This window comes from Bacillus sp. A1 (assembly GCF_042296235.1).
Classification (GTDB): Bacteria; Bacillota; Bacilli; order Bacillales; family Bacillaceae; genus Bacillus; species Bacillus velezensis.
Genome location: NZ_CP141181.1, coordinates 2,776,603 through 2,891,945, shown reverse-complemented (window position 1 = coordinate 2,891,945; position 115,343 = coordinate 2,776,603). Strand labels below are relative to the sequence as shown.

The following is a 115,343-nucleotide window of genomic DNA, read 5'->3' as shown; positions in this document are numbered from 1 at the left end:
AAAATAACTGTTTCAAGTACAATAGAATTATTCAATAAATTAGGTAAATTGGATAGACTATCTTTACAACAGGGGCAGTCCTTAGAAGAATATGAACGTATTAATCAAAATAATAGTGACATAGCAATCGAAATGCCTGCTGGGCATGGGAAAACTCTTGTTGGAGGTCTAATTGGTGAATTCAATAGAATTTCAAAACAGAGGAGAGTTGTTTATTGTTGTGCTACAAGGCAATTAGCAACGCAAACAAGTCGCCTTTTGGAAAGTTATGGAATAAAATCGGTTGTTTTGACTGGAAAAAAAAGAGACTTTTCTGAGAGGGAAATTAGAGAATATAGAAGAGCTGCCGCAATAGCAGTTACTACCTACAGTCATATATTTAACACTAATCCAGAATTCTCCGATGCAGAGTTAATTATTTTTGATGATGCTCATGCAACTGAGTATGCAATTAATGACTTTTGGACATTAGAAATAAATAAGTTTAATGATAACCAAGAATCCATATTTAATTCTTTTTATTCAATTCTTAAAGAAATTATACCGAAACAAGTTCAAGATAAAATTGACTTTGGTACATATGATCCCATGTATGATGGGGTTGATATCATACCGCAGCCTCTGTGGATAGACAGAGCAGATGAAATTAGAAGTTTTCTTGATAATGCGACAAAAGATACTTCGTTATATTTTAGTTGGTCAAAGTTGCGTAATATCTTAAGCGGATGTCAAATTTACATTACTCATAATAAGATGTCTATTAAGCCAATAATTCCTCCAAATAAATTGCACTTACCATTTATGCAGGCTAATGAAAGGATATACATGTCTGCAACTTTAGGTCCGGTTGGGGAACTAGAAAGAATTTTTGGTATAAAAAATATAGAACGGATTTCAAAATTTTCAAAAGGAGCAAATAAGGTATCGGGACGAAGATTAATTCTGTTTCCAGAAGATCATTTTGAAAAAGAAAAGATATTAGAAGTAATTACAGAAACAATAAAATTGCAACCTCGTACTCTAATGCTTTTCCCTAGTAATGATTTAATCAAGTCATTTAAAGAATATCTTGAGAAAAAATTGCCTGAATATAAAATTTACTTAAGTGAGGATATTGAGGATTCTTTAGAAAGTTTTAAACACAATAATAAAGCTATACTGTTATTAGCAGGAAGATATGAAGGGATAGACCTTAAAGATTCAGAATGCAGACTCCAGATATTTTTTGATTTGCCAACTGCTGTAGGAGTTTCAGAGCAATTTTTGCAAACGCGATTAAGAGCATCCGAAATTTTAAAGAATAGATTAGCTACTCGACTAATTCAGGGATTAGGAAGATGTACTAGAGGAACCAAAGACTATGCTGCGGTTTTATTTATAGGGAAACGTGTTGGAGAATATATTTATAAAAATGATTTTCGAGAATTATTACCATCTGAAATAGCTGCTGAAATTGAATTTGGGTTTGATCAAATAGACACTATAAAAGATATGGATAGTTGGAAAGAGTCTCTAGAAATATTTTTCGAACAGGAAAAAGAATGGGAAGAGGTTGAAAACTATATTAAACAAAATACCGATTCTAAACAAAAAGCTTTTGAAAGGCTAACTATTGACGGATCAATTGAAAAATGTGCATTACATGAAGTTGATTTTCAATATAATCTGATAGAAGGGGACTATGAGCAATCACGCAAAGAAATAAATGAACTAATGAAACTATTGGGTAGAAAACCTTTACTTAAAGGATATAGAGCTTGGTGGAACTATAACATTGCTTGTGTTTCTAAGCAACAAGGTGATATCGAAACAACAAAAGAATTTCTCACTAAAGCTATAAGTGCATCAACTAATAAGTTGTGGCTAGATAAAAAAATTTTAGACCTTAATTTACCTGAACATGAAGACTTTGACGAAGTTATTGAGGAGCAAATTCAAAACATAATGTCTAACCTTTTAAAATATGGAGATCGCGATCAAAAATTTGAAAAAGACTGGAACAGTGTAATTAATGGATTAAAAGCCAAAGACGCAAAACTGTTTGAGCCAGCATTAAAAAAAATTGGAACTTTTTTAGGGATGAAAAAATCAACTAGGCCTGAAGGAAAAGGTACTCCTGATTCAGTTTGGGAGTTTTTAGACCAGTGGGTAGTTTTTGAAGCTAAAACGAATATAAAAGATGAAACAAAGGAAATACCACTGGACGATATAAGACAAGCTGGTTTTCATAAAAGTTGGTTACTTGAAAATGAAAATTGTAAACCTACTGATAAGATAACTGTTTGTATTATATGTGAGAAAAACTTTATAGAAGAATATGCGAAACATGCAGCTAAAAATATATATTTAGTAGCCCCCTTAGATTTATTATCTAAGGTACAGATTTTTGGCGATATTTTAAGGACAACTATACAAAAAATTATTTATTCGACAGAAGATGATGCAAGAAAGTATTTATTGCGTGAAATCATTTCAAAAAAACTAATCATAAATGACTTTATTAGCTGGCTAAAATCAAATGAGTTAAATAATCTTATAAGGTAACCTGTTCTGCCGGCAAACTGAGGACATCCAACTTACACTAAATAAACATGTTTTAAGTTTGTTGTCCATTTTTATTAGATTGGGAAATGTTAATTAAGTTTAGAGCATTCAAGTACGGACTGAATGATAAGAAGGAGAAGGAAATTTTCAAAAGAGGGCAGCAACTGTGCATCATTAAATTGTATAAATAGTGGGAAGTTGATTTTTTGAACCAATTAATATGAAACGCACCCTAGATTGACTAAGAAGAACAAGTACCAGATTATTTACTGCCTATGGTGACCGATATTCCTCACAGTAGACTCAGCATCAAACCGGATAGTTGGAGAGCTAAAGAGAAGAGTTTTTAAAAGGGATACAAAAAGCATTAAATCTGCTTTCTTAGAAGAGAAGTAGGTTATCCTCGAGCTTTATATGCGGAATCAACGATATTTGTATAATTATGGGACATATGCGGGTTAAGCCCTAGGTGTGTAATTCATTTAAGGTACATAGTTAGGAAACAGAGTAAATTGGGACGCATCACCGGACTGCACAGTATATAAAGGACGGTAAATTCAGATAAAATACTATATTGTGTATAATGGAGGAAAAAGAGGGATCAGAGTGAACGATATCATTAACGAAAGTAAAGATATACTAGAAAAAGCATTAAAGCACATAGAAGATTACTTGCAAATCAAGAATGATATTCTAGATAATGACTTTGTGCAACTACTTGGTGATTCATCAAAAGTAATTGGGCATGATCTTGAAATAAAGCTTTGATGTTGTCAGCGCCTTTGCCCGAAAAATCGCTGTCACCCAGGTCTGCCATGCCTTGGAACGCATTTTTCAGGCTTGTCATTTGGCTGTGCAATTCTTGTATTCGTTTGCGCATTGTTTGGCGGCAAAAAGCAGGGTGGTTGCTTCAAAGGTTTTCATGATCATATCCTTTCGTGATTAAATGTTATTCGAAATTTTACCACGATGAAACCTAGAGTAAATATATAACAAATCGTCCGAACACAAAATGGTTCTTTTGGGTTGGTTCATTTTTACTATTAGACTTCGATTTGAACTTTTAAAAATAGGTTTAATTTGGAAGACGAACCGATTAATTGGTGTATAGAGGATTTATAAAAAGCGCAGATACTCTGCGCTTTTTTATTTAAGTATTTTCCGAATCATTCGCAGCCCGTTTTTGGAAGAAGGATAACGGAAAGCGAAGTCGAAGCGGTTCGTTTGTTTGACGACGCTTTTTTTGTGCGTAAACGTGTTAAAGCTGTCAAATCCGTGATAGCTGCCGATGCCGCTTTCCCCGACGCCGCCGAATGGCAAATACGGTGTCGCAACATGCATTAACGTATCATTGACACAGCCGCCGCCAAACGACAGATTCTCTAAAACAGTTCGCTCGATTCCTTTGTTTGTTGTGAAGAGATACAGGGCGAGCGGCTTTGGGCGCGATTGGACTTTCTCAATGACTTCCCCGATATCACGGTATGTAAAGAGCGGAAGAATTGGCCCGAAAATCTCCTCCTGCATCACTGGAGAGTCATCCTTCACTTGATCTAGAATGGTCGGCGCAATTTTATGATGAGCGGGATCAGATTGTCCGCCTGTGAGCGGGATGCCATCATGCAGAAAGCTGAGCAGCCGCTGATAGTGGCGTTCACTGACGATTTTGCCGTACTGCGGATTTTGTTCAGGCTGAGGGCCGTAAAATTCGCTGATCGAACGCTTCATTTCTTCTGTGAGCTTCGTTTTGATATCTTGGTGGACAAATAAATAATCCGGTGCGATGCAGGTTTGCCCTGCATTTGTAAATTTCCCGAAGACGATGCGTTTGGCGGCAAGCTGTATATCAGCATCCTTATGGACAATGCAGGGACTTTTGCCGCCGAGCTCCAAGGTAACGGGAATTAATTGTTTGGCGGCGGCCTCCATGACGATTTTTCCCACGGCAACGCTTCCGGTGAAGAAAATATAGTCAAAGGGCTGCTGTAATAACACAGTGCTGACGTCGGGTCCGCCCTCCGCCATAGCGACATAGTCACTCGGAAAAACGCTGCTGATGAGTTTGGAAAGAACAGCGGAAACCGCCGGCGTATATTCTGACGGTTTAAGAACGACTGTGTTTCCGGCCGCAATGGCTCCAATCAAGGGTGAAAGCGCCAGCTGCAAGGGATAGTTCCAAGGCGCAATCACCAAAACGGTTCCATACGGCTCAGGGATGATGATGCTCTTGGAGCCTAGGTGAGTCAGAGGCGTTTTGGCTCGTTTCGGTTTGATCCATTTCCCAAGCCGCTTCATCACAAAACTGATTTCCTCCAGTACAATTCCGATTTCTGTTGTGTACGACTCCTGTTCGGATTTGTGGAGATCCTGATAGAGAGCGGCTGTTATATCGGCTTCTTGTGTTTTGATGGCTTGTTTCAGCTTTTGCAGCATGTTCAGTCTCGATTCTAGCTGTCTCGTATGCCCCGCCGCAAAATAGGCTTTGTGCTTGCTGACGATAGAGGGGATGCTGTTCATTTCGTCTCTCCTTTTTGTAAGGTATGGTGATTTATTATGTGGAAAATTTCTTCTGCTTGTCAAATGGGGGTTTCTAATGTACATGTAGCTGAAAAGCCAGTAGGCACATAAAAAAAGCCCCGGACAGGGGCTTTTTTTAATAAAGAGAGGGAGCATCTGTCCATTATTCTGACAGCCCAAAAGAAAAACCCCGGAAACATTGTCATTACAACATGTCCGGGGTTTAATCCAATGCTCTTTAAAGAGCGTTTTACTTAACGGGAGTAGAACTCAACGATAAGCGCTTCGTTAATTTCCGGAGCAAGCTCAGAGCGCTCTGGAAGACGAGTGAATGTACCTTCAAGCTTTTCAGCGTCGAAAGTAAGGTACTCAGGAACGAAGTTGTTTACTTCTACAGATTCTTTGATGATAGAAAGGTTTCTTGATTTTTCGCGAACACCGATTGTTTGACCAGGTTTTACTTGGTAAGACGGAATGTCAACGCGGCTTCCGTCAACAAGGATGTGACCGTGGTTAACTAATTGGCGTGCTTGACGGCGAGTGCGCGCAAGACCGAGCTTGTACACAACGTTATCAAGACGTGCATCTAAAAGAATCATGAAGTTTTCGCCGTGTTTACCAGTCATTTTTGCAGCTTTGTCAAACAATGTGCGGAATTGACGTTCGTTTACACCGTACATGTGACGAAGTTTTTGCTTTTCTTGCAATTGCAAACCGTATTCTGATAGTTTTTTACGCTGTCCCGGACCGTGGGGACCTGGTGCGTAAGGGCGTTTTTCTAATTCTTTACCTGTACCGCTAAGAGAGATTCCTAAACGGCGAGACAGTTTCCAAGATGGACCTGTATAGCGAGCCATAATGTGACTCCTCCTTTGGTTTTATTTTGTGGAAAATAAAAACCGTCTGTTCGATCCGACCGTGCACATTTTGTTTTCATGTATCCTCGCTCCAGCAGCAGAGAGTTACACGATACACCTTACAGCTAAGGAACAAAATGCAAACACAGAAGCTGAACAAAAAGGCTGCAATATTTCACACAAAGAACATTATATGATTTTTCCCCGCCGCCGTCAACCATTTCTCCATGAAGAGTGCCGGTTTATGATATAATGTACAAAAATGAGTAGTACATGTTTAGGTGATAAAAATGAAAAAACAAACAATTGATGAAGTGACGGCCTTTCATCAGAAAATGCTTTCTTTTTTCTTAACGAAATCTGAATCCGTCTCATTATCCGACTCGCTGTTATGGCTGGCCTCAGCTCTAGAATCCTGCTTTACATCTCTTTCATTGACCCTTTCACCGGCAGAATCAACACGTTTCACCATAAAAACAGAAGATGAACCGCATTATGCTCCGCTGAAAGAGAGCGACGGCCGTTTTATGATCAGGAATCAGACGTCCGGCAGATCCTTTTATCTGTGCTCGGAAGGCGGGCTGCCGATCCCGGAATCATTGCCTGAGATCGTTACTCAGTTTATTAATCAATCTGTGAGACAAAGCGGGCTGTTTGACAAAACGAAGCATCAGCGGAAAATTCACAGAATGACAGAAATGTTCCATTCGCTTTTGGACCAAAATGAGGTTTTGGAAAAACTGCAGGCAAGTTTGAGTACGGCTTTCCGGTCTTTCCGTTTTTCACTGTTTATCACGCAGGATCAGGATACGGACAGACAGCTTCCCGCAAAAGAATTACATATGGAAGGAAAAGATGCCGATCCGTCTGCCCTGAAGGTTTATTTATCGGGGAGACTGCTCAGAAAAGGCAGGTCATCTGCTTATCTGCCGATCAAAGGCCAGCAGGGGACTTACGGGGTTCTGAAGACGGAGGGGCTGCAGGATGCCGTTCTTTCGTGCAGTACTCTCAGTGAAATGCTGCTGCTTGCGGGCGCAGCGGGAAAAGCATTTGAAAATGCGCAGCTCTATGAGCAATCGAAAAAAAGCATTGCGAATCTGGAGCTCATTAATGAAACATCGCGCCAGCTGAATCAGCGCCTCAGACTCACTGATACGATGAGGGAGCTCGCCGCCATTATGACCCAATCGTTTCATGCGGAAGAAGTGGCTTTTTTTCATATTGATCATTTTGAGACGCAAAATCTGCTTCCGGGACATACCGCTTTTTTTAAGACAGAACGTGCGAACCCTTATATCAGCATTGTGAAAGAAAAGCTGTTCGAGGGAGAAAAGGGCGTGTTTATCGGCAGCGGAAAGACTGTATTCGGCGAAAACGGCTACGGCTCGCTGATGGCGGTGCCGATGATCGAAAATGACACCGTCTTCGGGTTCGCGATTTTATTGAAAAAGGATTTGTATGCTTTTACGTTTGAAATGTATAAGCTTTTTCAAGCGCTCATTCACCATGCGACATTGGCGGTCACGAACTCCATGCTGCGCGACAGGCTTGAGCATCTTGTTCAGACAGACCAGCTGACGGAGCTGTATTCAAGAACCTATTTGGATGAGAAAATTCAATACAGCATGAAAATTCATAAACGGGGTGTATTCATCCTCGTTGATATCGATAATTTCAAAAATATTAATGATACATACGGTCATCAAACGGGAGATTCGATCCTGATTCAGGTGGCCTCCGTTATGAAGAACCATATTCGTGAGCATGATGTCGCTGCAAGGTGGGGGGGCGAGGAGCTGGCTGTCTATCTGCCGAATATCAACGTGTCATCCGGAGAACGCATCGCTAAAAGGCTGGTTCGCGCCATCCGGGAAAACACCGAGCCGCGCGTGACGATTTCCTGCGGCGTTTCCTGCTGGTCAAAGTCCGGCCCGATGCCGTTGAAATTGCTCGTTCAGCAAGCGGATGAGGCGCTTTATATCGCCAAACGGAACGGCAAAAACCGGCTGATCATCCATCAAAACAGCACGACGACATAAAAAAGGAGCCGGCCTGCCGGCCGGGCTCCTTTTTTTATCCTAATCGTTTTTCAAGCGTTTCAACGAACTTTGCTAAATAGGTTTCGTCCGTTTCATCAAAACGGTTTTTCACGGGGCTGTCAATGTCCAGCACACCGATCACTTCACCGTTTACGCGGATCGGGAGAACGATTTCTGACTGGGAAGCCGCGTCACAGGCGATGTGTCCCGGGAACGCATTCACATCGGCAATCCGCTGCACGTCGCCATTAGAGTAGGCAGTGCCGCATACGCCTCTGCCGAACGGAATGCGCACACAGGCAGGAAGTCCTTGAAACGGTCCGAGCACGAGCTCGCCCTCTTTAGCGAAGTAAAACCCCGCCCAGTTGACTTCATGTAATGAATGGTATAAAAGCGCTGACGCATTCGCGTAATTTGCGATCGCATCCGTTTCATCTTCTGTCATGGCTTCGAGCTGTTTAAGCAGAAGCTGATAACTTTTTTCTTTATCTCCGGATTGTTTTTCGACATGAAACATGGAAAACCCTCACTTTTTCTATAATATCAAACAAAGTTCCGGCCGTTCTGCCGGCATTTGTCGAGAAGTTCTTACAGGAACGGCGCCTTTCTGCTTGAATTGTTACACATAAAGGGGTGAGCCGTATGAAAGTAAGCACCAAAGACAAAATTATTAACGCCGCTGTCCAGCTGTTTAACCAAAAAGGTTATTCCGGCACGTCCGTCCGTGAAATCGCAAAGTCAGCTGATGTAAATGTTGCGCACATCTCCTACTATTTTAAAGGGAAAGGCGGATTAATGGAACATTTAGTTTCCGAGTTTTACGAAGGCTATACTGAAGCGCTGGAAAAAGCCGCCGTCAGTATGAACGGTGAAGACGCGCAGGAACGCATCCTGCGGGTGATTTTCGATATTTTATCCTATCAGCACGATAACCGTCAATTAACGCGGTTTGTATATCGGGAAGTAACGATTGATTCCGTGCTTATCAGGGAAATTATGTCTACTTACTTAATGAAAGAAAAATATATTTTCCAGCTGGTGATTGAAGAAGGGCAGTCACGCCACAGACGGCTGACGCTGCCCGTGCCGCATTTTATTCTGCAATTGAAATCCCTCTTGATGATGCCGTATCTTCAGCCTCAATACATTACCGAGGTGCTCTATATGCAGCCTCATGAACCGTACTTTTATAAAAGGTATTTTGAAGAGGTGAAGATCTGGATCGAAAGCGTGTTCCGACGGCCTGATGCGGCGCTTATGAAGTAATGATGCTTTTGTACGTTTCATAGGAACTGCCGACATCTTCCGCTTGATGGGCGTCCGACCCGAATATGAGCGGGATTTTTTTTTGCTTCGCCGTCTCAGCCATCCAATCCTCCATGTATACTTCCCCGGCAAACTTCTTTCTGAGCCCGGATGTATTCACATCCAGCTCCATTCCGTGTTCTTTCACGGCGTCAAGACAGCGGGCCGCAAGCTCTCTTATTTGAGGTGACATGCTGTAAGGGAAAAGGCGCGCGAATTTTTTGACGAGCGTGATATGGCCGACCCGTTTTGGCTTAAAGGGGCCGAGCGGTGTTACAATGGAAGAATACACAGTTTCATAGTATTGTTCATATACGGCTTCAACGCTTCCGAAGTGCGCGGCGAGCTGCTGAAAGGCGTGCTCGTCAAAATCGAGGCAGATATAAGACGGACCGGTCTTCAAAAAATGAACGGATAAAATGCCGTCATCCAGTGAGGGGCCGTACGTGTTCAGAAACGCCGCGGTTTCCTCTTCATACCCTGTGATAAAATCGGTTTCTAGCCCAGTCAGAATGCTGATTTGTCCATCGTATTCCTTTTTCAGCTGTGACAGCCGCTCCAAATAAACCTCCATCTGTCTGAGATCCATCGCGCTGTCCTGAAGCGGTACGGGATCTTGAAATGACGGAGGAAGGGGGGCGTGCTCTGTAAATGTGATCGAGTCAAAGCCTCTTTCCAGGGCCTTTTCGACATATTGTTTCAGCGCATCCTTCGAGCCGTGAGGGCAAAAAGGCGTGTGGATATGAGCGTCTCGTTTTTCCATTTGTGTCACTCCATTAAAAAATTGCAGAATCCTGCCGAAATTATGCAAAAAGTTTTTGATTTCTGGTCAAAAAATGTTGGTTACATGGTATCATAATAACAATGAAAACGACAGATTTTCTCAATACATATATTGAAATCTTTCTGAATACATAAAACACCCTGACAGATTAAGAGAACAACAAGGGGGCTCATTATGGAGTTAGTCATCGGATTATTGGTTATACTGCTCGCGCTCTTTGCGGCGGGCTACTTTTTCAGAAAAAAAATTTATACGGAAATTGACCGGCTGGAGTCATGGAAGATTGAAATTTTAAACCGTTCGATAGTGGAAGAAATGTCCAAGATCAAACATCTGAAAATGACCGGAGAGACGGAAGAGTTCTTTGAAAGATGGCGCGAGGAGTGGGATGAAATTGTCACAGCCCATCTGCCGAAAGTAGAAGAGCTCCTTTATGATGCCGAAGAGAACGCCGACAAATACCGGTTTAAAAAAGCGAATCAGGTGCTTGTCCACATCGACGACCTCCTCACTGCAGCTGAATCAAATATAGAAGGCATACTGCGTGAGATCAGCGACCTTGTGACGAGCGAGGAAAAAAGCCGCGGAGAGATTGAACAGGTGCGTGAGCGGTATTCAAAAGCGCGAAAAAACCTTCTGGCGTACAGCCATCTCTACGGAGAGCTTTATAACAGCCTGGAGACGGATCTCGACGAAATCTGGAGCGGCATAAAAGAGTTCGAAGAAGAGACGGAAAGCGGCAATTACATCAAAGCGAGAAAAGTGCTGCTTGAACAGGACCGCAGACTGGATCAGCTTCAGACATACATAGATGACGTTCCGAAACTGCTTGCGGACTGTAAACAGACCGTGCCGAACCAAATTGCCAAGCTGAAAGACGGCTACCGGGAAATGACGGAAAAAGGCTACAAATTGGAGCATATTCAAATCGAAAAAGAGCTGGATACACTCACAAATCAATTGAAACGGGCCGAAAACGCGCTTTTGGAAGAATTGGATGTTGACGAAGCGTCCGCCATTCTTCAGCTGATTGATGAAACCATTCAATCGATGTATGACCAGCTGGAAGGCGAAGTGGAAGCCGGACAGTCCGTATTAAGCAAAATGCCTGAGCTGATCATCGCGTATGAAAAGCTTGAGGAAGAAAAAGACCGCACAAAAACCGAAACGGAGCTCGTCAAGGAAAGCTATCAGCTGACGGCGGGAGAAATCGGCAGACAGCATGCCTTCGAAAAACAGCTGGAAACGATCGGCCGGCTCCTTGAGCAGGCGAGAGAAAAGCTTGATGGTGAGCATGTCGCTTACTCTCTATTGATTGAAGAAGTCGAGGCCATCGAAAAGCAGATGGAAGAGGCTCAGAAAGAACATGCCGAATACCGTGAAAATCTGCAGGCGCTCAGAAAAGAAGAACTGCAGGCGCGGGAAACGCTGATGCATCTTCGGAAAACTATTTCTGACACGGCACGAATGCTGCAAAAAAGCAACGTGCCGGGAATTCCTGAACAAGTCAAGGACAAGCTCGAGACGGCAAATCATCATATAGAAGAAACCGTCAGCCAATTGGAAGAGCTGCCGCTGAACATGGAGGAAGCCGCCAAACATCTGACCGAAGCCGAAAAGGTGGTTGAGGAAGTCAGCGAAGAGGCGGAAGATCTTGTGATTCAGGTGAAGCTGATTGAGCGGATCATCCAGTACGGCAACCGCTTCCGAAGCCAGAATCATATTTTATCCGAACAGCTGAAAGAAGCGGAACGGCTGTTTTACGCTTACAGCTATAATGAAGCTTATGAGATGGCGGCAGATGCTGTTGAAAAAGCAGCTCCCGGCGCCGTGAAAAAAATTAAAGCTGATCAATCTGCTTCATAGACGCACAAGCAAAAACTGCACCCTGATGGAAATCAGAGGTGCAGTTTTTTAGTTTCTCACGGAATATAAAAAGCGCCTGCGGCTGATATACAAGCCGCAAGCGCTGAATGTTACGATTTTGCTTTATTTAATTCGATGGGCGGGCTGGTAAAAAACGTGATAATGCAGCCGATGATCGCTCCGGCAATGCCCGGAAGCACCCAGCCGATTCCCATGCTGTAAAGCGGAAGATTTGCGTTTAAGAATGAATCTAATGATCCGAGCGGAATGCCGGCTGCCTTCAAGCCGTCCAGGATACTGAACAGCCCCGTTCCGATCAGGCAGGCGATATAGACTTCCCGTCTTTCCTTAAAGATTTTATCAATAAAGGAAAGGACGATAATGACAATCGCCAGCGGGTAAATGGCTGATAAAATAGGAACTGAAAATGCAATAATCTCAGCAAGTCCGAAATTTGAAATCGCCAGACTGAACAGCGTGACAATCGTAACCACCATTTTGTATGATAAAGCGGGAATCAATTTTGAAAAATATTCGCCGCAAGATGTGACAAGCCCGATGCTTGTCGTTAAACACGCAACGGTGATGGCAGAGCCGAGAACGATGTTTCCCAGTGAACCGAACAGGTAATCTGATGAAGCTGATAAAATCTTTGCGCCTTCGCCGATCGGCCCTACAGCGTCCGTGCTTGTCGCTCCCAAATAGGCCAAAGATAAATAAATGAATGTCAAACCTGCCGCTGCAATCAGACCCGCTTTAATACAAGCGGCGGCGAGCGCTTTACGCTGGGTGACGCCCCTGCTTTTAACAGCGTTGACGACAACGACGCCGAAGACGATTGAGGCGAGCGCGTCCATTGTTTTATAGCCTTCCAAAAATCCTTTGAACACCGGCGTTCCGGAATATGCCTGATGTACGGCGCCCAGCCCGCCCATCGGAGTGACAATGGCTTTTACGACGATGATTAAAATAATACCGAATTTAATAGGAGTCAAAATCTTTCCGACTCTGTCAACGATTTTGGAAGGATTAAGAGCTAAATAATACGTAATAGAAAAAAAGATCAACGTGAAAACAAATAAAGATAATCTTTCCGGAATGCCGCTTAAAAACGGAACTGCACCGATTTCATATGAAACGGTTCCGGTTCTCGGAATCGCGAAAAGCGGCCCGATTGATAAATAAAGAACAACGGTGAAAATAGTCCCGAATACCGGATGAGCTTTATCGGCAAGCCCTTTCGCGTCTTTGCCCGTTAATGCGATGGCGATAATACCCAAAAGCGGCAGACCTACGCCGGTCAGTAAGAAACCGCCCATCGCTTTCCAGACATTATGCCCCGCCGCTTGCCCGAGCTCCGGCGGATATATCATATTTCCTGCCCCGAAAAAAAGTGCGAAAAGCATGAAACCGATAATAACGGTATCTTTGACAGGTAGTGAGTGTTTCATAAAAATCCTCCTAAATACTATGTTGAAATATTCTGTCAATTAATTGTCAGATAATATAACAAAACGAACATTACTTATTATATGGCAATGTACAGAGAAGTCAATACTCGATTTATTGCGAATTTATATTTACTTTTGTTATGGTAGCATAAATATCATACGATGTACCGTTTTCATTAAAGGAGTAAAAAAAATGATATATTTAGACAACAGCTCAACGACCGAGCCGTATGAAGAGGTATTGGATGTGTACAAACAGACGAGCAGCCGGTATTTCGGCAATCCTTCGTCTCTGCACCAGTTAGGAACTGAGACGGAACAGCTCCTTGAAGCGGCCGCTCAGCAAATAAAAAAAACCTTGCGTTTAAAAAATTATGATATTGTATTTACATCAGGCGCGACTGAAGCGAATAACGCTGCGTTAAAGGGAGCAGCCTGGGCAAACATGAGTAAAGGAAGACATATCATTGCTTCGGCGATTGAGCATCCTTCTGTGACGGAGACGCTTGATCAGCTGACAGAGCTGTTCGGCTTTGAAGTCACATATCTTCCGGCCGATCAAAACGGCTTCGTTTCTTTGAAAGACGTCAAATCGGCTATCAGGCCGGATACAATAATCGTCAGCGTCATGCATGTCAATAACGAAGTCGGCTCCATTCAGCCCGTAAAGGAAATCGGCGGGTTTTTGAAGCAGCACCGGAATATTCTGTTTCATGTTGATCATGTGCAGGGCATTCATAAAGTTCCTCTGTCTATAGAAGAAGCGGGCATTGACCTTTGCACCGTTTCAGGGCATAAGTTTCACGGCCTAAAAGGGACCGGAGCGCTTATCGTCAAAAAAGGAACGCGGCTCATTCCGCTTATAACGGGCGGCTCGCAGCAAAAAGGCGTCCGCGCCGGAACGGAACACACGGCAGGCGCCGTTTCCCTTGCGAAAGCGATCAATCTTTCCGCGCGTGACATGAACGAGCGGCTTTCTTCCGTGGAGGCTGCCAAGAATGCGCTCATGGAAAGGCTGAGCGGGACGGACGGGGTCGTCATCAACACCCCCGCCGAAAACAGCGCGCCGCATATCATTAATTTTTCCGTTCCGGGCGTGAAGGCGGAAGTGCTGCTGCATATGCTTGAGGAAAAAGGAATATATGTCTCCACAACCGCGGCATGTTCGGCAAGAGAGCACAAACCGAGCCGTGTTCTTCTGCAAATGAATAAAGGCGAACAGATTGCATCAAGCAGCATAAGAGTCAGCCTGAACTTCAGCCATACGGCTGACATCACGGAGCCGTTTATGGCCGCGCTGGTGCCGGCTGTTCAAAAACTAAAAAAAATGATGAGGTAGCATATGAATTACGATCATATTTTAATCCGTTTTGGTGAAATATCCACAAAAGGAAAAAACAGACGCAGTTTTATTGAAAGATTAAAACAGAATATCCGCCTGGTATTAAAGGATTATAAAAAAGTAAAATACTTTTCAAACCGGGACCGGATGTCAATTACACTTAATGGAGAAAACCCGGAGGAAATTTGTTCCTTATTAAAGAATATATTCGGCATTCAAAGCTTTAGTCTCGCAATTAAATGCGAGAGCAAGCTGGAAGACATTAAAAAAACGGCTTTAGCCGCGATAGAAGGCGAATATAAACCGGGGAATACGTTTAAGGTCGAGACGAAACGGGCTTACAAACAGTTTGAATTAGATACGAATGCGATGAACGCTGAAATCGGCGGCCATATTTTGAAAAACACGGATGGATTAACCGTCGATGTGAAACATCCCGATATTCCGCTTCGGATTGAAATCAGGGAGGAAGCGACATTCCTGACCATTCGTAACGAAAAAGGCGCCGGAGGCCTTCCTGTCGGTTCCGCGGGTAAAGCGATGCTGATGCTTTCCGGCGGTTTTGACAGTCCGGTCGCCGGTTTTTACGCGATGAAACGGGGATTATCAGTTGAAGCCGTACATTTCTTCAGTCCGCCGTATACGAGTGAACGGGCAAAGCAGAAAGTCATGGATCTCGCGGGATGCCTCGCGAAGTTCGGCGGCAGTATGACGCTTCATATCGTGCCGTTTACAAAGACGCAGGAACTCATCCAAAAACAAATCCCGGAGAACTATACGATGACGGCGACACGGCGTCTTATGCTGCAAATCGCGGACAGAATCAGAGAAGAACGGAAAGCGCTCGCGATCATTACGGGAGAAAGCCTCGGGCAGGTAGCGAGCCAGACGCTTGAAAGCATGTATGCGATCAATGCCGTGACGGCAACGCCGATTTTACGCCCTTTAATCGGAATGGACAAAACAGAAATCATCGAAAAATCAAAAGAAATCGGCACTTATGAAACGAGCATTCAGCCGTTTGAGGACTGCTGCACCATCTTTACGCCGCCAAGTCCGAAAACACGCCCGAAAAAAGAAAAAATCGAGCACTTCGAAAGCTTCGTTGATTTTGAACCGCTGATTGCTGAGGCCGCTGCCGGCATCGAAACCATCACTGTTTACTCAGAGCAGGAAGCTCACGATAAGTTTGCCGGCCTGTTTTAAAACTGTATACAATTACCAAAGTTTTATTGAATGAAGACATGTGTTTTATCACATTCTATACTCACAAGGAGGTGATACACATGTCACAACAATCAAACAGCGGAAACAGCAACCAGCTTTTAGTGCCAGGCGCTGCTCAAGCTATCGACCAAATGAAGTATGAAATCGCTTCTGAATTCGGTGTAAACCTTGGACCGGAAACAACTTCTCGCGCCAACGGTTCTGTCGGTGGAGAAATCACAAAACGTCTTGTCTCTTTTGCTCAGCAAAGCATGGGCGGAAGCAGCCAGCAGCAGTTTTAATCACAACTTCACATAATGGCTAAGAGAGCGGGGAATTCCCCGCTCTTTTTTCATGAGTATAGATAGAAGGCGGGAAGCAATTTATGCATATTTTTATTGTAATGGCCTATGTTTATGTATAATGGGGAAAGAAAGTGAGGAGTTGTTCGTGTTAAAACGAGAAGATTTAATCGCCCCAAAGAACTATAACCTTGTAAATGAAATCGAAAAGTTCAGCCGTTCCAAAGAGAAGAACGCGCTTATTTGGGAAGATCAAACAGGCGGCAAGAAAGTCTGGACGTATGAAAAATTGATGGAAGAAACGAATAAAATCGGAGCCCGCCTGAAAGGTCTCGGATTTGAAAAAGGCGATAAGCTGATTGTCATGGTTCCGAGAGTGCTTGAAGCGTATGCCGTTTATTTAGCGATCTTAAAAGCGGGGATGGTCGTCATTCCTTGCTCGGAAATGCTGCGCGCCAAAGACCTTGAATACCGGATCAAACACGCCGAAGTGAAAGGCGCTATCGTTTATCCTTCATTTATAAACGCGTTTGACGAGGTGAATACCGGGCAGCTGGTGACATTGTCAATCGGTGAAAATGATGCCGGCTGGAAAAACCTCCTAACGATTGAAGCGGACGGAGACAGTTTTCAAACAGCTGATACAACAAGAGAAGATATGGCGTTTTTGTCCTATACTTCAGGCACGACCGGCCAGCCTAAAGGCGTTGTACATACACACGGCTGGGCCTTTGCCCATTTAAAAACATCAGCCGGTGCATGGCTGGATATTTCTGAAGACGATACAGTGTGGGCCACCGCGGCGCCCGGCTGGCAGAAATGGGTGTGGAGCCCGCTGCTCGCAATTCTGGGAAGCGGCGCGACAGGAGTCATTTATCACGGCAGATTCAACGCCAAGACGTATTTAGAGCTGCTGGAGCGCCATCAAGTAAATGTCTTCTGCTGTACCCCGACGGAATACCGCCTGATGGCAAAAGTGGAGGAGTTGGACAAATATGATCTTTCTGCCCTTCACAGCGCAGTTTCTGCTGGTGAGCCATTAAACCGGGAAGTCATTGACGTATTCCGGAAGCATTTCGGCATTAAAGTGAGAGACGGATACGGCCAAACGGAGAGCACCCTGTTAGTCGGCGTCCTGAAGGACATGGATATTAAGCCGGGAAGCATGGGCAAACCGACCCCTGGAAATCAAGTGGAGATTATAAACGATAAAGGCGAAATATGCGAAACTGGCGAAACGGGCGATATCGCCGTGCATTTGAGCACACCGGCCTTATTCAAGGAATATTATAAAGATCCCGAAAGAACGAAAAAGCAGATTCGCGGAGATTACTTTCTTACAGGAGACCGCGCGAAAAAAGACGAGGACGGCTACTTTTGGTTTGAAAGCCGCAATGATGACATCATCGTCAGCTCCGGATATACAATCGGGCCTTTTGAAGTAGAGGATGCGCTCGTGAAGCATCCGGAAGTGAAAGAATGTGCCGTCGTGGCGAGCCCGGATGAAATCAGAGGTTCAATCGTAAAAGCTTATGTCGTTTTACAAGACGATGAAAAGCGCAGTGACGAACTTGTCAAAGAACTGCAAAACCACGTAAAAACGATTACGGCGCCTTACAAATATCCGAGAGAAATTGAGTTTGTCGAAAGCCTGCCGAAAACGGCGTCCGCAAAAATCAGACGTGTGGAGCTGAGACAGCGTGAAGAACGGCTGAAGGCTGATAAAAAAGCATAATACAGGATAAAGGGTGAGCGGGGATGAAAGCGATTTGGCACGGCGGCACCATCTATACAATGCTGGACAAGAATCATGTCACTGAAGCTGTTTATACCGAAGAAGGTGTCGTCAGGCAGACGGGCAGCTTCCGGGAGCTCCAAGGAACATACGGTTCGCCTGATACGGAGGAAATCGATTTATATGGGGCTGTCATGTTCCCGGGTTTTACGGACAGTCATATGCATTTAATCGGACACGGGGAAAAACAGCTTCGCCTCGATTTGTCGCAGCTGACGTCAAAAGAAGCGATACTGCGGGCTGCAAAAGAAGCAGAGCGTGAATTGGAAGATGGCGAATGGCTGATCGGCGAAGGCTGGGATGAAAATCTGTTTGAACGGCCGGTTTACGTCACGAAGCATGACCTTGACCCGCTCTTTCCCGACCGCCCCGTCCTGCTGAAGCGGGTATGCCGTCACGCCGCGGCGGTTAATTCGGCCGCATTGCGCGCGGCGGGAATTACAAACGAAACACCTGATCCAAACGGCGGGATTATCGTCCGGGACGGAACCGGTCCGACAGGCCTTCTGCTTGATAAAGCCCAAGAGCTTGTGACACAGGCCCTGCCGCCCGTCTCACTTCACTATGTCAAACGCGCGCTTCAAACGGCGATTACGGACTGCTGGTCAAAAGGCCTGACCGGCGGGCATTCAGAAGATCTGGCATACTACGGAGACGCGTCCATTCCCGTTGCCGCGTACGAGTCGTTAACCGGCAGCGGCCTTTATCCTTTTCGCGCCCATCTGCTCGTACATCACGAAGCCGTCGACAGCTGGAGCGCTCTGGATAAATCGATCGGACCTTATCTGGAATACGGAGCGATGAAAATTTTTGCTGACGGCGCGCTCGGCGGCAGAACCGCTCTATTGAAAAAGCCTTATCACGATGATCCGTCAGTCTCCGGCGTTCAGGTGCATGATGACGAAACCCTTGCCGCTCTTGTTTATAAAGCGAGAGAGAAAGGGATGGAGATTGCCGTGCACGCGATTGGCGACCTTGCATTTGAAAAGGTGCTGGATGTTATCGAAAGATACCCGGCAAAGCCCGGACAGCTAGACAGGCTCATTCATGCGCAAGTATTAGATGACGGATTGATTGAAAGAGCCGCCCGGCTGCCGATCGGACTTGATCTTCAGCCGCATTTTGTGGCCAGTGATTTTCCGTGGGTGATTGACCGGCTCGGAGAAGAGCGGATGAAAACGGCTTTCGCCTGGAAAACACTGCTGTCAAAAGGGCTGCTGTGCGCCGGAGGTTCAGATGCCCCGATTGAGCCGGCCGATCCGCTTCTGGGCATTCAATCGGCTGTGCTCCGTACAAGCAAGCAGCACCCGGAAGGTCCGGCCTATTATGAAAAAGAGTGCCTGACCGTGTACGAAGCCATTCAGCTTTACACGGAGGGAAGCGCGGCCATCATCCATAAAGAACATAGCCGCGGACGGATCGCCCCCGGCTATGATGCCGACTTTACCGTACTCAGCGGTGATCCGTTCATGACGGACCCGAAAAAGCTTCATGAATTGGAAGCGGTCAAAACCGTCGTCGGCGGCCGTATCGTATATGAAAAAGAGGACAGGCGCTGATGCCCGTCCTCTTTTTTTATGATAAAAATGATCGTTTTACTTTTTCCCAGAAAGAGTTGTCTTTCAGTTTCACCGTTTTGATTTTTTTATCGGATAGTCTAATCTCAACCTTTTTGACATTCCGCGTGCTGAGCGCTTCATTATCAAGCCCGATAATCGGATGCTCATTGCCGTCTTGCACCACCTGCAGTGTCAGCTTCCGGTCTGAGCTTAAAATAAACGGAGATCCGAGTGTACGGTATGTGTTGTTGTTCAACGACGCCAGTTCGGATACCTGCATGCAGGAAATCAAAGGATCAACAACGGCGCCTGAAACAGATTTATTGTAGGCGGTGCTGCCCGTCGGGGTGGAAATGATCATCCCGTCTCCTCTGAACGTCTCAAAATGAAGATCATCAATTAACACATCCATCACAAACGTTTTAATAATGCTTGAACGGATGGAAACCTCGTTTAAACAGTGAAAATGATTGCTGCCGTCCACCGTTACGTGAATGAGCGGGTATTTTCTGACCTCAAGCTGTTCCGCGGTCATGCTGGCCGCCATTTTTTCAGGCTCATCGCTGTGAAAATCACAGTACAAATGGGCTTTCCCTTTTTTAGCGATGCCGACATACAGACAGTCATCACGGAATCCGGTTTTTCTGACGGCTTGCAGAAATGAGCCGTCGCTGCCGATGCTGGCAATAATTCCGGCATCCTCCGGTTGAGCCGCAACTGTAAAACCGTGCGATTCAGCAAGCTGCTTCAAAGAGCTGACTTGTTCTTTTGTTTCGTTGTTTTGTTTGTGAAAAAAATAAACATTGCGGCGAAGATCGGTCATATCCCCATTCCCCTTTGCTGTCATATTTACGTTTTTCTCCCAGCAGGTATTGTGTTAAAATACCTGTGGCAATAGTGTAACATGTTTCCTGTTTATCCGTTAAGGGAAAGCGCTTCATGAAAAAAATGAATCTTTTTTTACGGGGGAACGTACGAATATTGACAGAAAAGGAGGAGAACAAATGAATGCAAAAAGATGGATTGCGCTCGTCATCGCGCTCGGCATTTTCGGCGTATCAGTCATTGCAAGTGTGACCGTCGGGGTGCTGAAGAATATCGGAGATACAGGGTCTGACTTTGCATCACTGACAGATGACACAGAGGAAGTGACGCTGGATAAGGGCAGCCCCGGCAGTAAAATCGCCGTGCTTGAAGTGGACGGCACGATTGAGGATAACGGCGGGTCCGCTGGCCTGCTCAGCTCAGGCGGGTATGATCACAGATCATTTTTAAAACAGGTTGAGCGTGCGAAAGAAGACAAAAGCGTCAAAGGAATTGTGCTGAAAATCAATTCCCCTGGCGGAGGCGTGTACGAAAGCGCGGAAATACATAAAAAACTGGAAGAACTAAAGAAAGAAACGAAGAAACCGATTTATGTATCCATGGGCTCCATGGCGGCATCGGGAGGCTACTATATTTCAACGGCCGCCGATAAAATCTATGCTTCACCGGAAACGCTCACGGGTTCACTGGGCGTCATCATGGAAAGTGTCAATTATTCCAAGCTCGCCGATGAACTCGGCATCAAGTTTGAAACCATTAAAAGCGGCGCGCATAAAGACATCATGTCCCCGACCCGCGACATGACGAAGGAAGAAAGAAAGATCATGCAGACAATGGTAAACGATTCTTATGAAGGATTTGTCAATGTCATTTCAAAAGGCCGGCACATGTCAAAAGCGGATGTGAAAAAAATTGCCGACGGCCGTGTTTACGACGGCAGACAAGCGAAAAAAATCGGCCTCGTTGATGAGCTCGGTTTTTACGATGATACGATCAGCGCGATGAAAAAGGATCATAAAAATATGAAAAACGCTTCAGTCATCACATACGAGGAAGGATTCGGATTAGGCTCGCTCTTTTCCATGAGCGCAGCGAAAATGTTTAAAAGCGAAATTGATTTTCTGAATATGAAAGAACTCATTTCGCAATCCGGTTCGCCGCGGATGATGTATCTCTATGCAAAGTAGGGGGGAAGAAAGAATGGACGCGACTTACGAAGGCTTTCACGGCAAAGAAGGGGAAGCTGAACAACAGAGGGCGCCCGAGCAGGCATATGCGGGCTTTTGGATCAGGTTTTGGGCGTTTCTTCTCGATTGGCTGGTGGTCTGGGGACTAAACCATCTCATCGTTTCACCGATTTTCACGCTGATGAAGCTCCCGGCAACAAGCGGAATGTTTACAATCTCAGCTTATTCCGTCACAACCCTGATCGTCTACCTCGCCTATTTTGTGTTCATGACGAAATGGTTTCATCAGACACTCGGCAAGATGGTCTTCGGGTTAAAGGTCACTTCTTTGACGCCCGGAAAGCCGCTGACTTGGAGCACCGTCATTTTCAGAGAAGCGGTGGGGCGTTATATCGATAAAATCTGGATTCTCTATATCGTCATTGCGTTTACGCCCAAAAAGCAGGGCATTCATGATCTGATCGCCGACACAACGGTGATTCACGAAGCGCTGTACCGCAAATAAAAGCAGTAAACCCGGAATAAACGTCCGGGTTTATTTTTTTTGGTTTTGGCGATAATGCTGCTAAGGAAGTGAAGCTTATGGGATATGCCGCAGCAGCTGTTATTCTCATTCTCATTTTGGCCTGGCTGCTCATGAGGATGAAAATCCATCTGACTTTCGAATATCTTCATGATAAAGATAACGACAAACTGACGTTTAAACTCTCGGCCTTATACGGGCTGGTCCGTTTTAAAAAAACGCTGCCCGTCATTAAAGTAAACAGCGAAGACGCGTCAATTGATGTCAAACAGGACACGAAATCAGAAATGAAAGGTCAGAAAAAAGAGAAGAAAAAAATCACATATGAAGATGTCAAACAGAGCATTCACAGAATAGAAATGATTCTGCACCAAGTCTTTCAGATGCGCCAAATCGGCGCCTCATTTCTTGCGGGAGTCCGTGTTACGAAGTTCGAATGGGTGACGGTTATCGGAATAAAGGACGCCGCCGTTACGGGAATCGCCGCCGGCGGATTGTGGGCCGTAAAGGGAGGCCTTACGGCGATGCTGTATGATCATCTGCGTTTCATACATAAACCGGTGTGCGAAGTCATTCCGTCTTTTCAAGTGCCTGCATCCAAGACGCATTTGCAGTGTATATTCTTTTTTCGTTTTGGACATCTTATAGGTGCAGCTTTCAAATTGCTCAAATACGGGCGGAACGGACTTTCTATCATACGAAAGAAACAGCCGGTTCCGGTTGCTTCAAAGAATGATTCATCAGTTTAAGGAGGAGCGCATATGGCAGACCATCCCATTCAAGGTTTAATGAAAACCGCTATGGAAAATTTAAAAGAAATGATTGACGTGAATACAATCATCGGCGATCCTGTTGAAACGCCTGACGGCAGCGTAATCTTAACGGTTTCAAAGGTCGGATTCGGATTTGCGGCGGGCGGAAGCGAGTTTGGAGGAAAGCCGGCTGAAAAAAGAACCGATGATGATGAAAGAAAAGAGCAGAAGCTCCCGTTCGGCGGCGGAAGCGGCGGCGGAGTATCCATTACGCCGATTGCGTTTCTGATTGTCGGAACAAACGGCGTGCGTATGCTTCATTTGGACGAAAACACCCATCTGATTGATAAACTGTTAGACTCCGCGCCTCAAACGATTGAACGCATCCAGCATATGTTTAAAAAGAATGAAAAAGGCCGGAACCAAAAAAGAACGGATATCGATTTATAACAGAAAAGTTAACTGCCGCCCGCAGTTAGCTTTTTTTACGATGCGGCATAACCTTTGCAGTTTGCATAAAACTCGACTATGATAGAGCTATACATAGATAAAGGGAGGAATCAGAATGGCTGAAATTACATTTAAAGGCGGAGCCGTGACGCTGATCGGACAAGAAGTGAAACCGGGTGACCAAGCTCCTGACTTCACGGTTTTGACAAACGGATTAGAAGAGAAGACATTAGCAGATATGAAAGGGAAAGTAACGATCATATCCGTTATCCCTTCCATCGACACAGGCGTATGTGACGCGCAGACACGCCGCTTCAACGAAGAAGCCGCAAAACTCGGTGATGTGAACGTTTATACAATCAGCGCCGACCTTCCGTTTGCACAAGCGCGCTGGTGCGGAGCGAACGGAATTGATAAAGTTGAAACGTTATCGGATCATAAAGAGATGTCATTTGGTGAAGCATTCGGTGTTCACATCAAAGAACTTCGTCTTTTGGCGCGTTCCGTATTCGTCCTTGATCAGGACGGAAAAGTCGTTTACGCGGAATACGTAAGCGAAGCGACAAACCACCCGAATTATGAAAAGCCTATCGAAGCTGCAAAAGCGTTAATCAAGTAAAGAGAGAAAAAGAGCTCCGGGTGCTGCCGCGGAGCTCTTTTCATGGCAAGGAGGAAACAGCATGCAACACGACCATGTCGGTCAGATTTATGAACTTTTAGATGAAGCTGCCCAAGTGATAGCAGAAGGCCTTCAGATTTCTTATATTGAGGGGCTTGCGGAAGCGGGAGAAATGTATTTTCTTGAAAAGGCCGACCAGCTTCCGCTTCAGGAAAAGCAAACCGGCGAGCTTAACAGCCTGCTCGCGAAAGCAGACTTCAGAAAATGGGAGCATGAATGGATCCGCAAGGCGTTCCAGCTCGCCATTTTAAAAGGGCTCAAAGATAAGTCCCATCCGAACAGACAGATGACGCCTGATACGATCGGCCTTTTCATCAGTTACCTCGTGAATAAATTTACGGGCGGCCGAAAAGGCCTGACATTGCTGGACCCCGCCTGCGGCACCGGAAATCTTCTGCTGACCGCGGCAAACCAGCTTTCTGACAAAGCGGGAAAAAGCTTCGGCATTGAAATCGACGATGTCCTTCTGAAGATCGCATATGCGCAGGCGAATCTGCAGGAAAAAGAAATGGAGCTGTTCTGCCAGGACAGTCTTCAGCCGTTATTTATCGAACCGGCCGATGCGGTCATCTGCGATTTGCCGGTCGGCTACTATCCGAATGACGAAGGCGCTGAAGCGTATGAGCTGAAAGCGGATGAAGGCCACTCATTTGCCCACCACTTATTTATTGAGCAGAGCGTCAAACATACAAAACCGGGCGGATACTTATTTTTTATGATTCCGAACCATCTGTTTGACAGCGCGCAAAGCGATAAACTGAAGCGGTTTTTTGCGGAAAAAGTGTATATCAACGCCCTTCTTCAGCTGCCGGCTACTATGTTTAAAGACGAAGCGCAGGCAAAGAGCATTTTAATCTTGCAGAAAAAAGGCGAAGATGCAAAGCCGCCGAAACAAGCGCTTTTGGCGAATCTTCCTTCCTTTGCGAACCAGCAGGCGATGCGGGAGATGATGGCAAAATTGGATCAATGGATTCAAAAAGAAAAATAATGGCGAAAAAGCAGTGTGAGATGCAAAATCCCGCGCTGCTTTTGCTTTTTAAAATGAATGGAAATCAGGACGATAACACAAATTAAGGAAAGAAAATAACATTCCGTAAGGCGGTACCGTCCATTTGGCACAAATGAAATTTATCAGAAAATATCGACTTCATATTGTAAGCGGTGCCAATGTGGATGTTGACTTGAAATGCTGAGTTGACAATGTTTAAATGGAAAAGTCAGATATTTTTTGGACTGCAATTATGGTCTGGGAAAAAAGAACGAACAAACGAAGAAGAATTTTGATAGGAGCGTCATTTATGTCTAAAATTATTGCAATTAACGCAGGAAGCTCATCTTTAAAATTTCAGTTATTCGAAATGCCTTCAGAAAAGGTGCTAACAAAAGGTTTAGTAGAACGGATCGGTATCGCCGACAGCGTTTTCACAATCTCTGTTAACGGCGAAAAAAATACAGAAGTGACAGATATTCCGGATCATGCGGTTGCGGTGAAGATGCTGCTTCACAAGCTGACTGAATTCGGTATTATAAAGGATTTAAATGAAATTGACGGAATCGGCCACCGTGTGGTTCACGGCGGAGAAAAATTCAGCGATTCTGTTTTGCTTACGGATGAAACAATCCGTGAGATTGAAGAGATTTCAGAACTTGCGCCGCTTCACAACCCGGCTAACATCGTCGGCATTAAAGCCTTTAAAGAAGTGCTTCCGAATGTGCCTGCGGTTGCAGTGTTTGATACGGCGTTCCACCAAACGATGCCTGAACAATCTTACCTGTACAGCCTACCGTACGAATACTACGAGAAATACGGCATTCGCAAATACGGTTTCCACGGCACTTCTCATAAATACGTGACACAGCGCGCAGCTGAGCTTCTCGGCCGCCCGCTTGAAGATTTGCGTCTGATTTCCTGCCACCTCGGTAACGGCGCAAGTATCGCGGCCGTAGAAGGCGGAAAATCCATTGATACGTCAATGGGCTTCACACCGCTTGCGGGTGTCGCGATGGGAACACGTTCAGGAAACATCGACCCTGCATTGATTCCGTACATTATGGAAAAAACGGATCAGACGGCAGATGAAGTATTAAATACGTTAAATAAAAAGAGCGGACTGCTTGGCGTATCCGGTTTCTCCAGCGACCTCCGCGATATCGTGGAAGCTTCAAAAGAAGGAAACGAAAGAGCGGAAACGGCTCTTGAAGTGTTCGCGAGCAGAATCCATAAATACATCGGTTCTTATGCTGCGAGAATGAGCGGCGTTGACGCGATTATTTTCACTGCGGGTATCGGTGAAAACAGCGTTGAAGTCAGAGAACGCGTGCTTCGCGGCTTAGAATTCATGGGTGTATATTGGGATCCTGCGCTGAACAACGTGCGCGGCGAGGAAGCGTTTATCAGCTACCCTCACTCTCCTGTCAAAGTCATGATCATTCCGACTGACGAAGAGGTCATGATCGCACGCGACGTTGTCCGCCTTGCACAGTAATGATCGAAAAAAGCACATCCTTTAGGGTGTGCTTTTTTATTGAATGCCCCAGAATCAAACGTTACGATATGTTTATTACATAAACGATGAGGTGAAGCAATGAGTGTGCATGAACATAAACAAGAAGCCCCGTCAGCGGTGCGCTGCAAGGTGATTACAGTCAGCGACACGAGAACGAAAGAAACCGACAAAAGCGGGCGCGTCATGATGGACTTCCTCAGGGAAGCGGGATTTGAAACGGTCGCTTATGACATTGTTAAAGATGAAAAAGATGAATTGCAGAAAGCCGTTTTATCCGGCTGTATGGATGAATATACAGATGCGGTGCTGTTAAACGGAGGGACGGGCATTGCCGAAAGGGATGTCACAATTGAAGCGGTCACGCCGCTGTTTTCAAAAGAACTCCCGGGATTCGGCGAGCTGTTCCGCATGCTGAGCTATACGGAGGACATCGGTTCCGCCGCCATTTTGTCCAGAGCGGCAGCGGGTGTGATCCAAAATACCGCAGTCTTCTGCACGCCCGGCTCCTCAGGCGCCGTAAAGCTTGCGATGAGTAAACTGATTATTCCTGAACTGCCCCATGTGCTCCGGGAAATCCGAAAAGATTTATAAATGTATAAAAAGGCTCTGCTCCGCTCGAAAAATTGGGTGGGGTTTTTTTTATAAAAGGCTTGAAAAAACAGAATTTACTTGTTACAGTGTATACATACAAAATGCATTTTTATTAATTAAAACTAATTTTTATACAAAGGGAGCTTTTAACATGGCAGAACAAAAAAAGGTTGTATTGGCATACTCAGGAGGTCTTGATACTTCTGTAGCGATAAAATGGCTGCAAGAACAGGGATACGATGTTGTTGCCTGCTGCTTAGATGTAGGGGAAGGAAAGGATTTGGCATTCGTTCAGCAAAAAGCGCTGGAAGTAGGCGCCGTAAATTCCTATGTGATTGATGCGAAAGAAGAATTCGCCCGGGAGTACGCGCTTATTTCTATGCAGGCCCATACAATGTATGAAGGCAAGTATCCGCTCGTATCTGCATTATCCCGTCCGTTAATCGCGAAAAAACTCGTTGAAGTCGCGGAAAAGGAAAACGCGGTGGCCGTAGCGCACGGCTGCACGGGAAAAGGCAACGATCAGGTTCGTTTCGAAGTATCCATTAAATCATTAAATCCTGATCTGGAGGTCATTGCTCCGGTCCGTGAGTGGCAATGGTCGCGTGAAGAAGAAATTGAATATGCCGCAAGCCGGGGCATTCCGATTCCGATCAATCTTGACAGCCCTTATTCCATTGATCAGAACCTATGGGGACGCGCCAATGAATGCGGTATATTAGAAGACCCGTGGGCGGCGCCGCCTGAAGGGGCATATGACCTGACAGCATCTCTTGAAAACACGCCGGACGTTCCGGAAATCATCGAAATCGCATTTGAAGCCGGTGTTCCGGTTTCAATCGACGGCGTAACCTACCCGCTCGCTGATTTAATTCTCAAGCTGAACGAGACTGCCGGAAAACACGGCATCGGCCGGATTGACCATGTGGAAAACCGCCTGGTCGGCATTAAGTCCCGTGAGGTTTATGAGTGCCCGGGCGCGATGACTTTGATTACGGCTCACAAAGAGCTTGAGGACCTGACTTTAGTGAAAGAAGTGGCCCATTTCAAACCGGCAATTGAACAAAAACTGTCTGAAATCATCTATAACGGTTTATGGTTCTCGCCGTTAAAAGACGCGCTGCTTGCATTCTTGAAAGAAACTCAAAAACACGTCACCGGCGTCGTGCGCGTCAAGCTGTTTAAAGGCCATGCCATTGTAGAAGGGCGTAAGTCGGAATATTCACTCTACGATGAAAAACTTGCGACATATACAAAAGACGATGCTTTTGACCATCACGCGGCAATCGGTTTCATTGAGCTTTGGGGGCTGCCGACAAAAGTAAACAGCATTGTGAAAAAGAAGGAGCAGATTGAAGCATGAAGAAGCTTTGGGGAGGCCGTTTTCAAAAAACACCGGAAAAGTGGGTCGATGAGTTCGGCGCATCCATCACATTCGACCAAAACTTAGTCAAAGAGGATATTACAGGGTCTCTCGCTCATGCGGCAATGCTGAAAAAATGCGGCATTCTGACGGAAGAAGAAGAAGGCGCCATCCGACAGGGGCTGCAGACCCTCCTGCAAAAAGCAGAGGAAGGGACGCTTGAATTCTCTGTTGATTATGAAGATATCCATTTGAATATTGAAAAAATGCTGATCGAAGAAATCGGACCGCTAGGCGGCAAGCTGCATACCGGCAGAAGCCGGAATGACCAGGTGGCGACCGACATGCATTTGTATTTGAAAGATCATGTCTCACATATCATCGTGCTGATTGAACAGTTCCAAAAAGCGCTGATCGAAAAAGCGGAGGCCAATGTCGAGACCATTCTGCCGGGGTACACCCATTTACAGCGGGCTCAGCCGATTTCTTTCGCCCACCATCTGCTTGCTTATTTTTGGATGCTTGAACGGGATAAAGAGCGTTTTCGCGATGCTATGAAGCGGATTAACATATCGCCGCTCGGATGCGGGGCGCTTGCCGGAACTACGTTTCCGATAGACCGTAACTATTCGGCGGAGCTGCTCGGTTTTGACTCCATTTATGAGAACAGTCTTGACGGAGTCAGTGACAGAGATTTTATTCTCGAGTTTTTAAGCGGCAGCAGCATGCTGATGATGCACCTTTCGCGTTTATCAGAAGAAATCATTCTATGGTGCTCGCAGGAATTCAGATTCATTGAACTGGATGATACGTATGCGACGGGAAGCAGCATGATGCCGCAGAAGAAAAACCCCGACATGGCGGAGCTGATCCGCGGTAAAACCGGACGCGTATACGGTGATATGATGGGGCTTTTCACGATTATGAAAGGGCTCCCGCTCGCTTACAACAAAGACCTGCAGGAAGATAAAGAAGGCATGTTTGACACGGTGAAAACCGTTGAAGGAAGCCTTCAGATTTTCACGGGCATGATTGAAACGATGAAAGTAAACAAAGACATCATGAAACAAGCGACAAAACAAGATTTTTCAAACGCGACGGAACTTGCCGATTATTTAGCTAAAAAAGGCATGCCGTTCAGAGAAGCGCATGAAGTGGTCGGCAAGCTTGTGTACAGCTGCATTGAAAAAGGAATCTATTTAAGTGATATGGCATTTGAAGAATTCCTTCAAGCCAGCAGTCTCTTTGAAGAAGATATCTATACCGTGCTCGATCCGCATCATGCGGTTGAAAAAAGAATGAGCGCCGGCGGAACGGGTTTTCAGCAGGTAGAACAGGCGCTCGTAAAAGCAAAAGCCTGCGCCGGCATTTAATTTGCTGAAATTTCCTTCATATTTTCCCGTTATATCAGACACCCTACATCTATAAAGATGGGAGGTAGAAGGAATGCGCAAAGAACAAGACCGTTACATCTACGATGAAAAAGAAAGTGAAGAAACGGCCAGACTCATCTCAGAGGCATACGAAAGCGGTTATGTCGGCATGGAGGAAGCCTCTGCTCCTTCAGAAAATTAAGCTGTCTGTAAAGACGGCTTTTTTTTCGTGCGGACGAAGTGCAAAAAAGTGATATTGCCGTTTGTTTATAGTAAAGTAGAGGGAGAAACGTCTTGATTCTATTGAAGCGGCAACGTTGCCTGGGGAGGGTATTCAATGTGCGACATGCTCTAATCACTGCCGGTACAAAGGGATTGGGCCGAAAAGTGACTGAAATGCTTCTGGAAAAAGGCTTTTCTGTCACAGTGAATTACAGACAAGACGAAGAAGCGGTCGCCTGTCTGAAGGCGGATTATCCCGGGTGCCATGACAGATTGCAATTCGTTAAGGGCGATGTAACCCGGAAAGAAGATCTCATTCGGATCGCCGATGCAGCCCTTCAGCGGTTTGGAAGGATTGACATACTGATTAACAATGCCGGGCCGTACATATTTGAGCGCAAAAAGCTAGCCGATTACTCCGATGACGAATGGTATGACATGCTTGAAGGGAATTTAAGCGCCGTTTTCCATCTATTTAAAGCGGTTATCCCGGTCATGAGACAGCAGCGGTTCGGCCGGATTATTACATACGGTTTTCAAGGAGCGGACCATGCCCCCGGCTGGCTTCACCGTTCCGCTTTCGGAGCGGCTAAAGTCGGATTGGCTTCGTTAACGAAAACCATTGCGATTGAAGAAGCCGAATCAGGCATTACGGCCAATATGGTCTGCCCGGGTGATATTGTAGGAGATATGAAAGAAGCGTCTATAGAGGAAGCAAGACGGAAAATCGGCAAAGAAAAGACGCCGATCGGCAGGTCCGGAACCGGAGAGGATATTGCGAGAATCATCGCCTTTTTATGTGAGGAAGATTCCGATCTTGTAACCGGAACGGTCATTGAAGCAACAGGCGGGCTGAATGTGATTAACAGGCATCAATCCCTGTAAGTTTTTTCGTTTGTCAAAAAGGGAACTTGATAAATATTAATTTTTTATGAGGTGAAAACGATGAAAGTGACTTATCACGGACATTCTGTCATTCAAGTGGAAACGAAAACCCATAACATTATTTTTGATCCGTTTCTGACCGGAAACAGTCTGACAAATTTGAAACCGGAAGAAGTGAAAGCGGATGTCATCCTGCTTACTCACGGACACAATGACCATGTCGGAGATACAGAGCAGATCGCTAAACAAAACGATGCGCTCGTCATTGCGCCGAACGAGCTTGCCGTTTATCTCGGCTTTAAAGGTTTAAAGGTCCACCCGATGCATATCGGCGGGGCGCGCCAATTTGATTTCGGCAAAGTGAAACTGACACAGGCATTCCACGGATCGGCGGTCACTGATGAAGAAAACAAAACCATTACGTACACGGGGATGCCGGCCGGGATTTTATTGACGATTGACGGCAAAACGATTTTCCACGCCGGAGACACGGCGCTGTTCTCAGATATGAAACTGATCGGGGAACTGAATCACATTGACCTGGCGTTTCTGCCGATCGGTGATAACTTCACCATGGGCCCTGAAGACGCGAAACTCGCGGCTGAGTGGCTGAGAGCGAAACAGGTCGTTCCCGTTCATTACAATACATTTCCTGTCATTGAACAGGACCCTGACGCTTTCGCCGAAAGTCTGCCCGGAGGCGTCGGCAAAGTCATGGCGGCCGGCGAGACCATTGAGCTTGCCTGACATATGTGTCAAAGACCTTCTGAATCAAGCATTCAGAAGGTCTTTTTGTGATGCCGCCTTTTTTCGGGCGTCTCATTGCGAATGAATCCCCCGTACCCTTATAATAAAAGCAGAAGACTGTCCTTAGAGGTGAAACGCTTGGCAACAAAGCATGAACAAATCCTATCATACATAGATTCGCTTCCTGTCGGTGAAAAAATTTCGGTCAGAAGAATTGCGAAAGAAATGAAAGTCAGTGAAGGAACGGCTTACAGAGCCATTAAGGAAGCCGAAAACAAAGGATTCGTTTCCACTATTGAACGTGTGGGGACCATCCGGATTGAACAGAAGAAAAAAGAAAATATTGAAAAGCTGACATACGCCGAGGTCGTCAATGTGATAGACGGCCAGGTGCTCGGCGGAAAAGCCGGTCTGCATAAAACGTTGAATAAGTTTGTGATCGGCGCGATGGAGCTTGACGCGATGATGCGTTATACGGCGGCGGGGAACCTGTTAATCGTCGGGAACCGAATCAACGCCCACCGCCAGGCGCTTGAGGCGGGCGCAGCTGTTTTGGTAACGGGAGGGTTTAATACCGACGACAGCATTATCGAGCTGGCCGATATGCTTGAGCTTCCGATTCTCTCTACGAGCTACGATACCTTTACGGTAGCCGCGATGATCAACCGGGCGATCTATGATCAGCTCATAAAAAAAGAGATTGTGCTCGTGGAAGACATTTTGACGCCCGCAGATCGGACAGTGACGCTGTCCCCTAAGGATAAGCTGGAGAAATGGTACGAAAAGAACTATGAAACCGGACACGGCCGCTTCCCGGTTATCGATCAGCAGATGAAAATCCACGGAATCCTCACATCGAAAGATATCGCGGGGCATGACCGGTCAGTTCCGATTGAAAAAGTAATGACTAAAAACCCTGTCACGGTGATCGGGAAAACATCTGTCGCCTCAGCGGCTCAAATGATGGTTTGGGAAGGAATTGAAGTGCTTCCGGTGACAGACGGGCATCACAAACTGATCGGAATGATCAGCCGCCAGGATGTCTTAAAAGCGCTTCAAATGGTTCAAAAGCAGCCTCAGGTCGGTGAAAAGCTGGATGATATTGTTTCAAGAGGATTTAAAGAAGAGGAAGATGACAAAACGCCGGCCGTTTATCAATATGAAGTCACGCCGCAAATGACCAATCAGCTCGGCACGATTTCTTACGGGGTGTTTACGACGATTTTAACCCAGGCCGCCAGCCGATTTTTACGCTCCCGCAAACGCGGCGAGCTGGTCATTGAAAGCATTACGATTTTCTTCTTGAAGCCCGTACAGATGGAGTCGGTCATTGAAGTGAAACCGCGCATTTTAGAGGCGGGCCGGAAATTCGGGAAAATGGAAGTGGAAGTGTCAAGCCAAAGCGGCATCGTTTCAAAAGCGATGCTCATGGTGCAGCTGATGGAGAGAAGTTAAGGGACGCACCCGGGTCCCTTTGCATTCATTATGCGTGGTCCCTCTCCGCTTCCTTTGCATGGATGGGCTCATAATGCTTATAGGCTCTATACCCGGCCCATGCGCTGCCTGCTCCGATTAAAATGAAGACGCCGCCGATGACCAGGGTCAGGACGGAGTGAAACAGAATCATTTGGTTTACTCCGTACAAAAGCACCAGCGCACCTAATGCCATACTTGATTTAGCCGAAAAACATTCCTTCTCCAGCGCCCGTTTCGTCTGGATTCCTTTTACTTTGTAATACACGTAAAAGCAGGCAGAAAGCCCGATGAGAAAAACAAAAACCAGCATAAATGAAATCCTCCATTATATGAGTTTGCAAAACCGTTTATACCGTTACTGAAAGATTTTCCTTTTCCATGGATAAAGAGTATGATTAAATGAATAAAAACGAAAAGGAGAAAACGATGATATCCGAACTGATCAGAACCATATCATTATATGACACCATTATCTTACATAGACATGTGAGGCCTGACCCGGACGCCTACGGTTCACAGTGCGGCCTTACGGAAATCCTGCGGGAAACGTATCCCGAAAAAAATATTTTTGCCGTCGGACAGCCTGAGCCGTCCTTGTCTTTTTTATATTCCCTCGATGAGGTGGATGACGAAACCTATAAAGATGCTCTTGTCATCGTGTGCGACACCGCAAACCAAGGCAGGGTCGACGATCAGCGCTACCATTCCGGCGCAAAGCTCATGAAAATAGACCACCATCCAAATGAAGATCCGTATGGCGATCTGTTATGGGTCGATACGAATGCAAGCTCCGTAAGCGAAATGATCTATGAGCTGTACCTGGAAGGAAAGCAGCACGGCTGGAAACTGAATACGAAAGCAGCTGAGCTGATCTACGCGGGTATCGTCGGTGATACGGGGCGCTTCTTATTCCCGAACACCACAAAAAAGACATTAAAATACGCGGGAGAGCTCATTGAGTTCCCATTTTCATCGTCAGAGCTGTTCAATCAATTGTATGAAACAAAATTAAATGTGGTGAAGCTTAACGGCTTTATTTATCAAAATGTGTCACTGTCTGAAAACGGCGTCGCTTCCGTTTTCATTAAAAAAGACATTTTGGAGACATATGGAACCACCGCTTCTGAAGCGTCGCAGCTTGTCGGAACACTCGGAAATATTTCGGGTATCCGCGCTTGGGTGTTTTTCGTAGAAGAAGACGATCAAATCAGAGTCCGGTTCCGTTCAAAAGGTCCGGTCATCAACGGAATTGCCCGGAAATACAATGGCGGCGGACATCCGCTTGCGGCCGGCGCATCCATCTTCAGCTGGGATGAAACCGATCAGATTCTTGCTGATCTGGAAGAGATATGTAACGAACACAAGTAGAGGGGAGACCCTCTTTCTTAGTGTTCATCTGTCACGGGGATGAACCAGCAGCCGAATTCAGTCAGGTCTTCGTAGACGCGGAGATTACAGATTTGGAGTTCTTTTTTTATGAGGGAAGCGAGTGTGTTTGTTTCTGCATATGCGGAATAGCCTTGTCTGATTCGGGCTGCATGATCTTTTGCCAAGCGTCGTTCACTAAAAACCTCCATTTTCCCTTCCTCCCTTCAGAATCATTGAAAATGTCTCATCTACAGTTTATAAAAAAGCGGAGAAAAAAGCGACAGATCTATGGAAAATTTTTAAAAATGACATAATTACGTCGCAAAAGAAATATGAATTTCGACAGACAATCTCGTATAAATCGTCAGTTCCTTTACTTCAGCTTTAAATTCCTTCTCATTTATGGTGTATATTTTGTTTTCGATCGTCCGTTTTAAAAGCTCCTTTGTTTTATACACGCTTTCAATATCCTTTGTGATGACTTCAGAAATATTATCTTTCACTTGTTCCTCAAATTTCATCTTGTCAGGCTGGGCGATTCTGTATTTTTCCCCATTGATCAGCTTCACATCAACACTTTGGATGAGCAGCCTTTGCTTATTATCCTCATTTAATTTATGAAGATCTTTCTGATAGATGGAGATTTGGTTTTTTAAATCCCGCGCGTGCTCCCGCTGCTTTTCAATTAACGTCACCTGTTCTTCCTGAAACGTTCCGTATGTAAACAGAAAGAACAGCCAGCTGACGATGGCTCCGCACATCATTCCCGCAAAAAAACGCTGCCATCCCGGTTTTTTATAATACTCGGGAATTCTCATGATGACATATTCTCCTGGGTCAGCCATGAAATAATCAGCCAGCCGGTCTGCGCGCCGCCCATTGCTGAAATAATTAAAAGAAGCTGTTTGAAGATGTCGCGCGTGTTACCTTCCCACAGCCCCCGCTCGAAACTGTATACCGCGTCAAATGTTCCCCCGATGGCCGCGACAAGCGCCCAGATCTTCAGCCTGTTCGCCAATTTTGTGATCGCCGTCAGCGGAGGCTCGCCTGATAAATAAGCTCCGAGTCCGCCGATCAGCGCGCCGCCGAGCAACACACCGAGGGCGATAAAATAACTGCTGATGAAATTCGCCATAAATCCGGCTTCCTGATCCATATATACACCACCTCACTTTTCTATCATATTGAGCGAAACGGACAAGTATGATGATGAGTCAAAAAAGAACATTTGTTTCTTAAGAAAACCCGTCTTATAATGTAGAAAGGCAAAATGAACGTATGGGAAAGGAGTGGCGGCATTGTCTTTTGTTCACCTGCAAGTACATAGCGGCTACAGCCTGTTAAACAGCGCCGCTTCTGTAAAAGAGCTTGTTGCACAAGCGAAGGAACTCGGATATTCATCATTGGCGCTGACGGACGAAAATGTGATGTACGGCGCCATTGAGTTTTATAAAGCATGCAAATCAAACGGAATTAAGCCGATTATCGGTCTGACGGCTTCTATATACACGGACGATACGGAGCTTGAAGCACACCCGCTCATTCTTTTAGCGGAGACAAACACCGGTTATCAGAACCTGGTGAAAATCTCAAGTGCGCTGCAATCCATGGCAAAGGGCGGCATGAAGCGAAAATGGATGAAGAGCTATCATGAGGGGCTGATCGCCATTACGCCCGGTGAAAACGGGTACATTGAAAGCCTGCTTCAAGCCGGGAAGTTTGAAGAAGCGGTCCGGGCTGCCGAAGGATTCCGGGAGCTGTTCGGAGACGGCCGTTTTTATTTAGGGTACCAGCCGTTTAAAGGACATGAGACGTTATCAGAAGAGATTCTCCGCCTGTCAGCCGAGACGGAAATCGCTGTCTGCGCTGCGGGAGATGTCCGCTATATCAAGAAAGAAGATCAAGATGCGTACCGCTGTCTGTGCGCTATTAAAGCCGGAGAGAAATGGGAGGATCAGAGCGGGAATCTGCCGGACTTATACTTGAGGACGCCTGAAGAAATGGCAGAGCTTTACACGCGGCATCCGGAAGCGATTGAAGCAGCCGCCCGTATCGCCCGGCAATGCCGGGTCGATGTAAGCCTCGGACAGACACAGCTTCCGTCTTTTCCGGCGCCGGACGGCAAATCAGCCGATGACTATTTGGCGGAGATCTGTCATGAGGGGCTGCGTCTCCGTTTCAGCACTCCTGATGAGCGGGCTGTCCGCCGGCTTGAATATGAGCTGGACGTCATCAGGCGCATGAAATTCAGTGATTATTTTCTCATCGTATGGGACTTTATGAAGTACGCGCATGAAAAGGGCATTGTGACAGGCCCGGGAAGGGGGTCCGCGGCAGGCTCGCTTGTCGCTTACTCGCTTTTCATTACCGACGTGGATCCGCTTAAACATTCTCTGCTGTTTGAGAGATTTCTTAATCCCGAGCGGATCAGCATGCCGGATATTGATATCGATTTCCCTGATACGAGAAGGGATGAGGTCATTCAGTATGTGCAAAATAAGTACGGGGCCATGCACGTCGCCCAGATTATCACCTTCGGGACATTGGCCGCAAAGGCGGCGTTAAGGGATACCGGGAGAGTGTTCGGAATCAGCCCGAAAGAAGCCGACCAGCTTGCCCGCCTGATCCCGTCGAAACCGGGAATGACGCTTGAGGAGGCGAGGCGGCTGTCCGCTCAGCTGAACAGGCGGCTGTCCGAATCCGCCGTTCTTCATAAAGTGTTTCAGATCGCAAGGAAAATCGAAGGTCTTCCGAGACACACGTCAACACACGCGGCCGGGGTCGTTCTCAGTAAAGAGCCGCTTTCGGAAGTTGTCCCTCTTCAAGAAGGGCATGACGGCGTGTATTTAACGCAGTATGCGATGGATCACCTGGAGGATCTCGGTCTTTTGAAAATGGACTTTTTAGGTTTGCGCAACCTGACGCTTATTGAATCCATTAAAACGATGATTGAAAAAGAGACGAATACGAAAATTGATTTTTCCGAGATTTCTTATCAGGATGAAAAAACGTTCTCGCTATTGTCAAACGGTGATACGACGGGTATTTTCCAGCTGGAATCATCAGGAATGAGAAACGTGCTGAAACGCCTGAAGCCGTCAAGACTGGAAGACATTGTCGCGGTTAACGCGCTTTACAGGCCGGGACCGATGGAAAATATTCCGTTATTTATCGACCGGAAGCACGGGCGGGCGCGTGTGGAAGTGCCGCACGAGGACGTAAGAAATATTCTCAGTGACACTTACGGCGTCATCGTCTATCAAGAACAGATAATGATGATCGCCTCGCGCATGGCAGGGTTTTCATTAGGTGAAGCGGATCTGCTCAGACGGGCTGTCAGCAAAAAGCAAAAGGACATTCTGGACAGAGAGCGAAGCCATTTTGTTGAAGGGTGCTTAAAAAAGGAGTATTCTGTAGTCACTGCAAACGAGGTCTACGATCTGATTGTAAAATTCGCTAACTACGGATTCAACAGAAGCCATGCTGTCGCATACAGCATGATCGGCTATCAGCTCGCCTATTTAAAAGCCCATTATCCGTTATATTTTATGTGCGGGCTGTTGACGAGCGTCATCGGCAATGAGGACAAAATATCGCAATATCTGCATGAAGCGAAGGGGAGCGGGATTCAAGTCCTTCCGCCGTCAATAAACAAAAGCGGTTTTCCGTTTGCGCCGGAAAACGGAGCCGTCAGATACAGTTTGCGGGCCGTTAAAAACGTAGGCGTCTCGGCAGTGAAAGATATTTATAAAGCAAGAACACATAAACCGTTCGAGGATCTTTTCGATTTCTGCTTTCGCGTACCTGCAAAAAGCGTGAATCGGAAAACCATCGAAGCCCTTATATTTTCTGGCGCCATGGACGAATTCAATCAAAATCGCGCAGCCTTGCTGGCCTCCGTTGATGTGGCTTTAGAGCACGCTGAACTTTTTCGTGCAGGTGATGACCAAATGGGATTGTTTTTGGAAGAATCGTTCTCCATTAAGCCAAAATATGTAGAGGCTGAGGAATTTCCGCTCGTGGACAAGCTTCGGTTCGAAAAAGAAGCTCTCGGTGTTTATTTCTCAAGCCATCCTTTGTCTGCTTTCAGGGATCTCCTGAAAAAACGGGGGGCCCAAGCGATCACAGCAGCGCGGCAGATGCCGAAGGGGCAGCTGTCAATCGGCGCTTTGCTCGCGGGCATCAAAACGATTCGGACAAAGACAGGTCAGCATATGGCGTTTCTCACATTAAGCGATGAAACGGGAGAAATGGAAGCCGTCGTGTTTCCTGACCAATATAGAAGGCTGTCTCCGCTGTTAGAAGAAGGCGCGCTTTTATTCGCCGCCGGGAAAATGGAAGAGCGTCAGGAGAAGACACAATTCATCATGTCATCCGCCTCTCTTCTTGAGCAGACGGAGGCAGACAGAGCGCCGTCTGTTTACATCAAAATCGAAGGCAGCCGGCACAATCAGGAGTTTTTGGAAAAGATGAAGCGTATTTTACTGGAGCATAAAGGGGAAACCGGCGTTTATCTTTATTATGAAAAAGACAAGCAGACGATCAGGCTGCCGGATACTTTTCATATTCAGGCGGACCATCAGGCGTTATACCGTTTAAAAGAGCTGCTGGGCCGCGAAAACGTCGTGTTAAAATAGTGGTAACAATAATCGTTTTGTTATACAATTGAAACAATTGTGCTATCTTATTTAAAGATTCTGAAATTTTTCATCTCCAGCGATTGTACCAGTCTATGCGGCAGAATATGTAACAAAGTACTTAAAAGGAGTGTTTAGAATGTCATTAAGAGAAGAAGCGTTACATTTACACAAAGTAAATCAAGGAAAGCTGGAATCAAAAGCAAAGGTAGAAGTCAGAAACGCGGACGACTTAAGCCTTGCCTACTCTCCCGGAGTAGCTGAGCCTTGTAAAGAGATTTATGACGATAAAAATAAAGTATATGATTATACAATGAAGGGGAACATGGTAGCAGTCGTAACAGACGGATCAGCCGTTCTCGGTCTCGGTAATATCGGGCCTGAAGCTTCACTTCCGGTCATGGAAGGGAAAGCGGTGCTGTTCAAAAGTTTCGCGGGCGTGGATGCATTCCCGATCGCGCTTGACACAAACGATGTGGACAAAATCGTTGACACTGTGAAGCTGCTTGCACCGACATTCGGCGGTGTCAACCTTGAAGATATTGCGGCGCCGAACTGCTTCATTATCGAAGAGCGCCTGAAAAAAGAAACAAACATTCCGGTTTTCCACGATGATCAGCACGGCACTGCCATCGTAACCGTTGCCGGACTTGTAAACGCGCTGAAATTATCAGGAAAATCCATGTCATCCATTAAAGTTGTGGCAAACGGAGCGGGAGCCGCAGGCATCGCGATCATCAAGCTTCTTTACCATTTCGGCGTACGCGACATCGTAATGTGCGACTCTAAAGGGGCGATTTACGAAGGGCGTCCGGCCGGCATGAACGCAGTGAAAAACGAAGTGGCGAAGTTTACAAACCAAGACCGCAACGACGGTTCGCTGCAGGATGTCATTAAAGATGCAGACGTCTTTATCGGCGTATCAGTCGAAGGCGCGCTGACGAAAGAAATGGTGGAAAGCATGGCGAAAGATCCGATTATCTTCGCAATGGCCAACCCGAATCCGGAAATCATGCCTGAAGACGCGCGCGCAGCCGGCGCAAGCGTAATCGGAACAGGCCGTTCTGATTTCCCGAACCAGGTCAACAACGTTCTGGCATTCCCTGGAATTTTCCGCGGGGCGCTTGACGTTCGCGCGACTCACATCAACGAAGAAATGAAAATTGCTGCGGTTGAAGCGATTGCTTCCCTCGTTTCAGAGGAAGAATTAAGCGCTGATTATGTCATCCCGGCTCCATTTGACAAACGTGTGGCTCCTGCCGTTGCGAAAGCTGTTGCGAAAGCAGCGATGGAAACGGGCGTCGCCAGAATTACGGTCGATCCTGAGGAAGTGGCTGAAAAAACAAGACAGCTCACAGTCATCGGCGAATAATAACACAAAAATGAAATGGCAGCGCGTTGGAAAAAAACAACGCGCTGCTGTTCAATATACGGACTGCTGGCATTTTTTTAAGGGCAGGTCTTAAAAAAATTTCAGCAGAATCCTTATTTCTTTTGAAAACGCTGACAGATAAGGCTGAACAACGCTTTTCACGGTATGAAATCCGTCCGTTTCCGTCTGTTTTGCAGCAAAAAATGTCGAATGGAGGATGACACCGTTTGACAAAAAAAGTACAATAGTTTCGGTAAAGTTATTATTAAGTCTATCTAATCGGAAGACATGCAGTGAAGAGAACCCTTCACAAAAGGGAGGTAATCATTTGTTAAAGGATATATTCACAAAAAAGAAAAAATATGCTTCCGTGCCGTCTGAGCAGGCAAAACATGATGTTCCGGAAGGCATTATGACAAAGTGCCCCAAATGTAAAAAAATCATGCTCACAAAAGAGTTAGATAAAAACCTGCGCGTCTGCATGAACTGCGGGCACCATTTCCCGATGAATGCAAAGCAGCGCATTGAAAGCCTCCTGGATGAAGATTCATTCGAAGAATTCAACCAGGGAATGATATCTGAAAACCCGCTCGGTTTCCCGGGATACTTAGAAAAAATCGAAAAAGACCGTGAGAAAACATCGCTGAATGAAGCGGTGGTTACCGGAAAAGGAACCATCGGCGGATTCCCGGCCGTGATCGCGATCATGGATTCAACATTCCGAATGGGCAGCATGGGTTCGGTTGTCGGCGAAAAAATCACGCTTGCAATTGAAAAAGCAAAAGAGGAAAAAGTCCCGTTTATCATCTTTACCGCTTCCGGCGGCGCACGTATGCAGGAGGGGGTCTTAAGCCTTATGCAAATGGCCAAGACAAGCTCTGCATTAAAACTGTTCAGTGAGGAGCAGGGACTGATTATTTCTGTCATGACCCATCCGACGACAGGCGGCGTATCGGCCAGTTTCGCGTCTCTCGGTGATTATAATTTCGCTGAACCGGGCGCCTTGATCGGATTTGCCGGAAGACGTATTATTGAACAGACGATCGGGGAAAAACTGCCGGAAGATTTCCAGACGGCGGAATTTTTATTAAAGCACGGCCAGCTTGATGCGGTGATTCACCGAAACGACATGAAAGACAAACTCGCATTTCTGCTGGACATGCACCAAACAGGAGGTGAGCATGAGTGGCTGCAAGATTAGAATTTGAAAAACCAGTGATTGAACTGCAGACGAAAATCGCCGAACTGAAAAAATTCACCCAAGATTCGGAGATGGATTTAAGCGCTGAAATCGCAAGGCTTGAAGACCGGCTCAGCAAGCTCCAGGATGAGATTTATAAAAACCTGAAGCCGTGGGACAGAGTGCAGATCGCACGCCTTCCCGACCGGCCGACGACGCTTGATTACATTCAATACCTGTTTACCGACTTTTTTGAGTGCCACGGAGACAGAACATACGGAGATGATGCTGCGATTGTTGGCGGAGTCGCCAAATATCACGGCATGCCGGTCACCGTCATCGGACATCAGCGCGGAAAAGACACGAAAGAAAACCTCGTCCGCAATTTCGGAATGCCTCACCCTGAGGGCTACCGCAAAGCGCTTCGTCTCATGAAGCAGGCGGATAAGTTCAACCGCCCGATTATCTGCTTCATCGACACGAAGGGAGCGTACCCGGGTAAAGCGGCGGAGGAACGGGGACAAAGTGAAGCCATCGCCAAGAACCTGTTCGAGATGGCCGGCCTGACAGTGCCTGTCGTTTGTATCGTCATCGGGGAAGGCGGCAGCGGAGGCGCGCTGGCATTAGGTGTGGGCAACCGCATGCTGATGCTTGAGAACTCGACGTATTCCGTTATTTCTCCTGAAGGAGCCGCGTCCATTTTGTGGAAAGACTCCAGCCTTGCGAAAAAAGCGGCCGAAACCATGAAGATTACTGCGCCCGATTTATTAGAATTAGGAATTATTGATGATATGATTAAAGAAGTGAAGGGCGGAGCTCACCATGATATCAAGCAGCAGGCGGGCTACATTGACGGTATTCTTAAAGAAACGTTAAAATCTCTTCTTCAAATGAACGCCGAAGAATTGATCTCACAGCGCTATGAAAAATATAAAGCAATCGGGAAAGTTTCGGTTGAAGATCAATATATCGGGGTAAACTGAATAGACGTGAAGCCTATGGCTCACGTTTATTTTTTGTGATTTTTGTGATATTCCTTAAATTTTATTTAAAAACAATTTATTTAATTGTATAATAGGTAAGGTTTCATGGGAGCTCAGGCGTCCCTTTTCATTGTTTTAGGGCAATGATCATGATATGTTTAACATATATATGTTGCTGAGGTGAATAGGAAATGAAGCGTATAGGAGTTTTAACGAGCGGCGGGGATTCCCCGGGTATGAACGCTGCGGTGCGCGCGGTTGTGCGGAAAGCTATCTACCACGACGTCGAAGTGTACGGAATTTATAACGGTTATTCAGGATTAATCAGCGGAAAAATAGAGAAACTGGAGCTGGGTTCGGTCGGTGACATCATCCACCGCGGCGGAACAAAGCTGTACACGGCCAGATGTCCTGAATTCAAAACAGTTGAAGGCCGTGAAAAAGGAATCGAAAATTTAAAGAAACTCGGCATTGAAGGTCTTGTCGTCATCGGCGGAGACGGTTCATACATGGGTGCGAAAAAATTAACGGAACACGGGTTTCCGTGTGTAGGTGTACCGGGTACGATAGATAATGACATCCCGGGAACTGATTTTACGATCGGATTTGATACGGCGCTAAATACCGTAATTGATGCGATTGATAAAATCCGTGACACCGCTACGTCTCATGAGCGTACATACGTTATTGAAGTGATGGGGCGCCATGCGGGCGACATTGCTTTATGGGCAGGTCTTGCAGGCGGAGCGGAATCAATTTTAATTCCTGAAGCGGACTACGATATGCAGGAAATTATCGGCCGTTTGAAGAGAGGGCACGACCGCGGCAAAAAACACAGTATCATCATCGTTGCAGAAGGGGTAGGCAGCGGGGTTGAATTCGGAAAACGCATCGAAGAAGAAACGAACCTTGAAACACGGGTATCCGTTTTAGGGCACATCCAGCGCGGCGGATCTCCAAGCGCTTCTGACCGGGTTCTTGCAAGCCGCCTCGGCGCTTACGCGGTTGAGCTTCTGCTTAAAGGAAAAGGCGGACGCTGCGTAGGTATACAAAACAACAAGCTTGTAGACCATGATATTATAGAAATTTTAGAATCAAAACATACTGTTGAACCAAACATGTATCAGCTTTCAAAAGAACTGTCTATTTAAGGCGGAAGAAGCTGAAGATTTCAGAAGGAAGTGAACGAGTTGAAAAAAACAAAAATCGTTTGTACAATCGGTCCGGCCAGTGAAAGTGTAGAAATGCTGACAAAATTGATGGAAGCGGGTATGAACGTTGCTCGTCTGAATTTTTCACACGGTGATTTCGAAGAGCACGGCGCAAGAATCAAAAACATCAGAGAAGCAAGCAAAAAGCTCGGCAAAAACGTGGGGATTCTCCTCGATACGAAAGGTCCGGAAATCCGCACGCACGATATGGAAAACGGCGCGCTTGAGCTTCAGGCGGGAAATGAAATTATCGTTTCTACGAAACAGGTGCTGGGAACGCTTGAAAAATTCTCAGTTTCTTATGAAGGCCTGGCAGACGACGTGTCAGCAGGGTCTATCATCCTGTTGGATGACGGTTTAATCGGATTGGAAGTGCTAGAATCAAATCCGGAAAAACACGAAATCAAAACAAAAATCTTAAACAGCGGCACGCTGAAAAATAAAAAAGGCGTAAACGTTCCCGGCGTCAGCGTCAACCTTCCCGGAATTACTGAAAAAGACGCCAAAGACATCGTATTCGGTATCGAGCAAGGCGTTGATTTCATCGCTGCGTCATTTGTACGCCGTTCTACGGATGTCCTAGAAATCCGCGAACTGCTTGAAGAGCATAACGCGTCTGACATTCAAATCATTCCTAAGATCGAGAACCAGGAAGGCGTGGACAACCTGGATGCGATCCTGGAAGTATCTGACGGCTTAATGGTAGCGCGCGGAGACCTCGGCGTAGAGATTCCGGCCGAAGAAGTGCCGCTCGTGCAAAAAGAAATGATCAAAAAATGCAACGCGCTCGGCAAACCGGTTATTACTGCGACACAAATGCTTGACAGCATGCAGCGCAACCCTCGTCCGACACGCGCTGAAGCAAGTGACGTTGCCAACGCCATTTTCGACGGCACAGACGCTATCATGCTTTCCGGTGAGACGGCTGCGGGACAATATCCTGTCGAGGCGGTTCAAACAATGTTTAACATCGCCACACGCACGGAAGAATCTCTGAACTACAAAGAAATTCTGTCTAAACGCAGAGATCAGGTCGGCATGACGATTACCGATGCGATCGGCCAATCAGTTGCTCACACGGCGATCAATCTGAGTGCGGCAGCTATCGTTACCCCTACAGAAAGCGGCCATACGGCGCGTATGATCGCGAAATACCGTCCGCAGGCTCCGATTGTAGCCGTTACGGTTAATGAGTCTGTATCACGCAAACTCGGCCTTGTATTCGGTGTATTCCCGGCAAGCGGCCAAAACGCGAATTCAACCGATGAAATGCTTGAAGACGCGGTTCAAAAATCACTTGACAGCGGCATCGTGAAACGCGGTGATCTGATTGTCATTACAGCAGGTTCTGTCGGTGAATCAGGCACGACGAATCTGATGAAAGTCCACACTGTCGGCAGCGTTATCGCGAAAGGGCAAGGCATCGGACGCAAATCTGCATTCGGTCCGGTCGTTGTTGCAAAAAATGCGAAAGAAGCTGAACAAAAAATGACAGACGGCGCAGTATTGGTTGCTTCAAGCACTGACCGCGACATGATCGCTTCACTTGAAAAAGCATCAGCGCTCATCACTGAGGAAGGCGGTCTGACAAGCCATGCAGCTGTTGTCGGTTTAAGCTTGGGCATTCCGGTTATCGTCGGTCTGGAGAACGCAACTTCAGTTTTAACAGAAGGACAGGTTATCACAGTTGACGCTGCCCGCGGCGCTGTGTATGAAGGCCGCGCAAGCGTTCTTTAAACAGCTTTAAAAAAGAGAGGGGGGTTCTCCCTTCTCTTTTGTCTTTAGGCTGATTTTTCTATTCCCATGCGGGCGGTGACACGCTTTTAGAAGGGCGGGAGGGCAGAAAAATGAGAGTGTTATTCTTACTGTTTATCGTGTGTCCGGCAATTGAAATCGGCTTGTTTATGCTGACGGGAAAATGGCTCGGTATTTTTCCGACCTTCCTTCTCATCATTTTGACAGGCGTGTTAGGCGCCTTGGTGGCAAAAAGACAGGGAACCGGTGTGTATCATCGGGTGATGCGCGACCTGCAGCACGGCAAAATGCCGGGGGAAGCGCTTCTTGACGGAATATGCGTCTTTTTCGGAGGCCTGCTTTTGATGCTTCCGGGTTTTCTGTCCGATATTGCAGGGGCCTGTCTTCTGATTCCGTTCACTCGGAACCGCATGAAGCCGCTTTTGTTCAAATGGCTGAGAGGAATGTCAAAAAATAAGCGGATCATTATCAAATAAAAACGGCAGCCTTCTTACAGGGCTGCTGTTTTTATTTGGACTGAACAGTAATATAGGCCCATATTTCTTTTAAAGCGCCCGTTGTGATAAAGGCCTGAATGAAAACGAGCAGGGCGGGCCCCGCAGCCAGTCCTAAAATTCCGAACAGTTTAAAGCCGGCAAACAGGGCGATTAAGGTCGCAAGCGGATCAAGTCCGATTGACTTGCTTAAAATTTTCGGCTCCGTCAGCTGGCGCTGAATGAGAACCACAATATATAAAATACCGAGACCGATCGCTTGAGGAAGCTGACCGGCAATGGCCAAATACATAATCCAGGGAACAAAGACCGACCCGGCGCCGAGATACGGGAGCAGATCAACCAGGCCGATAAAAAAGGCGATGGTTGCCGCATGCTCAATCCCTAAAAGAAAAAGTCCGATAAAGACAATGATCATCGTGAAAAGGATGAGCACGGCCTGCGCCTTAATGAAACCTGCCATCGCTTTTTTCAGCTCTCCCGATACGGCCTTGGCGTTTGCCGAAACCCGTTCCGGAAGAATGGAATAAAGCAGCGCCTTCAGCTTATGCCAGTCCTTTGTCATAAAAAAAGTCGCCAGCATTGCGAAAATGAAGACGGCAGCTGTATTGGGAAGGAAGGCAATCCATTTCGGCACCAGCTCCAAAAGATGTGAAAGCATCAGCCCCGCATTTTTAGCGGCTGTATCACCGAGGGTCTGAATATGCGTCACGATGGATGCCTGCTGATTGGTTTCCAGTCCGTTAAATAAGACGGTCAGCTCGTGGTACAATGGCTGAATGCGGGAAGTGAACAGCTCTTCGCAATACGTCATAAAGGCGCTGATATGGGGAGGGAGCGTTTTGGCCAGATAGGCGGTTCCCGAAATGATTTCCGCAACGAGAAATGTCGCCGCGCCAAGAAGAATAAGCAAAAAGAAGACCAGGACAATGACAGTATTGACTGACCGGGGCAGCCCCGTCAGTTTGTCCAGCCAGTCAACTACGGGAATGATCGCCGATGACAGAATAAGGGCGATCAGAAACGGATAAGTTAACGGAAATGAGGCGTAACCGGCCGCTAAAGCGCCGCCGGCCGCAGCGAGTACAAACAGCGCGCGGAAAAAAACAGTTGCATAGTGCGGGTTCACATCGATCCTCCTCTCGGTCGGCACGTCCTATTACATTAGTTTATTCTTCAAAAAAAAGGATATGAATACAGATATGATGAAAGAGGGTGCTTTCAGGATGTTTACACAGGCGAATTTATTTTTACTATTATTGCTGGCCATCGCATTGGTAGCCAAAAATCAGTCATTGCTTTTTGCCGTCGGCTTTCTCATTGTGATAAAAGCTGTCGGTCTTGATCAGAAACTATTTCCGGTTATTCAGTCAAAAGGCATCAACTGGGGGGTCACCGTCATTACAATCGCCGTTTTAGTGCCGATTGCCACAGGTGATATCGGTTTTAAACAGCTCGGAGAAGCGATGAAATCATATTACGCGTGGATCGCTCTCGGTGCCGGGATCGCGGTTGCCTTAATCGCCAAAAACGGTCTCACCTTATTGGAAAACGACCCTCATATTACAACGGCGCTGGTCATCGGCACGATACTTGCCGTCGCGCTTTTCGGAGGCGTCGCCGTCGGCCCGTTAATCGGCGCCGGAATCGCCTACTTGGCCATGCAAATCGTTAAAATATTCACTTCGTAGAGTAAAAAAGCGGCGTAAAGCTGCTTTTTTTTGCGGGAGAATTGCACTTGCGCATTTTGTAAGTCAGACAAATGCCATTTACATTATTCCGATGAATGAAGTGGCTTACCATGTAACAAAGAACTTCGGGATTGACGGCGCACATGGAGCGAAAACAGCGATTGCAGTAATTCCAATTGATGAATGGATTGAAAGGCTGATGGAATTTATGGGCCTGATACCAAAGCAAAACTTAAAATAAGCGGAGGCCCTTTCCTTCAATTTGAAAGTTTGTTAAATTTATAATGAGAATGAAAAAACACAATTCGGTTGGTAGTCCGGATGCATGATTTAAAATGTCAGTAACCTTCCCCTCCTCGGGATGTCCATCATTCTTCAGTAAATTTAGGAGGAGGGAATCGTTATGAAATTAACGGTTTACTACGATGGTCAGTTTTGGGTAGGAGTCATTGAAGTTGTGAATGATGGAAAATTAAGAGCAATTCGTCATTTGTTTGGACAAGAGCCAAAGGATTCAGAAATAATGCATTTTGTTAATAATCAACTTTTACAGACTCTCTCCCACACTGAACAAGAAGGGGTTTGTGTTAAAGCAAAATCTAAGAAATTAAACCCAAAAAGATTGCAACGACAAGCTTCTAAAGAGATGAAAAATATCGGGATATCAACTAAGGCACAAAAAGCGATAAAACAGGAGCTTGAAGCAAGAAAAGAAAAGAGAAAACAACTGAATAAAAAACAAAGAGAAAAAATAAAGGAACAAAAATATTTAATCAGAAAACAAAAAGCAAAAGAAAAGCATAGGGGCAAATAGTCGGAGAACCCGATGAAGCCTTCCGATTAAAAGTTGAGCGGCATCAGTTAGTTTCTTCGGAATGATTTAGAGAAAAAGAAGTATAAGTCAGAGCCCTTCTCGAGATGAGGAGGGTTTTTCTGCAATTTATTTAAATTCACTTACATCAGTAAATGAGTCAGTTTCAATTGTGAACGGCTTGATGAAGATATTTACGGACCGAAATCAGCAAATGCAGTCAAACGATTCCAGTCCATGTACGGCGTGACTGCTGACGGCATTCATGGGCCAAAGACAAAGATGAAAATCAGCGTTAAAGAAATAGGGAAAATTAGATAAAGAACGAAAAAAATTTCTAAATATAGTTGGATTGATATATTATTGAACCCTGCATATGTGATAACAATAGCAGCTTTAAATAGGTGTAACAGGAGGTAGATTACTAAAGAATCTAAGGTTAGTATTTGGGTTTTAATATTTGATTAGGGGGAAAGAATGCTATCACTTAATAGAGCTTTAAAATTACGTGATTTAGAAGTTTTTCGTGTGCTGAAAGATGGTAACATTTTATCTTACGTAATAATTGAAGATACTCGAAAGCCATTTACAGAAGAAGACAAAAAATTAGAACCATTATGTTATATGGACGAAGAAGATATTAATGCGATTTTAAATGTTTTTAAGATTTCAATTGTTAATGATGAAAAATTAAATGAAGATAATTCAATTTTTATAAGATCTTACTTTTCTGAATTTGTTAATCATACAAATTTAACGAATTTTATTATTAAAGAATATGTTCAAAAGGATTTATATAATTACGATGATGAAGATGACATCATTTTCTTTAATAGAATTTTACGTAGTATAGGATCAGATTATGTTATCAAAGAATTTGACGATATAAATTGGATTTATTTATCTCAAGATTGATTTCTTATTTAGATTTTAAAGGAGTACAGAAGATAATTTCTGTACTCCTTTTTAAGGCAAAAAATAGACTTCTAGTTTCTCTTTATAGCATAAATACAATTGACGAAAATCGTAAGTTCAGCACCCGCAAGGGGTGTATACAAGTGCTTTATTATCATGGATGTTCTATTTCCAAAATCGCTATCATTTTTTGTTATTTTCGGTTAATTAGGAAAATTGCGGTATTTTTTCGTTTACAGAAAATAAGAAATTAGTGGAAAATAAATCAAAAGAGGAGGAGGGGAATGAATGCATGGACCAGGTATTACCGTCTTCACATGTAGGCGTTAAAATTAACGAGTGGTACAAGATGATTCGTCAATTTAGTGTGCCAGACGCGGAAATTTTAAAAGCCGAAGTGGAACACGAAATAAAAGAAATGGAAGAAGACGAATATTTACTTATTTATTACTCTCTCATGACTTTTCGTCATCAACTTATGCTAGATTATTTAAACCCAGAAATAAAGTATAGGACTGATAGGCCAACCACCACAGAACTACTTGAGAAGATTGAGAAACCACAAAAAACACTTACCGGCCTCTTAAAATATTACTCACATTTTTTTCGCGGAATGTACGAATTTGATCAGAAGCAGTATGTAGAAGCAATTAATTTTTATCGTAAAGCAGAGATGGAAATTCATCATGTCTCTGATGAAATAGAACAAGCTGAGTTTCATTTTAAGTTGGCAGAGGCTTATTATAATATGAAACAAACGCACGTATCCATGCATCATATTCTAAAAGCGTTAGAAATTTATGATCGAAACCCGCTTTATACCGTCCGAAAAATTCAAAGTTTATTTGTAATTGTGGGTAATTATCTTGATTTTAAACATTACGAAAAAGGATTACAGCATCTTGAGGAAGCCTTGAAGCTTTCGCAAGAATTTGGTCATAAAAGGTTGATTTCCTCTGCTCTTTATAATTTGGGTGAAAGTTATCACTACATGGGACAAGAAGAAAAGGCCGAAGCGTATTTGAGACAAGCAATTGTGATTGGTGAAGAAATGAAATTGAGAACTCTGCCCCATTCATATTATTCACTTTCCATAGTATTATTTAAGCAAAAGAAAACAGCCGCGGCAGGCCAAGCTTTAAAAGAAGGTTTAAAAACAGCAGTAAAATATGACGACAATTTGTTTTGCTTATTAACAGAGTTTTTATATGTTTTATTTGCTGAACCGATTAACAAAGACAGCCTTGTAGAAATTTTAAGTAAGCTTGAAAATATTCATATGTATTCGTATGTCGAAGAGTTGACACTTTTAACAGCAAACTTTTTCAAAGGAATGAAGGACTTTGAAATGGCTACAATTTTTTATGATAAGATGGTGGAGTCTCAACTTCAAATACAGCGGGGGGATTGTTTGTATGAATATTAAAAAAGCAATTTGTTTCTCTGTCTCTGCTTTCGCTATTACGTTCGGTGTAATTGCTTTTGTAGGAAACACGACTCATCTTCATCATAATGCAGCCAAAACTGATAATGAGGTAATACAACTAGCTGCGCGACTGCAAACATGATTTAAAAGATGTGGCCTTTTTAGGGCTGCATCTTTTTTTGTCATGCATTTTCGATTTTTCTCTTTTTAGGCGGGGCTGCGGCTGCTGCATTACAAGCATGGTAACAGGTTATGTTACAAGGGTGATATTCGTTTGAAGTCCGCATAAAAATACAAAAGGATCGTTATATACACAAAAGCGAAATACGAAGTAACAACAAAGATATATATAAGAAAATTTGAGCCAACTAAAACCAAGACATGGATTTCTGAAGCTGATCCGAACATTGATTCAGTCGAGTAAACAAATTAACCCCCTTCTCCGGTAAAGAAGGGGGTTAAACTTGCGGTGAAGTTGTCGCGCCTGTCCTTTTAAAGTCTCCTCCAAAACTCCCCCAAATGAAAACATGAGAATACATGGTTTTACAAAGCGCCTGAAAGCAAACGATTAAATATATCAACGAAAAGCCTTGATATATAAGGCTTTTAAAACATTTTTAGTTAAAAGTCTACAAATTAATCAGATTATTGTTTATAATAAGAATAGGCTTAAACTTAAATAAGCTTATAAGAATTTGTTATGTTCCTCTATAAGCATACTGGTTATGTAATCGCAACCATTGAAATGTAAGCATTTTCTTAAAGGGGAAAGGGATTGTTTGCATGACTCATTTTAAGTAAGCCGTATGTTTTATATACTCTTTAAAGGGGAATTTTGATTGAAAAGGAGAGGTTGAATATGACAGCAACACGCGGTCTTGAAGGGGTTGTAGCAACAACATCATCTGTAAGCTCTATTATCGACGATACCCTTACATATGTAGGGTACGATATTGACGACTTGACAGAGAATGCAAGTTTTGAAGAAATCATTTATTTGCTGTGGCATCTGCGCCTGCCGAATAAAACGGAACTTGCTGAACTGAAAAAACAGCTTGCGAAAGAAGCTGCCGTTCCACAAGAAATCATTGAGCACTTCAAATCCTATCCCCTCAATAACGTACATCCAATGGCTGCGCTCCGGACGGCGATTTCATTACTCGGTCTGACTGACAGTGAAGCCGATGTCATGAATCCGGAAGCGAACTACAGAAAAGCCATCCGTCTGCAGGCGAAAGTGCCGGGCATTGTCGCCGCTTTCTCAAGAATCCGCAAAGGACTTGATCCTGTTGAACCGAAGGAAGAGTATGGAATCGCGGAGAACTTCCTTTACACCTTAAACGGTGAAGAGCCTTCTCCGATCGAAGTGGAAGCGTTTAACAAAGCGCTCATTCTTCATGCGGATCACGAGCTGAATGCATCAACATTTACGGCGAGAGTATGTGTCGCCACCTTATCTGATATTTACTCAGGCATCACTGCTGCCATCGGCGCTTTAAAAGGACCGCTTCACGGCGGAGCCAATGAAGCCGTCATGAAAATGCTGACAGAAATCGGCGAAGTGGAAAACGCCGAGCCTTATATCCGCAGCAAAATGGAGAAAAAGGAAAAAGTAATGGGCTTCGGACACCGTGTGTATAAGCATGGAGACCCGCGCGCCAAACACTTAAAAGAAATGAGCAAACGCCTGACGAATCTGACGGGTGAAAGCAAATGGTACGAGATGTCAATCCGTGTCGAAGAAATCGTAACGTCGGAGAAAAAACTCCCGCCTAACGTTGATTTCTATTCCGCATCTGTATACCACAGTCTCGGCATTGATCACGATCTGTTCACGCCGATCTTTGCGATCAGCAGAATGTCAGGATGGATCGCCCATATTCTTGAACAGTACGATAACAACCGCCTCATCCGCCCGCGCGCTGATTACACGGGTCCGGATAAGCAGACTTTTGTTCCGATTGATGAAAGAGCCTGATCAAACGGGAGGCTGGTGATTTTCATGTCGTTAGCCTCTTGTTAATCAAGCCCGGATTGGTTTACAATTTTGATAGAATCTTGAGAAAAGTCATTTTATTTTCTATACAAGAAAAATAAAATGTTTTCTAAATATGAATTACATACTGGGAGGTAATATTGTGTCACAAGGTGAAAAAATTACAGTCTCTAATGGAGTATTAAACGTACCAAATAATCCGATTATCCCGTTTATTGAAGGCGACGGCACAGGCCCTGATATTTGGAACGCCGCTTCTAAAGTATTGGAAGCCGCTGTTGAAAAAGCATATAAAGGCGAGAAAAAAATCACGTGGAAAGAAGTTTATGCCGGTGAAAAGGCTTATAATAAAACAGGTGAGTGGCTTCCTGCCGAAACGCTGGAAGACATCAGAGAGTACTTCATCGCCATCAAAGGTCCTCTGACGACACCGGTCGGCGGCGGTATCCGTTCTCTGAACGTGGCGCTGAGACAGGAGCTTGATTTGTTTACGTGCCTGCGCCCTGTCAGATATTTCACGGGAGTGCCTTCTCCGGTCAAACGTCCTGAAGATACGGATATGGTCATTTTCCGCGAGAATACGGAAGATATTTATGCCGGAATTGAGTATGCGAAAGGTTCTGAAGAGGTTGAAAAGCTGATCAGCTTCCTGCAAAATGAAATGGGTGTTAACAAAATCCGTTTCCCTGAAACGTCAGGAATCGGCATCAAACCTGTTTCTGAAGAAGGCACAAGCCGCTTAGTCAGAGCTGCCATTGAGTATGCGATCGAAAACGGCCGTAAGTCTGTCGCGCTTGTCCACAAAGGAAACATCATGAAGTTCACTGAAGGGGCATTTAAAAACTGGGGCTACGAGCTTGCCGAAAGAGAATACGGAGATAAAGTATTCACTTGGGCTGAATATGACCGCATTGTCGAAAAAGACGGAAAAGAAGCGGCTGATAAAGCGCAGAGCGACGCGGAAGCGGCAGGGAAAATCATCGTCAAAGACAGCATCGCTGATATTTTCCTTCAGCAGATCTTAACCCGTCCGAGCGAATTCGACGTCGTGGCGACAATGAACTTAAACGGAGACTATATCTCTGATGCGCTTGCCGCTCAGGTAGGCGGAATCGGAATCGCGCCGGGAGCGAACATCAACTATGAAACAGGGCATGCGATTTTCGAAGCGACTCACGGAACGGCTCCTAAATATGCCGGCCTTGACAAAGTCAACCCGTCATCCGTCATCCTTTCAGGAGTGCTTCTTCTTGAACACCTGAACTGGAATGAGGCTGCTGACTTGATCATTAAATCTATGGAAAAAACGATTGCTTCAAAAGTAGTAACGTACGATTTTGCTAGATTAATGGACGGTGCAACTGAAGTGAAATGTTCAGAGTTTGGTGAAGAGCTAATCAAAAACATGGACTGAACCTAAAGCAGACTTCTAATGAAGCCAAAAAAGGAGAAGAGAATCATGGGAAAAACACGCAGTAAAGTTTCTGTTATCGGAGCAGGATTTACGGGAGCGACAACAGCCTTTCTTACAGCTCAAAAAGAGCTTGCAGACGTTGTGCTCGTTGATATTCCGCAATTAGAAAACCCGACAAAAGGAAAAGCGCTAGACATGCTCGAAGCAAGTCCGGTTCAAGGATTTGACGCGAAAATCACAGGCACGTCCAACTACGAGGACACAGCCGGTTCTGATATCGTCGTCATCACAGCCGGAATTGCGAGAAAACCGGGCATGAGCCGTGATGATCTCGTATCTACAAACGAAAAAATCATGAGAAGCGTCACACGTGAGATAGTGAAATATTCTCCTGACTGCATTATCGTTGTATTGACAAACCCTGTTGATGCGATGACATATGCGGTGTACAAAGAATCAGGCTTCCCGAAAGAACGCGTCATCGGACAATCCGGAGTGCTTGACACTGCGCGATTCAGAACATTCGTCGCTGAAGAATTAAACCTGTCTGTAAAAGATGTGACCGGTTTTGTTCTTGGCGGACACGGTGACGACATGGTTCCTCTCGTCCGTTATTCCTATGCGGGCGGCATTCCGCTTGAAACGCTTATCCCGAAAGACCGTCTTGATGCGATTGTAGAACGCACAAGAAAAGGCGGCGGGGAAATCGTCAACCTTCTCGGCAACGGAAGCGCCTACTATGCGCCTGCTGCATCACTGACTGAAATGGTAGAAGCCATTTTGAAAGATCAGCGCCGCGTGCTTCCGACTATCGCTTACTTAGAAGGCGAATACGGTCATGAAGGCATTTACTTAGGCGTACCGACGATTATCGGAGGAAACGGCCTAGAGCAAATCATCGAGCTTGAACTGACAGACTATGAAAAAGCGCAGCTGAGTAAATCAGTTGAATCTGTCAAAAACGTGATGAAAGTATTGTCATAAGAAAAAAGGGAAGGCTTCCGAATCAGAAGCCTTCCTCTTTTTACAATTAATGAAAGCGTTTTCTTTTTCCCTGAGCGATCCTTTCTCTGAAAATGATCAAAAAGGCGAATTGTCTGAACGGGCAGTATTGGATAAAATGAAATCATAAAGTGATATGCAGCACATAAAATAGAGAAAATTGGATGTCGGGGAAAATAGACAGCGGAGGGCGCAGCATGAACAAAAAAATTTTAGTTGTAGATGATGAACAATCTATCGTTACTCTTTTACAGTATAATCTGGAACGGTCCGGCTATGATGTCATTACCGCATCAGACGGCGAAGAGGCTCTGGAGCAGGCAGAGAATGAAAATCCGGATTTAATCGTACTGGATGTCATGCTGCCAAAAGTGGACGGAATCGACGTCTGTAAACAGCTCAGACAGCAGAAAATGATGGTTCCGATCTTGATGCTGACAGCAAAAGATGAGGAGTTTGATAAAGTGCTGGGACTGGAGCTCGGAGCGGATGATTACATGACAAAGCCGTTCAGTCCGCGGGAAGTCACTGCGCGGGTGAAAGCCATTTTAAGAAGGGCTGACATTTCTTCGCTGTCACAAGGCAGAGAAGAGGAAAAGGACGGGCAGATCCTCATCGGCGAGCTGAAAATTCTTCCGGAGCATTACGAAGCGTACTTTAAGTCAGAACAGCTGGAACTGACGCCTAAAGAATTTGAACTGCTTCTGTATTTGGGAAAACATAAGGGAAGAGTGCTGACGAGAGATCTTCTGCTGAGCGCGGTCTGGAACTATGATTTTGCCGGGGATACCCGGATTGTTGACGTTCATATCAGCCATCTGCGCGACAAAATCGAATCAAATACCAAAAAACCCATCTATATTAAAACAATCAGAGGTTTGGGGTATAAACTGGAGGAGCCAAAAATGAATGAATAAAGTCCGTGTGCGTCTGTTCGCTTTACTCGTTGTATGTATCATATTGGTTTTCAGTGTTCTCGGCCTTTTTTTACAGCAGCTTATTTCTTCATCCGCTGAAGAAAGAACGGCGGATCAGCTGAAAAAGGAATCGGTATACATAGCGGGCCTTCTTGACACCGGCCGAATCGGCAATAAAAGCAATGAAACGGTAATCCGTGATGCCGGCCGCACCCTCGGTATAAACGTCGCCGTGCTCAACGAGAAGGGTGACGCCGTATATCATTCCGGCAGCCATGCTGATGATTCAGCCGTAAAGGAGTTCATTTCTCACAATAAAAGTGAGGAAGCCGTACAGTCGAAAAGCAAAGTCATCCGCGGCACTGCCGTAAAAAATGACGCCGGGAAAATTGCGGGGTATGTACTTGTTTCCTCTGAGATCAACGGCGGTTCAAGCGTTGCCGGAGAAATGTGGGGCATGCTGGCAGCAAGTCTTTGTACCGCTTTTATCATTATCGTTTTCTTTTATACAAACATGACGTCCCGTTACAAAAAATCCATCGACGCCGCGACAAAGGTGGCAACGGAGCTGTCCAAGGGGAATTATGACGCCCGCTCCTACAGCGGTTACGCAAGGCGGTCGGACCGTCTCGGGCGTGCGATGAACAGCCTGGCGGTCGATTTAATGGAAATGACGAGAACGCAGGATATGCAGCGCGATCGTCTGTTAACCGTTATTGAAAATATCGGCTCCGGTTTGATTTTAATAGACGGGAGAGGTTTTATCAATCTCGTGAACCGGTCATACACGAAGCAGTTTCATACAAAGCCTGAACGTCTGCTTCGGCGTCTTTACCATGATGCGTTTGAACATGAGGAGATCATTCGGCTTGTCGAAGACATTTTTATGACGGAGACGAAAAAATGCCAGCTGCTCAGACTTCCCATCAATATTGAGCGGCGCTACTTTGAAGTTGACGGCGTTCCGATCATGGGCCCTGACGATGAATGGAAGGGCATCGTCCTCGTCTTTCACGATATGACGGAAATTAAAAAATTGGAGCAGATGAGAAAGGACTTCGTCGCCAATGTCTCCCATGAACTGAAAACACCGATCACCTCGATTAAAGGATTTACGGAAACACTGTTAGACGGAGCGATGAAAGATGAAAAGGCGCTTTCAGACTTTCTGTCTATCATTCTGAAAGAAAGTGAGCGGCTCCAATCTCTCGTGCAGGATTTACTGGATTTATCCAAGATGGAGCAGCAAAACTTTACGATGCGCGTAGAGTCCTTTGACGCCGCAAAAATTCTGCATGAAATTGAGGCGCTTTTGCGGCATAAGGCTGCGGAAAAAGGCATCAGCTTTCAGCTCGATCTCCCGGAAGAGCCGATTTTTGTGACGGGTGATGCGCACAGGCTGAAGCAGGTATTTTTGAATCTGGCGAACAATGCCCTGACCTACACGCCTGAAAAAGGGACGGTGGGGATTTCGGTACATGTGAAAGAAACCGTTGTCGATATCAAAGTGTCCGATACGGGAATCGGCATTCAGAAGGAAGAGATCCCGCGGATATTTGAGAGATTCTACCGCGTGGATAAAGACAGAAGCCGCAACTCGGGAGGAACCGGGCTCGGCCTCGCCATCGTGAAGCACTTAATAGAAGCCCATGAAGGTAAAATCGAGGTCACAAGCGAGCCGGGACAGGGGACTGTATTTACCGTGACGCTGAAGCGGCAGCCGGAAGCGTGATCAGCTTTACAAAGGATTAACAATTTCTTCATGACCTGTTAAACCTATCTTGTTAGGATGTAACAGAACCCCTTCATCCAAGGAGCCAATTTTGACGGCGGGAACGTATTTTCTTGTTCCCGTCCTTTTTTGCGTTTTCACGGGGTTCGCTCATTTTCCTTTCAAATTGAACTTTGTTAAAATAAGAGAAGCTGTGAGATTAAAAAATAGAGGAATGACGAGCTTTTGCTCTTAGGAGGATATTGAATGACGGAACGAAAAAAACTAGTGCTTGTCGACGGAAACAGTCTGGCATACCGGGCGTTTTTTGCATTGCCGCTTTTAAGCAATGAAAAAGGCATCCATACAAATGCCGTATACGGGTTTGCGATGATTTTAATGAAGATGCTGGAAGATGAAAAGCCGACCCACATGCTGGTGGCTTTTGATGCGGGAAAAACCACTTTCCGCCACAGCACGTTTAAAGAATATAAAGGCGGAAGACAAAAAACGCCGCCGGAGCTTTCAGAACAGATGCCGTTCATCCGTGAGCTCCTTGATGCCTACAAAATCAGCCGATACGAGCTTCCTGAATATGAAGCGGACGATATTATCGGCACGCTTGCCGTATCTGCTGAAAAAGACGGCTTCGAAGTAAAGGTAGTTTCGGGGGACAAGGACTTAACCCAGCTTGCAACCGGGAAAACGACCGTTGCCATTACGAGAAAAGGCATTACCGACGTGGAAGATTACACGCCGGAGCACGTGCAGGAAAAGTACGGTCTGACCCCTTTGCAAATCATTGATATGAAGGGATTAATGGGGGATTCATCCGATAATATACCGGGCGTCCCCGGCGTCGGAGAAAAAACCGCGATTAAGCTTTTAAAGCAGTTCCATTCGGTTGAGAAACTGCTTAATTCCATTGATGAAGTCAGCGGAAAAAAATTAAAAGAAAAGCTTGAAGAATACAAGGAACAAGCCCTGATGAGCAAAGAGCTGGCGACGATTATGACAAATGCGCCGATTGAAGTCAAGCCCGAAGATTTAGATTACCAAGGGTTTGACCGTGAACAAGTTGTTGCCATTTTTAAAGACCTCGGTTTTAATACGCTTCTTGAGCGGCTTGGTGAAGAAAGCGGCGAAACGGCGGAAGAAAATTTTGAAGACATCAATGTTGAAACGGCAGAAGAAATCACCGAAGATATGCTCGTTTCGCCGTCTGCTTTGGTGGTCGAACAAATCGGTGATAACTATCACGAAGAACCGATCCTCGGCTTTTCCATCGTGAATGAAACAGGTCTTTATTATATTCCGAAAGAAATCGCCGTTCGGTCTGAAGCGTTTAAATCTTGGGCTGAAGATGAATCGATGAAAAAGTGGGTGTTCGACAGCAAACGTTCCGTCGTCGCTTTGCGCTGGCAGGGAATTGAGCTGAAGGGAACGGAATTTGACGCGCTTCTTGCTGCCTACATTATAAACCCGGGCAACTCGTACGACGATGTCGCGAGCGTAGCAAAAGAATACGGGCTGAATATCGTTTCAAAAGATGAAGCGGTATACGGAAAAGGCGCAAAGCGCGCCGTTCCGGCTGAAAAAGAGCTTGCCGATCATCTCGCGCGGAAAGCGTCTGCCGTTAACAGCCTCCGTGACAAACTGCTTGACGCTTTGGAAGAAAATAATCAGCTTGAATTATGTGAAGATCTCGAACTCCCGCTTGCGCTTATTCTCGGAGAAATGGAATCAATGGGCGTCAAAGTGGATGTTGAAAGACTGAAACGAATGGGCGAAGAGCTTAAGGCGAAGCTGAAGGAATATGAAGAAAAAATCCATGACATCGCCGGTGAGCCGTTTAACATCAATTCACCAAAACAGCTCGGCGTCATTCTGTTTGAAAAGCTCGGCCTGCCGCCAGTAAAGAAAACAAAAACAGGCTATTCCACTTCAGCCGATGTCCTGGAAAAGCTCGCAGACAAACATGATATCGTCGCTTACATTCTGCAATACAGACAAATCGGCAAGCTTCAATCGACTTATATAGAAGGGCTGCTGAAAGTCACGCGCAAGGATTCTCATAAGGTGCATACACGGTTCAATCAGGCGTTGACTCAAACCGGACGCCTCAGCTCAACGGATCCGAACCTGCAAAATATTCCGATCCGGCTGGAGGAAGGGCGGAAAATCCGTCAGGCTTTCGTACCGTCCGAACCGGATTGGCTTATTTTCGCCGCCGATTATTCACAAATTGAATTAAGGGTGCTTGCGCATATTTCAAAAGATGAAAATCTGATCGAAGCGTTTACGAATGACATGGACATTCACACAAAAACCGCCATGGACGTGTTTCATGTCAGTGAAGATGAAGTGACACAAGCGATGCGCCGCCAGGCAAAGGCCGTCAATTTCGGCATTGTTTACGGCATCAGTGATTACGGGCTGTCACAAAACCTCGGCATCACCCGGAAAGAAGCGGGCGCTTTTATTGACCGCTATTTGGAGAGCTTCCCGGGCGTAAAGGCGTATATGGAAGAGTCGGTGCAGGAAGCGAAGCAAAAAGGATATGTCACGACACTTATGCAGCGCCGCCGCTATATTCCTGAGCTGACCAGCCGCAACTTCAACCTGCGGAGCTTTGCGGAACGGACGGCCATGAATACGCCGATTCAGGGAAGCGCCGCCGATATTATTAAAAAAGCCATGATTGACATGGCAGCTGAGCTGAAAGAAAAAAACCTGAAGGCGCGATTGCTGCTTCAGGTGCACGATGAATTGATTTTTGAAGCGCCTAAGGAAGAAATTGAAATATTAGAGAAGCTGGTTCCTGAAGTGATGGAGCATGCTTTGGCATTAGACGTGCCGCTGAAGGCGGATTATGCTTCAGGGCCGTCTTGGTACGATGCAAAATAAACAGAGAAAAAGGAAGTGATGATTGTGCCGGAATTACCAGAAGTTGAAACGGTCCGGCGCACTCTGACCGGTCTTGTGAAGGGGAAAACGATTGAATCGGCGGATATCAGATGGCCGAATATCATCAAAAAACCCGCCGAGCCGGAGGAATTCGCGCGGCAGATTGCAGGAGAAACAATCCGATCCATCGGAAGAAGAGGAAAGTTTTTGCTTTTCCATCTGGATCATTATGTCATGGTGTCCCACCTGCGGATGGAGGGGAAATACGGTCTTCATCAGGCCGATGAGCCTGACGATAAACATGTGCACGTCGTGTTTCACATGACGGACGGAACACAGCTCCGCTACCGGGATGTCCGGAAATTCGGCACGATGCATTTGTTTGCGCCGGGAGAGGAACAGAATGCATTACCGCTTTCACAGCTCGGGCCCGAACCCGATGATGAAGCATTTACCGCTGCTTATTTAAAAGAGCGGCTTGCAAAAACGAACCGCGCGGTGAAAACAGCCCTGCTCGACCAAAAAGCGGTCGTCGGCCTCGGCAATATTTATGTCGATGAAGCTTTATTCCGGGCGCGTATTCATCCTGAGACAAAAGCGAACAGTCTGTCAGACGGGCAGATAAAAACGCTTCATACAGAAATTAAAGACACCCTTCAGGAAGCGATTGACGCGGGCGGGAGCACCGTCCGGTCTTATATCAATTCTCAAGGGGAGATCGGAATGTTTCAGCTCAAACATTACGTATACGGCAAAAAGGATGAACCGTGCAAAACGTGCGGCACGATGATTTCTAAAATCGTGGTCGGCGGAAGAGGGACGCATTTTTGCGCCCGCTGCCAAAAAAAATCATAAACTGAAGCGATTCAAGCAAGCGGCAGCAGAATGACTTTTTTCTAACACAGTTGATGACCTTTCTCCATATATATATTGTGATTCACCTAATAGGCATATGTCACAATTGCCGATCAAGAGAAAGGGAGAAACGGATATGGAGATTGTTTCTTTGCTGCTTTTGGCTTTTGCTGTCAGCTTGGACAGTTTTTCAGTCGGGTTTACGTATGGTTTGAGAAAAATGAAAATCCCGTTCAAAGCGATTGCCGTGATCGCTTGCTGTTCAGCCTCTGTGATGTTTATATCCATGCTGATCGGCCATTTTCTGACAAAGATTTTTCCCGTATCCGTCACGGAAAAACTGGGCGGGCTGATCTTAATCGGAATCGGGGCATGGGTCATCTGGCAATTTTTCAAACCGGCTAAAGAGCCTGATTACTTATTGCATGAAAAAACGTTACTTAATCTTGAAGTGAAATCGCTCGGCATCGTGATTCACATTTTGAAAAAACCGACCAGCGCCGATATTGATCAATCCGGAACCATTAACGGAGTCGAGGCGCTTCTGCTCGGTATCGCCTTATCCATTGACGCGTTTGGCGCCGGGCTGGGAGCGGCCATTCTCGGCTTTTCTCCGGTTATGATGAGCGTGACTGTCGGGCTGATGAGCTCGCTGTTTGTTTCACTCGGCATAAACGCGGGGCATTTGCTCTCAAGATGGAATTGGATAGATAAAATGACATTTTTGCCGGGAGTCCTGCTGATTATCATCGGGATTTGGAAAATGTAAGAAGGAGTGGGCTTTTTGAGCTTGGTCATCGGTTTAACGGGAGGCATCGCAAGCGGCAAAAGCACAGTAGCGCGTATGCTGATCGACAAAAAAATAACAGTCATTGATGCGGATGTCATCGCAAAACAGGCGGTGGAAAAAGGGATGCCGGCTTACGGACAAATTGTGGAGGCATTCGGAAAAGACATCCTGCTGGAAAATGGCGATATTGACAGAAAAAAACTCGGTTCTATCGTTTTTACTGACGAACAGAAGCGTCTGAAGCTGAATCAGATCGTTCATCCGGCGGTGCGTGCGGAAATGCTGAAACAGCGGGATGAAGCCGTTGCACGAAAAGAGCAGTTCGTCGTTTTGGATATACCGCTTTTGTATGAAAGCGGGCTTGATTATCTTGTCGGCAAGGTGCTCGTCGTCACCGTACCGGCAGACATTCAGCTCAAACGGCTGATGGAGCGGAATTCCCTTACAGAAGAAGAAGCGATGAGCCGGATAACGTCGCAAATGCCTTTAGCGAACAAAACAAAAAAAGCTGACGCCGTCATTGATAACAGCGGCAGTCTTGAACATACAAAGCACCAGCTTGAGGAAGTATTGAGCGGCTGGGCATAAACAAACACCGTTCGGAAAGCCGAACGGTGTTTTTCTGGTTAAAAATCAAAATTGTCAGGGTCAGGACCGACACGGAGATTTTCGTTCAGATCATCAATCCGCTTCATATCGTCAGCTGACAGTTCGAAATCAAAGACATTTGCATTTTCTTCAATACGGTGTTTTTTAGTTGATTTCGGAATGGTGATAACACCGTTTTGCAAATCCCAGCGCAAAATCACTTGAGCGGCTGATTTGCCGTACTTCTCAGCGATCTCTTGTAAGACGGGGTGATCAAGCAGCTGCCCTTGCATCAATGGCGACCACGCTTCTAGCTGAATACCTTGTTCAGTACAGAAAGCAAGCAGTTCTTTCTGTGTCAGACGCGGATGGTACTCCACCTGGTTGATCATCGGCTTGATTTCCGTTTCTTTCATGAGATGTTTCAGATGGTGAATTTGGAAATTGCTGACCCCGATCGCCTTAATGCGTCCATCCCGGTAGAGGGTTTCGAGCGCCCGCCACGCATCGATGTACTTTCCTTCGACAGGCCAATGGATCAAATATAAATCCAAATAATCTAAACCGAGTTTTTCTAAGCTTGTGTCAAACGCTTTTAACGTTTCTTCATATCCTAAATCGGCATTCCATACTTTTGACGTGACAAAAATGTCTTCACGTTTTAATCCCGCTTCTTGCAGCCCTTGGCGGATGCCTTCGCCGACACCTTCTTCATTTCCGTAAATCGCGGCGGTATCAACGCTGCGATAGCCGTGCACCAATGCCGTTTTCACCGCGTTGACGAGTTCCGCGCCTTCCTCTACTTTGAAAACTCCGATGCCGAACCAAGGCATCTCTACTCCGTTATGCAATGTTGATTTTGCTTGTAAATGTGTTGTCATGTATATATTCCTCCTATTAGTTGTCTGTTGAAACAATCAAAATGCGCTGAAGAAAAACTCACCTCCTTTCAAGGGCAGTGCGATCCCGCTTTTCAAGCTTCCTGCTCCATCCGGTTAATACGACCGCGCTGAGCACCATCAGCGCCCCGATCCAAGCGGTATGAATGATTCCGATTGAGTCTGTAATGATTCCGCCGGCAAACGAGCCGATCGCGATTCCGGCATTGAATGCCGCGATATTTAAGGCTGATGCTGTATCAACGGCGCTTGGCGCAAAACGTTCACTCAGCATCACGACATATACCTGAAGCCCCGGCACATTCATAAACGCCAACAGCCCCATGAAAATAATGGTGATCAGCCCGGCTGTTTTAAACGGCGCGGTAAAAGTCAGAACAAACAGCACAGCAGCCTGGACAATGAACATATAAAACAAGGCTTTCAGCGGATTTCGGTTTGATAAACGGCCGCCAATCATGTTTCCGATGGCAATCGCAATTCCGTAAATGAGCAGGATGGCCGCGACGGTTTCTTTCTGAAAACCGGTTACCTCCTGAAGAAGCGGAGATAAATACGTAAACACGACAAACGTTCCGCCGTAGCCTAACGCCGTAATAATAAATAAAAGCAATAACCGCCCGTTTGTGACGAGTTTGACCTGCTCGGAAAATGCGGTTTTCGTCCCTTTGCGCAAATGCGACGGAACGAGAAGCGCGTTTGTGAGGAATGCGATGATTCCTACCGCCACAATGACGGCAAATGCGATTCTCCATCCGAATTGCTGGCCGAGATAGGTGCCGAACGGAACGCCGGTCACCGTAGCCACCGTCAGCCCCGTAAACATAATGGAAATCGCGCTTGCTCTTTTATGCTCCGGCACGATATTGGCGGCGATTGTTGCCCCGATTGACATGAAAATGCCGTGGGAAAACGCCGAAATAACCCGTGCCGCCAGTAAGACGCCGATTGAGGACGCACTTGCCGCGAGTGTATTTCCGGCGATAAAAATTAACATCACCCAGAGCAGCAGCGTTTTCCGTGACATGCCGGATGTGAGAGATGTTAAAACCGGCGCGCCGAATGTCACGCCCAGAGCATACATGGAAACGGTAAGCCCCGCCGTTGTCACAGGTATATGCAGATCTTGAGATATAAGCGGCAGCAGCCCGACGCTGATAAATTCGGTTGTGCCGATCGCAAAAGCGCTGACGGCTAATGCCAGCAGCGCTGGTAAATAGCTTTGGCGATGTGAAGACATCTGTTTTCCTCCTTGAACGATAATGTATGGTTGAAATGATGCCGGGTAAACGATATAAGTATAAGAGTACATTCCTTTTCAGCCGGCAAATGTCATTATGATCGATAGAAGTGTCATTGAAAAGAACGTACTTTTAAGTGCCATAGGCACTTTTTAGTTCCTATAGATGAGGAGGAATTACCGTTTGCTGAAGAAAAAATACAATATATCCGTAGAAGCGGCGCTTGAGGTGATCGGAGGAAAATGGAAGTGTGTGATCCTCTGCCACCTCATGCGCGGGAAAAAACGGACAAGCGAATTGAAGCGGCTTATGCCGGACATCACCCAGAAGATGCTGACACAGCAATTGCGGGAGCTGGAAGCTGACGGCGTCATCAACCGGATCGTGTACAATCAGGTGCCGCCGAAAGTGGAATACGAGCTGAGTGAATACGGACACAGTCTGGAAAGAATTTTAAACGCGCTGTGCGACTGGGGCGCGATGCATATCGCGAAACGGTACGGCGAGGTGTCTTCCGTTTTAGAGGACAGCATTTTAAATGACAAATTCAAAGAACCGGGACAAATATAAGAAAAAAGCAGGCAGCCTGAGACGCTGATCCTGCTTTTTTTATGGAAGAAAGATCATTTTATATGCAAAAAAACCGATTGAACAACATATTGATCGGTATAAGGGTGGATTTTTATCAAGTTGTACTGGCGGATTTCTTTTAATGTGTTATACTATATATAAATAAAATTAAATTAGAGTGGCATATTAAAAAGGGGTGACCTGAGCATGAAGGTAAAAGTAGCAATCAACGGGTTTGGAAGAATCGGAAGAATGGTGTTCAGAAAAGCAATGGAAGATGATCAAATTCAAATAACAGCCATTAATGCAAGCTATCCCCCGGAAACGCTTGCTCATTTGATAAAGTATGACACAATTCACGGCAAATACGATCAAGAAGTTGAGACCTCCGACGACAGCCTGATCGTCAACGGAAAACATATTATGCTGTTCAATCGCCGGGACCCGAGAGAGCTTCCGTGGAAAGAATGCGGAATAGACATCGTCGTAGAGGCAACGGGGAAATTTAATTCAAAAGAAAAAGCAATGAGCCATATTGAAGCAGGGGCGAAAAAAGTTATTTTAACGGCTCCGGGCAAAAATGAAGACGTTACCATTGTCATGGGAGTAAATGAAGAGCAATTCAATCCCGATGAACATGTCATTATTTCAAATGCATCCTGCACGACAAACTGTCTTGCGCCGGTCGTCAAAGTGCTTGATCAGGAATTCGGGATTGAAAGCGGCCTGATGACGACTGTTCACGCTTACACGAATGATCAAAAAAATATCGACAATCCGCATAAAGATCTGCGGAGGGCGAGAGCGTGCGGAGAATCCATCATTCCGACTTCTACAGGCGCCGCCAAAGCGCTGTCGCTCGTGCTGCCTCATTTGAAAGGAAAACTTCACGGTCTCGCTTTGCGTGTTCCCGTTCCGAATGTGTCATTAGTGGACCTTGTCTGCGATCTGAAAACAGATGTGTCGGCCGAGCAAGTGAACGCCGCTTTCCAAAGAGCCGCAAAAACGTCGATGTACGGAATTCTTGATTATTCGGATGAGCCGCTCGTTTCTTCGGATTATAATACGAATTCACACTCTGCGATCATTGACGGACTGACAACGATAGTGATGGAAGACCGAAAAGTAAAGGTGCTCGCCTGGTATGACAATGAATGGGGATATTCCTGCCGGGTCGTTGATCTTATCCGTCACGTCGCCGCGCGAATGAAACACCCGTCAGCTGTGTAGACTAAAGATCATGGACATTTGTTAGAAAAAAACCCTTAACGGCATATTCGCAAAAAACACACCTTGCAAAATAAACTTAAACACAGTATACTATCTTTCGTGAACTTCTTGCTCGTGACTGCTTCGGAATTACTTAAAGGGTTAGGACCTCTCCGGACTAACTTTCCCCCGTGGTAAATGGCCGGGTCAGTTCTCGGAAATTCACTTTTTTAATTCTTGTTAAGGGGGGTCCATGATTATGGAAACAATGGGGCGTCACGTCATCTCCGAGCTGTGGGGATGCGATTTTGATAAGCTCAATGACATGGATTTTATTGAAAAAACGTTTGTAAATGCTGCTTTGAAATCAGGAGCTGAGGTGCGCGAGGTCGCATTTCACAAATTTGCACCGCAAGGCGTAAGCGGAGTCGTTATTATCTCTGAGTCACATTTAACGATTCACAGTTTTCCTGAACACGGATATGCAAGCATTGATGTTTATACTTGTGGAGACCTGGATCCTAATGTGGCTGCGGATTACATTGCGGACGCATTACATGCAGATACAAGAGAAAACATTGAAATACCGAGAGGAATGGGGCCTGTACAGATTAAACAGGCACAAGCGAAAGTACTGTAATTTTCAAAACGCAAACACAAGGGAGCTAAGCTGAAAAAGCCATTACGCGCTTTGAAGCTGATGCTCCTTTTCTAATGTAAAAAAACAGCATTGCTTTTTCTTTAAGCATTTTTTTTGTAAAATAGAAAAGATAAGGCCGGTCTATCGGCTCTCCCAACAAATAGGCTCATCCTAGAAACGTTGGCGGGCATTTACCGGAAGCTTGCGAACCGCATTACAGCAACGAAACAGATGGGAGCTGATCCAATTTGAAATGTCCTTCATGCCAGCATAACGGTTCCCGCGTACTTGATTCACGGCCTGCGGACGAAGGGAAATCAATCCGCAGAAGGCGGGAATGCGAAGCCTGCCATTACCGCTTCACTACATTTGAGAAGTTTGAAGAGATGCCTCTGATCGTCGTGAAAAAAGAAGGCGTCCGGGAAGAATTCAGCCGTGAAAAAATGCTGCGCGGGTTAATTAAAGCTTGTGAAAAAAGGCCCGTTCCTTTAAAAACATTGGAAGACATGTGCTTTGACATTGAAAAAGAGCTGAGAAACCAAGGTGTATCTGAAGTCAAAAGCGAACTTGTCGGAGAAATGGTAATGGACCGTCTGGCGAAAATCGATGAGGTGTCTTATGTCCGCTTTGCCTCCGTCTACCGGCAGTTTAAGGATATAAACGTGTTTATCGATGAATTGAAAGATTTAATAAAGAAAGAACGCTGAGAGAGCTAAGAGATTGTGTCTGGCTCTTTTCTCATGAGCAAAATTGGCATTTGATAGATCGCAGAAACGGTGTAAAATGAGAGTAGAAACATATCGGAAGGTTTGAGAATCATGGCTGACTATTGGAATGACGTATTGCCTGTAGATCCTTATACGGTCAAAAGCCGTTCGCTTCTTCAGGATGTCGACAGACAGGTTTTGACACATCTGTACCAGCCGCTGATCGGTTCTTTTGCATTCTCCCTTTATATGACCTTATGGGGGGAGCTTGAGCAGAACCGCTTGTGGGGAGCGGAATCCACGCACAGGCAGCTGATGGGCATGATGCAGTCAAATTTAAAAAAGATTCATCATGAACAGGGAAAGCTTGAAGGAATCGGGCTGCTGAAAGTGTATATCCGGGAGTCCGAGCAAAAAGAGCGGATGTTTATTTATGAGCTGCTGCCCCCGCTCAGACCGAATGATTTTTTTGAAGACGGCATGCTGAATGTCTTTCTTTATAACAGAGTCGGTAAAACGAAATACCAGCAGCTGAGACAATTTTACACGCACCCTTCCGTCGGCGCGGGCGCAAGGGAAATTACCCGTCCGTTTAATCACGCTTTTGCCTCTTTTCAGCCGAGTGAATGGAAAATGACGCCTGATATGGAAGAGGCGATGAAGCTACCCGAGGACTATGAGACGGCGTCTGTCGGACAAGCGCCTTCCTATACGGTGACGGAGGAAGTGTTTGATTTTGAGCTTTTCATGGCGGGACTGTCAGAAACGATGATACCGCGCAAATCAATCACGCAGGACGTGCGGGAGAGCATTAAAAAGCTTTCATATTTATACGGAATAGATCCTATCTCCATGCAGCACGTCGTCATGACCGCAATTAATGAACAGGATACGATAACGGCCGAAGCGCTGAGGAAAGCGGCCAGCGACTGGTACCAAATTGAAAGAAGCGGGAAGCTTCCGGAACTGATTGATAAAACACAGCCTGTCACCTTGAGAGAAAACCGGACGGAAAAGGACGATTCATTGAACGGCGAACTCATCGCACAGCTTGAGACCATATCACCGAGAAAGCTTCTTCAGGACATTGCGGACGGGACCGAGCCGTCAAAAGCCGACTTGCAGATTATCGCCGATATTATGTTCGAACAAAAGCTTGAGCCCGGCGTCACCAATGTGCTGATTTATTATGTCATGCTGAAAACGGATATGAAGCTGTCCAAAAACTATATCCAAAAAATCGCCGCCCACTGGGCCAGAAAGAAAGTCAAAACGGTACGGGAAGCAATGAAGCTCGCAATAGAAGAGCACAGGCAATATCTTGATTGGGCGGACGGCAAAACAAACGGCGCGGCGCGCGGCAAAAAAACCGTCCGGGAAGAAAAGCGCCCTGATTGGATGAAAGAAGAAGAAACCGGGAAGAAACAAGAACAGCCGGCTCTTTCCGCGCAGGATCTTGAAGAACAGAAGAAAAAAATGATGGAAGAAATGAAAAAACTGAAAAAATACTCTGCCTATTGAGACAGAGAAGCGGGGTGATATTGAATGGAACCGATCAGCCGATCCTTAGAAGGCGTGACGAAAAGACCTGACTTTCAAAAACGCCTGGAACGAATGCAGCAGCAAGTCATGGCCGACGAAGACGTCCAGGCTTTTTTGAAGGAACAGAAAGATGTAATCAATCAAAGCATGATTGACAGAGGGTTAAATAAACTGTACGAATTCGTTCAGCAAAGCAAACAGTGCGCCTTCTGCTCGAAAGACAGCCGGACGAACAGCCTGCTTGAAGGCTATCATCCGAAGCTTGTGATCAACGGGCGTTCCATTGATATTGAATATTACGAATGTCCGGAAAAGAGAAAGCTCGACCGCCAGAAAAGGCAAAAGTCCCTGATGAAGAGCATGTATATCCAGCAGGATCTTCTCGGCGCGACGTTTCAGCAGATCGACATTACCGATCCGAGCAGAGTCGGCATCTTCCAGCATGTGACGGATTTTCTGAAGAGCTATAATGAAACGGGAAAAGGCAAAGGGCTGTATCTGTACGGAAAATTCGGAATCGGAAAGACATTTATTTTAGCCGCCATTGCCAACGAGCTGGCGGAAAAAGAGTATTCATCAATGATCGTATATGTTCCCGAATTTGTCAGAGAGCTGAAAAACTCGCTCCAGGATCAGTCGTTGGAGGCGAAACTGAATATGGTGAAAACGACGCCCGTACTGATGCTTGATGACATCGGAGCGGAATCAATGACAAGCTGGGTCAGGGATGAAGTCATCGGCACCGTGCTTCAGCACAGAATGAGCCAGCAGCTTCCCACTTTCTTCTCGTCTAATTTTTCACCAGACGAGCTGAAGCATCATTTTACGTATTCACAGCGGGGAGAAAAGGAAGAAGTAAAAGCGGCAAGACTGATGGAGCGGATTTTATATTTGGCTTCGCCCGTCCGTCTTGACGGGGAAAACCGCCGCCGTTCATGATGCCGGCGTCCAATGGGAAGGATTTGAGGGAATGAGGAATAAGAAGGCTGTCACTTGGGCTGCGGCTGCGGCGGGAGCGGGCCTTTTACTGTGGGCAAACCGCAAATATCTGAATCTGTCGCCTAAGGAGATCCGGCTGTGGGTATTATCGTTCGGTGTTTTTGCGCCGCTTGTGTTTATCGGAATTTCCATCGTCAGGCCTTTTGTGCTGTTTCCCGTATCAATCGTTTCCGTCGCCGGAGGATTGGCGTTCGGCCCGTTTTTCGGCACCGTGTATACGCTGGCGGGCTCAATGGGCGCTGCCGCCGCGTCTTTTTTTGCGGCGGGGCTGTTTGCCTTTAATGAGAAAAGCCGTCATGGAAAAATGGAAGCCATTCAAAAGCAGATGAAAACCAATGGCTTCTTTTATATTTTTATCCTGCGCATTCTGCCTGTTAACTTTGATGTGATCAGCTATGCCGCAGGCCTATCGAAAGTCAGGCCGATGACGTATTTTTTGGCGACCGCAGCGGGCATTATTCCGGGGACGATCGTCCTGAATGTGCTCGGCGCGAGCTTTATGTCCGGCAATGTGCTGACCGTACTCGGCGTGATGTGTCTTTACATCGTATTTTTATCGCTTCCCGTTATATTTAAAAAGAAGGTGCGCCATTTGTTCGGCGGTGAAAGCTAACCTTTACGTCTATTTTAAAAACATCCCCCATATACTTGTAACAGATGCCGTAAGGGGGGACAAATATGCTTGAAGTGATCTTTGAAGATGACCACGATACCGCCGCTTTTTTACATCTCATTCAGCAATCGGACGACCGGAGACATTTTATTGTCCGTGAAGGCATAAAAAAAGTCGGAATCGCAAGGTCTGAAACGGCTTTTTGCGTTCAGCGCTTTATTGAGCCGATACTTGTCAGGTTTTTTTTGGAATGCAAAGAAGACGAGCATATGCTTTCGCTTATTGAGGACGCATACTGCTTCACCGATCAGGATGAACAGCAGCAAATCCTTCAGCTTGCACACAGCATTATGGAAGGAGAGCTTGAGGATCATCCGTTCGAGCCGAAGAAAGAGCCGCGCACACAGTTTATTTCAGATGCGCTCCGGACGATTTCACTTGATGCGGGTGTTTTTTCCGTGCGTTCGTTTCAGACGTTCCGGCTCGGCAGGTATTATGAGCGGCTCAGAGAATACGCGGAGGCTGCGATAGATGAATATCGGATGGAACAGGAATATCAAAACTTTATCCAGTCTCTGAGAGATTATGTGACATCCAATCCGCCGCGGATGAAGAAAGTCCGCATCGTACATGACCGGGCTTTTACGCTGTGGGAGCTGCGCTATTTGTCAGAACGGGAACAGAAAAAATACATAGACAGACGGTTTGTGCGGGAGCACCCGATGTATATAGATTCCCATCTCCTTGCGCCGCTGATCTCCATTGCGCCTGAGACGGTAGAACTGTATACGGACAAACCGGAGCATATGATGTCCAGAACGATTCAAAACGTGTTTCAGGAAAGGGTGCGCCTTTTTCCGCTGGGCGCGTTTGCAGCCGAGAAGACGGAAGGATAGCCGTACGGACGGCCTTGTGTAAACGGCAGGGCTGTCTTTGCGAAATCAGACGGAAAACCGAGTTGCATTTTTCTCGCAGACATTTTATAATACATAAAAGATTAATGATTGCTACACGTATTGATAAGGACATGAAGCATTGATACCGGCTTTATAAGAGAGGAGAGCCCAGGCTGAAAGCTTTCCAGCTATGGATCATTGACTTTACCGCCTTTGAACTTCAGCTGTGAACGCCGGAAGAAGCGTCAGTAATAGCTGACGGGAACTCCCGTTACAGAGTTTAGAGCCGCAGGTGCCGAAACAATCGGCCGTGCGGAAAAAAGGGTGGAACCACGATTCCGTTTATTTAACCTCGTCCCTTTCATAGGGGGCGGGGTTTTTGATTTGCATAAAAAAAGGAGTGACGAAGATGTCAGATATGATCAACATCACATTTCCGGACGGAGCGGTAAAGGAATTTCCGAAAGGAACAACAACAGAAGATATCGCGGCATCCATCAGTCCGGGATTAAAGAAAAAGTCTTTAGCCGGAAAACTGAACGGACAGGAAATTGATTTAAGAACGCCGATTCAAGAGGATGGTGCCGTAGAAATCATTACAGAAGGCACAGAAGAAGGCTTGAACATCATGCGGCACAGCACGGCGCATTTATTGGCCCAGGCGATTAAACGCATTTATAAAGATGTGAAATTCGGTGTCGGCCCCGTCATTGAAAACGGGTTCTATTATGACGTTGAAATGGAGCAGGCGCTGACGCCGGATGACCTTCCGAAGATTGAAAAAGAAATGAAACGCATCGTCGGTGAAAATCTGCCGATTATCCGAAAAGAAGTGAGCCGTGATGAAGCAAAAGCCATGTTTGCGGAAATCGGCGATAATCTGAAGCTTGAACTGCTGGATGCCATCCCGGAAGACGAAACGGTCTCCATTTATGAGCAGGGCGAATTTTTTGACCTGTGCCGCGGCGTGCACGTGCCGTCTACAGGCAAAATTAAAGAATTTAAGCTGCTGAGCCTTGCGGGCGCATACTGGCGCGGCGACAGCAAAAACCAAATGCTTCAGCGCGTTTACGGCACGGCCTTCTTTAAAAAGGATGACCTGAAAGAGCATTTGCGGATGCTTGAAGAAGCGAAAGAGCGCGACCACCGAAAACTGGGCAAAGAATTAAAATTGTTCGCCAACTCTCAAAAAGTCGGACAAGGCCTGCCGCTCTGGCTGCCGAAAGGCGCAACCATCCGCCGCGTGATCGAGCGCTACATTGTGGATAAAGAGCTGAGCCTCGGTTATGAGCACGTCTATACGCCTGTTCTCGGAAGCAAAGACCTGTATGAAACATCGGGCCACTGGGATCATTATCAGGATACGATGTTCCCGCCGATGGAAATGGACAATGAAACACTCGTGCTCCGTCCGATGAACTGTCCTCACCATATGATGATTTACAAGCAGGACATTCACAGCTACCGCGAGCTTCCGATCCGCATCGCCGAGCTGGGAACGATGCATCGTTATGAAATGTCCGGGGCGCTTTCAGGTCTTCAGCGCGTACGCGGCATGACGTTAAATGACGCGCACATTTTCGTCCGCCCTGATCAGATTAAAGAAGAATTCATCCGCACGGTCCGTTTGATTCAAGACGTATACGAAGACTTCGGCCTGAATGATTACACATTCCGCCTGTCTTACCGCGATCCTGAAGATACGGAAAAATATTTTGATGATGATGAGATGTGGAACAAAGCGCAGTCCATGCTGAAGGCGGCAATGGATGAGATGGGGCACGACTATTATGAAGCGGAAGGCGAAGCGGCGTTTTACGGCCCTAAGCTTGACGTGCAGGTGAAAACGGCGATCGGCAAAGAAGAGACATTGTCAACTGTACAGCTTGACTTCCTTCTTCCGGAACGCTTTGATCTCACTTACGTCGGAGAAGACGGCAAACAGCACCGCCCTGTCGTTATTCACCGCGGCGTCGTGTCAACGATGGAGCGTTTCGTTGCTTTCTTAATCGAAGAGCACAAAGGCGCCCTTCCGACATGGCTTGCGCCGGTGCAGTTCCAAGTCATTCCTGTATCACCGTCCGTGCATCTTGATTATGCGAAAAAAGTGCAGGAGCGCCTGCAGCGTGAAGGTCTGCGTGTCGAGCTTGACAGCCGGGACGAAAAAATCGGCTATAAAATCCGTGAAGCGCAAATGCAAAAAATCCCGTACATGCTTGTGGTCGGTGACCAAGAAGCGGAAAACGGCGCGGTAAACGTCCGGAAATACGGCGAGCAGAAATCAGAAACCGTCTCATTGGACGATTTTGTGAAAAAGGCTGTAGCCGAAGCGAAAAAATAACCGGAAATACAAAAAACCCCGTTCATTCAGAATGGGGTTTTTTTGCGTATAACATTATCTTTCTTTTTGTTTCTCTATAATCGCAAACAGCTCGTGAAGATCGCTGATCACGTAATCAGGTGCAATGTCCGTATCATTTTTCTTTTGCGTCCGGTTTACCCAGACTGTCGTAATGCCTGCCCGTTTCGCTCCCAATATATCAGTATTGAGGTTATCTCCGACCATAATGGCGTCTTCTTTTTTCAGGTTCAGGAGGCCGAGGCAATGTTCGAATATGGAGGCGTCGGGTTTCCCTTTTCCGAAAGCGCCTGAGATGACGATTTCATTAAAATAAGGCGCGAGCTCAGGAACGCCGGCGAGTTTTTCTTTCTGCAGGCTGGGGTCGCCGTTTGTCAGCAGAAGCAATTCATAAACACCTTTCAGCTTATCAAGCACCGCAAACGTTTCATCATACACGTACGGACGCTGTCTGCGTTCCGCCGCGAAAAACTCCGCCAAATATTCGCCGTAAGCCGCATCGTCTATACCGACGCTTTTTAAGCCGTTCGTCCAGGCGTTTCGTCTGTATTCCGGCGCAATCCGATTCAGCTGTTTAAACCCTTCGCTGACCGGCTCGGAAAAATTCGCCCACAATCCTTCAAACGGATTAATGCCGATCATGACCGTATAAGGATAGGTTTCGTATGACATATACAATTCCCGTGCCGCTTTCCGAACCGCCTCTTCAAATGTATGCGGGTCAAGGCCATATTTTTTTTCCGCTTGTAAACATGTTTCCCTGAATGTTGTTCTGACGCTTTTTTCATCCCATAACAGTGTATCGTCCAAATCAAAAAATACGGCTTTCATGATCTTCTCCTCTTTGTTATATTCTGAAACTCTCTGCCGCAAGGCTCCCGTTTATTCTACAATAGATATATAGACTGTGAAAGATTTGTTTTCAGATGATTTGAAAAAAACAGGCAGGTTTGTGTCAGATTCTGTCTCAGGCTCTAAAACGTGATAAAATAAAATTTGAAAGAACAGGTGAAAAGTATGCTGCATTTGATCATCATGATGCTGGAAAGAGTCGGAATTATCGTCATATTGGGATTTGTTCTGGCTCATACCAGATTGTTCAGACAGGCGCTCCAGCAGCCTGAGAGCTATAAAGGCAAAGCGGTGCTGATTTCAATTTTCTCGCTGTTCAGTATCATCAGCAACTATACGGGAATAGAAATTCAGCGGAATACAATCATGAATAATGACTGGGTGTTTCAAATTAATCCGTCCGGTTCAATTGCCAATACAAGAATTATGGGCGTTGAAATCGGCGGACTCTTAGGCGGCCCGTATGTGGGAATCGGCGTCGGCATACTGGCCGGCCTGCATCGTTTATCACTCGGCGGCGCGACCGCAGTCAGCTGTGCCGTCTCATCCGTTTTAGCGGGCATTTTGTCCGGCTGGATCGGACGGTATTTCAGAAAACGCTATGCGATGCCGACACCGCGGGTGGCCGCGCTTGTCGGACTCGGGATGGAATCGCTGCAAATGCTGCTCATCCTCTTGATGGCCAAGCCGTTTTCTGATGCTTGGACGCTTGTGAGCATCATCGGCATCCCGATGATATTGGTAAACGGGTCAGGGACTTTTATTTTTCTTTCGATCATTCAGTCGATTATCCGGAAGGAAGAACGGGCGAGAGCCCTTGAAACCCACAGGGTGCTGATGATTGCCGATCAGACGCTTCCGTTTTTCCGCCAGGGGCTGAATGAAAGCTCATGCAAAAGCGTCGCCGCCATCATCCACAGGCAAACAGGAACGGACGCGGTATCGCTTACGGATAACGAAAAGATTTTGGCGCACGTCGGCGCGGGTGCCGACCATCATATTCCGTCTGAAAGCCTGATCACCGGATTGTCAAAACGCGTCATTAAAACGGGTCATATTATGAAAGCGACATCAAAGGCAGAAATTGAATGCACGCACGATCCCTGTCCGCTGCATGCGGCGATCGTATTGCCGCTGACGTCAAACGGCAAAACGATCGGGACGCTGAAAATGTACTTTAAAAGCCCGTCAGGATTAAGCCGGGTTGAAGAAGAGCTTGCAGAAGGACTCGCCATGCTGTTTTCCACCCAGCTTGAACTCGGCGAGGCGGAACTGCAGAGCAAATTGCTGAAAGACGCAGAAATAAAAGCGCTTCAAGCACAGGTCAATCCGCATTTTCTGTTTAATGCGATCAATACGATTTCTGCTCTTTGCCGTACGGATGTGGAAAAAACCCGAAAGCTTCTGCTGCAGCTCAGCGTCTATTTCCGTTCCAATCTGCAGGGGGCAAGGCAGCTGCTCATCCCGCTTTCTAAAGAACTGAACCATCTGCAGGCATATTTATCATTGGAGCAGGCCCGTTTTCCCGGGAAATATAAAATCAGCCTTGAAATCGAACGCGGTTTGGAGGACATCGAAATTCCTCCTTTTGTGCTGCAGATCCTCGTCGAAAATGCGCTCCGCCATGCATTTTCAAGAAAGCAGGACAGCTGTGCCGTCAATGTCAGCGTGGTATCCGCCGGTCAGTCGGTTTTAATGCGGGTTGGAGATAACGGGAGGGGAATTGATCCTGAATTGCTGTCCGTGCTCGGAAACCGTCCGCTCCCGTCTAAAGAAGGGACGGGAACCGCGCTTTACAATTTAAATCAGCGGCTGATCGGGCTGTTCGGCCCCAAGGCAGCCCTGCGATTGGAAAGTGAGGCCGGCAAAGGTACGGAGGTATCATTTGAGCTGCCTTTGAAACTGATGACTAAAGGAGAAGAACATGCTGAAGGTGTTAATCGTTGATGATGAAATGCTGGCAAGAGATGAATTAGCTTATTTGCTGAAACGGACGAATGAAGTAAGTGACATAAACGAAGCTGAAAATATTGAATCCGCTTTTGACAGTATGATGGATCAAAAACCGGATCTGCTGTTTTTGGACGTTGATTTGTCAGGAGAAAACGGATTTGACATTGCCAAACGGCTGAAAAACATGAAAAATCCGCCGGCCGTCGTTTTTGCGACGGCGTATGACCAATTTGCTTTAAAAGCCTTTGAAGTCGACGCGCTCGATTATTTAACGAAGCCTTTTGATGAAGAAAGAGTGCGCCAGACAATCAGAAAGTTTAAAAGAGTGAAGCAGGACAGGGCAGGAGCCGTCTCAGAGCAGCCGTCCGCAGCCGGAGCGCATAAACTGGCTGTATCAGCCGGTGAATCTATTGTCATTTTAGATACGAAGGACATTATTTTCGCCGGCATGGAGGACGGACACGTTTCTGTCAAAACGTTTGCCGCTTCTTATTCCGTTCATGAAACTTTGGCGGTCATTGAGAAAAAACTGCCTGATACGGGTTTCTTGAGAGTGCACCGCGCGTTCATCGTGAATACGGAGCATATTACGGAAATTCATCCGTGGTTTAATTCGACGTACAATCTTATCTTAAAAGACGGCTCTAAAATTCCCGTCAGCCGTACATATGCCAAGGACTTAAAAAAGCTGCTTCATATTATATGAGGCGGCTTTTGCATTTCAGCAGCCGTTTTTTGCATTTCAGAATGAATATTCAGCCGTTTGTTATGAAAGCGCTTTAAAAATCGATTTCTCTTTTATAATGGACCTAACAAAGAGAAAGAGGTGAAGAAAATGAGTGCGAAAAAAGTGTACGGATTTCTGACACAAGCATTTATTTTTGCCGTAATTATGCTCATATCTAATGGGATTGCAGCGATTGTCCCCATTCCTATACCCGCTTCCGTAGTAGGTTTGGTGTTATTATTTGTCCTCTTGTGTCTGAAAGTGATTAAGCTTGAACAAGTAGAAACGCTGGGAACATCATTAACGTCACTGATCGGATTTTTATTTGTCCCGTCGGGCATCTCCGTGATGAATTCACTTGGCGTCATGCAGCAGTACGGCGTGCAGATCGCACTCGTCATCTTACTCGCCACCATCATTCTGTTAGGGGCCACGGGCCTTTTTTCTCAGCTGATCTTGTCTGTCAGCCAAAAACGTCAGAAGACTGCTCCTGAAAAACAAACGGTGCGCCGTTCCAATCAGGAAAAAGAACTTGTGCAGCATTAGGAGGGAAATCGGATGAGTCCATATTTCGGTATTGTCGTTTCACTTGCGGCCTTTGGCATCGGCACGTATTTATTTAAAAAAACGAGAGGCTTTTTCCTCTTCACCCCGCTGTTTGTCGCGATGGTGCTTGGAATCCTTTTTCTGAAGCTCGGCGGTTTTTCATATGAAGATTATAAAAGCGGAGGAGACATTATTAAATTCTTCCTGGAGCCCGCGACGATCGCTTTTGCCATCCCTTTATACAAACAGCGTGCCAAGCTGAAAAAATACTGGTGGCAGATCATGTCTTCCATTATTGTCGGCTCTATCTGCTCAGTCACGATTGTCTATTTGATCGCAAAAGGCATTCATCTTGACGCGGCCGTTATGAAAAGCATGCTTCCGCAGGCGGCGACAACGGCAATTGCCCTTCCGCTGTCAAAAGGGATCGGCGGCATCACCGACATCACCGCTTTCGCCGTTATTTTCAACGCCGTTATCGTCTATGCTCTGGGCGCTCTATTCTTAAAACTGTTTAAAGTAAAGCACCCAATCTCTAAAGGACTGGCTCTCGGCACATCAGGACACGCACTCGGTGTTGCGGTCGGCATTGAGATGGGGGAAGTAGAAGCGGCAATGGCAAGTATCGCGGTTGTCGTCGTGGGAGTGGTGACGGTGCTGGTCATTCCGGTATTCGTTCAGCTCATCGGAGGATAAGCCCGGGTCATAGACCCGGGTTTTTTATTGTGTTGGCGCGTCCGCGGGCGGCAAAGAACGAAATTTCACATTTTTCCTTGCGCTCGCCCCGGCATCGTGTTAAAATGAAAAAGTTGATCCGGAGAAGTCATTCTTGACTAATGATCCGGTATTGTGTAGAATAGTTATTGAATTGAATATAAATCACAAGCAGAGGCACCCGCTTCTCACCTGATTGACACATTCATGTAGTTGGCAGGTTGACCGTACATTTTTATTTATGCAGATGTTCGTAGTGTGGGTGTGTTGTCATGCCCGCACTTTTTGTTTGCCTGCAGAATGCAGTCAAAAAGCGTTGTGAATCAATTCGAAGAAACTATGGAGGTGGCTCATTATTAGCAAAGATCAATTGGTTAATGAGGGTATCCGTGCACGTGAAGTTCGTCTGATCGGACAAAATGGCGATCAGCTCGGCATCAAGTCCCGTCAGGAAGCACTTGAAATCGCCGGCCGCGCAAATCTTGACCTTGTGTTAGTTGCAGCAAATGCAAAACCGCCTGTCTGCCGCATCATGGACTACGGTAAGTTCAGATTCGAGCAGCAGAAAAAGGACAAAGAAGCACGCAAAAATCAAAAAATCATTAACTTAAAAGAAGTTAGATTAAGTCCGACGATCGATGAGCATGACTTTAACACGAAATTGCGCAATGCGATTAAATTCCTTGAAAAAGGCGATAAAGTGAAAGCTTCTATCCGCTTTAAAGGGCGCGCAATCACTCATAAAGAAATCGGCCAGCGCGTATTGGACCGTTTCTCTGAAGCATGTGCGGAAGTTGCGACAGTCGAAACAAAACCAAAAATGGACGGCCGCAGCATGTTCTTAATGCTCGCGCCGAAAAACGAAAAGCAATAAGGAGGAAATCCCATGCCAAAAATGAAAACTCACCGCGGATCTGCTAAACGTTTTAAAAAGACAGGTTCTGGGAAGTTAAAACGTTCTCATGCATACACAAGTCACTTATTCGCCAACAAATCCCAAAAGCAAAAGCGTAAGCTTCGCAAGGGTGCTATTGTAAGCGCAGGAGACTTCAAACGCATCAAACAACAGCTTGCTAACATCAAGTAATCGGACAAGGAAACAATTAGGAGGGAAATATAATGCCAAGAGTAAAAGGCGGAACTGTGTCGCGTCAGCGTCGTAAAAAGGTTCTTAAATTAGCAAAAGGTTATTTCGGTTCAAAACATAGATTATACAAAGTAGCAAACCAGCAGGTCATGAAATCAGGAAACTATGCATTCCGTGACCGCCGTCAGAAAAAACGTGATTTCCGTAAGCTTTGGATCACTCGTATCAACGCTGCTGCACGTATGAACGGTCTTTCTTACAGCCGTTTAATGCACGGTCTTAAGCTTTCAGGCATCGAAGTAAACCGCAAAATGCTTGCTGATCTTGCTGTAAACGATCTTACTGCTTTCAATCAGCTTGCTGATGCTGCTAAAGCTCAGTTAGACAAGTAAGTTGAAAAAGCCGCTCTCTTTCCGGGAGCGGTTTTTTTACGTAAAGGGTGACAATCAATGGCTCTCTTCATTTACGCCGTATTGATAAACGGATACGGCTTTTGGATCATGGGCGCTGATAAAAGAAGAGCAAAGGCACACCGGTGGAGAATATCAGAGAAACGAATATGGCTCACAGCCGCCATGTTCGGCTCACTCGGCGTATGGATCGGCATGCGCACCTTCAGGCATAAGACGAAACACAAATCCTTTTTATACGGGGTGCCGCTGCTTTTTCTCACTGAAGCCGCCCTTGTGCTGATGTATTTGATGTATAAAACATAAAAAGCAGGAGAGCTTATCGCTCGCCTGCTTTTTTCGCTTTTTTGATGGGCTGGTCCCAATCAATCTTGCAATTCGGGTACCGCTCCAATACCTTTTTTTCGACTTCTTCAAAATCACCTGCAGAAAAGCGGTTCAGCTTTTCCGGATTTTCGGTCCATACAAATATCGTATGAATAAACAGCGGATGATCTTTGGAAGGGATATGCTTTTCTCCTTCAAAGAGCACTCCTTTATAAGTAAGCTGGAGATTTTTTCGCGTGTTTTTCTGTTCGTCAATAAAATAAAAATTCTCTTTTGATTGCGCCAGTCTGAGCCTTCTTTTCGGGTTTGCGTAAAATTTGACGCACATGTAAATAAAATAAATAAGAAGTGCAAGCAAGACAATCCTCAATACTGTAATGGCCATATGTGTGAAGGCACCTCCTCACCTTTGTCATGATCTGATGTAATACGAAAAACAAAACAAAAGGTTTCATTTTTTTAAAAGAAATAGATAAAAACATTTACCCGTTTTTCAGGCGAATTAATCGTATGCTTCAGCATTGGTTTTGTATAATAAGAAGGGTAGTGAAAAAAAGGAGGTTTATTGATGACAAAATTAGATGAAACGCTCACCATGCTGAAAGCGTTAACGGATGCAAAAGGGATACCGGGAAATGAGAGAGAAGTAAGACAAGTGATGAAATCATACATAGAACCATTTGCCGATGACGTCACAACAGACCGGCTGGGAAGCTTAATCGCCAAAAAAACCGGCAAAGAAAACGGTCCGAAAATCATGATCTCAGGGCATTTAGACGAAGTCGGTTTTATGGTGACGCAAATCACTGATAAAGGCTTTCTCCGCTTTCAAACCGTCGGCGGCTGGTGGTCTCAGGTCATGCTGGCCCAGCGCGTCACCGTCGTGACAAAAAAAGGGGACATCACGGGGATCATCGGTTCGAAACCGCCTCACATTCTGCCTCCTGACGCCAGAAAAAAAGCCGCCGATATTAAAGAGATGTTCATCGATATTGGGGCGTCCAGCCGTGAAGAAGCAATGGAATGGGGCGTTCTTCCGGGTGACCAGATTGTGCCGTATTTTGAATTTACAGTGATGAACAATGAAAAGCATTTATTGGCGAAAGCATGGGACAACCGTATCGGCTGTGCGATTGCCATCGATGTATTAAAAAATCTGAAAAACAGTGATCACCCCAATGAAGTATACGGGGTCGGAACGGTTCAAGAAGAAGTCGGGCTGCGCGGGGCGAAAACAGCGGCACATACGATCCAGCCTGATATCGCGTTCGGTGTGGATGTCGGAATTGCCGGAGATACACCGGGAATTTCTGAAAAAGAGGCGCAAAGCAAAATCGGCGAAGGGCCGCAAATTATTCTGTATGACGCGTCAATGGTATCTCACAAAGGGCTGCGCGACCTTGTCGTGAACACGGCGGAAGAAGCGGGAATTCCGTATCAATTCGATTCTATTGCCGGAGGGGGCACGGATTCAGGTTCCATTCATTTAACCGCAAACGGAGTGCCGGCGCTGTCCATTACGATCGCGACGCGCTACATTCACACTCATGCCGCTATTTTGCATCGGGATGATTATGAGAATACGGTAAAATTGATCACAGAAGTGATTAAAAAATTAGACCGGGAAACAGTTGACCGTATTACTTACCAATAAAGATACGGAAGAATCTGCTTTTTTAAGCAGATTCTTTTTTTTGTCTGTACAAATATGAGCCCTGCGTCTACAATAAGAGAAGACATAGAAAAATCTGACAACATGTTTTTGAAAGCGCTTTAAAAAAGGGGAGGGTTTACAAATGAAAAACAGATTCAGACGCATGATCCGTTTCTCGTGCGCAGCCGTTACAGCCGGGCTGCTGCTGATGTCTTCATCTCCGGCATCTGCCGCGTTTTGGGGGGCATCAAATGAATTGCTTCACGATCCGACAATGGCGAAGGAAGGAAACACGTGGTACGCTTTCGGAACCGGTTTGGAAGGGGAGAGGGGGCTTCGCGTCTTAAAGGCGGGCAGCGGCGGCGTATGGACCGTTCAGAAATCAATCTTTACTTCCCCGCTGTCATGGTGGGGCAATTATGTGCCGAATTACGGGCTGAATCAATGGGCCCCCGATGTTCAATATTATAACGGAAAGTATTGGCTGTATTATGCCGTTTCTTCATTCGGCAAAAATACCTCCGCGATCGGTCTTGCATCATCCACAAGCCTCAGTTCGGGAAACTGGAAGGACGAAGGGCTCGTCATCCGTTCAACAAGTGCCGATAACTACAATGCAATTGATCCGGAGCTGACAATTGATAAAGACGGAAACCCTTGGCTTGCCTTCGGTTCTTTTTGGAGCGGCATTAAGCTGACAAAGCTTGATAAAAATACGATGAAACCGACGGGATCACTTTATTCCATCGCTGCCAGACCGAATAACGGCGGAGCTTTGGAAGCGCCGGCCATCACCTACCAGAACGGCTACTATTACTTAATGGTGTCGTTTGATAAATGCTGTTCAGGCGTGAATAGTACGTACAAAATCGCTTATGGAAGATCCAAAAGCATCACGGGCCCATATCTCGATAAAAGCGGGAAAAGCATGTCAGAAGGCGGAGGGACGATTCTTGACTCCGGCAATGACCGCTGGAAAGGCCCGGGCGGTCAAGACATTGTGAACGGGAATATTTTAGTGCGTCATGCGTATGATGCCGAAAACAGCGGAATTCCGAAGATGCTCATCAATGATATCGATTGGAGTTCAGGCTGGCCTTCCTATTAATTGATCAGCCGGGCATGTGTGTCCGGCTTTTTTACTTGCAATAAAAGATTGACAGTTTGATTCCTCCTTAACTATAATGAAATTGTTCGTACAAATAAAAGGATTAAAGTTTTGTAGTTTATATTCATACGTATATTTTTTAAAAAAATGCAAGCGCTTTATTTTGATGGGAAGGGGAAATGAATGTGCTTCAGAACAAAGAATATGAATTTTGGTTTGTAACGGGAAGCCAGCACTTATACGGAGAGGAAACGCTGCAGCTTGTCGATAAACACGCAAAGGGAATATGTGACGGTCTCAGCGGGGTGTCATCAAGATACAAGATCAGGCATAAACCGGTTGTCACGTCATCTGAAACGATCAGAGAGGTTTTGCGGGAAGCGCAGTATCAAGAAAACTGTGCCGGGGTCGTGACGTGGATGCATACATTTTCCCCTGCGAAAATGTGGATTGAAGGTCTTTCCGCATTTCAAAAGCCGATGCTTCATCTGCATACCCAGTATCATCGCGACATCCCGTGGGAAACGATTGATATGGACTTTATGAACAGCAACCAATCCGCTCACGGAGACCGGGAATACGGATATATCCAGTCAAGAATGGGGCAGACGAGAAAAGTCATCGCAGGCTATTGGAATGATGAGGAAGTCAAACATGACATTTCGCAATGGATGAACACGGCTGCCGCTTGGAATGAAAGCAGGAATATTAAAGTAGCCCGGTTCGGCGACAATATGCGGAATGTGGCGGTTACTGACGGAGACAAAGTCGGCGCCCACATCCAATTCGGCTGGCAGGTTGACGGGTACGGAATCGGCGATCTTACCGAGGTGATGAACAACGTCACCGACGCAGAAATTGAGGCGCTTTATGAGGAATACGACAAATTGTATGTCATCAGCGACGAAACAAAACGGGATGAAGCAAAAGTTGCTTCCATTAAAGAACAGGCGAAAATTGAACTCGGATTAACGGCCTTTCTCGAACGGGGCGGATATACAGCGTTTTCGACCTCCTTTGAAGTTTTGCACGGAATGAAGCAGCTTCCGGGTCTTGCCGTTCAGCGTCTCATGGAAAAAGGGTACGGATTTGCCGGCGAAGGCGATTGGAAAACGGCTGCCCTTGTGCGAATGATGAAAATAATGGCGGACGGAGAACAAACCTCCTTCATGGAAGATTATACGTACCATTTTGAACCGGGGCGTGCGATGATTCTCGGATCACATATGCTTGAAGTATGTCCGACGATCGCCCTTGATCAGCCGAAAATCGAAGTTCATCCTCTCTCAATCGGAGGGAAGGAAGATCCGGCCCGGTTGGTCTTTAACGGAATCGGCGGTTCAGCCATCATCGCCAGCATCATTGATATCGGCGGGCGATTCCGTCTCATTCTGAATGAAGCGGAAGGCAGGGAAATTGATCATGATATGCCGAATCTCCCTGTGGCGCGGGTGCTGTGGAAGCCGGAGCCATCGCTGAAAACAGCTGCGGAAGCATGGATTTTGGCGGGGGGCGCCCACCATACCTGTATGTCCTTCCGGCTTACGGCTGAACAGATGCTTGACTGGGCTGAGATGGCAGGCATTGAAAGCATCTTTATTTCCCGCAATACCGAAATACATGAGCTGAAAAAAGAGCTGAAATGGAATGACGTATTATACCGGTTGGGAGGGAATTGATATGGCGTATACGATTGGTGTTGATTTCGGCACATTGTCCGGCCGGGCGGTGCTTGTCAATGTCCGCACGGGCGAAGAAATCGCGTCTGCGGTAAAAGAATACACTCATGCCGTTATCGACCGCACGCTGCCTAAGACGGGTGAAAAACTCCCTCGGGACTGGGCGCTTCAGCATCCTGCCGATTATATCGAAGTTCTGGAAACGGCGATTCCGAACCTGCTTGAGCAGGCGGGCGCTGATCCAAAAGGCGTGATCGGCATAGGAATTGATTTTACCGCCTGCACGATTTTGCCGATAGACGGCGCGGGGCAGCCGCTTTGTATGCTGCCGGAATTTGAACGGGAGCCCCACAGTTATGTGAAGCTGTGGAAGCATCATGCGGCTCAAAAACATGCAGACCGTTTGAACACGATTGCCGAAGACACAAAAGAAACATTCCTTAAAAGATACGGCGGTAAAATTTCTTCTGAATGGATGATCCCGAAAATCATGCAAATCGCGGAAGAAGCGCCGCATATATACGAGGCGGCAGATCGGATTGTGGAAGCGGCAGACTGGATCGTCTATCAATTGTGCGGTTCATTGAAGCGAAGCAACTGCACGGCCGGCTACAAAGCAATCTGGAATGAGGAGACGGGGTATCCGCCGGATCATTTTTTCGAAAAGCTCAACCCGTTAATGAAAACGATTACAAAGAATAAATTAAGCGGCACCATTTATTCAGTCGGGGAAAAAGCAGGAGGTTTGACCGAAAAAATGGCGGAGCTGACCGGGCTTCTGCCGGGGACGGCCGTTGCCGTCGCCAATGTCGACGCTCATGTGTCAGTGCCCGCGGTCGGTATTACAGAGCCGGGGAAAATGCTGATGATCATGGGAACGTCTACCTGCCATGTGCTGCTCGGCGAGGAAGAACATATCGTTCCCGGTATGTGCGGGGTCGTCAATAACGGCATCTTGCCCGGATATGCGGGATATGAAGCGGGGCAGTCCTGTGTCGGCGACCACTTTGAATGGTTCGTCAAAACGTGTGTTCCGAGAGACTATGAGAAGGAAGCTGAGGATAAACACATAGACATTCACGAGCTGCTCAGCAAAAAAGCAGCTGAACTTGTTCCGGGGGAAAGCGGCCTTCTCGCGCTTGACTGGTGGAACGGAAACCGGTCAACCTTGGTGGACGCCGATTTGACGGGCATGATGCTTGGCATGACGCTGCACACGAAGCCGGAAGAAATCTACAGGGCATTGATTGAAGCGACGGCGTTCGGAACGAGGATGATTATCGAAACGTTCCGGGAAAACGGCGTTCCGGTCGAAGAGCTTTACGCAGCCGGAGGAATCGCCGAAAAAAATCCGTTTGTCATGCAGATTTATGCAGACGTCACAAATATGGATATTAAATTATCCGGGTCTCCGCAGGCGCCTGCACTGGGCTCCGCGATTTTCGGAGCGCTCGCCGCGGGACGGGAAAACGGGGGATTCTCCAATATTGCTGAAGCATGCGCGCATATGGGGAAATTAAAAGACGGCTTTTATGCCCCGAACCCGGAAAGAGCTGAGATTTATGACAATTTATATGCGGAATATAAAGAGCTCGTACACTACTTCGGCAAAGAAAACAATGTCATGAAACGCCTGAAAGCCATTAAAAACTGTGATTTTGCAAAAGGAGGGAGCCGCCATGCTTGAATCGTTAAAAGAAGAAGTGCTCGCCGCCAACCTGAAGCTTGAGGAACATAACCTTGTCACGTTTACATGGGGGAATGTCAGCGGCATTGACAGAGAGAGCGGGAGAATCGTCATTAAACCGAGCGGTGTCGATTACAGTGAGCTGACCGCTGACAAACTGGTCGTCCTGAATGAGGACGGAGACATTCTCGAAGGCTCGCTGAAACCGTCTTCTGACACGCCGACCCATCTTTATCTGTATAAAGCGTTTCCGGCTATCGGCGGAATCGTTCATACTCATTCCCGCTGGGCGACGAGCTGGGCACAGTCCGGAAGAGACATACCCGCTCTCGGAACGACTCACGCGGATTACTTTGAAAGCGCTATACCCTGTACGAGGGAAATGTATGAAGAAGAAATTGTGAAAGATTACGAATATCATACAGGCAAAGTCATAGCCGAAACCTTTCAAAACGAACCGTATGAACAAAATCCGGGTGTTCTCGTCCACAGCCACGGCCCGTTCTGCTGGGGAACGGACGCGCTGAATGCCCTGCATAACGCCGTTGTGCTCGAAACGGTAGCGGAAATGGCCTACCATTCGCTTATGCTGAACAAACAGCTCAGTCCGATCGACAGAGTGCTGCATGATAAGCATTTTTACAGAAAACACGGGGCGAATGCTTATTATGGCCAAACTTGACGCAGCCGGGTTTCTGATTGATTTAGACGGAACCGTATTCAGGGGGCGGGAGCTGATTGACGGCGCAAAAGAAGCCGTTCATACCCTTCAGTCACTGGGCAAAGCCGTTGTCTTTTTAAGCAACCGCGGCAATCTATCAAGAGCAATGTGCCGAAAGAAACTGCTGGGTGCCGGTATCCGCACGGATGAACGGAGCATCGTGCTGTCCTCCAGTGTGACGGCATCATTTTTAAAGAAGCATTATCCTTTGTCAAAGGTGTGGGTGTTAGGAGAGAAAGGGCTGACTGATGAACTCGCTTTAGCGGGTGTCGCCTTGGCGCAAAACCCGCAGGCGGCAGACTGGCTTGTCATCTCCCTGCATGAAACCGTCACCTATGAGGATCTGAATCTCGCTTTTAAGGCGGCTTCCTCCGGCGCGCGTATCATCGCCACGAACCGGGACCGCTCCTTTCCGAATGAAGGCGGCCATGCCATGGACGTCGCGGGAATGATCGGGGCCATTGAAGCATCCGCCGGAGCAAAAACGGAGCTTGTCATCGGCAAACCGTCTTGGCTGATGGCTGAGGCGGCATGTGAAGCGCTCGGACTTCCCCCTGAGGAATGCGCCATTATCGGAGACAGCCTCGAATCTGATATCGCAATGGGCAGGCTGTACGGAATGAAAAGCGTATTGGTTCTGACGGGGGCGGCCAAACTTGGGGAGCCCCGTCTATATGAACCTGACATCGTCCTTGATTCTATTAAAGACCTGACAGAATTAGCGAAGGAGGGAATCCTTTTATGAAACGTTCTCCTGAGGACATTCAATCCGAGTTTGACAAGGAAGGGGCCAGCCGCTCACCGATTCAAATAGAAGATATCGTGATCGGGTCGAATGCAAAAGAAGAGCTTCTCACATTTCTGCAAAAAAAATGCTGGAATCATCCGGTCATCGTCTGTGACCGGAACACGTACGAGGCGGCGGGACGTCTGCTTGCGGACGAATTGAGGGCAGGCGGGATCAAAGCGTCAAAAGTCATCAGTCCGGAGCATGAAGCCGGGACCGCCGCGGCTGATGAGAGGACATTGGTCTATACGCTGATCAATCTCGCGGAAGAGACGGATGTCATCATTGCGGCCGGTTCAGGAACGATTCACGACATTACACGGTTTGCCGCCTGCCAGCGCGGATTGCCGTTTATCTCATTCCCCACCGCTCCGTCAGTCGACGGTTTTACATCGGCGGGAGCGCCGCTCATATTAAACGGAATCAAAACGACGATTCAAACGAAAGCGCCGATCGCCTTATTTGCGGATACGAATGTATTAAAAGAAGCGCCCCGTTCAATGACAGCCGCGGGCTTCGGAGACATGCTCGGAAAAATAACATCGCTGGCAGATTGGGAGATTTCCAGCAGGCTAGCGGGTGAGCCGTACTCAGAAGCCGGGGCGAAGCTTGTGAAAGACGCGCTTTGGCAGTGCATTGATCACCGCGCTGACATTGCCATGGGAACGGAGGCCGGCATTCAGATACTGATGGAAGCGCTGATCGTTTCGGGTCTTGTCATGCTTGCGCTTGACCACTCCCGCCCCGCCTCAGGAGGAGAACATCACATCTCGCATTGGATTGAGATGGAAATGCTGAAGGCAAAACAGCCTCCGATTCTCCACGGTGCGAAGGTCGGCTGTGCGTGCGCGGTGCTGAGTGATATTTACAAAGAACTGGCTTGTCACGAAAAGCTTGCTGAACTGCCGCCGCACTTTCGCGAGGCGATTCAATCTGCATATGAAGGGCTTCCCGACGGCAAAACAATTGCCGGGTGGCTCACATCTGCGGGGGGTCCCGCCTGTTTTGATGAGATCGGTGTAAAACAGGACCTTGTCAGCGATGCGCTTAAGCATGCGCACACACTGAGAGACCGTTATACCGGTTTAACCATCATAAATGAAAATGCAGCGCTCTTTGCACATCATTTGCATCAATAGCCGCACGGCCTAAAGTGGAAGGGGTAATGACATGAAAAAAACGACCGCTGTATGTTTGGTGCTGATGATGCTCTTCTTGTTTACCGCCGGCTGTTCACAAGAACGGACTGCCGGCCAGCCGGGAGAAACGGAGCTGACGTTTTGGACGTTTAACGGTCTGCACGAACAGTTTTATCAGGAAATGGTCAAAGAATGGAATCAGAAATATCCGGAGCGCAAAATCAAGCTGAATACCGTTGTTTATCCTTATGGACAAATGCATGATAATTTATCGGTTTCGCTGATCGCGGGTGAGGGGCTTCCCGATATAGCCGACGTGGAATTAAGCCGGTTCTCGAACTTTCTGAAGGGGAAGGATATCCCGCTTGCCGATCTGACGCCGCTGATTGAAAAAGACCGCGATAAGTTTGTGGAAGCGCGTCTGGCCTTGTACAGCAAAAACGGAAAATTGTACGGCCTTGATACACATGTGGGGACGACCGTCATGTTTTACAACATGGATATTATGAAAAAAGCGGGCGTTGATCCCGCCTCCATTAAGACATGGGAAGATTACCGGCGGGCAGGGAAAAAAGTGCATGAAGCATCTGGGAAACCGATGGGAACGGTTGAAACAAACGACTCCGCCACATTCCTATCCATGATTTCGCAGCAAGGGTCAGGCTACTACAGCAAAAACGGAAAATTGATTCTGAACAGCAAGACGAATACAGACACACTGAATTACGTAAAGGACATGGTAAATGATAAAACCCTTCTGCCGGCTCCCGGCGGCGGCCATCACAGCGAAGAATACTACGGTTTTATGAATCAGGGCGGGGCAGCCTCAGTGCTGATGCCCATTTGGTACATGGGACGGTTTATCGATTATATGCCTGATTTAAAAGGAAAAATGGCGATTTACCCTATGCCGGCCTGGAAAGAAGGCGGTGACAGATCAGCGGGTTTAGGCGGAACAGCCACCGTCGTGCCGAAGCAGGCTGAACATCTGAAGCTCGCGAAAGAATTTCTCGGTTTTGCGAAAGGTTCGAAGGAAGGGAATATAAAGCTTTGGACGGTGCTCGGCTTTGACCCGCTCCGCTGGGACGTGTGGGATTCAAAAGAATTGAAGGAGAAAAACAAGTACACGGATTTCTTCCGGAACGGTACGTCAATTTTTTCCTCGCTCCTTGAAATAAAAGATGAGATCAATCCGATTTATCTGCATGAAGACTTCTCTAAAGCGGCTGATCTCGTTGTCAGACAAGTGCTGTTCGATGCGCTGAAGACGCAGGAAAAAACACCTAAGGAAGCCTTGGACGAGGCGGCAGAGCAATTAGAGAAATAGGAGAAGCCGTCCTATTTAACAGTGAAAGCGGGGGAGCTTTTATGAGACCTGTAAAGACAGAGACAGCACAAACCGTTTCTGCAGTCCGGAAGAAGCCGCGCCGGCGCAATGTGCTGTATTCAAAAAAAGCGGCGCCTTATCTTTTTACGGCGCCATTTATCATTTCGTTTCTCGTTTTCTTTTTGTATCCGATCATCAGCGTGTTTATCATGAGCTTTCAGCGGATACTGCCGGGAGAAATTACATTTGTCGGGTTTTCCAATTATACCGCTCTTCTTAATCCAACCTTTTATACGGCATTATTTAACACATTGGAATATACCTTCTGGACGCTGATCGTGCTGATTCCGGTGCCGCTTCTTTTGGCGGTGATTCTGAATTCGAAGCTCGTCAGGTTCAGAAATGTGTTTAAATCGGCTCTGTTTGTACCGGCTTTAACATCGACGATCGTAGCGGGGATTATTTTCCGTCTGATGTTCGGAGAAATGAATACGTCGCTTGCAAACGAGCTGATGATGAAGCTTGGCGCATCACCCCAAAACTGGCTCAACAACAAAGGTACCGGCATGTTTTTAATGGTGCTGCTTGCGTCATGGAGGTGGATGGGCATTAACATTCTTTACTTTCTGGCCGGATTGCAAAACGTGCCGAAAGAATTGTATGAAGCGGCTGAAATTGACGGGGCGAGTACGTGGAAAAAGTTCCGGCATATTACCCTTCCATTTTTAAAGCCGGTGTCCGTTTATGTATTAACGATCAGTATTATCGGCGGTTTCAGAATGTTTGAGGAAAGCTATGTGCTTTGGCAGAATAATTCCCCGGGCAATATCGGCCTCACACTTGTCGGTTATTTATATCAGCAGGGGCTTGCATACAACGAAATGGGGTACGGGGCCGCAATCGGAATTGTCCTTTTGCTTGTCATCTTACTAGTCAGCCTTGTTTCACTGAAACTGTCCGGTTCGTTTAAAGGGGAGGGATAAGCGTTGCGTAACAATTACATGTTTTCCGTGTACAGAGTCGCGTTTACCTTGTTTTTTATCATGCTGAGCCTGTTGTATATCTTTCCGATGATCTGTCTATTGCTCGGTTCTTTAAAGCCGTCATCTGAGCTGATGCGCATCGGGCTGAATCTGCGTCTTGATCCGGATGTAATGAGCCTTGATAACTACACCTATTTGTTCAACGGGGGGAGCATTTATTTCAAATGGTTTTTTAACAGCCTGCTGCTCGGCGTTCTCACCACGGTTCTCACGCTGTTTTTTTCCTCTTTGATCGGCTACGGACTCGGTGTCTACGAATTTAAAGGCAGAAATATTATTTTCGTTCTTGTGCTGATCATTATGATGGTGCCTCTTGAAGTGATGATGCTTCCGTTGTTCAAATTGACGGTGGGTCTTCATTTGATCGATTCTTATACGGGAGTGATTCTGCCGTTTATTGTGTCGCCTGTCGCCGTGTTCTTTTTCCGGCAATATGCGCTCGGACTTCCGAAGGATCTGCTTGATTCAGCGAGAATGGACGGCTGCACCGAATTCGGCATTTTTTTCAGAATTATGGCGCCGCTCATGAAACCGGCATTCGGGGCAATGATCATTCTTCAATCTTTAAACAGCTGGAATAACTTTTTATGGCCGCTGATCGTGCTTCGGTCGAAAGAAATGTTTACGCTTCCAATCGGACTTTCAGGGCTGCTGAGTCCGTACGGCAACAACTATGACATGCTGATTTCCGGGTCCGTTTTTGCGATACTGCCGGTGATCATCATATTCTTGTTTTTCCAAAAATACTTCATTTCCGGCCTCACAGTAGGCGGAGTGAAGGGATAGAGAGAGGGAGGAAATAATGAAAAAAGCGGGGATTACAGCAGATAAAGAATATATCATCGGTGAAGTGGACAAACGGATGTACGGATCATTTATAGAACATATGGGCCGGGCGGTGTATGAAGGCATTTATGAGCCCGGACACCCGAAAGCCGACAAGGACGGCTTCAGAACAGACGTGCAGGAGTTAATCAAAGAATTGCAAGTGCCGTTCATCCGCTATCCGGGAGGGAATTTTCTCTCGGGCTACAATTGGGAAGACGGTGTCGGACCGGTGAAGGACCGCCCGCGGAGGCTTGATTTGGCATGGCAGACGACAGAAACGAACGAAGTGGGGACGAATGAATTTTTAACGTGGGCGAAAAAAGTGAACGCCGAAGTGAATATGGCGGTTAATCTCGGGACGAGAGGGATCGATGCCGCCCGGAACCTCGTCGAATACTGCAACCATCCTGAAGGGTCATACTGGAGCGACTTACGAAAATCGCACGGATATGAAAAACCTTACGGCATCAAAACATGGTGCTTAGGAAATGAGATGGACGGCCCTTGGCAGATCGGTCATAAAACGGCGCATGAATACGGACGGCTCGCCGCTGAAACGGCAAAGGTGATGAAATGGACGGACCCGACGATCGAATTGGTGGCTTGCGGAAGCTCAAACAGCGGCATGCCGTCCTTCATCGAGTGGGAGGCCGAGGTGCTTGAGCATACGTACGAGCATGTGGATTACATCTCACTGCATACGTATTACGGCAATCATGAAAATGATCTTGAGAACTATTTGGCGAAGTCGATGGATTTAGACCATTTTATTAAATCCGTCACAGCCGTATGTGATTATATGAAAGCGAAAAAACGCAGCAAAAAAACGATTCACCTTTCTTTAGATGAATGGAATGTGTGGTATCACTCAAATGAAGCGGATAAAAAAGTGGAGCCATGGATTACGGCCCGGCCGATCCTCGAAGACATCTACAATTTTGAAGATGCGCTGTTGATCGGTTCACTGCTGATTACGATGCTGCAGCATGCGGACAGACTGAAGATCGCCTGTCTCGCCCAGCTTGTCAACGTGATTGCGCCTATCATGACTGAAAAGGGCGGAGAAGCATGGAGACAGCCGATCTTTTATCCTTACATGCACGCCTCTGTCTACGGGAGAGGGACTTCAATGAAGCTGCTGATTACCTCCCCGAAATACGACTCAGCGGACTTTACGGATGTGCCGTATGTTGATGCCGCGGCCGTTTACCATGAAGAGGATGAAGCACTGACCATTTTTGCCGTCAACAAAAGCAAGGAACTGATGGAAACGGAGATAAAGCTGAGAGGGTTTGAAGATTACCGCATTATTGAGCATATCGTGCTGGAGCATCAGGATATGAAAGCGACCAATCAAAAAAACAGAAAAGAAGTCATTCCGCACTCCAACGGAACGTCTTCGGCAAATGCTGAAGGGATAACGGCTCATTTTACTCCGCTGTCCTGGAATGTCATCCGTTTATCAGGAAAATAATGTTCCGAAAAGCCGGGCTGCGCTGCCGGCTTTTTTTTACGCAAAAATCATCTCCTGTTATCTGATAATTGTGATAATATTTAGAAAAAGAGAAAAGGGGCTGGGATTAAATGAATGCGATTACAATCGTCATAGCGTCTATATGTATTTTGGCGATCGCCTATCGGCTTTACGGTACCTTTATGATGGTCAAAGTATTAAAAATCAATGATCAGACACCGACTCCGGCCCATGTGCTTGAGGATGGGAAAGATTATGTGCCGACGAATAAGTGGGTGTCATTCGGCCACCACTTCGCGGCAATCGCCGCTGCCGGCCCGCTTGTCGGACCGATTCTGGCAGCTCAGTTCGGCTATCTGCCCGGGCTTTTATGGCTGTTAATCGGGGCGGTGATCGGAGGAGCCGTGCACGATATTGTCGTATTGTTTGCATCAATGCGGAAAAACGGGAAAACGCTTTCTGAAGTCGCCAAAGAAGAGCTCGGCCCGGTGGCGGGTTTTTGCACGGGTCTCTCGATGCTGTTTATCATTACGATCACGATGGCGGGACTGTCCATGGTTGTGCTGCACGCGCTTGAGAAAAACCCGTGGGGAACGTTTGCGGTGGGGATTACGATTCCGATCGCGATGGGGGTCGGCCTCTACTATAAAAAAACGGGCAATCTCAAACTCGCATCAACTGTCGGGTTTCTTTTGTTAATGGCCGGTGTTGTAATCGGGCCGCAGCTGCAGACAACGGCTTTCGGGGACATGCTGACACTGGATGCGAAAACGCTTGCAGTGGCGCTTCCTGTCTATGCGTTTTTCGCCGCGGCGCTTCCGGTTTGGCTTTTGCTGGCTCCTCGTGACTATTTAAGCAGTTTTATGAAAATCGGGGTTTTTGCCGCTTTGATCGCAGGCGTCTTTTTCGTCAATCCCGCCATTAAATTTCCTGCCGTAACGGAGTTTATTCACGGCGGAGGGCCGGTGATCGCGGGTCCTGTCTGGCCGTTTATTTCAATAACGATTGCCTGCGGCGCCATTTCGGGCTTTCATGCATTTGTCGGTTCCGGCACAACGCCGAAAATGCTGGATAAATGGAGTGATATAAAGCCGGTTGCTTTCGGAGCGATGCTTGTGGAATGTCTCGTCGGAATTATGGCGCTCATTGCAGCTGCCGCTCTTGAGCCCGCCGACTATTTTGCTATTAACAGCACGCCTGAAATATTCCGCACCCTCGGGATGAATGTCGTCCATCTGCCTGAATTGAGCAAAGAAATCGGGCTCAGTCTGGAAGGAAGAACGGGCGGCGCCGTTACGCTTGCCGTCGGAATGACGTATATCTTTACGGAGATTCCGTTTTTCAGTCATTTGGCTTCATACTTTTTTCAATTCGTCATTATGTTTGAAGCGGTGTTTATTTTAACGGCGATTGATGCGGGAACCCGTGTCGCCCGGTACTTGATTCAAGAGTTTTTCGGAGAGGTCTATAAGCCGCTGAAAAAAACAGACTGGCTGCCGGGCTCGATTTTCTCAAGCGCGCTCGCCTGCCTGCTGTGGGGCTATCTTCTGTATTCGGGCGACATCAGCTCCATTTGGGCGCTGTTCGGCGTATCCAATCAGCTTATGGCGTCTGTCGGCTTAATTATCGGTGCGACCGTCGTATTAAAAATAGCGGATAAGCGGCGCTATATGCTGACATGCCTGATTCCTCTCGCTTATTTGTACGTGACCGTCAACTATGCGGGTTATTGGATGGTGCGGTATGTGTATTTGAACCCCGAAGCGGCGGGATACAACGTGCTGAATGGCGTTTTATCCATTATCATGCTCATTCTCGGGCTTGTGATTATCATTGCGGCTGTGAAAAAATGGGCGAATGTATGGCGTGATCCGAGTGCCAGACTGGAAGCTTCAATACCCGGATAAATCCGCGGCCGTCCGAACATTGCAGCATCATAAAAAAAGCAGAGAGCCGATCGGTCTCTCTGCTTTCATCTTATGACAAATCCGCCGCTTCCAAAAGGTAATCCGCCAAATGAACCGCGCGGACACGGCCTGTTAATCCTTCGCGTAAAATGCCGAGCTGCATTTGCAGAAGGCATCCGGGATTGGCTGTCACGATGACGGCCGCCTCCGTTTTTCCGGCGGCTTTCATCTTGCTGTCTAATATTTTCATAGACATCTCTGACTCTGTTATATTATAAATTCCCGCCGACCCGCAGCAGCTGTCGGCCTTTTCCATTTCTCTGTACTCAGCCCCTTTAATGCTTTTCAAAAGCGTGCGCGGTTCCTCTGACGTATGCATCACATTGCGGAGGTGGCAGGAGTCCTGATATGTGACGATATGAGGAGACTGTGCCCGCAGGTTTTTTTGATGGAACTTCAGATCAACCAGTACGGATGAAAAGTCTTTGAGCTTCCGGACGAATTGTCCGGCACGTTCCGCCCATCCAGGTTCATCTTTCAGTAAATGCGGATATTCCTGAAGAAAGGCGCCGCATCCGCCGGCGTTTGTAATGATATAATCAGCATCAAGCGCTTCAAAAGCCGCGATATTCCGCTTGGCCAGTTCTTTTCCCATCTCTTTTTCTCCGCTGTGCCCGTGAAGCGCGCCGCAGCACGCCTGGCCGTCCGGAACCGCGATTTCACACCCGGCCGCCTGTAAAAGCGCCGTTGTCGCATGATTTGTCGCTAAAAACATCGTATCCATTAAGCAGCCCGAGAAAAAAGCGGCCCGTTTTTGGACGGGACCCGCGGCAGGAAGAAAACGCGGCCTTTCCTTCATGTCTTTCCGTTTCGGGGCGGGCGGGAGCACTTGTTCCATTGTGCGCAGATGTTCAGGCAAAACGCGAAGCATACCGGTTTTTCTGACGGCGGTCTGCAGTCCCGATCTTTGGTATATTCCGAGAAGATTCACGGCTGTCTGCATGCGGTTTTGGTGAGGGAAAAGCCCGGTGAAGGCGGCTTTCCGCAAGAGGCGCACGCCCGGCTTATGTTTTTTATTTTGATGAATGATATCCCTCGCTTCTTCAAGCAGCTGTCCGTAATTGACCCCTGCCGGACAAACGGGCTCGCATGCCCGGCATCCGAGACACAGCGAAAGTGAGCGCTCGACATCTTCATCCGGCTCGATCAGTCCGTCAGTGACGGCTTTCATCAGGGCGATCCGGCCGCGCGGTGAATGGGATTCTTGAAATCCCGATTCGATATAGGTCGGACAGGAAGGAAGGCAGAAGCCGCAGCGCATACAGTTCAGCAATTCACCTTCATCCATGCGGTTTTTGAATTCTGTTTGAATTTGTTTCTGCTCTTTAGCCGTGGTCATTTCATCACCACCACGCGTTTCCTTGATGAATTGGCGAATATTTTTCCCGGATTCAGCAGATTTTGGGGATCAAGCGCTTGTTTGATCGCTTTCATGGCGGTGATGCCTTCTGTTTTCAGTTTCATTTCTAAATACGGCGCTTTTACGATGCCGACCCCGTGTTCACCCGTTATCGTCCCGCCCAGCTCAATCGCTTTTTCAAAAATGGCGGCAAAAGCTTTTTCGACACGTTCCATCTCCTCTGTATTCCGGATATCGGTGGTGCACGTCGGATGGAGGTTGCCGTCTCCGGCATGGCCGAATGTGCAGATGGACAGGCCGTATGTTTCTGCAATCTCGTTAATGGCTTTGACCATGCTGGCAATTTGTGATCTCGGCACGGTCGCATCTTCCAGAATCGTTGTCGGTTTCAGCCGGGCAAGGGCTGATAATGCGGACCGTCTGGCCTCTGTAAGCGCGAATGCCTCTTCCTCGGTTTCAGCCGTTTGGACGGATACGGCTGCTCCGTTTTTACAGATGGCTTCGATTTTTTCCATATCTCGTCTGACCGTTTCGATGTCACCGTCCTGTTCGATCAGCAGCACCGCTTTTGCGTCGGTCGGAAGCCCGATCTTGGCGTAATCTTCAATGACCTGCAGTGTCGGCTGATCCAGAAATTCGAGTGTCGCCGGAATGATTTTTTCAGCGATGATGGCAGAAACCGATTCCGCAGCCGCTTCAATATGTTCATAGAGTGCAAGCAGCGTTTTTTTCGTTTCCGGCTTCGGAACCAGCTTTAAAGTCGCTTCCGTCACAACGCCGAGCGTCCCTTCTGATCCGACGAAAAGCCGGGTCAGATCATAACCGGCGACATCCTTTGTCAGCTTTCCTCCTGTGCGGATGATATCGCCTGAAGCCAAGACGGCTTCAAGGCCGAGGACATAATCCCGGGTGACGCCGTACTTCAAACCGCGCAGCCCGCCGGAATTTTCATTAATATTCCCGCCGATCGTCGATATTTTCATGCTGCTCGGATCAGGCGGATAAAATAAACCTTTTTGTTCAACCGCACGGATCATATCTTGCGTGATTACGCCCGGCTGGACGGTTGCCGTCAAATTTTCTTCATCGATTTCTAGAATGCGGTTCATATGTTTGAATAAAAGCACAAGCCCGCCTTCAGACGGACATGTGCCGCCGCATAAGTTTGTGCCTGAACCCCTCGGCACGATCGGAATGTCATGCCTGCTGCAAATCGTTAGTATACGCGACACGTCATCCGCGCTGCGGGGGGCGATTACCGCATCCGGCATGGCTTGCAGCTGAGGAGCCGCATCATAAGAATACACAAGACGGCCCGCCGCCGAATCATCATAATTCTCCTTCCCGACCGTCCGGATGAATGCTTCTTTTGCCTCTCGTGAAATCATGTTCTCCCAACCTCCCTGATAAGAAAAGCGTTTTCATTTAATTGTAAAGAAAAACGATTCCGCACACTATGGAGAAACATATGAAAAATGATGATATGATTACGTGATTTTTGTATGTTGATCTAAAAAGCGCAGCGCCAAATAAAAAGCCGTTATGTCTTCGGGGCGGTCAAGTTTCATATTTGTCAGTGATTCCAGTTTGGAAAGACGGTAGCGCAATGTATTGATATGAATATGCATGTCGTCGGCGGTGCGCTTAAACGATAATTGCCGGTCGAAAAAGGCGCGCAGCGTATCCAGAAGTTCTTCCCGGTCCAGTACATGCTCGAGAACCCGCCGTGAAAATTCCGACCTCGTGCGGGGTGTGATATCGGCAAGACACATATCCAGTTTTAAATCTTCTTCAAAGACGGCCTGCTTGTCACCGATACCGGCTGAAAGTGCTTTATCCGCCTGTTCGTATGATTCCGTGAGGCGCTCTCCCGGAACGATCCGTCCGATGCCGGCGGTGACAGGCTGCCCGAAAACGGCGCCGATCTTTTTAATGAGCTGTGTTTTGGAAGCCGAATTTGCTTCATGATTAATGAGAATGCGTTCATTTCCCCAGCGGACAAACAGGTCTTCAGGGCATTCGTACTGCCAGAGCCGCCCGAGCTCCTCCGCTTTATATTGCTCATAACGGCCTTGAATGAGTATGATCCGGCGGTATGCGTGAAGGTCTGCGCCGATGAGCTTTGCTTTTTCTAAAAAGCCCGGAGACCATTCTTTCAGCTGCAGCCAATCAACCATAAAGGATTCAAGCATTCTCGCACGCCACTGCGCTTCTTCCATATGGCGCGTTTCTTTAATAAACAGCTCCGTCATTTTTCTGAGCAATTCTCCGAAAGGAAGGATATCGTCAGGGTCTCCTGTCAGACCGAATACTCCGATCACTTCATGACCTGAAAAAACGGGGAGGTTCAGTCCTGCTTTTACGCCCTCGAGCCGTTTTTCATCTTCTTTCGTAATGATGACATTCCGTTTTTCGCGCGCGCAGATCAGTGCGCCTTCATGAAACCATCCGGCGCGCGCCTCGTTGGTGCCCGCGATGATCATTCCTTTTGTATCGGCAATAATTACTTCGCGGCTGTACATATGTTTGACTTCGGCAATCAACTTCTTTGCCAGTTCCGGCTGTAACTGCATGGCGATCCCCCTCGCCATTATTATACAAAAAAAACCGGGTGTGCCATCACCCGGTTCATGCTTATTGCGCAGGTTTTAATCCGCCTTCAAGTGTTTTGAGCATTTCATTTTTTTCTGAGTCCGACGCATGCTGCCAAAGAACTTCGAATAAGACGCCGAGGCCCGGAAGCATTTTTTCTTCACCGCTTTGGATGGCGTCAACGATAGTATGCTCCAGCTGATCCTGGTTATTGCCGGTTACATTGGCAATAACGGCGTTGCGTAAATTAAGATCCATTACAACCGCTCCTTTTTCCTGAATGTGATACGCATATTCTTACCGCGCACGCGGTTTATTATGTGCTGTTCTTAAGATATAATAACAACATGCATGAAAAAAGGAGAGCACAGACATAAAGTGAAACGAATCGACTCTGCAAAAAACCAAAAAGTGAAGGATTGGAAAAAACTTCACACAAAAAAAGAGAGACTTAAAACGAATACATTTCTGATAGAAGGAGAGCATCTGGCAGAAGAAGCGCTCAAATCAAAGGGAACGGTAAAAGAAATTCTCGTAAACGATGAGAGCGCCATCCCGGCCGATCTGGACATGAGTATCCCGTGCTACGTGCTGAGCGAAGACGCGTTTTCAGCCGTGACGGAAACGGAAACGCCGCAGCGGATCGCCGCGGTCTGCCATATGCCGGATAAGCAGCCTGATCAGCTGAAGCGGCTGCTTCTGATTGATGCCGTGCAGGACCCGGGGAATTTAGGAACAATGATCAGAACGGCAGATGCGGCGGGGATCGACGCCGTTGTCCTTGGTGAGGGAACAGCAGACCCGTACAACGGAAAAACGCTGCGTTCAGCACAAGGTTCTCATTTTCATATTCCCATTTTGAAACGTCCGCTTGATGAGTTTACCGCTGAGCTGAAATCACAAGGCGTCGCGATCTACGGCACGGCGCTTGAAAACGGTGCGGCTTATCAAAGCGTGAAGCCTGAAGAATCGTTCGCGTTAATCGTCGGGAACGAGGGGGCGGGAGTGGACGCCGGCCTTCTGCAAAAAACGGATCTCAACTTGTACGTTCCGCTGTACGGACAGGCGGAATCGCTGAATGTGGCGGTAGCGGCCGCCATCCTCGTTTATCATCTCAGAGGATAGGTTGCGAAAAGCCTTGGATTTCACTATAATAGATAGCAATAATGTAAAAACCGTGACAGAGGACGTCAATTTTTGCACACACTGCCTTCCAGGGAGAAAATGCCGCTGACTGAAAGCATTTTTATCGCAGCACAGAAATTGATTTTCACCTCTCGAGTTGTCACCGGGACCGCGCCAAACGCGCGTAAAGGTGAACCGGAACGATCGTTTCCGTTATGTCAATGAAGCTGTCGGCAGATGAAGTCTGCCTTAAAAAGGGTGGTACCGCGGCCACAACTCGTCCCTTCTCTCAAGGGGCGGGTTTTTTTGTTTTCTGAAAAAGGCATAGAACGGTTTGGTTTACATAAAAGGAGGATGCATGATGGAAGAGAAGCTTAAACAGCTCGAACTGGAAGCTGCAGAAAAAGTAGAAGCGGCGGGTTCATTAAAAGAAGTTAACGACATTCGGGTGCAATATCTCGGAAAAAAAGGGCCGATTACAGAAGTTCTCCGCGGCATGGGCAAACTGTCCGCCGAAGAGCGCCCGAAAATGGGAGCGCTCGCCAATGAAGTGAGAGAGCGCATTGCAGCAGCCATTACGGCGAAAAATGAACAGCTTGAACAAGAAGAGATGAATAAAAAACTCAGCAGCCAGACGATTGACGTCACATTGCCGGGCAGTCAGGTAAACATCGGCGGACGCCATCCGCTGACGGTCGTTATTGAAGAAATTGAAGATTTATTTATCGGAATGGGATATACCGTCGAAGAAGGCCCTGAAGTGGAAACGGATTATTACAACTTTGAGGCGCTGAACCTGCCGAAGGAACATCCGGCCCGCGACATGCAGGACAGCTTTTACATTACAGAAGAAATGCTGATGAGAACGCAGACGTCACCGGTGCAGACGCGCACGATGGAAAAGCATAAAGGAAAAGGCCCCGTCAAAATCATTTGTCCCGGTAAAGTGTATCGCCGCGACAACGATGACGCGACACATTCCCATCAGTTCATGCAGATTGAGGGTCTCGTCGTCGACCGCAAAATCAGCATGAGCGACCTGAAAGGCACGCTTGAATTGGTCGCCAAAAAAATGTTCGGCCAAGATCGTGAAATCAGGCTCCGTCCGAGCTTTTTCCCATTCACAGAGCCTTCTGTCGAGGTGGATGTGACCTGCTTTAAGTGCGGCGGACAAGGCTGCTCCGTCTGCAAAAAAACAGGCTGGATCGAAATTCTCGGCGCCGGCATGGTTCACCCGAACGTGCTGAAGATGGCCGGATTCAATCCTGAGGAATACCAGGGTTTTGCTTTCGGAATGGGTGTGGAACGTATCGCGATGCTGAAATACGGCATTGAAGATATCCGCCATTTCTATACCAATGATGTCAGATTCATTTCGCAGTTTAAACAGGCGTAAGAGGAGGATACACATGTTTGTTTCTTATAAATGGTTAGAAGATTACGTTGACTTGCAGGGAATCGACCCGGCCGTGCTTGCAGAAAAAATTACGAGAGCCGGTATTGAAGTTGAGGGTATCGAGTATAAAGGGGAGGGCGTAAAAGGCGTTGTCATCGGACACGTGCTTGAGCGCGAACAGCACCCGAATGCCGACAAACTCAACAAATGCCTTGTTGATATCGGTGCGGAGGAACCCGTGCAGATTATCTGCGGCGCCCCGAATGTTGATAAAGGACAGAAGGTTGCCGTTGCAACGGTCGGAGCCGTGCTTCCCGGCAATTTCAAAATTAAAAAAGCCAAGCTGCGCGGCGAAGCGTCTCACGGCATGATCTGTTCCCTTCAGGAGCTCGGCATTGAAAGCAAGCTCGTGGCGAAAGAATATGCGGAAGGCATTTTCGTTTTTCCGAATGATGCTGAAACGGGAGCTGACGCAATGGCGGCCCTTCAGCTTGATGATGCGATTTTAGAATTGGGCTTAACGCCGAACCGCGCCGACGCGATGAACATGCTTGGCGTGGCTTATGAAGTTGCGGCTATCCTCGGCGCAGAGGTAAAACTTCCGGAGGCTTCATATGAAAAAGCGGCAGAAAAAGCGGCGGATGCTGTTTCCGTTAAGGTTGAAGATACGCAGGCCAATCCGCATTATGCCGCAAAAATCATTAAAAACGTCAAAATCGGCCCGTCACCGCTTTGGATGCAGACGAAGCTGATGAATGCAGGCATCCGCCCGCATAATAACGTCGTGGACATTACAAACTTCGTCCTCCTTGAGTACGGACAGCCGCTTCACGCTTTCGATTACGACCGGTTCGGTTCAAAAGAGGTCGTCGTCAGAAAAGCGGCGGAAAATGAAACCATCGTGACGCTGGATGAACAAGAGCGCAAGCTGTCAAGCAGCCATTTGGTCATCACAAACGGAAAAAAAGCGCAAGCCGTTGCGGGAGTCATGGGCGGAGCTGAGTCTGAAGTCCGTGAAGACACCACTGCGATTTTACTGGAAGCCGCTTATTTCGACGGACAGACCGTCCGCAAAGCGTCGAGAGACCTCGGGCTGAGAAGCGAAGCGAGCGCCAGATATGAAAAAGGCATTGATCCGGCACGCGTTCTGCTGGCGGCTGAACGGGCCTGCAGTCTCATTCAGGCATATGCCGGCGGAGAAGTGCTCTCAGGCACGGTTGAAGAAAACCATCTGACAATCGAAGCAAACAATATTCACGTGTCTGTTGAAAAAGTGAACGCCGTGCTCGGCATGACAATCGCTAAAGAAGAAATCATCAGCATTTACAAGCGCCTCGGGTTTGCAGTCGGTGAAGCTGAAGGCGTTCTCGTCGTAACGGTGCCGTCGCGCCGCGGAGATATTAGAATAGAAGAAGACCTGATTGAAGAAGCGGCGAGATTGTACGGGTATGACAATATTCCGTCCACGCTTCCGGAAACGGCCGGCACGACAGGCGGCTTGACACCGTATCAGGCAAAACGCCGGAAAGTGAGACGTTTCCTTGAAGGAGCGGGTCTTTCACAAGCGACCACTTATTCATTAACGAATGATAAAAAAGCGGCCGCTTTTGCGATCGAAAAATCATTCAACACGATGCTTGCTCTGCCGATGAGCGAAGAAAGAAGCATTCTCAGACACAGCCTTGTGCCGAATCTTCTTGAAGCCGTTTCATACAATCTGGCCAGACAGACTGATTCCGTTGCTTTATATGAAACGGGTTCTGTATTTCTGACGAAAGAAGAAAACACAAAACCGGTTGAAAAAGAACGGGTTGCCGGAGCTGTAACCGGATTGTGGCGCAAAAATTTATGGCAGGGTGAGAAAAAGCCGGTTGATTTCTTCGTCGCCAAAGGAATCGTTGAAGGCCTGCTGCATCAATTGAATGTGTCAGACCGGGTTGAATTTGTCCAGTCAGAACGCAAAAACATGCATCCCGGCCGGACGGCAAACATTCTATTGAACGGTTCGCTTGCCGGATTTATCGGCCAGGTGCATCCGGCAATGGAAAAAGAGCTGGATATCAAAGAAACGTATGTGTTCGAGCTTGATCTGCACGCGCTTCTGACCGAGGAAACAGAACCTGTCGTGTATACGCCGATTCCGAAGTACCCGTCCGTCACGCGCGACATTGCGCTTGTGGCAGATAAAACCGTTACAAGCGGACAGCTCGAAGCCGTGATCAAAGAAGCCGGCGGCGCGCTGCTGAAAGAAGTCACCGTATTTGATGTGTACGAAGGTGAGCATATGGAAGAAGGCAAAAAATCCGTCGCCTTCTCGCTCCAATATGTTAACCCTGAACAAACATTGACAGAAGAAGAAGTGACAAAAGTACATGAAAACGTGCTGAAAGCGCTGGAAGAAACGTATCAGGCCGTATTAAGAGGATAAAGAAAAAGCTTGCAGATCACTCTGCAAGCTTTTTTACTATGACCGCTTCCGTTCAACAAGGCGTTTCGCTTTTTGCGTATTGGCAAAATGAAGTTTAGTGAACGTTCTGAGCGCACCTTCTCCCTTATTGATGATCAGCTTGGCGGCAGCTTCATCGACGTGCGGCCCCGCGCCTTTTGGAATCGTCATCCCAGCCTCACGCGAAAGCTTATCCATTTCAATTAAGAAAGAATATCGCGCAATGATAGAGGCTGCGGCGACGGAAAGATGTATGCTTTCCGCTTTCGTGCTGAAAAACGTTTTTTCTTTTACGATATCCCGTCCGGAAAGATGCTTAAAATAAATGCCGGGCTCTGCGAATTGGTCAATCAAAATCGCTTCCGGTTTAACGCCGTTCATTTTTCTCAGCAGATTGGAAATCGCCTGATTATGAAGGAGCGCCTTCATTTTTCCTTGGCTCATGCCTTTTTCCTGCATCTGATTGTATTTTTCGTTTTTTAACACAAGCAGGCTGTAAGGAATGGTTTTAATTAACAGTTTGGCGATTTCAATAATCTGCGGATCTTTTAAATCCTTCGAATCCTTCACACCGAGTTCTCTCATTAAAGAGAGCTTTGTTTTGTCGGCGTATGCGCAGGCAACCGTTATCGGCCCGAAGTAATCGCCTGTTCCGACTTCATCAGAGCCGATCACTGACATGGAGGCAATGCCCGCCGGGGGAGCGTAGAGCGGGTCGGCCGCTTTTTTGACGGTTTTCTTTGCTTTCGGCGCCTCAGCCGTTCCCCAGCGGGCCGCTTCTGTGCCGGCGTTTTTTCCTTGAAAGAGAACCTTGCCCGAGCGGTAGGCTGTAATGGTACAGCCCGGAGGCTTAGCCTGGAAGACGGCGCCCTGCGGAACGGCGGGAGTAAGGGAGCCGGCATAGGATTGTTTCATTTGTTCCATAGCGGAAGCGGATACTTTTATAACAGAATGGGACACGATATAATCTCCTTTTTTGGCACTTTTCACTGTATATACCAGTGTATCATAACAGCCCGAGGCTCGTCTTTCCATTCAAACGATAATCGTGGTATGATAGGAACTAGGATTCTCGCGGAATGGAGGAGAAACGTTGTCTGACGGCAAAAAAACCAAAACGACAGTAAACATTTACGGCCAGCACTTCACCATTATCGGGGAAGAAAGCAAAGCGCACATGCGTCATGTGGCCGGAGTGGTTGATGATAAAATGAGAGAAATCAACGAGAAAAATCCATATCTTGATATAAATAAGCTCGCTGTATTGACTGCGGTCAATGTTGTGCATGATTATATGAAACTGCAAGAAAAATATGAAATACTGGAGCGGCAGCTTAAAGAAAAGGAATGAACACCATATGATAGATATCATCATCTTAGTTCTGCTCTTAATGGGCACATTGCTTGGATTAAAAAGAGGATTTATCCTCCAATTTATATATTTAACGAGTTTCATCCTCTCGATTGCGTTTGCGGCGCTTTTTTACAAAAGCCTGGCCCCGCATCTGAGCTTTATACCCGCGCCTGATTTTTCCGGCGGGCAGGCGGCTCTGTCTTTTATTAAAGGAAACGTAGAGACGGCTTATTACAACGCGATCGCGTTTGTCATTTTGTTTATCATCGCAAAGATTCTGCTCCGGATTATCGGAGCGGCGCTTAATATCATCGCCGGCATTCCGGTCATTAAACAGATCAACAAACTGCTGGGCGGGGTGCTTGGGTTTCTGGAAGTCTATTTATTTGCGTTTATCCTGCTATACGTCGCATCCGTACTGCCGGTAAGCGCGCTTCAGGATATGCTCGCACAATCGACGCTTGCAAATATCATCACACATCATACGCCGTATCTGTCAGGGCTCCTGCAAGAACTGTGGGCCCAGTACGGGGCATAAAAAACTTCTCTTGACCGGAGAAGTTTTTTTCAAGCTCTGCGTCAGTTGTGCCGGAGGAGAAAAATTTGTATGATGAAAAGCAGGAAACGACTGGGGGTTAACAGTATGCATAAAAAAGATATCATCAGGCTGCTTGAAACGATTGCGGTCTATATGGAACTGAAAGGGGACAACCCGTTTAAAATATCAGCCTTCCGAAAAGCGGCAGCGGCGCTTGAGCAGGATGACCGCAGCCTGTCGGAAATCGACGACATGATGTCTTTATCCGGAATCGGAAAAGGCACCTACGGCGTCATTCGTGAATATATGCAGGAAGGTGTGTCCGGCACGCTTCTCCAATTGCAGAAAGAAGTTCCGGAAGGCTTGGTTCCTCTTTTGAAGCTTCCGGGCCTCGGCGGCAAAAAAATCGCCAAGCTGTATCAGGAGCTTGGCGTTCATGACGCGGAATCGCTGAAAGAAGCATGCGAGCAGCAAAAAGTACAGGGGCTCGCCGGTTTCGGCAAAAAAACGGAGGAGAAAATCCTTCAGGCTCTCGGAGAAGCCGGAAAACAGCCGGAACGTTTTCCGATCGGCTATGCGCTCAGCATTGCTTCAGTAATTGAAGAACATTTGGCCCGGCTGACGGATATTCAGAAATATTCCCGGGCCGGCAGTCTCAGAAGAGCGCGGGAAACCGTAAAAGATCTGGATTACATTATCGCTACAGATCATCCGGAGGCTGTCAGAGAACAGCTTCTTTCCCTCCCGAACGTAAAAGACGTGATAGCGAGCGGGGACACAAAAGTATCAGTCATCCTGACCTTTGAATATGAGACGAGTGTGGATTTCCGGCTTGTGACAGAGGAACAGTTTGCCACCACACTGCATCATTTTACCGGTTCTAAAGATCACAACATTAAAATGCGCCAGCTGGCGAAAGAGCGCGGTGAACGGATCAGTGAATACGGAGTAGAAACTATAGAAACGGGAGACGTCAAAACATTCCCGAGCGAAGAAGCGTTTTACGCCCACTTCGGTCTGCCGTTTATTCCTCCTGAGCTCAGAGAAAGCGGGCAGGAGGTCGACACGTACCGGGAAGAAACGGACCTTGTGGAGCATAAAGCGATAAAAGGCGATCTCCACATGCACTCAGCCTGGAGTGACGGCGCTTTTTCCATCAGGGAAATGGCAGAAGCATGTATGGCAAAAGGCTATCAGTACATGGCGATCACCGACCATTCTCAATATTTAAAGGTAGCCAACGGGTTAACGGCCGAACGGCTCAAAAAACAGGCGGAAGAAATTGACGCGTTAAATGCTGAATTTGAAAATTTTCATATTTTTAAAGGCGTAGAAATGGACATTCTCCCCGACGGTTCGCTTGATTATGATGACAGTGTTCTGTCTGAAATGGATCTTGTCATCGCATCTATTCATTCAAGCTTCAGCCAGCCGGAGCATGTCATTATGAAACGGCTTGAACAGGCGCTGACGAATAAGCACGTGGACATTATCGCCCACCCGACGGGACGCCTGATCGGCAGACGGGCCGGCTATGAAGTCGACATCGACATGCTGATTGAACTCGCCGCCAAAACAAATACGGCGCTTGAACTGAATGCAAACCCCGCGCGCCTCGATTTGCGGACTGAGCATCTGATCAAAGCAAATGAAAAAGGTGTGACTTTGGTCATTAATACCGATGCCCATAATATCGAGATGCTCGATGATATGAAAACGGGCGTGACCGCTGCGCGCAAAGGCTGGACGGAGACAAAACATGTGTTAAACGCCCGGCCGCTACACGAGGTCAAAGCATTTCTGACGCGCAATGATTAAGTAAGGAGGATCACAAAACCGTGCAGCAAAAAGTGTTATCATCACTTGAATTTCATAAAGTAAAAGAACAGATTACCGCACATGCCGTCTCATCGCTCGGCCGGGAGAAGCTTCTGCAGCTGAAACCTTTGACGGATCTCTCAGACATCCAAAAACAGCTGGATGAAGTTGAAGAAGCATCCGCGGTCATGCGCTTGAGAGGCCATGCTCCGTTCGGCGGACTGACCGACATAAGATCCGCTTTACGGCGGGCGGAAATCGGCAGTGTGCTGACACCGGCGGAATTCACCGAATTGTCCGGGCTGCTGTATGCCGTTAAACAAATGAAGCATTTTATCAGCCAAATGACAGAAGACGGCGTCGGCATTCCGCTGATACAGGCCCATGCAGAAGAGCTGATTACATTAGGCGATTTGGAAAGGGAGATTAACTCCTGCATTGATGACCATGGTGAAGTGCTTGATCATGCGTCACCCGCTTTAAGGGGAATCCGCACGCAGCTCAGGACGCTTGAATCAAGAGTCAGAGACCGGCTTGAATCGATGCTGCGTTCATCTTCCGCTTCTAAAATGCTGTCTGACACCATCGTTACGATTCGGAATGACCGCTTTGTCATCCCGGTCAAACAGGAATACAGATCAAGCTACGGCGGAATTGTCCACGATACATCTTCATCCGGTGCGACACTGTTTATTGAACCGCAGGCGATCGTAGATATGAACAACTCGCTTCAGCAGGCGAAAGTAAAAGAAAAACAGGAAATCGAACGGATTCTTCGAATGCTGACGGAGCATACGGCTGAACACACACAAGAAATCGCTCAAAATGTGGAAGTGCTGCAGACACTGGATTTCATTTTCGCCAAAGCGAGATACGCAAAAGCGATGAAGGCGACAAAACCACTTATGAACGGAGACGGCTTTATCCGGCTGAAAAAAGCGCGCCATCCGCTGCTGCCCCAAGATCAAGTCGTGGCCAACGATATTGAACTGGGCGGAGATTATTCAACGATCGTTATCACGGGACCGAATACGGGCGGTAAAACCGTTACGTTAAAAACACTCGGGCTGCTGACGATAATGGCGCAGGCAGGATTGCACATACCGGCTGATGAGGGATCGGAAGCAGCCGTATTTGACAATGTGTTTGCCGATATCGGCGATGAACAGTCGATCGAACAAAGTCTGAGTACGTTCTCATCCCACATGGTCAATATCGTCAATATTTTAAAAGACGTGTCTGAAAACAGTCTTGTGCTGTTTGATGAACTCGGTGCCGGAACAGATCCGCAGGAAGGGGCGGCGCTTGCCATGAGCATCCTTGACGAAGTTCACCGGACAAACGCCAGAGTGCTTGCGACAACCCATTATCCGGAACTGAAAGCATACGGATATAACAGACAAGGCGTCATGAATGCCAGCGTTGAATTTGACATTGAAACGCTTTCGCCTACCTATAAGCTTCTGATCGGAGTGCCGGGCCGAAGCAACGCATTTGAAATCTCAAGACGCCTTGGGCTTCCGGAGCATATCATCGGCCAGGCGAAGTCAGAAATGACCGCCGAACATAACGAAGTCGATCTGATGATCGCATCGCTTGAAAAAAGCAAAAAAAGAGCGGATGAAGAGCTTTCTGAAACCGAATCAATCAGAAAAGAAGCAGAAAAACTGCACAAAGAGCTTCAGCAGCAGATCATTGAGCTGAACGCCCAAAAAGATAAAATGATGGAAGAAGCCGAGCAGAAAGCTGCGGAAAAACTGGAAGCCGCCGCAAATGAAGCCGAACAGATTATCCGCGAACTCCGGTCCATCAAGCAAGAACACAGATCCTTTAAGGAACACGAGCTGATTGACGCCAAAAAACGTCTCGGAGACGCGATGCCGGCTTTTGAAAAATCAAAGCAGCCGGAAAGAAAAACAGAGAAAAAACGCGAGCTCAAGCCGGGCGACGAAGTAAAGGTGCTCACATTCGGACAAAAAGGGGCGCTGCTTGAAAAAACCGGCGAGAAAGAATGGAACGTCCAAATCGGCATCCTTAAAATGAAGGTGAAGGAAAAAGATCTTGAGTTTCTCAAATCGGCTCCTGAACCGAAAAAAGAAAAAGCAATCACCGCCGTAAAAGGGAAGGATTATCACGTATCCCTTGAACTTGACCTCAGGGGAGAGCGTTACGAAAACGCCCTCAGCCGCGTCGAAAAATATTTAGATGACGCGGTGCTTGCCGGCTATCCGAGAGTGTCCATCATTCACGGAAAAGGCACGGGCGCCCTCCGAAAAGGGGTGCAGGATCTTCTGAAAAACCACCGCAGCGTGAAAAGCTCGCGGTTCGGGGAAGCGGGAGAAGGAGGATCAGGCGTAACGATTGTCGAACTAAAATAAAAAGGGAGTAAACGTCATGAATGCTTTTTGGGAAAATGAGCTTGTTGAAATCGCGGCTTATTACAGTGTAGCCGTCTTGTGTCTCGTCATTTTTCTGACCGTGTTTGAATTGGTGACATCCTATAAAAACTGGGTGGAAATCCAAAAAGGCAATCTTGCGGTGGCAATGGCGACCGGAGGGAAAATTCTCGGTATCGCAAATGTCTTTCAGCACAGCATCGCCCAGCATAATTCGCTTTTGCAAATGATCGGCTGGGGCGTATACGGATTTATTATGCTTTTAATCAGCTATTTTATCTTTGAATTTCTGACGCCCCGGTTTAAAATTGATAAAGAAATTGAAAAAGATAACAGAGCTGTCGGCTTTATTTCATTTGTCATCTCAGTCGGCCTGTCATTTGTGGTGGCCGCTGGGATTTAAGGGGACGGGGAAAAATGGAGAAGCTTGCGAAAGTGCTGCTGTCGGCAGCGGGAATTTTTCTGTTCATCGGACTTATTTATCTGGTCATGACATCTTAATACTGAAAAAAGGCTGCCGAACTAAAATCGGCGGCCTTTTTTATTGAGAATACCAGTTTATGCAGGCCGTATCGGAGCAAATGACGGCTTCCCAACTCATGGCGCGGATGACAGATGGCATGTCTTGTTCTTCCATGAGAAAGAGTGTCGTAAAAGAATTATATATGCTCATAAAAGCGGCGCGCCGTTTTTCGTCGGCAATGATCATGTCAGCCCGCAGCAATCCGCATACATCCGAAGCCGCCGTTTGATTGAGTGAAAATAGACCTTCCGCTTCGATCGGCTCATAAAAAGTGCAGCGCTCAATGTCTTTTGAACGAAACACGTCCAAGAGTCCCGGTATCAAAAATGGCGAAGTGACATCATCGCTCGGCAAGTACAGATCGGGATGAAGCCGATTAAACAGCCTGGCGGATTCAGGAAGTGCATATTCCTCCCGCAGTGCCGTGACAGCGGTCATAAGCGCAAGCGCCGTCTCTTTTTCAGAGCGCAATCCGCAAATGGTCATGACGGTTTTCCAGGAAACGGGGCTGCCCATCGCGATGATCTCCTCATCACTCGGATACATATGTTCATAAGGCCGTTTGCGCTTTTGCTCTTCCCACCCATCCGGCATCCGGACAAAGGGATGAAGCAAAAAGGCGGCCGACGTAAACGGCTTCGGCAGCTGGCGCAGGATAGGAACTCCTTCTTCAAAATGCAGCGTTTCCAGCAAACTCAACACCTCCTGAGACTCGAAATTTCACATGAAACGCTTTCCAATTCCAATCACCCTTCTGCTATAATAATAGCGTATAGGAAAACAGAAGGGAGAGGTATTATGCAGTCTGAAAAGCCATGGCTTTCTCAATATCCCGAAGAGATTCCGCATGAGCTTGAATTTACCGATCAAACCCTGCCATCCAATCTGACAAACTCCGCAGCTCAATTCCCGAACCATACCGCCATTTATTTTCTCGGAAAAAAACTCACATTCCAAGGCGTTCTCACAGATTCGTTAAAGCTGGCCGCTTTTTTACGCAAAACAGGCCTGAAAAAAGGTGACAGAGCCGCCATTATGCTGCCCAATTGTCCGCAGTCGGTCATCGCTTTTTACGGCGTATTGTTTGCCGGCGGCATTGTCGTTCAAACCAATCCTCTCTACACGGAACACGAGCTTGAGTATCAGCTGAAAGACAGTGCGCCGCGCGTGATCATCACCCTCGATATGCTGTTTCCGAAGGTGATAAAAATGAAAACGTTATCAATCGTCGAACGCATTATTACAACGAGTATAAAAGACTTTTTGCCGTTCCCGAAAAATATGCTGTATACGCTCACCCAAAAACAACAGGTGCATATTGATTATGACGGCTGCGAACAAATTCACAAATTAGCGGATATTTTAAAAAACGAAAGAGCGGAGGAAGCGGAGCGATTTGATATTGACCCTGCGCATGACATCGCCGTGCTTCAATACACGGGCGGAACAACCGGCTATCCGAAAGGCGTCATGCTCACACACCGGAACATTCAGGCCAATACAGAAATGTGCGCCGCCTGGATGTACAAAATGAAAAAGGGAGCCGAAAAGGTGCTCGGCATCGTGCCTTTTTTTCATGTGTACGGATTGACCGCCGTGCTCAATTTTTCCATTATGCAGGGATGTGAAATGATCCTTCTTCCTAAATTTAATCCTTTGGATACCCTGAAAACAATCGACAGGCTGAAGCCGACGGTTTTTCCCGGGGCACCGACGATTTACATCGGGCTGTTGCATCACCCGGAGCTGAATAAGTATGATTTGTCCTCCATTGAAAGCTGTCCGAGCGGTTCAGCGGCGCTTCCGGTTGAGGTCAAACAGAAATTTGAAAAAGTGACCGGAGGAAAGCTTGTGGAAGGCTACGGATTATCCGAAGCATCACCGGTTACCCATTCAAACTTCATTTGGGGAAAAAATAAACCAGGCAGCATCGGCTGTCCCTGGCCCAATACCGACGCCGGAATCTATTCAGAAGAAAAAGGCGGGCTTGCGGGGCCGTATGAACACGGCGAGCTGATCGTAAAAGGTCCTCAGGTCATGAAAGGATACTGGAATAAGCAGGAGGAGACGGCGCGTGTCATCAGAGACGGCTGGCTGTTTACCGGTGATATGGGGTATATGGATGAGGAAGGATTTTTCTACATCGCCGACAGGAAAAAAGACATCATCATTGCCGGCGGATACAACATTTACCCCCGGGAGGTGGAAGAGGCGCTTTATGAGCATGAAGCCGTTCAGGAAATCGTCGTAGCGGGCGTCCCTGATTCCTACAGGGGGGAAACGGTGAAAGCATTTATCGTTTTGAAAAAAGGCGCCGAGGCAGATGCCGATGAGCTTGATGCGTTTGCAAGAGAGCGGCTTGCGCCGTACAAAGTCCCGAAGCTTTACGAATTCAGAAAAGAGCTTCCGAAAACGGCCGTCGGAAAAATATTAAGAAGGCGTTTAGTCGAAGAGGAAGATGCTTCCCGTGAAAACAAGGTGCCTTAAAAGAAAAACTTGACAAAATCCGGATTCCTTTTTATCATGAAGTTATGAATGAATAGTCATTCATTTATCGAAGGAAGGAACGATGACATTGAACCAAAAACGGCCAAAGTATATGCAGATTATTGATGCAGCAGTAGAAGTCATAGCGGAAAACGGCTATCACCAATCACAGGTGTCCAAAATCGCCAAGCAGGCCGGCGTTGCGGACGGCACCATCTATTTATATTTCAAAAACAAAGAGGATATACTCATTTCTCTTTTTAAAGAAAAGATGGGCCAGTTCATTGAACGCATGGAAGAAGAAGTGAAAGAAAAAACGACGGCAAAAGAAAAACTCGCCCTCGTTATTAAGCAGCATTTCACACTGCTCGGCAATGACCGCCACCTCGCGATTGTGACCCAGCTTGAGCTCAGACAGTCAAATATCAAGCTG

At 46.8% G+C, this 115,343-nt stretch carries 106 protein-coding genes, 3 pseudogenes and 1 other annotated feature (2 of these 110 only partly in view); of the genes and pseudogenes, 87 read left to right on the top strand and 22 right to left on the bottom strand.

Features of this window, described 5'->3' with window-relative positions; genetic code table 11:
• Positions 1 to 2,544, top strand: the 3' portion of a protein-coding gene (locus U2H13_RS14100; protein ID WP_353406327.1) for a helicase C-terminal domain-containing protein. 27 nt of this gene lie to the left of the window's left edge; 2,544 of the gene's 2,571 nt are visible here — the last part of the coding sequence; its start codon lies off the left edge, out of view; it ends in the stop codon at positions 2,542 to 2,544.
• 606 nt (positions 2,545 to 3,150) lie between these two features.
• Positions 3,151 to 3,312, top strand: a complete 162-nt coding sequence (locus U2H13_RS14095; RefSeq protein WP_021494452.1) for a hypothetical protein — start codon at positions 3,151 to 3,153, stop codon at positions 3,310 to 3,312.
• Here U2H13_RS14095 and U2H13_RS14090 read toward each other — a convergent pair.
• The 3 genes and pseudogenes from U2H13_RS14090 to rpsD all read right to left on the bottom strand — a co-directional run.
• Positions 3,287 to 3,468, bottom strand: a pseudogene (locus U2H13_RS14090) (T7SS effector LXG polymorphic toxin); the annotation flags it as partial. The gene U2H13_RS14095 and the pseudogene U2H13_RS14090 sit on opposite strands and share 26 nt — an antisense overlap.
• Positions 3,469 to 3,690: 222 nt before the next feature.
• Positions 3,691 to 5,061 carry an aldehyde dehydrogenase gene (locus tag U2H13_RS14085; RefSeq protein WP_376700505.1) on the bottom strand — a complete coding sequence of 457 codons (1,371 nt, stop codon included), beginning with the start codon at positions 5,059 to 5,061 and terminating at the stop codon, positions 3,691 to 3,693.
• A 254-nt stretch (positions 5,062 to 5,315) separates the two neighbouring features.
• Positions 5,316 to 5,918, bottom strand: coding sequence for a 30S ribosomal protein S4 (gene rpsD, locus U2H13_RS14080; protein WP_003152406.1), 603 nt, complete (start codon positions 5,916 to 5,918; stop codon positions 5,316 to 5,318).
• Between the two features lie 290 nt (positions 5,919 to 6,208).
• Between rpsD and U2H13_RS14075 the strand changes: the two genes are divergently transcribed.
• On the top strand, positions 6,209 to 7,957 hold the full coding sequence (locus tag U2H13_RS14075) for a sensor domain-containing diguanylate cyclase (RefSeq protein ID WP_014418636.1): 1,749 nt from the start codon (positions 6,209 to 6,211) through the stop codon (positions 7,955 to 7,957).
• Between the two features lie 34 nt (positions 7,958 to 7,991).
• Here the strand turns inward: U2H13_RS14075 and U2H13_RS14070 are convergent, their stop codons facing one another.
• Positions 7,992 to 8,474: a GAF domain-containing protein gene (locus tag U2H13_RS14070; RefSeq protein WP_007408037.1), complete on the bottom strand. Its 483-nt coding sequence runs from the start codon at positions 8,472 to 8,474 to the stop codon at positions 7,992 to 7,994.
• Between the two features lie 125 nt (positions 8,475 to 8,599).
• Between U2H13_RS14070 and refZ the strand changes: the two genes are divergently transcribed.
• On the top strand, positions 8,600 to 9,223 hold the full coding sequence (gene refZ / locus U2H13_RS14065; protein ID WP_007408038.1) for a forespore capture DNA-binding protein RefZ: 624 nt from the start codon (positions 8,600 to 8,602) through the stop codon (positions 9,221 to 9,223).
• Here the strand turns inward: refZ and hisJ are convergent.
• The gene (gene hisJ / locus U2H13_RS14060; RefSeq protein ID WP_070082212.1) at positions 9,213 to 10,025 is read right to left on the bottom strand and encodes a histidinol-phosphatase HisJ; all 813 of its coding nucleotides are present in this window, start codon (positions 10,023 to 10,025) and stop codon (positions 9,213 to 9,215) included. The genes refZ and hisJ overlap by 11 nt on opposite strands.
• Positions 10,026 to 10,220: 195 nt before the next feature.
• Here hisJ and ezrA point away from each other — a divergent pair, with 195 nt between their 5' ends.
• On the top strand, positions 10,221 to 11,912 hold the full coding sequence (gene ezrA / locus U2H13_RS14055) for a septation ring formation regulator EzrA (RefSeq protein ID WP_095061275.1): 1,692 nt from the start codon (positions 10,221 to 10,223) through the stop codon (positions 11,910 to 11,912).
• Between the two features lie 110 nt (positions 11,913 to 12,022).
• On the opposite strand, the gene brnQ is transcribed toward ezrA, so the two are convergent.
• Positions 12,023 to 13,363: a branched-chain amino acid transport system II carrier protein gene (gene brnQ / locus U2H13_RS14050; RefSeq protein WP_007613107.1), complete on the bottom strand. Its 1,341-nt coding sequence runs from the start codon at positions 13,361 to 13,363 to the stop codon at positions 12,023 to 12,025.
• 193 nt (positions 13,364 to 13,556) lie between these two features.
• Here brnQ and U2H13_RS14045 point away from each other — a divergent pair, with 193 nt between their 5' ends.
• The 5 genes from U2H13_RS14045 to U2H13_RS14025 all read left to right on the top strand — a co-directional run bounded on the left by U2H13_RS14045 (position 13,557) and on the right by U2H13_RS14025 (position 19,567).
• A complete protein-coding gene (locus U2H13_RS14045; RefSeq protein WP_022552830.1) occupies positions 13,557 to 14,702 on the top strand; it encodes a cysteine desulfurase family protein in 1,146 nt (381 codons plus the stop codon).
• Between the two features lie 3 nt (positions 14,703 to 14,705).
• Positions 14,706 to 15,911: a tRNA uracil 4-sulfurtransferase ThiI gene (gene thiI / locus U2H13_RS14040; RefSeq protein ID WP_007408042.1), complete on the top strand. Its 1,206-nt coding sequence runs from the start codon at positions 14,706 to 14,708 to the stop codon at positions 15,909 to 15,911.
• Between the two features lie 80 nt (positions 15,912 to 15,991).
• The gene (locus U2H13_RS14035) at positions 15,992 to 16,213 is read left to right on the top strand and encodes an alpha/beta-type small acid-soluble spore protein (RefSeq protein WP_007408043.1); all 222 of its coding nucleotides are present in this window, start codon (positions 15,992 to 15,994) and stop codon (positions 16,211 to 16,213) included.
• A 148-nt stretch (positions 16,214 to 16,361) separates the two neighbouring features.
• On the top strand, positions 16,362 to 17,948 hold the full coding sequence (mbcS, locus tag U2H13_RS14030; protein WP_014418632.1) for an acyl-CoA synthetase MbcS: 1,587 nt from the start codon (positions 16,362 to 16,364) through the stop codon (positions 17,946 to 17,948).
• Between the two features lie 23 nt (positions 17,949 to 17,971).
• Positions 17,972 to 19,567, top strand: a complete 1,596-nt coding sequence (locus U2H13_RS14025; protein ID WP_121984330.1) for an amidohydrolase — start codon at positions 17,972 to 17,974, stop codon at positions 19,565 to 19,567.
• A gap of 16 nt (positions 19,568 to 19,583) precedes the next feature.
• Here the strand turns inward: U2H13_RS14025 and U2H13_RS14020 are convergent, their stop codons facing one another.
• The gene (locus tag U2H13_RS14020) at positions 19,584 to 20,390 is read right to left on the bottom strand and encodes an NAD kinase (RefSeq protein ID WP_017418362.1); all 807 of its coding nucleotides are present in this window, start codon (positions 20,388 to 20,390) and stop codon (positions 19,584 to 19,586) included.
• 181 nt (positions 20,391 to 20,571) lie between these two features.
• On the opposite strand from U2H13_RS14020, the gene sppA reads away from it, so the two are divergent.
• The 14 genes from sppA (at position 20,572) to U2H13_RS13950 (ending at position 33,126) form a co-directional block, all read left to right on the top strand.
• Positions 20,572 to 21,579, top strand: a complete 1,008-nt coding sequence (gene sppA, locus U2H13_RS14015) for a signal peptide peptidase SppA (protein ID WP_003152419.1) — start codon at positions 20,572 to 20,574, stop codon at positions 21,577 to 21,579.
• Positions 21,580 to 21,592: 13 nt separating this feature from the next.
• Entirely contained in the window at positions 21,593 to 22,084 is a 492-nt protein-coding gene (locus tag U2H13_RS14010; RefSeq protein WP_021494443.1) for an RDD family protein, read from the top strand.
• 77 nt (positions 22,085 to 22,161) lie between these two features.
• Positions 22,162 to 22,851: a DUF2953 domain-containing protein gene (locus U2H13_RS14005; RefSeq protein ID WP_095061281.1), complete on the top strand. Its 690-nt coding sequence runs from the start codon at positions 22,162 to 22,164 to the stop codon at positions 22,849 to 22,851.
• 12 nt (positions 22,852 to 22,863) lie between these two features.
• Entirely contained in the window at positions 22,864 to 23,304 is a 441-nt protein-coding gene (gene ytfJ / locus U2H13_RS14000) for a GerW family sporulation protein (RefSeq protein WP_003152423.1), read from the top strand.
• A 115-nt stretch (positions 23,305 to 23,419) separates the two neighbouring features.
• The gene (gene tpx, locus U2H13_RS13995; protein WP_007613091.1) at positions 23,420 to 23,923 is read left to right on the top strand and encodes a thiol peroxidase; all 504 of its coding nucleotides are present in this window, start codon (positions 23,420 to 23,422) and stop codon (positions 23,921 to 23,923) included.
• A 61-nt stretch (positions 23,924 to 23,984) separates the two neighbouring features.
• The gene (locus U2H13_RS13990) at positions 23,985 to 24,971 is read left to right on the top strand and encodes a class I SAM-dependent methyltransferase (protein WP_014418629.1); all 987 of its coding nucleotides are present in this window, start codon (positions 23,985 to 23,987) and stop codon (positions 24,969 to 24,971) included.
• A 310-nt stretch (positions 24,972 to 25,281) separates the two neighbouring features.
• Positions 25,282 to 26,469: an acetate kinase gene (locus U2H13_RS13985; RefSeq protein WP_007408053.1), complete on the top strand. Its 1,188-nt coding sequence runs from the start codon at positions 25,282 to 25,284 to the stop codon at positions 26,467 to 26,469.
• A gap of 99 nt (positions 26,470 to 26,568) precedes the next feature.
• Positions 26,569 to 27,081 carry a molybdenum cofactor biosynthesis protein B gene (locus U2H13_RS13980; RefSeq protein WP_007408054.1) on the top strand — a complete coding sequence of 171 codons (513 nt, stop codon included), beginning with the start codon at positions 26,569 to 26,571 and terminating at the stop codon, positions 27,079 to 27,081.
• 151 nt (positions 27,082 to 27,232) lie between these two features.
• A complete protein-coding gene (locus U2H13_RS13975) occupies positions 27,233 to 28,444 on the top strand; it encodes an argininosuccinate synthase (protein ID WP_003152428.1) in 1,212 nt (403 codons plus the stop codon).
• Positions 28,441 to 29,817, top strand: coding sequence for an argininosuccinate lyase (argH, locus tag U2H13_RS13970; protein WP_003152429.1), 1,377 nt, complete (start codon positions 28,441 to 28,443; stop codon positions 29,815 to 29,817). Before U2H13_RS13975 ends, argH begins: the two co-directional genes overlap by 4 nt.
• A gap of 73 nt (positions 29,818 to 29,890) precedes the next feature.
• A complete protein-coding gene (locus U2H13_RS13965) occupies positions 29,891 to 30,019 on the top strand; it encodes a hypothetical protein (protein WP_007408056.1) in 129 nt (42 codons plus the stop codon).
• 137 nt (positions 30,020 to 30,156) lie between these two features.
• On the top strand, positions 30,157 to 30,924 hold the full coding sequence (locus U2H13_RS13960; RefSeq protein ID WP_095272590.1) for an SDR family oxidoreductase: 768 nt from the start codon (positions 30,157 to 30,159) through the stop codon (positions 30,922 to 30,924).
• Positions 30,925 to 30,984: 60 nt separating this feature from the next.
• A complete protein-coding gene (locus U2H13_RS13955) occupies positions 30,985 to 31,671 on the top strand; it encodes a metal-dependent hydrolase (protein WP_007613083.1) in 687 nt (228 codons plus the stop codon).
• Positions 31,672 to 31,809: 138 nt separating this feature from the next.
• Complete coding sequence (locus U2H13_RS13950; protein WP_007408058.1) at positions 31,810 to 33,126, top strand: CBS domain-containing protein; 1,317 nt, start codon at positions 31,810 to 31,812, stop codon at positions 33,124 to 33,126.
• Positions 33,127 to 33,154: 28 nt separating this feature from the next.
• On the opposite strand, the gene U2H13_RS13945 is transcribed toward U2H13_RS13950, so the two are convergent.
• Positions 33,155 to 33,457, bottom strand: coding sequence for a YtpI family protein (locus U2H13_RS13945; RefSeq protein WP_014418625.1), 303 nt, complete (start codon positions 33,455 to 33,457; stop codon positions 33,155 to 33,157).
• Between the two features lie 116 nt (positions 33,458 to 33,573).
• Between U2H13_RS13945 and U2H13_RS13940 the strand changes: the two genes are divergently transcribed.
• Positions 33,574 to 34,515 carry a bifunctional oligoribonuclease/PAP phosphatase NrnA gene (locus tag U2H13_RS13940; RefSeq protein ID WP_103527227.1) on the top strand — a complete coding sequence of 314 codons (942 nt, stop codon included), beginning with the start codon at positions 33,574 to 33,576 and terminating at the stop codon, positions 34,513 to 34,515.
• Positions 34,516 to 34,532: 17 nt separating this feature from the next.
• Here the strand turns inward: U2H13_RS13940 and U2H13_RS13935 are convergent, their stop codons facing one another.
• From U2H13_RS13935 to U2H13_RS13925, 3 genes are all read right to left on the bottom strand, one after another.
• Positions 34,533 to 34,724 carry a hypothetical protein gene (locus tag U2H13_RS13935; RefSeq protein WP_017418354.1) on the bottom strand — a complete coding sequence of 64 codons (192 nt, stop codon included), beginning with the start codon at positions 34,722 to 34,724 and terminating at the stop codon, positions 34,533 to 34,535.
• 105 nt (positions 34,725 to 34,829) lie between these two features.
• Positions 34,830 to 35,333 (bottom strand): sporulation membrane protein YtrI, encoded by a 504-nt coding sequence (ytrI, locus tag U2H13_RS13930; protein ID WP_007408062.1) that lies wholly within the window; start codon positions 35,331 to 35,333, stop codon positions 34,830 to 34,832.
• Positions 35,330 to 35,671 (bottom strand): YtrH family sporulation protein, encoded by a 342-nt coding sequence (locus U2H13_RS13925; protein WP_017418353.1) that lies wholly within the window; start codon positions 35,669 to 35,671, stop codon positions 35,330 to 35,332. The genes ytrI and U2H13_RS13925 overlap by 4 nt, the downstream gene beginning before the upstream one ends.
• Before the next feature lie 142 nt (positions 35,672 to 35,813).
• Here U2H13_RS13925 and dnaE point away from each other — a divergent pair, with 142 nt between their 5' ends.
• The 7 genes from dnaE (at position 35,814) to U2H13_RS13890 (ending at position 46,129) form a co-directional block, all read left to right on the top strand.
• The gene (dnaE, locus tag U2H13_RS13920; RefSeq protein WP_071181929.1) at positions 35,814 to 39,152 is read left to right on the top strand and encodes a DNA polymerase III subunit alpha; all 3,339 of its coding nucleotides are present in this window, start codon (positions 35,814 to 35,816) and stop codon (positions 39,150 to 39,152) included.
• A gap of 139 nt (positions 39,153 to 39,291) precedes the next feature.
• Positions 39,292 to 40,524, top strand: coding sequence for an NADP-dependent malic enzyme (locus U2H13_RS13915; RefSeq protein WP_044801570.1), 1,233 nt, complete (start codon positions 39,292 to 39,294; stop codon positions 40,522 to 40,524).
• Positions 40,525 to 40,852: 328 nt separating this feature from the next.
• On the top strand, positions 40,853 to 41,725 hold the full coding sequence (accD, locus tag U2H13_RS13910; protein ID WP_017418350.1) for an acetyl-CoA carboxylase, carboxyltransferase subunit beta: 873 nt from the start codon (positions 40,853 to 40,855) through the stop codon (positions 41,723 to 41,725).
• Positions 41,710 to 42,687, top strand: a complete 978-nt coding sequence (accA, locus tag U2H13_RS13905) for an acetyl-CoA carboxylase carboxyl transferase subunit alpha (protein ID WP_014418621.1) — start codon at positions 41,710 to 41,712, stop codon at positions 42,685 to 42,687. Before accD ends, accA begins: the two co-directional genes overlap by 16 nt.
• 191 nt (positions 42,688 to 42,878) lie before the next feature.
• On the top strand, positions 42,879 to 43,838 hold the full coding sequence (gene pfkA, locus U2H13_RS13900; protein WP_007408068.1) for a 6-phosphofructokinase: 960 nt from the start codon (positions 42,879 to 42,881) through the stop codon (positions 43,836 to 43,838).
• 39 nt (positions 43,839 to 43,877) lie between these two features.
• Entirely contained in the window at positions 43,878 to 45,635 is a 1,758-nt protein-coding gene (gene pyk, locus U2H13_RS13895; protein WP_007408069.1) for a pyruvate kinase, read from the top strand.
• A 110-nt stretch (positions 45,636 to 45,745) separates the two neighbouring features.
• On the top strand, positions 45,746 to 46,129 hold the full coding sequence (locus U2H13_RS13890) for an FxsA family protein (RefSeq protein WP_103526704.1): 384 nt from the start codon (positions 45,746 to 45,748) through the stop codon (positions 46,127 to 46,129).
• A gap of 31 nt (positions 46,130 to 46,160) precedes the next feature.
• Here the strand turns inward: U2H13_RS13890 and ytvI are convergent, their stop codons facing one another.
• Positions 46,161 to 47,276, bottom strand: a complete 1,116-nt coding sequence (gene ytvI / locus U2H13_RS13885) for a sporulation integral membrane protein YtvI (protein ID WP_022552837.1) — start codon at positions 47,274 to 47,276, stop codon at positions 46,161 to 46,163.
• Positions 47,277 to 47,373: 97 nt separating this feature from the next.
• Here ytvI and U2H13_RS13880 point away from each other — a divergent pair, with 97 nt between their 5' ends.
• The 16 genes and pseudogenes from U2H13_RS13880 (at position 47,374) to coaE (ending at position 63,170) form a co-directional block, all read left to right on the top strand.
• Positions 47,374 to 47,838, top strand: a complete 465-nt coding sequence (locus U2H13_RS13880; RefSeq protein WP_003152447.1) for a DUF441 domain-containing protein — start codon at positions 47,374 to 47,376, stop codon at positions 47,836 to 47,838.
• Positions 47,839 to 47,956: 118 nt separating this feature from the next.
• Positions 47,957 to 48,123, top strand: a pseudogene (locus tag U2H13_RS13875) (peptidoglycan-binding protein); the annotation flags it as partial.
• Between the two features lie 118 nt (positions 48,124 to 48,241).
• On the top strand, positions 48,242 to 48,652 hold the full coding sequence (locus tag U2H13_RS13870) for a YjdF family protein (protein ID WP_014418619.1): 411 nt from the start codon (positions 48,242 to 48,244) through the stop codon (positions 48,650 to 48,652).
• 183 nt (positions 48,653 to 48,835) lie between these two features.
• Positions 48,836 to 48,970: pseudogene (locus U2H13_RS13865) on the top strand (peptidoglycan-binding protein); the annotation flags it as partial.
• 156 nt (positions 48,971 to 49,126) lie between these two features.
• A complete protein-coding gene (locus U2H13_RS13860) occupies positions 49,127 to 49,564 on the top strand; it encodes a hypothetical protein (protein ID WP_014418618.1) in 438 nt (145 codons plus the stop codon).
• Positions 49,565 to 49,856: 292 nt separating this feature from the next.
• The gene (locus tag U2H13_RS13855) at positions 49,857 to 50,990 is read left to right on the top strand and encodes a Rap family tetratricopeptide repeat protein (protein ID WP_014418617.1); all 1,134 of its coding nucleotides are present in this window, start codon (positions 49,857 to 49,859) and stop codon (positions 50,988 to 50,990) included.
• Positions 50,980 to 51,132 (top strand): hypothetical protein, encoded by a 153-nt coding sequence (locus U2H13_RS13850; RefSeq protein ID WP_017418344.1) that lies wholly within the window; start codon positions 50,980 to 50,982, stop codon positions 51,130 to 51,132. The genes U2H13_RS13855 and U2H13_RS13850 overlap by 11 nt, the downstream gene beginning before the upstream one ends.
• Positions 51,133 to 51,849: 717 nt before the next feature.
• The gene (citZ, locus tag U2H13_RS13845) at positions 51,850 to 52,968 is read left to right on the top strand and encodes a citrate synthase (protein ID WP_017418343.1); all 1,119 of its coding nucleotides are present in this window, start codon (positions 51,850 to 51,852) and stop codon (positions 52,966 to 52,968) included.
• A gap of 160 nt (positions 52,969 to 53,128) precedes the next feature.
• Complete coding sequence (icd, locus tag U2H13_RS13840) at positions 53,129 to 54,400, top strand: NADP-dependent isocitrate dehydrogenase (RefSeq protein WP_121984331.1); 1,272 nt, start codon at positions 53,129 to 53,131, stop codon at positions 54,398 to 54,400.
• A gap of 45 nt (positions 54,401 to 54,445) precedes the next feature.
• A complete protein-coding gene (gene mdh, locus U2H13_RS13835) occupies positions 54,446 to 55,384 on the top strand; it encodes a malate dehydrogenase (RefSeq protein ID WP_003152455.1) in 939 nt (312 codons plus the stop codon).
• 215 nt (positions 55,385 to 55,599) lie between these two features.
• Entirely contained in the window at positions 55,600 to 56,319 is a 720-nt protein-coding gene (locus tag U2H13_RS13830) for a response regulator transcription factor (RefSeq protein ID WP_014418615.1), read from the top strand.
• Positions 56,312 to 58,051 (top strand): two-component system histidine kinase PnpS, encoded by a 1,740-nt coding sequence (gene pnpS, locus U2H13_RS13825; protein ID WP_014418614.1) that lies wholly within the window; start codon positions 56,312 to 56,314, stop codon positions 58,049 to 58,051. Before U2H13_RS13830 ends, pnpS begins: the two co-directional genes overlap by 8 nt.
• 246 nt (positions 58,052 to 58,297) lie before the next feature.
• Complete coding sequence (polA, locus tag U2H13_RS13820; RefSeq protein WP_376700504.1) at positions 58,298 to 60,937, top strand: DNA polymerase I; 2,640 nt, start codon at positions 58,298 to 58,300, stop codon at positions 60,935 to 60,937.
• A gap of 24 nt (positions 60,938 to 60,961) precedes the next feature.
• A complete protein-coding gene (gene mutM / locus U2H13_RS13815; protein ID WP_025285093.1) occupies positions 60,962 to 61,792 on the top strand; it encodes a DNA-formamidopyrimidine glycosylase in 831 nt (276 codons plus the stop codon).
• A 136-nt stretch (positions 61,793 to 61,928) separates the two neighbouring features.
• Positions 61,929 to 62,561, top strand: coding sequence for a sporulation membrane protein YtaF (gene ytaF, locus U2H13_RS13810; RefSeq protein WP_003152461.1), 633 nt, complete (start codon positions 61,929 to 61,931; stop codon positions 62,559 to 62,561).
• Between the two features lie 15 nt (positions 62,562 to 62,576).
• Positions 62,577 to 63,170, top strand: a complete 594-nt coding sequence (gene coaE, locus U2H13_RS13805; RefSeq protein WP_121984332.1) for a dephospho-CoA kinase — start codon at positions 62,577 to 62,579, stop codon at positions 63,168 to 63,170.
• Positions 63,171 to 63,208: 38 nt separating this feature from the next.
• Here the strand turns inward: coaE and U2H13_RS13800 are convergent, their stop codons facing one another.
• Together U2H13_RS13800 and U2H13_RS13795 are read right to left on the bottom strand one after the other, a co-directional pair.
• Entirely contained in the window at positions 63,209 to 64,051 is an 843-nt protein-coding gene (locus U2H13_RS13800) for an aldo/keto reductase (RefSeq protein ID WP_029973344.1), read from the bottom strand.
• Positions 64,052 to 64,109: 58 nt separating this feature from the next.
• The gene (locus U2H13_RS13795) at positions 64,110 to 65,309 is read right to left on the bottom strand and encodes an MFS transporter (RefSeq protein WP_014305559.1); all 1,200 of its coding nucleotides are present in this window, start codon (positions 65,307 to 65,309) and stop codon (positions 64,110 to 64,112) included.
• A gap of 184 nt (positions 65,310 to 65,493) precedes the next feature.
• Between U2H13_RS13795 and U2H13_RS13790 the strand changes: the two genes are divergently transcribed.
• The 9 genes from U2H13_RS13790 (at position 65,494) to thrS (ending at position 74,827) form a co-directional block, all read left to right on the top strand.
• Positions 65,494 to 65,880 carry a helix-turn-helix domain-containing protein gene (locus tag U2H13_RS13790; protein ID WP_003152469.1) on the top strand — a complete coding sequence of 129 codons (387 nt, stop codon included), beginning with the start codon at positions 65,494 to 65,496 and terminating at the stop codon, positions 65,878 to 65,880.
• A 207-nt stretch (positions 65,881 to 66,087) separates the two neighbouring features.
• Complete coding sequence (locus U2H13_RS13785) at positions 66,088 to 67,110, top strand: glyceraldehyde-3-phosphate dehydrogenase (protein ID WP_014418609.1); 1,023 nt, start codon at positions 66,088 to 66,090, stop codon at positions 67,108 to 67,110.
• Positions 67,111 to 67,348: 238 nt separating this feature from the next.
• Positions 67,349 to 67,729 carry an adenosylmethionine decarboxylase gene (gene speD / locus U2H13_RS13780; protein ID WP_003152471.1) on the top strand — a complete coding sequence of 127 codons (381 nt, stop codon included), beginning with the start codon at positions 67,349 to 67,351 and terminating at the stop codon, positions 67,727 to 67,729.
• Positions 67,730 to 67,977: 248 nt separating this feature from the next.
• On the top strand, positions 67,978 to 68,436 hold the full coding sequence (gene nrdR / locus U2H13_RS13775) for a transcriptional regulator NrdR (protein ID WP_003152473.1): 459 nt from the start codon (positions 67,978 to 67,980) through the stop codon (positions 68,434 to 68,436).
• Between the two features lie 111 nt (positions 68,437 to 68,547).
• Complete coding sequence (locus tag U2H13_RS13770) at positions 68,548 to 69,957, top strand: replication initiation and membrane attachment family protein (protein WP_012118158.1); 1,410 nt, start codon at positions 68,548 to 68,550, stop codon at positions 69,955 to 69,957.
• A 24-nt stretch (positions 69,958 to 69,981) separates the two neighbouring features.
• The gene (gene dnaI / locus U2H13_RS13765) at positions 69,982 to 70,917 is read left to right on the top strand and encodes a primosomal protein DnaI (RefSeq protein ID WP_012118157.1); all 936 of its coding nucleotides are present in this window, start codon (positions 69,982 to 69,984) and stop codon (positions 70,915 to 70,917) included.
• A gap of 31 nt (positions 70,918 to 70,948) precedes the next feature.
• Positions 70,949 to 71,590: a TVP38/TMEM64 family protein gene (locus U2H13_RS13760; RefSeq protein WP_014418607.1), complete on the top strand. Its 642-nt coding sequence runs from the start codon at positions 70,949 to 70,951 to the stop codon at positions 71,588 to 71,590.
• A 65-nt stretch (positions 71,591 to 71,655) separates the two neighbouring features.
• Complete coding sequence (ytxC, locus tag U2H13_RS13755) at positions 71,656 to 72,486, top strand: putative sporulation protein YtxC (RefSeq protein WP_014418606.1); 831 nt, start codon at positions 71,656 to 71,658, stop codon at positions 72,484 to 72,486.
• 409 nt (positions 72,487 to 72,895) lie between these two features.
• Entirely contained in the window at positions 72,896 to 74,827 is a 1,932-nt protein-coding gene (gene thrS / locus U2H13_RS13750; protein WP_014418605.1) for a threonine--tRNA ligase, read from the top strand.
• A 54-nt stretch (positions 74,828 to 74,881) separates the two neighbouring features.
• Here the strand turns inward: thrS and U2H13_RS13745 are convergent, their stop codons facing one another.
• Complete coding sequence (locus U2H13_RS13745) at positions 74,882 to 75,676, bottom strand: HAD family hydrolase (RefSeq protein WP_014418604.1); 795 nt, start codon at positions 75,674 to 75,676, stop codon at positions 74,882 to 74,884.
• Between the two features lie 186 nt (positions 75,677 to 75,862).
• Here U2H13_RS13745 and U2H13_RS13740 point away from each other — a divergent pair, with 186 nt between their 5' ends.
• The 8 genes from U2H13_RS13740 to U2H13_RS13705 all read left to right on the top strand — a co-directional run bounded on the left by U2H13_RS13740 (position 75,863) and on the right by U2H13_RS13705 (position 81,440).
• Complete coding sequence (locus U2H13_RS13740; RefSeq protein ID WP_014418603.1) at positions 75,863 to 77,644, top strand: sensor histidine kinase; 1,782 nt, start codon at positions 75,863 to 75,865, stop codon at positions 77,642 to 77,644.
• The gene (locus U2H13_RS13735) at positions 77,622 to 78,356 is read left to right on the top strand and encodes a LytTR family DNA-binding domain-containing protein (RefSeq protein WP_014418602.1); all 735 of its coding nucleotides are present in this window, start codon (positions 77,622 to 77,624) and stop codon (positions 78,354 to 78,356) included. The genes U2H13_RS13740 and U2H13_RS13735 overlap by 23 nt, the downstream gene beginning before the upstream one ends.
• 129 nt (positions 78,357 to 78,485) lie before the next feature.
• Positions 78,486 to 78,923, top strand: a complete 438-nt coding sequence (gene lrgA, locus U2H13_RS13730; protein WP_007613022.1) for an antiholin-like murein hydrolase modulator LrgA — start codon at positions 78,486 to 78,488, stop codon at positions 78,921 to 78,923.
• Positions 78,924 to 78,935: 12 nt separating this feature from the next.
• Entirely contained in the window at positions 78,936 to 79,619 is a 684-nt protein-coding gene (gene lrgB / locus U2H13_RS13725; protein WP_003152487.1) for an antiholin-like protein LrgB, read from the top strand.
• Positions 79,620 to 79,800: 181 nt separating this feature from the next.
• Positions 79,801 to 79,931 (top strand) — a sequence feature (ribosomal protein L20 leader region).
• A 58-nt stretch (positions 79,932 to 79,989) separates the two neighbouring features.
• Positions 79,990 to 80,511, top strand: coding sequence for a translation initiation factor IF-3 (gene infC / locus U2H13_RS13720; RefSeq protein WP_071543361.1), 522 nt, complete (start codon positions 79,990 to 79,992; stop codon positions 80,509 to 80,511).
• A gap of 12 nt (positions 80,512 to 80,523) precedes the next feature.
• The gene (gene rpmI / locus U2H13_RS13715) at positions 80,524 to 80,724 is read left to right on the top strand and encodes a 50S ribosomal protein L35 (protein WP_003152493.1); all 201 of its coding nucleotides are present in this window, start codon (positions 80,524 to 80,526) and stop codon (positions 80,722 to 80,724) included.
• A gap of 32 nt (positions 80,725 to 80,756) precedes the next feature.
• Complete coding sequence (rplT, locus tag U2H13_RS13710; protein ID WP_007613019.1) at positions 80,757 to 81,116, top strand: 50S ribosomal protein L20; 360 nt, start codon at positions 80,757 to 80,759, stop codon at positions 81,114 to 81,116.
• A gap of 57 nt (positions 81,117 to 81,173) precedes the next feature.
• Positions 81,174 to 81,440, top strand: a complete 267-nt coding sequence (locus U2H13_RS13705) for a DUF1294 domain-containing protein (RefSeq protein ID WP_007613018.1) — start codon at positions 81,174 to 81,176, stop codon at positions 81,438 to 81,440.
• 13 nt (positions 81,441 to 81,453) lie between these two features.
• On the opposite strand, the gene U2H13_RS13700 is transcribed toward U2H13_RS13705, so the two are convergent.
• Positions 81,454 to 81,846: a hypothetical protein gene (locus U2H13_RS13700; protein WP_003152498.1), complete on the bottom strand. Its 393-nt coding sequence runs from the start codon at positions 81,844 to 81,846 to the stop codon at positions 81,454 to 81,456.
• Between the two features lie 183 nt (positions 81,847 to 82,029).
• Here U2H13_RS13700 and U2H13_RS13695 point away from each other — a divergent pair, with 183 nt between their 5' ends.
• The 12 genes from U2H13_RS13695 (at position 82,030) to cstA (ending at position 96,815) form a co-directional block, all read left to right on the top strand.
• Positions 82,030 to 83,115 (top strand): M42 family metallopeptidase, encoded by a 1,086-nt coding sequence (locus U2H13_RS13695; protein WP_007408096.1) that lies wholly within the window; start codon positions 82,030 to 82,032, stop codon positions 83,113 to 83,115.
• Between the two features lie 142 nt (positions 83,116 to 83,257).
• Complete coding sequence (locus U2H13_RS13690; RefSeq protein ID WP_109567108.1) at positions 83,258 to 84,223, top strand: glycoside hydrolase family 43 protein; 966 nt, start codon at positions 83,258 to 83,260, stop codon at positions 84,221 to 84,223.
• A 185-nt stretch (positions 84,224 to 84,408) separates the two neighbouring features.
• Positions 84,409 to 85,902: an L-arabinose isomerase gene (gene araA / locus U2H13_RS13685; protein ID WP_102421663.1), complete on the top strand. Its 1,494-nt coding sequence runs from the start codon at positions 84,409 to 84,411 to the stop codon at positions 85,900 to 85,902.
• A 1-nt stretch (position 85,903) separates the two neighbouring features.
• Positions 85,904 to 87,589: a ribulokinase gene (gene araB / locus U2H13_RS13680; protein ID WP_376700503.1), complete on the top strand. Its 1,686-nt coding sequence runs from the start codon at positions 85,904 to 85,906 to the stop codon at positions 87,587 to 87,589.
• Positions 87,582 to 88,271 carry an L-ribulose-5-phosphate 4-epimerase gene (araD, locus tag U2H13_RS13675; RefSeq protein WP_017418322.1) on the top strand — a complete coding sequence of 230 codons (690 nt, stop codon included), beginning with the start codon at positions 87,582 to 87,584 and terminating at the stop codon, positions 88,269 to 88,271. Before araB ends, araD begins: the two co-directional genes overlap by 8 nt.
• On the top strand, positions 88,249 to 89,055 hold the full coding sequence (locus tag U2H13_RS13670) for an HAD-IIA family hydrolase (RefSeq protein ID WP_370530869.1): 807 nt from the start codon (positions 88,249 to 88,251) through the stop codon (positions 89,053 to 89,055). The genes araD and U2H13_RS13670 overlap by 23 nt, the downstream gene beginning before the upstream one ends.
• Complete coding sequence (locus U2H13_RS13665) at positions 89,052 to 90,236, top strand: sn-glycerol-1-phosphate dehydrogenase (RefSeq protein WP_154817591.1); 1,185 nt, start codon at positions 89,052 to 89,054, stop codon at positions 90,234 to 90,236. The genes U2H13_RS13670 and U2H13_RS13665 overlap by 4 nt, the downstream gene beginning before the upstream one ends.
• Positions 90,237 to 90,267: 31 nt before the next feature.
• Positions 90,268 to 91,563, top strand: coding sequence for an ABC transporter substrate-binding protein (locus U2H13_RS13660; protein ID WP_029973347.1), 1,296 nt, complete (start codon positions 90,268 to 90,270; stop codon positions 91,561 to 91,563).
• A 41-nt stretch (positions 91,564 to 91,604) separates the two neighbouring features.
• On the top strand, positions 91,605 to 92,546 hold the full coding sequence (locus U2H13_RS13655) for a carbohydrate ABC transporter permease (protein ID WP_007408105.1): 942 nt from the start codon (positions 91,605 to 91,607) through the stop codon (positions 92,544 to 92,546).
• Positions 92,547 to 92,564: 18 nt separating this feature from the next.
• The gene (locus U2H13_RS13650) at positions 92,565 to 93,392 is read left to right on the top strand and encodes a carbohydrate ABC transporter permease (protein WP_007612991.1); all 828 of its coding nucleotides are present in this window, start codon (positions 92,565 to 92,567) and stop codon (positions 93,390 to 93,392) included.
• 16 nt (positions 93,393 to 93,408) lie between these two features.
• Positions 93,409 to 94,908 (top strand): alpha-N-arabinofuranosidase, encoded by a 1,500-nt coding sequence (locus tag U2H13_RS13645; RefSeq protein ID WP_021494420.1) that lies wholly within the window; start codon positions 93,409 to 93,411, stop codon positions 94,906 to 94,908.
• Between the two features lie 110 nt (positions 94,909 to 95,018).
• Positions 95,019 to 96,815, top strand: coding sequence for a carbon starvation protein CstA (gene cstA, locus U2H13_RS13640; RefSeq protein ID WP_053573136.1), 1,797 nt, complete (start codon positions 95,019 to 95,021; stop codon positions 96,813 to 96,815).
• A gap of 70 nt (positions 96,816 to 96,885) precedes the next feature.
• On the opposite strand, the gene U2H13_RS13635 is transcribed toward cstA, so the two are convergent.
• The 4 genes from U2H13_RS13635 to sspI form a co-directional block, all read right to left on the bottom strand.
• Positions 96,886 to 98,214 carry a (Fe-S)-binding protein gene (locus U2H13_RS13635; protein ID WP_103526712.1) on the bottom strand — a complete coding sequence of 443 codons (1,329 nt, stop codon included), beginning with the start codon at positions 98,212 to 98,214 and terminating at the stop codon, positions 96,886 to 96,888.
• Entirely contained in the window at positions 98,211 to 99,623 is a 1,413-nt protein-coding gene (gene glcD / locus U2H13_RS13630) for a glycolate oxidase subunit GlcD (RefSeq protein WP_021494418.1), read from the bottom strand. The genes U2H13_RS13635 and glcD overlap by 4 nt, the downstream gene beginning before the upstream one ends.
• A 99-nt stretch (positions 99,624 to 99,722) precedes the next feature.
• Positions 99,723 to 100,808, bottom strand: coding sequence for a sugar diacid recognition domain-containing protein (locus tag U2H13_RS13625; protein ID WP_061860772.1), 1,086 nt, complete (start codon positions 100,806 to 100,808; stop codon positions 99,723 to 99,725).
• A gap of 61 nt (positions 100,809 to 100,869) precedes the next feature.
• Positions 100,870 to 101,085, bottom strand: coding sequence for a small acid-soluble spore protein SspI (gene sspI / locus U2H13_RS13620; protein ID WP_003152527.1), 216 nt, complete (start codon positions 101,083 to 101,085; stop codon positions 100,870 to 100,872).
• 120 nt (positions 101,086 to 101,205) lie between these two features.
• On the opposite strand from sspI, the gene U2H13_RS13615 reads away from it, so the two are divergent.
• From U2H13_RS13615 to pheT, 3 genes are all read left to right on the top strand, one after another.
• Positions 101,206 to 101,952 (top strand): RNA methyltransferase, encoded by a 747-nt coding sequence (locus U2H13_RS13615; RefSeq protein ID WP_007408111.1) that lies wholly within the window; start codon positions 101,206 to 101,208, stop codon positions 101,950 to 101,952.
• Positions 101,953 to 102,313: 361 nt separating this feature from the next.
• Positions 102,314 to 103,348, top strand: coding sequence for a phenylalanine--tRNA ligase subunit alpha (gene pheS / locus U2H13_RS13610; protein WP_003152530.1), 1,035 nt, complete (start codon positions 102,314 to 102,316; stop codon positions 103,346 to 103,348).
• Positions 103,349 to 103,361: 13 nt separating this feature from the next.
• Entirely contained in the window at positions 103,362 to 105,776 is a 2,415-nt protein-coding gene (gene pheT / locus U2H13_RS13605) for a phenylalanine--tRNA ligase subunit beta (protein WP_103526713.1), read from the top strand.
• 36 nt (positions 105,777 to 105,812) lie between these two features.
• Here pheT and rnhC read toward each other — a convergent pair whose 3' ends face one another.
• Positions 105,813 to 106,754, bottom strand: coding sequence for a ribonuclease HIII (gene rnhC, locus U2H13_RS13600; protein WP_017418314.1), 942 nt, complete (start codon positions 106,752 to 106,754; stop codon positions 105,813 to 105,815).
• A 133-nt stretch (positions 106,755 to 106,887) separates the two neighbouring features.
• Here rnhC and zapA point away from each other — a divergent pair, with 133 nt between their 5' ends.
• The 5 genes from zapA (at position 106,888) to U2H13_RS13575 (ending at position 112,303) form a co-directional block, all read left to right on the top strand.
• Positions 106,888 to 107,145, top strand: a complete 258-nt coding sequence (gene zapA, locus U2H13_RS13595) for a cell division protein ZapA (RefSeq protein WP_007408114.1) — start codon at positions 106,888 to 106,890, stop codon at positions 107,143 to 107,145.
• Between the two features lie 7 nt (positions 107,146 to 107,152).
• Positions 107,153 to 107,686 (top strand): CvpA family protein, encoded by a 534-nt coding sequence (locus U2H13_RS13590; RefSeq protein ID WP_014418586.1) that lies wholly within the window; start codon positions 107,153 to 107,155, stop codon positions 107,684 to 107,686.
• Between the two features lie 105 nt (positions 107,687 to 107,791).
• Positions 107,792 to 109,504, top strand: coding sequence for a DNA polymerase/3'-5' exonuclease PolX (gene polX, locus U2H13_RS13585; protein WP_007408115.1), 1,713 nt, complete (start codon positions 107,792 to 107,794; stop codon positions 109,502 to 109,504).
• A gap of 20 nt (positions 109,505 to 109,524) precedes the next feature.
• On the top strand, positions 109,525 to 111,882 hold the full coding sequence (locus U2H13_RS13580) for an endonuclease MutS2 (RefSeq protein WP_065181013.1): 2,358 nt from the start codon (positions 109,525 to 109,527) through the stop codon (positions 111,880 to 111,882).
• Between the two features lie 16 nt (positions 111,883 to 111,898).
• Complete coding sequence (locus U2H13_RS13575; protein ID WP_003152541.1) at positions 111,899 to 112,303, top strand: DUF350 domain-containing protein; 405 nt, start codon at positions 111,899 to 111,901, stop codon at positions 112,301 to 112,303.
• A 138-nt stretch (positions 112,304 to 112,441) separates the two neighbouring features.
• Here the strand turns inward: U2H13_RS13575 and U2H13_RS13570 are convergent, their stop codons facing one another.
• Positions 112,442 to 113,116, bottom strand: coding sequence for a DUF2711 family protein (locus U2H13_RS13570; protein WP_376700502.1), 675 nt, complete (start codon positions 113,114 to 113,116; stop codon positions 112,442 to 112,444).
• Positions 113,117 to 113,221: 105 nt separating this feature from the next.
• On the opposite strand from U2H13_RS13570, the gene U2H13_RS13565 reads away from it, so the two are divergent.
• Together U2H13_RS13565 and U2H13_RS13560 are read left to right on the top strand one after the other, a co-directional pair.
• Entirely contained in the window at positions 113,222 to 114,910 is a 1,689-nt protein-coding gene (locus U2H13_RS13565) for an AMP-binding protein (protein WP_376700501.1), read from the top strand.
• Positions 114,911 to 114,998: 88 nt separating this feature from the next.
• Positions 114,999 to 115,343, top strand: the 5' portion of a protein-coding gene (locus U2H13_RS13560; protein WP_007408119.1) for a TetR/AcrR family transcriptional regulator. Its footprint extends 240 nt past the window's final position; only the first 345 of its 585 coding nucleotides appear in the window; its start codon is at positions 114,999 to 115,001; its stop codon lies off the right edge, out of view.

Bases quoted from the DNA above. Each gene is read 5' to 3' on its own strand.
- U2H13_RS13665 (WP_154817591.1), top strand. From the start codon at position 89,052: ATGAAACGTTCTCCTGAGGACATTCAATCCGAGTTTGACAAGGAAGGG.
- U2H13_RS13565 (WP_376700501.1), top strand. From the start codon at position 113,222: ATGCAGTCTGAAAAGCCATGGCTTTCTCAATATCCCGAAGAGATTCCG.
- refZ (WP_007408038.1), top strand. From the start codon at position 8,600: ATGAAAGTAAGCACCAAAGACAAAATTATTAACGCCGCTGTCCAGCTG.
- U2H13_RS13940 (WP_103527227.1), top strand. From the start codon at position 33,574: ATGATATCCGAACTGATCAGAACCATATCATTATATGACACCATTATC.
- thrS (WP_014418605.1), top strand. From the start codon at position 72,896: ATGTCAGATATGATCAACATCACATTTCCGGACGGAGCGGTAAAGGAA.
- U2H13_RS14020 (WP_017418362.1), bottom strand. From the start codon at position 20,390: ATGACCGATCTTCGCCGCAATGTTTATTTTTTTCACAAACAAAACAAC.
- pfkA (WP_007408068.1), top strand. From the start codon at position 42,879: ATGAAGCGTATAGGAGTTTTAACGAGCGGCGGGGATTCCCCGGGTATG.
- U2H13_RS14005 (WP_095061281.1), top strand. From the start codon at position 22,162: ATGGGATATGCCGCAGCAGCTGTTATTCTCATTCTCATTTTGGCCTGG.
- U2H13_RS13655 (WP_007408105.1), top strand. From the start codon at position 91,605: ATGAGACCTGTAAAGACAGAGACAGCACAAACCGTTTCTGCAGTCCGG.
- araD (WP_017418322.1), top strand. From the start codon at position 87,582: ATGCTTGAATCGTTAAAAGAAGAAGTGCTCGCCGCCAACCTGAAGCTT.
- U2H13_RS13740 (WP_014418603.1), top strand. From the start codon at position 75,863: ATGCTGCATTTGATCATCATGATGCTGGAAAGAGTCGGAATTATCGTC.
- U2H13_RS13975 (WP_003152428.1), top strand. From the start codon at position 27,233: ATGGCAGAACAAAAAAAGGTTGTATTGGCATACTCAGGAGGTCTTGAT.
- ytxC (WP_014418606.1), top strand. From the start codon at position 71,656: ATGCTTGAAGTGATCTTTGAAGATGACCACGATACCGCCGCTTTTTTA.
- U2H13_RS13800 (WP_029973344.1), bottom strand. From the start codon at position 64,051: ATGACAACACATTTACAAGCAAAATCAACATTGCATAACGGAGTAGAG.
- pheT (WP_103526713.1), top strand. From the start codon at position 103,362: ATGTTTGTTTCTTATAAATGGTTAGAAGATTACGTTGACTTGCAGGGA.
- U2H13_RS13575 (WP_003152541.1), top strand. From the start codon at position 111,899: ATGAATGCTTTTTGGGAAAATGAGCTTGTTGAAATCGCGGCTTATTAC.
- U2H13_RS13855 (WP_014418617.1), top strand. From the start codon at position 49,857: ATGGACCAGGTATTACCGTCTTCACATGTAGGCGTTAAAATTAACGAG.
- U2H13_RS13880 (WP_003152447.1), top strand. From the start codon at position 47,374: ATGTTTACACAGGCGAATTTATTTTTACTATTATTGCTGGCCATCGCA.
- U2H13_RS13635 (WP_103526712.1), bottom strand. From the start codon at position 98,214: ATGACCACGGCTAAAGAGCAGAAACAAATTCAAACAGAATTCAAAAAC.
- U2H13_RS14085 (WP_376700505.1), bottom strand. From the start codon at position 5,061: ATGAACAGCATCCCCTCTATCGTCAGCAAGCACAAAGCCTATTTTGCG.
- U2H13_RS14070 (WP_007408037.1), bottom strand. From the start codon at position 8,474: ATGTTTCATGTCGAAAAACAATCCGGAGATAAAGAAAAAAGTTATCAG.
- U2H13_RS13830 (WP_014418615.1), top strand. From the start codon at position 55,600: ATGAACAAAAAAATTTTAGTTGTAGATGATGAACAATCTATCGTTACT.
- U2H13_RS13915 (WP_044801570.1), top strand. From the start codon at position 39,292: ATGTCATTAAGAGAAGAAGCGTTACATTTACACAAAGTAAATCAAGGA.
- ytaF (WP_003152461.1), top strand. From the start codon at position 61,929: ATGGAGATTGTTTCTTTGCTGCTTTTGGCTTTTGCTGTCAGCTTGGAC.
- U2H13_RS13695 (WP_007408096.1), top strand. From the start codon at position 82,030: ATGACAAAATTAGATGAAACGCTCACCATGCTGAAAGCGTTAACGGAT.
- U2H13_RS14010 (WP_021494443.1), top strand. From the start codon at position 21,593: ATGGACGCGACTTACGAAGGCTTTCACGGCAAAGAAGGGGAAGCTGAA.
- U2H13_RS13955 (WP_007613083.1), top strand. From the start codon at position 30,985: ATGAAAGTGACTTATCACGGACATTCTGTCATTCAAGTGGAAACGAAA.
- U2H13_RS13760 (WP_014418607.1), top strand. From the start codon at position 70,949: ATGAGGAATAAGAAGGCTGTCACTTGGGCTGCGGCTGCGGCGGGAGCG.
- U2H13_RS13985 (WP_007408053.1), top strand. From the start codon at position 25,282: ATGTCTAAAATTATTGCAATTAACGCAGGAAGCTCATCTTTAAAATTT.
- U2H13_RS13700 (WP_003152498.1), bottom strand. From the start codon at position 81,846: ATGGCCATTACAGTATTGAGGATTGTCTTGCTTGCACTTCTTATTTAT.
- U2H13_RS13860 (WP_014418618.1), top strand. From the start codon at position 49,127: ATGCTATCACTTAATAGAGCTTTAAAATTACGTGATTTAGAAGTTTTT.
- U2H13_RS13660 (WP_029973347.1), top strand. From the start codon at position 90,268: ATGAAAAAAACGACCGCTGTATGTTTGGTGCTGATGATGCTCTTCTTG.
- U2H13_RS13980 (WP_007408054.1), top strand. From the start codon at position 26,569: ATGAGTGTGCATGAACATAAACAAGAAGCCCCGTCAGCGGTGCGCTGC.
- ezrA (WP_095061275.1), top strand. From the start codon at position 10,221: ATGGAGTTAGTCATCGGATTATTGGTTATACTGCTCGCGCTCTTTGCG.
- U2H13_RS13965 (WP_007408056.1), top strand. From the start codon at position 29,891: ATGCGCAAAGAACAAGACCGTTACATCTACGATGAAAAAGAAAGTGAA.
- U2H13_RS13870 (WP_014418619.1), top strand. From the start codon at position 48,242: ATGAAATTAACGGTTTACTACGATGGTCAGTTTTGGGTAGGAGTCATT.
- araB (WP_376700503.1), top strand. From the start codon at position 85,904: ATGGCGTATACGATTGGTGTTGATTTCGGCACATTGTCCGGCCGGGCG.
- U2H13_RS13625 (WP_061860772.1), bottom strand. From the start codon at position 100,808: ATGCAGTTACAGCCGGAACTGGCAAAGAAGTTGATTGCCGAAGTCAAA.
- polA (WP_376700504.1), top strand. From the start codon at position 58,298: ATGACGGAACGAAAAAAACTAGTGCTTGTCGACGGAAACAGTCTGGCA.
- rpmI (WP_003152493.1), top strand. From the start codon at position 80,524: ATGCCAAAAATGAAAACTCACCGCGGATCTGCTAAACGTTTTAAAAAG.
- U2H13_RS13770 (WP_012118158.1), top strand. From the start codon at position 68,548: ATGGCTGACTATTGGAATGACGTATTGCCTGTAGATCCTTATACGGTC.
- ytrI (WP_007408062.1), bottom strand. From the start codon at position 35,333: ATGAGAATTCCCGAGTATTATAAAAAACCGGGATGGCAGCGTTTTTTT.
- U2H13_RS13645 (WP_021494420.1), top strand. From the start codon at position 93,409: ATGAAAAAAGCGGGGATTACAGCAGATAAAGAATATATCATCGGTGAA.
- pnpS (WP_014418614.1), top strand. From the start codon at position 56,312: ATGAATAAAGTCCGTGTGCGTCTGTTCGCTTTACTCGTTGTATGTATC.
- U2H13_RS13670 (WP_370530869.1), top strand. From the start codon at position 88,249: ATGCTTATTATGGCCAAACTTGACGCAGCCGGGTTTCTGATTGATTTA.
- U2H13_RS13735 (WP_014418602.1), top strand. From the start codon at position 77,622: ATGCTGAAGGTGTTAATCGTTGATGATGAAATGCTGGCAAGAGATGAA.
- U2H13_RS13945 (WP_014418625.1), bottom strand. From the start codon at position 33,457: ATGCTGGTTTTTGTTTTTCTCATCGGGCTTTCTGCCTGCTTTTACGTG.
- U2H13_RS13590 (WP_014418586.1), top strand. From the start codon at position 107,153: ATGATAGATATCATCATCTTAGTTCTGCTCTTAATGGGCACATTGCTT.
- rplT (WP_007613019.1), top strand. From the start codon at position 80,757: ATGCCAAGAGTAAAAGGCGGAACTGTGTCGCGTCAGCGTCGTAAAAAG.
- speD (WP_003152471.1), top strand. From the start codon at position 67,349: ATGGAAACAATGGGGCGTCACGTCATCTCCGAGCTGTGGGGATGCGAT.
- argH (WP_003152429.1), top strand. From the start codon at position 28,441: ATGAAGAAGCTTTGGGGAGGCCGTTTTCAAAAAACACCGGAAAAGTGG.
- U2H13_RS13745 (WP_014418604.1), bottom strand. From the start codon at position 75,676: ATGAAAGCCGTATTTTTTGATTTGGACGATACACTGTTATGGGATGAA.
- hisJ (WP_070082212.1), bottom strand. From the start codon at position 10,025: ATGGAAAAACGAGACGCTCATATCCACACGCCTTTTTGCCCTCACGGC.
- lrgA (WP_007613022.1), top strand. From the start codon at position 78,486: ATGAGTGCGAAAAAAGTGTACGGATTTCTGACACAAGCATTTATTTTT.
- U2H13_RS14025 (WP_121984330.1), top strand. From the start codon at position 17,972: ATGAAAGCGATTTGGCACGGCGGCACCATCTATACAATGCTGGACAAG.
- U2H13_RS13785 (WP_014418609.1), top strand. From the start codon at position 66,088: ATGAAGGTAAAAGTAGCAATCAACGGGTTTGGAAGAATCGGAAGAATG.
- lrgB (WP_003152487.1), top strand. From the start codon at position 78,936: ATGAGTCCATATTTCGGTATTGTCGTTTCACTTGCGGCCTTTGGCATC.
- rpsD (WP_003152406.1), bottom strand. From the start codon at position 5,918: ATGGCTCGCTATACAGGTCCATCTTGGAAACTGTCTCGCCGTTTAGGA.
- U2H13_RS13935 (WP_017418354.1), bottom strand. From the start codon at position 34,724: ATGGAGGTTTTTAGTGAACGACGCTTGGCAAAAGATCATGCAGCCCGA.
- cstA (WP_053573136.1), top strand. From the start codon at position 95,019: ATGAATGCGATTACAATCGTCATAGCGTCTATATGTATTTTGGCGATC.
- U2H13_RS13690 (WP_109567108.1), top strand. From the start codon at position 83,258: ATGAAAAACAGATTCAGACGCATGATCCGTTTCTCGTGCGCAGCCGTT.
- ytfJ (WP_003152423.1), top strand. From the start codon at position 22,864: ATGGCAGACCATCCCATTCAAGGTTTAATGAAAACCGCTATGGAAAAT.
- dnaI (WP_012118157.1), top strand. From the start codon at position 69,982: ATGGAACCGATCAGCCGATCCTTAGAAGGCGTGACGAAAAGACCTGAC.
- citZ (WP_017418343.1), top strand. From the start codon at position 51,850: ATGACAGCAACACGCGGTCTTGAAGGGGTTGTAGCAACAACATCATCT.
- mdh (WP_003152455.1), top strand. From the start codon at position 54,446: ATGGGAAAAACACGCAGTAAAGTTTCTGTTATCGGAGCAGGATTTACG.
- U2H13_RS13990 (WP_014418629.1), top strand. From the start codon at position 23,985: ATGCAACACGACCATGTCGGTCAGATTTATGAACTTTTAGATGAAGCT.
- U2H13_RS13795 (WP_014305559.1), bottom strand. From the start codon at position 65,309: ATGTCTTCACATCGCCAAAGCTATTTACCAGCGCTGCTGGCATTAGCC.
- U2H13_RS13850 (WP_017418344.1), top strand. From the start codon at position 50,980: ATGAATATTAAAAAAGCAATTTGTTTCTCTGTCTCTGCTTTCGCTATT.
- U2H13_RS14035 (WP_007408043.1), top strand. From the start codon at position 15,992: ATGTCACAACAATCAAACAGCGGAAACAGCAACCAGCTTTTAGTGCCA.
- U2H13_RS13705 (WP_007613018.1), top strand. From the start codon at position 81,174: ATGGCTCTCTTCATTTACGCCGTATTGATAAACGGATACGGCTTTTGG.
- thiI (WP_007408042.1), top strand. From the start codon at position 14,706: ATGAATTACGATCATATTTTAATCCGTTTTGGTGAAATATCCACAAAA.
- U2H13_RS13925 (WP_017418353.1), bottom strand. From the start codon at position 35,671: ATGGATCAGGAAGCCGGATTTATGGCGAATTTCATCAGCAGTTATTTT.
- U2H13_RS14045 (WP_022552830.1), top strand. From the start codon at position 13,557: ATGATATATTTAGACAACAGCTCAACGACCGAGCCGTATGAAGAGGTA.
- brnQ (WP_007613107.1), bottom strand. From the start codon at position 13,363: ATGAAACACTCACTACCTGTCAAAGATACCGTTATTATCGGTTTCATG.
- pheS (WP_003152530.1), top strand. From the start codon at position 102,314: ATGGAAGAGAAGCTTAAACAGCTCGAACTGGAAGCTGCAGAAAAAGTA.
- U2H13_RS14075 (WP_014418636.1), top strand. From the start codon at position 6,209: ATGAAAAAACAAACAATTGATGAAGTGACGGCCTTTCATCAGAAAATG.
- sspI (WP_003152527.1), bottom strand. From the start codon at position 101,085: ATGGATCTTAATTTACGCAACGCCGTTATTGCCAATGTAACCGGCAAT.
- U2H13_RS13650 (WP_007612991.1), top strand. From the start codon at position 92,565: ATGTTTTCCGTGTACAGAGTCGCGTTTACCTTGTTTTTTATCATGCTG.
- polX (WP_007408115.1), top strand. From the start codon at position 107,792: ATGCATAAAAAAGATATCATCAGGCTGCTTGAAACGATTGCGGTCTAT.
- U2H13_RS13890 (WP_103526704.1), top strand. From the start codon at position 45,746: ATGAGAGTGTTATTCTTACTGTTTATCGTGTGTCCGGCAATTGAAATC.
- tpx (WP_007613091.1), top strand. From the start codon at position 23,420: ATGGCTGAAATTACATTTAAAGGCGGAGCCGTGACGCTGATCGGACAA.
- sppA (WP_003152419.1), top strand. From the start codon at position 20,572: ATGAATGCAAAAAGATGGATTGCGCTCGTCATCGCGCTCGGCATTTTC.
- glcD (WP_021494418.1), bottom strand. From the start codon at position 99,623: ATGATTTCACGAGAGGCAAAAGAAGCATTCATCCGGACGGTCGGGAAG.